The 95,768-nt window shown below is 68.2% G+C and carries 90 protein-coding genes and 1 pseudogene; 48 read left to right on the plus strand and 43 right to left on the minus strand.

The window, feature by feature from the left end:
• Nucleotides 1-127: 127 nt before the first annotated feature.
• The 3 genes from ACT53R_RS17350 to ACT53R_RS17360 form a co-directional block, all read right to left on the minus strand.
• Nucleotides 128-991: a hypothetical protein gene (locus ACT53R_RS17350; protein WP_476173168.1), complete on the minus strand. Its 864-nt coding sequence runs from the start codon at nt 989-991 to the stop codon at nt 128-130.
• Between the two features lie 95 nt (nt 992-1,086).
• On the minus strand, nt 1,087-2,289 hold the full coding sequence (locus tag ACT53R_RS17355) for a DGQHR domain-containing protein (RefSeq protein ID WP_476173169.1): 1,203 nt from the start codon (nt 2,287-2,289) through the stop codon (nt 1,087-1,089).
• Entirely contained in the window at nt 2,286-2,879 is a 594-nt protein-coding gene (locus ACT53R_RS17360; RefSeq protein WP_476173170.1) for a hypothetical protein, read from the minus strand. The genes ACT53R_RS17355 and ACT53R_RS17360 overlap by 4 nt, the downstream gene beginning before the upstream one ends.
• A 253-nt stretch (nt 2,880-3,132) precedes the next feature.
• Between ACT53R_RS17360 and ACT53R_RS17365 the strand changes: the two genes are divergently transcribed.
• Genes ACT53R_RS17365 through ACT53R_RS17375 form a run of 3 tightly spaced genes read left to right on the plus strand, consistent with a single transcriptional unit; the run spans nt 3,133 to nt 7,333 of the window.
• Entirely contained in the window at nt 3,133-4,209 is a 1,077-nt protein-coding gene (locus ACT53R_RS17365; RefSeq protein WP_476173171.1) for a DGQHR domain-containing protein, read from the plus strand.
• Nucleotides 4,181-5,761 (plus strand): radical SAM protein, encoded by a 1,581-nt coding sequence (locus tag ACT53R_RS17370; RefSeq protein ID WP_476173172.1) that lies wholly within the window; start codon nt 4,181-4,183, stop codon nt 5,759-5,761. Before ACT53R_RS17365 ends, ACT53R_RS17370 begins: the two co-directional genes overlap by 29 nt.
• Nucleotides 5,762-7,333 (plus strand): ATP-binding protein, encoded by a 1,572-nt coding sequence (locus ACT53R_RS17375; RefSeq protein ID WP_476173173.1) that lies wholly within the window; start codon nt 5,762-5,764, stop codon nt 7,331-7,333. It begins immediately after the preceding gene.
• Here ACT53R_RS17375 and ACT53R_RS17380 read toward each other — a convergent pair.
• The 4 genes from ACT53R_RS17380 to ACT53R_RS17395 are packed head-to-tail and all read right to left on the minus strand — an operon-like array spanning nt 7,311 to nt 11,280.
• Nucleotides 7,311-8,324, minus strand: a complete 1,014-nt coding sequence (locus ACT53R_RS17380) for a hypothetical protein (RefSeq protein ID WP_476173174.1) — start codon at nt 8,322-8,324, stop codon at nt 7,311-7,313. The genes ACT53R_RS17375 and ACT53R_RS17380 overlap by 23 nt on opposite strands.
• Nucleotides 8,321-9,811 (minus strand): DEAD/DEAH box helicase, encoded by a 1,491-nt coding sequence (locus tag ACT53R_RS17385; protein ID WP_476173175.1) that lies wholly within the window; start codon nt 9,809-9,811, stop codon nt 8,321-8,323. Before ACT53R_RS17385 ends, ACT53R_RS17380 begins: the two co-directional genes overlap by 4 nt.
• On the minus strand, nt 9,804-10,244 hold the full coding sequence (locus ACT53R_RS17390) for a hypothetical protein (RefSeq protein ID WP_476173176.1): 441 nt from the start codon (nt 10,242-10,244) through the stop codon (nt 9,804-9,806). Before ACT53R_RS17390 ends, ACT53R_RS17385 begins: the two co-directional genes overlap by 8 nt.
• Nucleotides 10,237-11,280 (minus strand): hypothetical protein, encoded by a 1,044-nt coding sequence (locus ACT53R_RS17395; RefSeq protein WP_476173177.1) that lies wholly within the window; start codon nt 11,278-11,280, stop codon nt 10,237-10,239. The genes ACT53R_RS17390 and ACT53R_RS17395 overlap by 8 nt, the downstream gene beginning before the upstream one ends.
• A gap of 704 nt (nt 11,281-11,984) precedes the next feature.
• Between ACT53R_RS17395 and ACT53R_RS17400 the strand changes: the two genes are divergently transcribed.
• The 6 genes from ACT53R_RS17400 (at nt 11,985) to ACT53R_RS17425 (ending at nt 17,094) form a co-directional block, all read left to right on the plus strand.
• A complete protein-coding gene (locus ACT53R_RS17400) occupies nt 11,985-13,112 on the plus strand; it encodes a cytochrome-c peroxidase (RefSeq protein WP_476173178.1) in 1,128 nt (375 codons plus the stop codon).
• A 192-nt stretch (nt 13,113-13,304) separates the two neighbouring features.
• Nucleotides 13,305-13,721 (plus strand): DUF1924 domain-containing protein, encoded by a 417-nt coding sequence (locus ACT53R_RS17405; RefSeq protein WP_476173179.1) that lies wholly within the window; start codon nt 13,305-13,307, stop codon nt 13,719-13,721.
• The gene (locus tag ACT53R_RS17410; RefSeq protein ID WP_476173180.1) at nt 13,718-14,257 is read left to right on the plus strand and encodes a diheme cytochrome c; all 540 of its coding nucleotides are present in this window, start codon (nt 13,718-13,720) and stop codon (nt 14,255-14,257) included. The genes ACT53R_RS17405 and ACT53R_RS17410 overlap by 4 nt, the downstream gene beginning before the upstream one ends.
• Nucleotides 14,254-15,030, plus strand: a complete 777-nt coding sequence (locus tag ACT53R_RS17415; RefSeq protein ID WP_476173181.1) for a cytochrome b/b6 domain-containing protein — start codon at nt 14,254-14,256, stop codon at nt 15,028-15,030. Before ACT53R_RS17410 ends, ACT53R_RS17415 begins: the two co-directional genes overlap by 4 nt.
• Nucleotides 15,031-15,079: 49 nt before the next feature.
• On the plus strand, nt 15,080-15,748 hold the full coding sequence (locus ACT53R_RS17420) for a response regulator (RefSeq protein WP_476173182.1): 669 nt from the start codon (nt 15,080-15,082) through the stop codon (nt 15,746-15,748).
• Nucleotides 15,745-17,094 carry an ATP-binding protein gene (locus tag ACT53R_RS17425; protein ID WP_476173183.1) on the plus strand — a complete coding sequence of 450 codons (1,350 nt, stop codon included), beginning with the start codon at nt 15,745-15,747 and terminating at the stop codon, nt 17,092-17,094. Before ACT53R_RS17420 ends, ACT53R_RS17425 begins: the two co-directional genes overlap by 4 nt.
• Before the next feature lie 39 nt (nt 17,095-17,133).
• Here ACT53R_RS17425 and ACT53R_RS17430 read toward each other — a convergent pair whose 3' ends face one another.
• The 6 genes from ACT53R_RS17430 to ACT53R_RS17455 all read right to left on the minus strand — a co-directional run bounded on the left by ACT53R_RS17430 (nt 17,134) and on the right by ACT53R_RS17455 (nt 26,540).
• On the minus strand, nt 17,134-18,186 hold the full coding sequence (locus tag ACT53R_RS17430; RefSeq protein WP_476173184.1) for a DNA methyltransferase: 1,053 nt from the start codon (nt 18,184-18,186) through the stop codon (nt 17,134-17,136).
• Nucleotides 18,183-19,232, minus strand: coding sequence for a radical SAM family protein (locus ACT53R_RS17435; protein ID WP_476173185.1), 1,050 nt, complete (start codon nt 19,230-19,232; stop codon nt 18,183-18,185). The genes ACT53R_RS17430 and ACT53R_RS17435 overlap by 4 nt, the downstream gene beginning before the upstream one ends.
• Before the next feature lie 17 nt (nt 19,233-19,249).
• Complete coding sequence (locus tag ACT53R_RS17440; protein ID WP_476173186.1) at nt 19,250-20,689, minus strand: nicotinate phosphoribosyltransferase; 1,440 nt, start codon at nt 20,687-20,689, stop codon at nt 19,250-19,252.
• A 77-nt stretch (nt 20,690-20,766) separates the two neighbouring features.
• Nucleotides 20,767-21,843 (minus strand): bifunctional nicotinamide-nucleotide adenylyltransferase/Nudix hydroxylase, encoded by a 1,077-nt coding sequence (locus tag ACT53R_RS17445; protein WP_476173187.1) that lies wholly within the window; start codon nt 21,841-21,843, stop codon nt 20,767-20,769.
• Nucleotides 21,844-22,324: 481 nt separating this feature from the next.
• Nucleotides 22,325-23,968: a phosphoethanolamine transferase gene (locus ACT53R_RS17450; RefSeq protein ID WP_476173188.1), complete on the minus strand. Its 1,644-nt coding sequence runs from the start codon at nt 23,966-23,968 to the stop codon at nt 22,325-22,327.
• A 154-nt stretch (nt 23,969-24,122) separates the two neighbouring features.
• Entirely contained in the window at nt 24,123-26,540 is a 2,418-nt protein-coding gene (locus ACT53R_RS17455; protein ID WP_476173189.1) for a prolyl oligopeptidase family serine peptidase, read from the minus strand.
• Nucleotides 26,541-26,894: 354 nt separating this feature from the next.
• Here ACT53R_RS17455 and ACT53R_RS17460 point away from each other — a divergent pair, with 354 nt between their 5' ends.
• Both ACT53R_RS17460 and ACT53R_RS17465 read left to right on the plus strand, forming a co-directional pair.
• The gene (locus tag ACT53R_RS17460) at nt 26,895-27,167 is read left to right on the plus strand and encodes a YcgL domain-containing protein (protein WP_476173190.1); all 273 of its coding nucleotides are present in this window, start codon (nt 26,895-26,897) and stop codon (nt 27,165-27,167) included.
• Nucleotides 27,160-30,522, plus strand: coding sequence for an ankyrin repeat domain-containing protein (locus tag ACT53R_RS17465; RefSeq protein WP_476173191.1), 3,363 nt, complete (start codon nt 27,160-27,162; stop codon nt 30,520-30,522). Before ACT53R_RS17460 ends, ACT53R_RS17465 begins: the two co-directional genes overlap by 8 nt.
• A gap of 1,070 nt (nt 30,523-31,592) precedes the next feature.
• On the opposite strand, the gene ACT53R_RS17470 is transcribed toward ACT53R_RS17465, so the two are convergent.
• Both ACT53R_RS17470 and ACT53R_RS17475 read right to left on the minus strand, forming a co-directional pair.
• Nucleotides 31,593-32,426, minus strand: a complete 834-nt coding sequence (locus ACT53R_RS17470; protein WP_476173192.1) for a DUF4062 domain-containing protein — start codon at nt 32,424-32,426, stop codon at nt 31,593-31,595.
• Between the two features lie 372 nt (nt 32,427-32,798).
• Entirely contained in the window at nt 32,799-33,272 is a 474-nt protein-coding gene (locus ACT53R_RS17475) for an Lrp/AsnC family transcriptional regulator (RefSeq protein WP_476173193.1), read from the minus strand.
• A gap of 133 nt (nt 33,273-33,405) precedes the next feature.
• Here ACT53R_RS17475 and phhA point away from each other — a divergent pair, with 133 nt between their 5' ends.
• The 15 genes from phhA to ACT53R_RS17550 all read left to right on the plus strand — a co-directional run bounded on the left by phhA (nt 33,406) and on the right by ACT53R_RS17550 (nt 46,041).
• Nucleotides 33,406-34,299, plus strand: a complete 894-nt coding sequence (gene phhA / locus ACT53R_RS17480; protein WP_476173194.1) for a phenylalanine 4-monooxygenase — start codon at nt 33,406-33,408, stop codon at nt 34,297-34,299.
• A 155-nt stretch (nt 34,300-34,454) separates the two neighbouring features.
• Complete coding sequence (gene ccoN, locus ACT53R_RS17485; protein WP_476173195.1) at nt 34,455-35,891, plus strand: cytochrome-c oxidase, cbb3-type subunit I; 1,437 nt, start codon at nt 34,455-34,457, stop codon at nt 35,889-35,891.
• A gap of 43 nt (nt 35,892-35,934) precedes the next feature.
• Nucleotides 35,935-36,549, plus strand: a complete 615-nt coding sequence (gene ccoO, locus ACT53R_RS17490; RefSeq protein WP_476173196.1) for a cytochrome-c oxidase, cbb3-type subunit II — start codon at nt 35,935-35,937, stop codon at nt 36,547-36,549.
• Nucleotides 36,550-36,552: 3 nt separating this feature from the next.
• Nucleotides 36,553-36,732 carry a cbb3-type cytochrome oxidase subunit 3 gene (locus ACT53R_RS17495; RefSeq protein WP_476173197.1) on the plus strand — a complete coding sequence of 60 codons (180 nt, stop codon included), beginning with the start codon at nt 36,553-36,555 and terminating at the stop codon, nt 36,730-36,732.
• The gene (gene ccoP / locus ACT53R_RS17500) at nt 36,729-37,670 is read left to right on the plus strand and encodes a cytochrome-c oxidase, cbb3-type subunit III (protein ID WP_476173198.1); all 942 of its coding nucleotides are present in this window, start codon (nt 36,729-36,731) and stop codon (nt 37,668-37,670) included. Before ACT53R_RS17495 ends, ccoP begins: the two co-directional genes overlap by 4 nt.
• 30 nt (nt 37,671-37,700) lie before the next feature.
• Entirely contained in the window at nt 37,701-38,051 is a 351-nt protein-coding gene (locus ACT53R_RS17505; protein WP_476173199.1) for a hypothetical protein, read from the plus strand.
• Between the two features lie 93 nt (nt 38,052-38,144).
• A complete protein-coding gene (locus ACT53R_RS17510) occupies nt 38,145-39,707 on the plus strand; it encodes a 4Fe-4S dicluster domain-containing protein (RefSeq protein WP_476173200.1) in 1,563 nt (520 codons plus the stop codon).
• Nucleotides 39,704-40,234 (plus strand): FixH family protein, encoded by a 531-nt coding sequence (locus ACT53R_RS17515; RefSeq protein ID WP_476173201.1) that lies wholly within the window; start codon nt 39,704-39,706, stop codon nt 40,232-40,234. Before ACT53R_RS17510 ends, ACT53R_RS17515 begins: the two co-directional genes overlap by 4 nt.
• Before the next feature lie 13 nt (nt 40,235-40,247).
• A complete protein-coding gene (locus ACT53R_RS17520) occupies nt 40,248-40,721 on the plus strand; it encodes a methyltransferase family protein (protein ID WP_476173202.1) in 474 nt (157 codons plus the stop codon).
• A 38-nt stretch (nt 40,722-40,759) separates the two neighbouring features.
• Nucleotides 40,760-43,204, plus strand: coding sequence for a heavy metal translocating P-type ATPase (locus ACT53R_RS17525; protein WP_476173203.1), 2,445 nt, complete (start codon nt 40,760-40,762; stop codon nt 43,202-43,204).
• A gap of 46 nt (nt 43,205-43,250) precedes the next feature.
• A complete protein-coding gene (ccoS, locus tag ACT53R_RS17530; protein WP_476173204.1) occupies nt 43,251-43,442 on the plus strand; it encodes a cbb3-type cytochrome oxidase assembly protein CcoS in 192 nt (63 codons plus the stop codon).
• Between the two features lie 111 nt (nt 43,443-43,553).
• Nucleotides 43,554-44,288 carry a sulfite exporter TauE/SafE family protein gene (locus ACT53R_RS17535; RefSeq protein ID WP_476173205.1) on the plus strand — a complete coding sequence of 245 codons (735 nt, stop codon included), beginning with the start codon at nt 43,554-43,556 and terminating at the stop codon, nt 44,286-44,288.
• A 102-nt stretch (nt 44,289-44,390) separates the two neighbouring features.
• Nucleotides 44,391-45,023, plus strand: coding sequence for a hypothetical protein (locus ACT53R_RS17540; protein ID WP_476173206.1), 633 nt, complete (start codon nt 44,391-44,393; stop codon nt 45,021-45,023).
• Nucleotides 45,024-45,146: 123 nt separating this feature from the next.
• Nucleotides 45,147-45,425, plus strand: a complete 279-nt coding sequence (locus tag ACT53R_RS17545; protein WP_476173207.1) for a hypothetical protein — start codon at nt 45,147-45,149, stop codon at nt 45,423-45,425.
• A gap of 376 nt (nt 45,426-45,801) precedes the next feature.
• Nucleotides 45,802-46,041, plus strand: coding sequence for a DUF2200 family protein (locus ACT53R_RS17550; RefSeq protein WP_476173208.1), 240 nt, complete (start codon nt 45,802-45,804; stop codon nt 46,039-46,041).
• Between the two features lie 82 nt (nt 46,042-46,123).
• Here the strand turns inward: ACT53R_RS17550 and recQ are convergent, their stop codons facing one another.
• Entirely contained in the window at nt 46,124-47,926 is a 1,803-nt protein-coding gene (gene recQ, locus ACT53R_RS17555; RefSeq protein WP_476173209.1) for a DNA helicase RecQ, read from the minus strand.
• 140 nt (nt 47,927-48,066) lie between these two features.
• On the opposite strand from recQ, the gene dut reads away from it, so the two are divergent.
• Together dut and ACT53R_RS17565 are read left to right on the plus strand one after the other, a co-directional pair.
• Nucleotides 48,067-48,525 carry a dUTP diphosphatase gene (gene dut / locus ACT53R_RS17560; protein ID WP_476173210.1) on the plus strand — a complete coding sequence of 153 codons (459 nt, stop codon included), beginning with the start codon at nt 48,067-48,069 and terminating at the stop codon, nt 48,523-48,525.
• A 118-nt stretch (nt 48,526-48,643) separates the two neighbouring features.
• Complete coding sequence (locus ACT53R_RS17565; RefSeq protein WP_476173211.1) at nt 48,644-50,893, plus strand: phosphomannomutase/phosphoglucomutase; 2,250 nt, start codon at nt 48,644-48,646, stop codon at nt 50,891-50,893.
• A gap of 118 nt (nt 50,894-51,011) precedes the next feature.
• Here ACT53R_RS17565 and ACT53R_RS17570 read toward each other — a convergent pair whose 3' ends face one another.
• Together ACT53R_RS17570 and pyrE are read right to left on the minus strand one after the other, a co-directional pair.
• Entirely contained in the window at nt 51,012-51,704 is a 693-nt protein-coding gene (locus ACT53R_RS17570) for a hypothetical protein (RefSeq protein WP_476173212.1), read from the minus strand.
• The gene (gene pyrE, locus ACT53R_RS17575; RefSeq protein ID WP_476173213.1) at nt 51,701-52,393 is read right to left on the minus strand and encodes an orotate phosphoribosyltransferase; all 693 of its coding nucleotides are present in this window, start codon (nt 52,391-52,393) and stop codon (nt 51,701-51,703) included. Before pyrE ends, ACT53R_RS17570 begins: the two co-directional genes overlap by 4 nt.
• A gap of 204 nt (nt 52,394-52,597) precedes the next feature.
• Here pyrE and ACT53R_RS17580 point away from each other — a divergent pair, with 204 nt between their 5' ends.
• From ACT53R_RS17580 to ACT53R_RS17590, 3 genes and pseudogenes are all read left to right on the plus strand, one after another.
• Nucleotides 52,598-53,458 (plus strand): exodeoxyribonuclease III, encoded by an 861-nt coding sequence (locus tag ACT53R_RS17580; RefSeq protein WP_476173214.1) that lies wholly within the window; start codon nt 52,598-52,600, stop codon nt 53,456-53,458.
• Nucleotides 53,455-54,801: an AmpG family muropeptide MFS transporter gene (locus ACT53R_RS17585; RefSeq protein WP_476173215.1), complete on the plus strand. Its 1,347-nt coding sequence runs from the start codon at nt 53,455-53,457 to the stop codon at nt 54,799-54,801. The genes ACT53R_RS17580 and ACT53R_RS17585 overlap by 4 nt, the downstream gene beginning before the upstream one ends.
• A gap of 4 nt (nt 54,802-54,805) precedes the next feature.
• A pseudogene (locus tag ACT53R_RS17590) lies at nt 54,806-55,021 on the plus strand (hypothetical protein); the annotation flags it as partial.
• 167 nt (nt 55,022-55,188) lie between these two features.
• Here ACT53R_RS17590 and ACT53R_RS17595 read toward each other — a convergent pair.
• The 3 genes from ACT53R_RS17595 to ACT53R_RS17605 are packed head-to-tail and all read right to left on the minus strand — an operon-like array spanning nt 55,189 to nt 58,319.
• A complete protein-coding gene (locus ACT53R_RS17595; protein WP_476173216.1) occupies nt 55,189-56,325 on the minus strand; it encodes an anhydro-N-acetylmuramic acid kinase in 1,137 nt (378 codons plus the stop codon).
• Nucleotides 56,326-56,371: 46 nt separating this feature from the next.
• A complete protein-coding gene (locus tag ACT53R_RS17600; protein ID WP_476173217.1) occupies nt 56,372-56,854 on the minus strand; it encodes a hypothetical protein in 483 nt (160 codons plus the stop codon).
• A gap of 4 nt (nt 56,855-56,858) precedes the next feature.
• Nucleotides 56,859-58,319, minus strand: a complete 1,461-nt coding sequence (locus tag ACT53R_RS17605) for a peptidoglycan DD-metalloendopeptidase family protein (protein WP_476173218.1) — start codon at nt 58,317-58,319, stop codon at nt 56,859-56,861.
• A 279-nt stretch (nt 58,320-58,598) separates the two neighbouring features.
• On the opposite strand from ACT53R_RS17605, the gene tyrS reads away from it, so the two are divergent.
• A complete protein-coding gene (tyrS, locus tag ACT53R_RS17610; protein WP_476173219.1) occupies nt 58,599-59,819 on the plus strand; it encodes a tyrosine--tRNA ligase in 1,221 nt (406 codons plus the stop codon).
• A 27-nt stretch (nt 59,820-59,846) separates the two neighbouring features.
• Here the strand turns inward: tyrS and ACT53R_RS17615 are convergent, their stop codons facing one another.
• The 3 genes from ACT53R_RS17615 to ACT53R_RS17625 are packed head-to-tail and all read right to left on the minus strand — an operon-like array spanning nt 59,847 to nt 63,393.
• Nucleotides 59,847-61,466, minus strand: coding sequence for an XVIPCD domain-containing protein (locus ACT53R_RS17615; RefSeq protein ID WP_476173220.1), 1,620 nt, complete (start codon nt 61,464-61,466; stop codon nt 59,847-59,849).
• Nucleotides 61,453-61,995 (minus strand): hypothetical protein, encoded by a 543-nt coding sequence (locus tag ACT53R_RS17620; RefSeq protein ID WP_476173221.1) that lies wholly within the window; start codon nt 61,993-61,995, stop codon nt 61,453-61,455. The genes ACT53R_RS17615 and ACT53R_RS17620 overlap by 14 nt, the downstream gene beginning before the upstream one ends.
• Nucleotides 61,996-62,043: 48 nt before the next feature.
• Nucleotides 62,044-63,393, minus strand: a complete 1,350-nt coding sequence (locus tag ACT53R_RS17625) for a hypothetical protein (RefSeq protein WP_476173222.1) — start codon at nt 63,391-63,393, stop codon at nt 62,044-62,046.
• Nucleotides 63,394-63,641: 248 nt separating this feature from the next.
• On the opposite strand from ACT53R_RS17625, the gene ACT53R_RS17630 reads away from it, so the two are divergent.
• The 6 genes from ACT53R_RS17630 to xerC all read left to right on the plus strand — a co-directional run bounded on the left by ACT53R_RS17630 (nt 63,642) and on the right by xerC (nt 69,104).
• Entirely contained in the window at nt 63,642-65,756 is a 2,115-nt protein-coding gene (locus ACT53R_RS17630) for a S9 family peptidase (RefSeq protein WP_476173256.1), read from the plus strand.
• A 183-nt stretch (nt 65,757-65,939) separates the two neighbouring features.
• Nucleotides 65,940-66,158 (plus strand): LPS translocon maturation chaperone LptM, encoded by a 219-nt coding sequence (gene lptM, locus ACT53R_RS17635; protein WP_476173223.1) that lies wholly within the window; start codon nt 65,940-65,942, stop codon nt 66,156-66,158.
• 3 nt (nt 66,159-66,161) lie between these two features.
• On the plus strand, nt 66,162-67,043 hold the full coding sequence (gene dapF, locus ACT53R_RS17640; RefSeq protein WP_476173224.1) for a diaminopimelate epimerase: 882 nt from the start codon (nt 66,162-66,164) through the stop codon (nt 67,041-67,043).
• Nucleotides 67,044-67,105: 62 nt separating this feature from the next.
• Complete coding sequence (locus ACT53R_RS17645) at nt 67,106-67,777, plus strand: DUF484 family protein (RefSeq protein ID WP_476173225.1); 672 nt, start codon at nt 67,106-67,108, stop codon at nt 67,775-67,777.
• A 14-nt stretch (nt 67,778-67,791) separates the two neighbouring features.
• Complete coding sequence (locus ACT53R_RS17650) at nt 67,792-68,226, plus strand: hypothetical protein (protein ID WP_476173226.1); 435 nt, start codon at nt 67,792-67,794, stop codon at nt 68,224-68,226.
• A complete protein-coding gene (gene xerC, locus ACT53R_RS17655; RefSeq protein WP_476173227.1) occupies nt 68,223-69,104 on the plus strand; it encodes a tyrosine recombinase XerC in 882 nt (293 codons plus the stop codon). Before ACT53R_RS17650 ends, xerC begins: the two co-directional genes overlap by 4 nt.
• A gap of 469 nt (nt 69,105-69,573) precedes the next feature.
• Here the strand turns inward: xerC and ACT53R_RS17660 are convergent, their stop codons facing one another.
• Nucleotides 69,574-71,262: a GspE/PulE family protein gene (locus ACT53R_RS17660; RefSeq protein WP_476173228.1), complete on the minus strand. Its 1,689-nt coding sequence runs from the start codon at nt 71,260-71,262 to the stop codon at nt 69,574-69,576.
• 216 nt (nt 71,263-71,478) lie between these two features.
• Here ACT53R_RS17660 and ACT53R_RS17665 point away from each other — a divergent pair, with 216 nt between their 5' ends.
• From ACT53R_RS17665 to ACT53R_RS17695, 7 genes are all read left to right on the plus strand, one after another.
• Entirely contained in the window at nt 71,479-72,114 is a 636-nt protein-coding gene (locus tag ACT53R_RS17665) for a hypothetical protein (RefSeq protein WP_476173229.1), read from the plus strand.
• Between the two features lie 82 nt (nt 72,115-72,196).
• Nucleotides 72,197-73,612 (plus strand): XVIPCD domain-containing protein, encoded by a 1,416-nt coding sequence (locus ACT53R_RS17670; RefSeq protein WP_476173230.1) that lies wholly within the window; start codon nt 72,197-72,199, stop codon nt 73,610-73,612.
• 70 nt (nt 73,613-73,682) lie between these two features.
• Nucleotides 73,683-74,990 carry an SDR family oxidoreductase gene (locus ACT53R_RS17675; protein WP_476173231.1) on the plus strand — a complete coding sequence of 436 codons (1,308 nt, stop codon included), beginning with the start codon at nt 73,683-73,685 and terminating at the stop codon, nt 74,988-74,990.
• A gap of 1 nt (nt 74,991) precedes the next feature.
• Nucleotides 74,992-75,456: a DUF2269 family protein gene (locus tag ACT53R_RS17680; RefSeq protein WP_476173232.1), complete on the plus strand. Its 465-nt coding sequence runs from the start codon at nt 74,992-74,994 to the stop codon at nt 75,454-75,456.
• 296 nt (nt 75,457-75,752) lie between these two features.
• The gene (gene ubiE, locus ACT53R_RS17685) at nt 75,753-76,532 is read left to right on the plus strand and encodes a bifunctional demethylmenaquinone methyltransferase/2-methoxy-6-polyprenyl-1,4-benzoquinol methylase UbiE (protein ID WP_476173233.1); all 780 of its coding nucleotides are present in this window, start codon (nt 75,753-75,755) and stop codon (nt 76,530-76,532) included.
• 176 nt (nt 76,533-76,708) lie between these two features.
• The gene (locus ACT53R_RS17690; RefSeq protein WP_476173234.1) at nt 76,709-78,592 is read left to right on the plus strand and encodes a S8 family peptidase; all 1,884 of its coding nucleotides are present in this window, start codon (nt 76,709-76,711) and stop codon (nt 78,590-78,592) included.
• Between the two features lie 109 nt (nt 78,593-78,701).
• The gene (locus tag ACT53R_RS17695; RefSeq protein ID WP_476173235.1) at nt 78,702-82,202 is read left to right on the plus strand and encodes a membrane dipeptidase; all 3,501 of its coding nucleotides are present in this window, start codon (nt 78,702-78,704) and stop codon (nt 82,200-82,202) included.
• 22 nt (nt 82,203-82,224) lie between these two features.
• Here ACT53R_RS17695 and ACT53R_RS17700 read toward each other — a convergent pair whose 3' ends face one another.
• The 9 genes from ACT53R_RS17700 to ACT53R_RS17740 form a co-directional block, all read right to left on the minus strand.
• Complete coding sequence (locus ACT53R_RS17700; protein WP_476173257.1) at nt 82,225-83,601, minus strand: ATP-binding protein; 1,377 nt, start codon at nt 83,599-83,601, stop codon at nt 82,225-82,227.
• 59 nt (nt 83,602-83,660) lie between these two features.
• Nucleotides 83,661-84,356 (minus strand): response regulator, encoded by a 696-nt coding sequence (locus ACT53R_RS17705; RefSeq protein WP_476173236.1) that lies wholly within the window; start codon nt 84,354-84,356, stop codon nt 83,661-83,663.
• A 118-nt stretch (nt 84,357-84,474) separates the two neighbouring features.
• A complete protein-coding gene (locus ACT53R_RS17710) occupies nt 84,475-85,755 on the minus strand; it encodes an RNA polymerase sigma factor (RefSeq protein WP_476173237.1) in 1,281 nt (426 codons plus the stop codon).
• 67 nt (nt 85,756-85,822) lie between these two features.
• Nucleotides 85,823-86,179, minus strand: a complete 357-nt coding sequence (locus tag ACT53R_RS17715) for a DUF1428 domain-containing protein (RefSeq protein ID WP_476173238.1) — start codon at nt 86,177-86,179, stop codon at nt 85,823-85,825.
• A 34-nt stretch (nt 86,180-86,213) separates the two neighbouring features.
• Nucleotides 86,214-86,657: an SRPBCC domain-containing protein gene (locus ACT53R_RS17720; RefSeq protein WP_476173239.1), complete on the minus strand. Its 444-nt coding sequence runs from the start codon at nt 86,655-86,657 to the stop codon at nt 86,214-86,216.
• A 27-nt stretch (nt 86,658-86,684) separates the two neighbouring features.
• On the minus strand, nt 86,685-87,143 hold the full coding sequence (locus ACT53R_RS17725; RefSeq protein ID WP_476173240.1) for an SRPBCC family protein: 459 nt from the start codon (nt 87,141-87,143) through the stop codon (nt 86,685-86,687).
• A 33-nt stretch (nt 87,144-87,176) separates the two neighbouring features.
• Nucleotides 87,177-87,590 (minus strand): VOC family protein, encoded by a 414-nt coding sequence (locus ACT53R_RS17730; RefSeq protein WP_476173241.1) that lies wholly within the window; start codon nt 87,588-87,590, stop codon nt 87,177-87,179.
• A 40-nt stretch (nt 87,591-87,630) separates the two neighbouring features.
• Nucleotides 87,631-88,041: a VOC family protein gene (locus ACT53R_RS17735; RefSeq protein WP_476173242.1), complete on the minus strand. Its 411-nt coding sequence runs from the start codon at nt 88,039-88,041 to the stop codon at nt 87,631-87,633.
• Nucleotides 88,042-88,104: 63 nt separating this feature from the next.
• On the minus strand, nt 88,105-88,530 hold the full coding sequence (locus ACT53R_RS17740) for a YciI family protein (RefSeq protein WP_476173243.1): 426 nt from the start codon (nt 88,528-88,530) through the stop codon (nt 88,105-88,107).
• A 175-nt stretch (nt 88,531-88,705) separates the two neighbouring features.
• Between ACT53R_RS17740 and ACT53R_RS17745 the strand changes: the two genes are divergently transcribed.
• Nucleotides 88,706-89,080, plus strand: a complete 375-nt coding sequence (locus tag ACT53R_RS17745) for a YciI family protein (RefSeq protein WP_476173244.1) — start codon at nt 88,706-88,708, stop codon at nt 89,078-89,080.
• Between the two features lie 27 nt (nt 89,081-89,107).
• On the opposite strand, the gene ACT53R_RS17750 is transcribed toward ACT53R_RS17745, so the two are convergent.
• The 5 genes from ACT53R_RS17750 to ACT53R_RS17770 form a co-directional block, all read right to left on the minus strand.
• Nucleotides 89,108-90,766, minus strand: a complete 1,659-nt coding sequence (locus ACT53R_RS17750; protein ID WP_476173245.1) for an IucA/IucC family protein — start codon at nt 90,764-90,766, stop codon at nt 89,108-89,110.
• Complete coding sequence (locus tag ACT53R_RS17755; protein WP_476173246.1) at nt 90,744-91,556, minus strand: hypothetical protein; 813 nt, start codon at nt 91,554-91,556, stop codon at nt 90,744-90,746. Before ACT53R_RS17755 ends, ACT53R_RS17750 begins: the two co-directional genes overlap by 23 nt.
• A gap of 33 nt (nt 91,557-91,589) precedes the next feature.
• A complete protein-coding gene (locus ACT53R_RS17760; RefSeq protein ID WP_476173247.1) occupies nt 91,590-91,826 on the minus strand; it encodes a hypothetical protein in 237 nt (78 codons plus the stop codon).
• Between the two features lie 165 nt (nt 91,827-91,991).
• Complete coding sequence (locus tag ACT53R_RS17765; RefSeq protein WP_476173248.1) at nt 91,992-92,429, minus strand: hypothetical protein; 438 nt, start codon at nt 92,427-92,429, stop codon at nt 91,992-91,994.
• Between the two features lie 57 nt (nt 92,430-92,486).
• Nucleotides 92,487-92,741, minus strand: a complete 255-nt coding sequence (locus tag ACT53R_RS17770; RefSeq protein WP_476173249.1) for a hypothetical protein — start codon at nt 92,739-92,741, stop codon at nt 92,487-92,489.
• A gap of 9 nt (nt 92,742-92,750) precedes the next feature.
• Here ACT53R_RS17770 and ACT53R_RS17775 point away from each other — a divergent pair, with 9 nt between their 5' ends.
• Entirely contained in the window at nt 92,751-92,960 is a 210-nt protein-coding gene (locus ACT53R_RS17775; RefSeq protein ID WP_476173250.1) for a hypothetical protein, read from the plus strand.
• Between the two features lie 42 nt (nt 92,961-93,002).
• On the opposite strand, the gene ACT53R_RS17780 is transcribed toward ACT53R_RS17775, so the two are convergent.
• Both ACT53R_RS17780 and ACT53R_RS17785 read right to left on the minus strand, forming a co-directional pair.
• Nucleotides 93,003-93,446: a hypothetical protein gene (locus tag ACT53R_RS17780; protein ID WP_476173251.1), complete on the minus strand. Its 444-nt coding sequence runs from the start codon at nt 93,444-93,446 to the stop codon at nt 93,003-93,005.
• A gap of 14 nt (nt 93,447-93,460) precedes the next feature.
• A complete protein-coding gene (locus ACT53R_RS17785; RefSeq protein ID WP_476173252.1) occupies nt 93,461-93,706 on the minus strand; it encodes a hypothetical protein in 246 nt (81 codons plus the stop codon).
• Nucleotides 93,707-93,866: 160 nt separating this feature from the next.
• On the opposite strand from ACT53R_RS17785, the gene ACT53R_RS17790 reads away from it, so the two are divergent.
• Nucleotides 93,867-94,496, plus strand: a complete 630-nt coding sequence (locus ACT53R_RS17790; protein ID WP_476173253.1) for a hypothetical protein — start codon at nt 93,867-93,869, stop codon at nt 94,494-94,496.
• A 66-nt stretch (nt 94,497-94,562) separates the two neighbouring features.
• On the opposite strand, the gene ACT53R_RS17795 is transcribed toward ACT53R_RS17790, so the two are convergent.
• Nucleotides 94,563-95,165 carry a hypothetical protein gene (locus ACT53R_RS17795; protein ID WP_476173254.1) on the minus strand — a complete coding sequence of 201 codons (603 nt, stop codon included), beginning with the start codon at nt 95,163-95,165 and terminating at the stop codon, nt 94,563-94,565.
• A 110-nt stretch (nt 95,166-95,275) separates the two neighbouring features.
• Entirely contained in the window at nt 95,276-95,590 is a 315-nt protein-coding gene (locus ACT53R_RS17800; RefSeq protein WP_476173255.1) for a hypothetical protein, read from the minus strand.
• Nucleotides 95,591-95,768 lie beyond the last annotated feature (178 nt).

Consider the following 95,768-nt stretch of genomic DNA (forward strand, 5'->3'; position numbering starts at 1 on the left):
CCGGAACTGGTCCGAACCCGATACCCTCCCCACGGGACTCACCGCCTGAGTGGCTACAAGATCCGTACGCAGGTCAGCGGCACATGGTGCCGCCCTCGCCGGTACAGGAGGATGTCAAGAGAAGGCATTACCGCAGAGCTGTGATCACGACGGGCATGCCGATGATTCCGGAAATCTCGTTCTGGCAATCGAATCCGAGCCAGTTCTGGTTTGCCTGCCCAGTGCTGTCGACCGCAGCGCCGTACAACTCCAGCTTGTTCCTGTCTAAGATGCCGAATTGCAGCGTTCCCCCAACCGTGTCGTGCTGCCCTGCCAGCATGCGTTTTTCAAGCGCGATTCGGGGCTCGACACCTCGCCAGGCCGGACAATCCAGCTTCACGACTTCTGTGATCTCCTCGCGCAAGGCTTCGGTGTCTGCTCCGACAATAGCCATCTCGCCCTTGCCCAGGTCGACGTGTTCGACAATCTGTTCGAATAGCGCATTGGGATTCGTCGATCGGGGTCGAATCCTGTAGGCAGTCATATCGTTCTTGTCCTGTAGGTGATCTTCCGTATCGATGCCGAAAAGCACGAATTCGCAGTACGGCGGCTGATTAGTCTGATAGGCGACAGCCGCGTCGCGGATGTACCTCTCCGACAGGTGCCGAATCAGGTTCGCGACATCAACCAACCGGGGCAAGGTGATCTGCTTTCCCGCCTCTTGTGGATGCAGGTTCTCCAGCATCACCGAAGCCGCGGCATGGGTCAGTAGCGCAGGTACCACGGCGCCCGCATATACCAACCCAAGCTCCATCTCTAAGGCCGGATATACGGCAGGTATGTAGCATGTCCGGTCGTGTGCCGTCACCTTGAGTCGCAGCACCTTCATCGCCTGGTCGGTAACGCGCCGAACATTCGTGGATTCTTCTGATTTCGGTATCGACACGCGAGAGTCGGCAGCGGCCCAGATCGTCCCGGCGTCGGCAAGCTTCCAGACAACTGCATTCGTCATGTGCGTATTTTCCGGATCCGGTCGCAGAAGGGATGGCAACGGTCTGGGCGAGCTACGACGCCCTTCTCCATCGGGCTGGTCTCGCCTCAGGTCGTTTAGTCGAGGTCAGCCTGTTGTCCGGCGCCAGGGTTTGGCGCCACCGCCGCCCCAAGCAGCAGCTTCTCCAGCCTGCCCGCGTCTGCACTGCTCGAGCCGAACTCCTGGGTCGTAATGTCGTAACCCACGGTGTTTCGCTTGAGAGACGCCGCCAGATCGAGAAAGAACACCTCCTCGAGCTTCGGGTTGTGCTGCTTGACCTCCGGCCAGATCTTCTTAAGCACGCGCATCAGCGCCTCGTAACCCACGGTGCGCCGGAAGACCGGCGAGGGTCGCTTGGCGCCGCCTTCGTCGGTGAAGTACCGCGTGATGTCCCATTGTTCCGGGAACGTCTTGGCGATGGCTCCAAAATACAACTGCATGGTCTTCAGGATCAGCTCGTCTCGTCCGTTGCGGAAGAACGCATTGAACGGTCGGTTGTTGTCCTTGGGCACTTCGCCGTACTTCAACGCGATGGAATCCTCATCGGGAGTATTGGTGATCATGTCAAGTAAGTATTTCACGAAGCTCCCCTGGGTGAGCATCTCGGTGGCTTCTCGGCGCTTTCCCAGCATCTTGATCCCGCGATAGAACGGACCGTCTTCCTGCGAGTTCATCGCCCGGGCGATCTCATGGCAGGTCAGGTAGGGGCTGCGCTCCGTTGACAGCCCGAACAAGTCGTAGATCAGGGATTTTGGAACAGGCGTCTGCTTGCTGTTAATAATGGAGAAGACATAGGCCTTCTCAGCCGGCATCAAGTCGAGCATGACGACGACTGGCAGCCCGAAATCCGAGATGTCGATGCCATTGAGCTTGGCCTGCTTCAAGCCCTTGATGCGATGTTGGCCGTCAAGCAGCTCGCCATAGAGGAAATCGTTACCAGCGCCTTCCTTGGCGTAAGCGGGCACGTCCTCATCTTTCAGATTCGGCGCCGAAAACGTGATCACGTTGCCTGTGACGGTGGCGTAGCGGGAATCGGCCGAAATGATGATTGCCGTCGGAAAAGTCGCATCGGGATCCTTGACGTAGGTCGCGATTTCGCCGATTCGCTTGCCGCTGGATTCGCGCTGCACGTCGGCGTTCGGCTTTTCCTTGTTATCGGGTTCGTCCTTTCGCGCACTTATGCGCAAGCGGTCGACCAGTTCATCTGCCGTGATCGACGTGACATAGAACAGTCCGATAGGCTGCTTGACCGGGATGCAGGGATAGGTCTTGCTGGTCATGAGTCGAAGTCGCTCGGGTTGGAATCCGCTTTGTTGGCTTCGTCGAGGAGCTTATTGGCGTTCTCGTTGATCTGTTCCGTGAATGCCTCTTCGACGTCGAGCTTGAGCAAGCAGAAGACGTAGATGCCGGTGAGGGCCGCGAGCAGGGACACGACAATCTGCACACACCCATTCAGGGCCAAAACCGACTGGTTGGCCAAAACCTGATAGGGCATCAGGAAAAGGCAGACCACGAACACCAGCAGGACGACCGCCTTAAGTACATCCAAGCGCCACGGCCGGTTGCCGTCGCTTTTGGCGATGTGGGCGGCCATGAAGACCGAACAGGCGATGGAGGCGACGAAGGGGATGACGGACAGGTAGAGCGACCCAGACGCCAGCATTTCCTCGGCCAACTGCGAAACGGGCTTGTGCCCCGTGAGCCATGCGCCGACAAGAGGCGCCCAAAGCCCAAGCGTACCGAGGAACAGGTTGGTCCACACGAATGTGAACGCACCGTACCGGTCTTCTTTCAAGTAGCGCTTCGGCGCAGCACGCCAATTCGCAGGTAGCAATTGCCGGTGGTCTTGGGAATTGAGGGGATTACTCATGCGGACGGGTGTCCCTGCCGGATGTCGGCCATAGCTGCCAATTGCACCGCATTCAGGGGTGCTTTAACAACTACATTTGGCACCATTCCTTCGTGTGATCAATGACTTATCTGCTATAAAAAATCTGCAGCCTGAAACTGCAGTATGGTCCCGGTGTCCTTCGCGCCGATTCGTCTCTGCCAAAAAAAGATCGCTTTTTCGCAAGAATTCGTGTGTAATCCACCCCTAGGGATTTGCCTTGCTTGGGGTGAATATGCAGTCAAAAACTGCAAAAGTGGTTGCCGACAACTGCGTCAGGCTGGATGGCCTGCTGGGCAGGTGTGGCGACCGGGAGGTATTCCTAGGCTTTGCGTCCGCCGCCCAGCTTAGTCGCCTCAGCTTCAGCGATGTCCTCGACGAGACTACCGGTGCCGGGTACCAGCGGCGCTTCTGCCGCGACCACAGCCTGGCGTTCAAGCGCTACATCCAGGGGGAGGGCGCCACGACCATCCCGCTGACCTTCAACCTGCGCCAAGGCACGCCGTTGCGCTGGTCGCTGGAGCACAGCCGCAATTCAAACGCCGCGGTGCTAAGGCTAGATGCCGGCGGTCCGCCTGTGATGGCGCAGGTCGATTGCCAGCACCGCTTGGGCTACCTCCGGGAAAGCCCGATCACCTTTGCCTTCATGGTCTTCATCGGCCTCACGGTCGAAGAAGAGATGCGCATTTTCCGCGATATCAACGGCAAGGCCAAGGGCCTCAACAGTAGCCTGCTCGACTACACCGAGGCCAAGCTCGCGCAGGACGATCTCGGCGTGGCGCACCCGGAAATCGCGCTTGCGCTGCGCTTGCAGGAGGATCCAGATTCGCCTTGGCGGCACCAATTGGACTTGGGCGGAAACCGCACGAATGGCACCCAGCGCGTGGCTTCGCTACGCACGATGCAGAAGGCCATCCGCCGCTTCCGCCGCGAGGCGCAGGACGACAGGACTAGCCTGGACGACGTAGGTCGCCAACTCATCGATTTCTGGAAAGCGGTGGCGCAGGTCTATGCTTACCCTTGGCTGCAGCCGCGCCGCCACCTGATCCGCAAGGGTATCGGCGTGTACTCGCTGATGAGCATGGCGGGCGTCTTCGTTCGCGAGGCGCATTGGCGCGGACGGCGCGTCGACAAGGACTACTTCCTGGAAAAATTGTCGGATTTCTGCGATCGCATCGACTGGAGCAATACCGGGCCAATGAAGGGTTTCGGTGGCGCCCACGGTGCCGACCAAGCATTCGAATTGATGAAGTCGATCCGGGAAAAGACGTTACGAGGGATGCATGGCAAACAAGAACATCCTGCTCATTGAGCCGGGATACAAGAACAAGTATCCCCCGCTCGGGCTGATGAAGCTCGCGGCCTACCATGGGCCGTATGGCAAGCGCGACAACGTCAAGTTCATCAAGGGTAGCGATGATCGTTCGGCCCTCAACAAGAACTGGGACCGCATCTACGTCACGACCCTGTTCTCGTTCGAGTGGAAGGAGATCGCCAAGTCGATCGACTTCGCCATTGATGCCGCCCAAGGCAACACGTCCAAGGTGTTCGTCGGCGGTATCGCCGCGTCCCTGATGCACGGCGAGTTCCTGGCCGAGAAGCGCTGGCTGGGCATCCGCTTCATCAAGGGCTTGCTGAGCGAGCCCCCAGCAACCGCCCTGCAGCTGGACGATTTCGCCGGCGAACTGTATTCGGGCGACACCAGCGGCACACCCATCGAAGACTTGGTCCCGGACTACGACATCCTCAAGCAGATCGACTACCAGTATCCGGTGCGCGATGCGTACTTCGCCTATGCTTCCCGCGGCTGCGTGCGCAAATGCCATTTTTGCGGCGTACCTAAGCTCGAGGGTGCTCAGCGCGATGCGCAGCCCATCTCCGAAGTCGTCCGTGGCGTCGAGGAGCGGTATGGTCCGATGAAGGACCTGCTATTGATGGACAACAACGTTGTCGCCAGTGCGAATTATCGAAGCATCATCGCCGAGATCCGCGACTTGGGCTTCCACCGCGGCGCCAAGCTGCAGCGCCCCGGACAACGCGTCGCGGTCTCTCGTCGCGTCGACTTCAACCAGGGCGTCGATGCCCGCATCTTGTGCAAGGACAAGATGTACCTGCAGGAGATGGCGACCATCGCCATCAAGCCGTTGCGCATCGCCTTCGACCACATCGGCGCCCGCAAGCCGTACGAAACCGCGATCCGGTTCGCCCACGAGGTCGGCCTGCACGATCTGTCTAACTACATGCTCTACAACTTCCATGATTCGCCGGAAGATTTGTATGAGCGGATGAGGTTGAACATCAACCTGAATGAGGAGCTTGGAATCCGCATCTTCTCGTTCCCGATGCGCTACCAGCCGACCGATATGAAGGATCGCAGCCACATCGGCGAGAAATGGAGCCGGTATGAGTTGCGCGCCATGCAGATTATCCTGCAGGCTACCCACGGTATCGTCAGCGGTTCCCCGGACTTCTTCAAGGAGGCTTTCGGCGAATCGACAGAGCGGTTCCGCGAGCTTCTGCTGTGGCCGCAGCACATACTGTTCAATCGTGCCTGGTACCAACGGCACGACGGCCGCGCCGAGTTTGAGGAATTCAAGAGTCATTTCGCGAAACTTTCTGCTTCCGACAGAGACGAGCTTCGTGAACTGTTGACTGGGGCGCCATCGGAGTTCGAGTCATTGGTCGGCCAGGCTAAGAGTGGCTCCGTCAACCGCGTGCTTCCGTTCTACGTGTCACCGGTAAAGAGCGAGCTAAAGAAAATATGGGACGCAATGCGCGAGAAGCAGTCGGCCGTTGCCGCCGCTGAAGCCTCGATTCCCGAAGACGAACTGGTTGAGGACGCCGGACTGGCGGAGGCAATCTGAATGGAAGGTTCCAGCAACGTGTCTACTATCGTCGCTAACATTGATCCCTCGAGCCTGAGCAGGCCGCGCCCCATCACCGAACAAGTCGTGGTCGGCAAGGACGTGCTGGATTTGCTTGCCGGCGCCATGTATGCCGACCCACTGACTGTCTTCCGCGAGTACGTGCAGAACGCGGCCGATGCGATCGACTTGGCCCGCGCCCAAGACCTAGAGCCAGGCGAGGGCTTCGGTGTTGAGATCACGCTTGACCGCGCCACCCGCACCATCCTCGTGCGCGACAATGGCGCTAGTATCCCAGCTGACGAGTTCGTGTCCCGTTTGACCGCCATTGGCGCAAGCCAGAAGCGAGGCAAAGTCCTGCGCGGCTTCCGCGGTGTGGGTCGCCTGTCTGGGCTGGGCTACTGCCAGGAACTGCTTTTCCGCGGCCGCGCTGAAGGCGACGCCAAGGTCACCGAACTTCGCTGGGATGGGCGCAGGCTGCGCGATTTGCTGCGCGATCCCAACTACACTGGCGACTTGGGCAGCCTGATCCGCACAGCAATAGAGGTACGCAAGCTTCCCGCCGAAGGCCAGCCAACCCGGTTCTTCGAGGTAGAGCTGCGCAAGGTGGCCCGCCTGCGCGGCGACCTGTTGCTCAACGACGACAACGTCCGCAGCTACCTGTCACAAGTCGCCCCCGTCCCCTTCCATCCCGAGTTCAGCCTGGGCGCAAAGATCGCCGCGCACCTGCGCGAACAGGGCATTCGCGAGCCTGTCCAGATACGCCTCGCCGGGGATGCTGAACCGATCTACCACCGTGCCCGCGACCACATCGAGTTTGGGGAAAAGCACAAGGACGCGATCCAGTCGGTCGAGTTCCTAGAATTCCTGGGTCAGGACGGCGAGGTGGAGGCCTTCGGCTGGATCCTAGACCACGCCTACCTCGGTGCGGTGCCGCGCCGGCTGGGGCTGGGCGGCATTCGCCTGCGCACCGGCAACATACAAGTGGGCGATGAGCAGATCCTAGCTCACCTATATCCCGAGCCGCGCTTCGCGTCCTGGGCCATTGGCGACATCCACATCGAATCGAAGGCGGTTCTGCCCAATGCCCGCCGCGACGAGTTCGAAGCCAGTGTGGCCTATGCCTACCTGCAGGATGAGTTCACGATCTTCCTCAAGCGTATCGCCCAGACCATCCGCGACCGCTCACTGGTGCGTAACAGGATCCGCAAGGCTCACGCAGCGCTGGCCTTGGCCGACCAGTGGCTGGACCAGGTGAAAGGAAAGGACGTGCCGCATGCGGTGCTGCAACGCATCCGCGTCATTGTCGAGCAACGCATCGGCGAGGCCCAGCAGCATCTGGACAAGGTCGCCAGCGAAAGCGCCGAGGCGGCGCAGTTGCGCCACCGCATTGGTACGACCGCCGGCCGCCGTACCAAGCTGCTCAAGGACGAGGATCCGACCCGCGGCCGCCGGTCGGCGCAGGATAAGGCCATCGACGTCGCCATCACCGTGATTCTCGAGCATGCAGCCACGCCAACTGCCGGCCTGACCATGTCCCGACGCGTGCTCAGTGCTTTTGAGGGCTCTTGATCTTGTTCGACAACTGGCCAGTCCGAGTATGGATGCGGTCCAGTTCGAACTTGACGTTCTTGCGGTCCTCCTCGGACATCGCTTTGATCTCTTCTTCGATGGACGCTTCCGCCAGCCACTGGCGGAAGTCCTTGAGCTTCCGGGCATGGTAGTTGCCGGCGCCGCGCAAACGGGCATCGTCTGAAGCATCCGAAAAACTCATCGTTCCCTTGACGAACTTTTTGAGCGTGTTCCCGCCGATATTCGCGATCTTGGAGAGGTCGTCGCGCAGGTCGACGGCACGCCGGATCTCGCCAGACTTGATCTTCTCGGCGACGACCTCGTAGAACTCGGGATAAAGCGACTTGGCCTCCTTGAAGGCACGTCCCTTGAGCAGTTCGTCATAGTAGCTCCACTTGTCGGCTTCACGTTCATGGTGGTCCGCCATGAACTGGTAGACCGAGACTAGGTGGGTCACCTTCTGCTTGCTCAAGCCGACCTCCTCGGCTAACAGTTCGACAGTGATCCCGTGATGCTTGAATCTCCTATAGAGGTAACCGGCTTGCTCAAACGGTTGCCAGTCCTTCTTGCCCACCATGTGGTACTCGCCCAGCAGCGAGAACACCTGGCTGTCCGTGACGTCGGGCGGCAACACTTTCGCCCGGATGAAATTCCATTTCCCTGGCTCCTGATGTGACAGCAACCGATAAGCCGCCAGGCGGCTGTTGCCTTCCAGCACCACGTTGCCCCTGACTAGAATGGGCTCGATCAGGCCGCCGTTGTTGCGGATGCTGTCGACCAGCAAGTCTCGCACATGATCGGCTTTCGACAGCACCTTATAGATGTCGTCCTGCGTGGGCTCGGTATCTTCGTCGGTCCGCACGATCGAATATATACGTGGATTCTCTGGATAGAAAAGCAACTGCGCGTGTGGGAGTTCGCAGGAGTGGACCTCGATCTTCTTCCCACGAAGCAGGATGGTGTCTGGCGTGGAGTTCTCTGGAATGTTCATGACTGACTTGCGGAGCCCAAAATACCTTTCAGGATGTCGAAAAATGATAGCGAAGCCTTCGAGGCGTACTCCGCTTGGTCAATGTCGCCCTGCGTGAGCATCGCGGCCAGACGTTTTTCCTCTATCAGCGACTCGATCCACTCGTCAACCGAGTCCTGCATGATCATGTTGTATACGTAGCAGGTTCGAGTTTGAGAGACGCGATGGATCCGGTCCTGGGCCTGAAGGTAGTCGTCGAGGCTGTAGGTGCGGTCGTAGAAGACGACGTGATTGGCCACGGTCAGCGTCAGTCCTTCCTTGGCGGCTCCTGGGGTGGCGATCAGAATGCGATCTTCTGGATTCTTCAGGAACCACTCGACAACTGAATTTCGGCGATCCATTGAGAGCTTGCCATGCAGGGCATTGGCCCCAAAATGCGCCAAACGCTTGGCCAGCCAATCCGCGTTTTGGTTGAACCCGGTCCAGACGATCAGCTTTTCACCTTTCTTGGTGATGTCTTGGGCGAGGTCGAGCAAAACCCGCAACTTGCCGGGCTCCGCAGTATAAGACTCATCCACTAGTTTAGGGTTGGAAGCGATTTGCACGAGACGGAGCAAGCGCTTGAGTATGGACTCTTGGTCTTCCTCAATCAGCTCACCCTTGCGGGTCACTACAATCCGCAATTCCTCGCAGGCTTGACGATAGAGTTCGTGCTGTGCCGGCTCCCAGTCGGTCACGAGGCGTACGAATTCCTTATCTGGAAGAGATATCCGCCCGCTATTCTTTGTCTCGCGCACCGAAATGGCTATGAGCTTCTCGCTAACCGTTCCCAGGCGTTGCTGGTATTCGACAAACGCCTTCGGATTGTCCCGGTAGGCTTCCTTGAAATCGTGCTCGCTCTTGAACGCGTCGAAGTCCGTTCCCAGCGCGTTGCCCTGATCGAGGAAGAACACTTCCGACCACACATCGTACGGACGATTCGCCACCGGAGTGCCGGTCATGATCACGCGCCGGGTGAAATTTGGCGCCATCCGGTGGTAGACCTTGGTCAGCGCGGACTCCGGGTTCTTGATCTTGGCCGCCTCGTCCATGATGATTGCGACACGCCGTGTCCGGAGCCAAAGCTGCATCCGCTCCTCTTCCTTGCGCGCCACCTCGTAGTGGGCGAGGACTAGGCGGGTGCCGGTCGCGAACGTCAGATAATTGTTTTTTCCGCTTTCGGTGAGGATCATCGGCCGGATATGGCTATGGAGCTTAAACTCACGCTGCCAATTGGCGATCAGGCCCTTCTTGGTCACAACGAGTACGGTGTCGACCACCTTATCCTGCAGCCAGCGCAAGATGACGTCGACGGCGATCTTGGTCTTGCCCAGACCCTGCTCATGGAAAATCGCCGAGTATTCCCGCTTGACGACGAAATCGACGGCTTCCGCCTGGTAGGGGAAGGCGGCAAGCTTGGCCTCCAGACGAGGCTCGCTTTTTAGTGCAATGCGGGAAGTTTCAGGCATTCCAACGGGTCTCAAATTCACGGTCGTCGTCGAGCAGCCATTCGCTTACGATTAGTTCGACGCGTTCGCACTTCACTTCGCGACGGAGAGTTTTGGCCACGCGCAACGCCGTGCCCGCAATGCCGAACGGAACCGAGATCCAAAGCAGGCCGCCGGTTTGGGTCAATAGGAATTCGTAGTATTCCACTAGTTGGCGGTGCGTGTGCGCATTGTCAACGTCACGCTGGGTCTTGGCTTCGCCGATGACGGTGAATCGAGTATCCCGTCGGATGGCAATGAGATCGGCTTGGGATTGGCCGATGACAAAGGGTGCCGGATGCTCTCGCGTCGCTGGATGATCCGCCCAGATATCGAGGGTGGCGCCGTCTGCCCACTCGTGGACTGCGCGTAGCGTCGCAGCCACCAGTCGGGAGTGGGTTTCACTTTCACTCATCTCGACTGGGATTGATCAGCTCGTCCAGCGACTGAAGTTCGATCAGACAATCGGAGACGGCTTGGCTGGTGCGGCCTTCGGGGTCCTCGCGCAGGGCGCGGATGTCCGGGTGCTCAAGCTTGCGGAGCTTGACCGCCAAGGCGGACGCCAGTTGTTCGATCGTAGCGTCCCGGATGATCTCGGTAGACGCCGGCTGCTCCAACAGACGCAAGGCTTCACTCGCGCCCCGGGCGAGAAACTTTTGTTTAGCTGCTGGATTGGCTAGGATGCGCGGCAATGCACGAACAGTCTGCAGAGGCTTGAACCTAGCGTCCAGATCTGCGGTACCCACCCATTTTGCGAAGTCGGTCTTGGTATGACCGTGTCGAATAAGCGCATCAACGACCGGAGGCTTTTGCAATTCCACGAACGCACTGAAGCGAGATTGGTCCAAAGGAGCGCCTTCCAGCAAAGGGATGTAGTAGTCCTGCATGTCGGTGTATGCGGCGATCAGTTCCTCGATCTCGCGCTTGCGCCCACTGCCTCCGCAGATGGCGTGGATATCCTCGATCGCCATGTGCTGGCCATACTTGAGGTCGTGCAGGTACTTTGCCTTCGCGTATGGTCGCCATGGCCGCGGGCCGACGAGATGCGCCTGTAGGCGGACGGCATGCTCGCCACGCTCATCGCCTTTGGCATGGAGGATTGATGGAATGGTCGACCAGTCGCCGTCCGCCCCTTCCTTCGCGAGCATCAAGTAGATCGCAACGCGCGTATTGCCTTCGATGACGACGTATTTGCCTTCTTCCGCCTCGGATGGAACGACGATGATCGGGTTCATGACGCCCCGATTCGCCCGGATCGATGCCTTGAGGCTCGAGAACGACGTGGACGCGCCGCGCTCCTCATCGGTCGCGGAATGCTGCCCCAGCATCAGGATGATCAGTTCCGAACCAGGCGGCGTGGCGTAGGTTTCAGTGAGCGCGGCGATCCGCGGGTTGCGCGGGTCGAGAACGAGGTCGCCAATCGCGACCTGCCGAATGTTGAGCGGTTCCATCCCTTTCCCCCGAAAGGCGTCCTAGCAAGATGACGATTGGTCACCCGACGGCCAAAAACCTATGGCTTACCAAGGGAATGAAAGCACATCATTCTATGGAGTTTCAAGCAAACACGGTGGAGTTGACGCTCAGACCTGCTCCGGCTCAGCGTTGGATTCTATCGTTGCCGAATCCGCCTATAGGCTTGATCAATCATCGAGTCCCTATCAACAACCTCTATCCTGAAGGAATAGACGGAAGCCCTGAGCGGCGAGACGGGTGCGGCTTGAGTTACTACGACGCCGACCGCTATCCGGCGTACCTCATTGCAACTGCCTAAGCATGTCAGCTTGGCTACTCATACTCACCTAGCCTTGTCAGTTTGCACTACTTCATCACTTGGCCGTGTCAGTTGCGGTTCTCATCGCTAGTTGCCAGCGGCACCTCCCCGCGTAACAAACTCCTTTTTGAACAGCAATTTGCGGTTGCCGCAGGACGTGCTGACATACCTAATAAGCCTCGACATGATGGCTTCGGCTTTCCGTCAGCGGCGCCATCGGAGACGCGGAATCCGGAGATCGGGGGCCATGCGACTGCATTCAAGGCTTCAGGCTGCGGCATGGGACCGCGGGCGGCATGTGCGGTTCGGCAGGGGGCCGGCCTGCTTTAAGGCCGCCTTAAGGCTGACGGCACAGGGTGGATGCCCCATCCGAGGAGTTCCGCCATGCGCCTGCCCGTTCCCCCCTGGAGTCTCCTGGCGCTGGGCGTGCTGGCCGCCGGCTGCGCCCGCGAGGCCGCGCCGCCCGCCGACGGCGCTTCGCCCGCCCCGGCGCCTGCGACGGCGACCGCCACGCCGCCGGCCGGCCCGGCTGCCGACCCGGCACTGCTGAAGCAGGCCCAGGCGCTGTTCCAGCCGATCCCCGACAAGGCCCCCGATCCCGCCGGCAACCCGGTGACGCCGGAGAAGATCGCGCTCGGCAAGATGCTGTACTTCGACGGCCGCCTGTCCTCCAGCGGCGTCATCAGCTGCAACTCCTGCCACAACGTCGGCATGGGCGGCATCGACGGCGTGCCGACTTCGATCGGCCACGGCTTCCAGAAGGGCCCGCGCAACGCGCCCACGGTCTACAACGCGGTGTTCAACGTCGCCCAGTTCTGGGACGGCCGCGCCGAGGACCTGAAGGCGCAGGCCAAGGGGCCGGTGCAGGCGGGCGTGGAGATGAACAACAAGCCGGAGGTCGTCGAGGCCACGCTGAAGTCGATGCCCGGCTACGTGACCGCGTTCCAGGCCGCGTTCCCGGGCGAGGGCGCGCCGGTCAGCTTCGACAACATGGCGAAGGCGATCGAAGCGTTCGAGACCACGCTGATCACCCCGGGCGCACCGTTCGACGCCTTCCTCAAGGGCGATGTGCGTGCGCTCACCGCCGACCAGCAGGCCGGCCTGAAGCTGTTCATGGACAAGGGCTGTTCCAGCTGCCACAACGGCGTGAACCTCGGCGGCGGTGCGTACTTCCCGTTCGGCGTGGTGCATGCGCCGGCCGATGCGGTGCGTCCGGCGGGCGACCACGGCCGCTTCGCCGTCACCAAGTCGCAGGGCGACGATTACGTGTTCCGCGCCGCGCCGCTGCGCAACATTGCCGTGACCGCGCCGTACTTCCACTCCGGCAACGTGTGGAAGCTGCAGGAGGCGGTGACGATCATGGGCGACGCGCAGCTCGGTGCGACGCTGGCGCCTGACGAAGCCGAGAAGATCCATCTCTTCCTGCATTCGTTGACCGCACCGATCCCGAAGATCGATTACCCCGAATTGCCGGAACGCGATGACGCCACGCCGAAACCGTCCGGCGTTTGACCCGGTACGCACGCCGCTGCACGCGAACGTCCGCGGGGCTTGCTCCCGCGGACGTTCGCGTGTGTGCGTGCAGCGGCCTTCGCATGCAGGGATTCGCGCATGACGCGTAATGCCTGCTTAAGTCCCGGCGCGCATCGTGCCCGCATCCATCGATGCGAGGGCTTCGACATGCGACACACGATCACCCGCGGAATGGCGCGCAGTTTCGGCGCCGCCGCACTGCTGCTGGCGACGTTCGCGTCGCCGGCGTCGACACCGGCGGAACTGCAGCGCGCGTATGCCGCCGAGGCGGCGAGCGCGTCGCCGGGATTCCGCGGCTTCTCCGCCGAACGCGGACGCCGCTTCTTCACCACCACCCACGGCAACGACTGGCGCTGCGCCAGTTGCCACACCGACACGCCGACCGCGGAAGGCCGCCACGCGGTGACCAGTCGCACGCTGCGCCCGCTGGCACCCGCTGCGAACCCGGCGCGCTTCACCGACGCGGCGAAGGTGGAGAAATGGTTCCGCCGCAACTGCCGCGACGTGGTCGGGCGCGAATGCACCGCAGTCGAGAAGGGCGACGTGCTCGCTTGGTTGTCCTCGCTGCGCGCGGGCGGTGCGCGATGAGCCGCCGCCATCGCATCGCGGTCGCGAGCGGCCTGCTGGCGCTGCCGTTCGCGCTGATGCTCGTGCTGGCCGCCGCGCCGGTGCGCGCGGATGACGACGAGGACGACGAAGGCCGGCGTCCCGTGCGTGCGCCGATGCCCGCGGTCTACGTCGAGGAATGCGGCAGCTGCCACGTGCCATATCCCGCACGCGGACTGCCGGCGTCGTCGTGGCGCGCGCTGATGGCCGGCCTCGACCGGCATTTCGGCAACGACGCTTCGCTCGCCCCGGCGCAGGCCGACGCGATCCGCGGCTGGCTGCTCGCCGGTGCCGGCACGCGACCGGCCGACCCCGCGGTGCCGCTGCGTCTCACCCGCGCACCGTGGTTCGTGCGCGAGCACCGCGAAGTGCCGGCGCCGCTGTGGCGTTCGACCGCGGTGAAATCCGCCGCCAACTGCGCCGCCTGCCATCGCGGCGCCGAGCGCGGCGTCTTTTCCGAACACGACGTGCGCCTGCCGCGCGCGTCGTCCCCCGCTTCCGCTGGAGCCAGACCATGATGATGACCGCCGTCCACGATGTGCCGCCCGCGGGCGATGCCGTCGAACGCGCCCGCCCGGTGCTGGTGTGGGATCTGCCCACCCGCGTCTTCCACTGGAGCCTCGCCGTCTGTTTCGCCGGCGCCTGGCTCACCTCCGACAGCGAACGCCAGCAACTGCTGCACCTGCTGTTCGGCTACAGCCTGTTCGGCCTCGTGGCGTTCCGGCTGGTCTGGGGCCTCGTCGGCAGCCGCTACGCGCGCTTCTCCGAATTCCTCCGCGGTCCCGGCGCGACCTGGCGCTACGTCGTGTCGATGGCGCAGGGCCGCCCGGCGCACCACGTCGGCCACAACCCGGCCGGCGCGGTCGCGATCTGGCTGCTGCTGGGCCTCGGGTTGGCGACGGCCGGCGTCGGCATCGCGATGGTGACCGGCGGCGGCGAGGCGCTGGAAGAGGTCCACGAAGCGCTGGCGACGGCGATGCTGGTCGTCGTCGGCCTGCACCTGCTGGGCGTGGTGGCCGGCAGCGTGCTGCATCGCGAGAACCTGCCGCGGGCGATGGTGACCGGGCGCAAGGCCGGGCTGCGCCCGGAGGACGGCATCGCGCGCCCGTCGCTGTTGGTCGGCGGCGTGCTGGTGCTGGCGCTTGCCGCGTTCTGGGCGCTGGGGCTGTCGCAGCAGCGACTGCCGTTCGGCCTGCCGGGGGCCAATGCGGACGCGGGCGAGGGCGGCGAGATGCAGGCCGGCGGACGGACCGGCGGTGATTCCGATGACGACGATGGAGACGACGATTGATGACTGTGCCCGCGCTGCCGACAATGGGTTCCCGGGAAGGAGAGCGATGATGCGCCTGCTCGTGGTGGAAGACGATCCGTTGCTCGGCGAAGCGCTGAGCGTGGGCATGCGCCAGCGGGGGTTCGCCGCGGACTGGGTGCGCGACGGCATCGCCGCCCAGACCGCGCTCAGGACCTCGAACTTCAACGCCGTGGTGCTCGACCTCGGCCTGCCGCGGCTCTCTGGCCTGCAACTGTTGCAGCAGCGGCGCGAAGCCCGCGACCGCACGCCGGTGTTGATCCTCACCGCGCGCGATGCCATCGACGAACGGGTACGCGGTCTCGATGCCGGCGCCGACGATTACGTGGTGAAGCCGGTGGATCTCGACGAACTCGCCGCGCGGTTGCGCGCGCTGATCCGCCGCAGCGACGGTGATCCGCGTCCGCGGCTGGAGGTCGGCGCGCTGAGCATCGATCCGGCGGCACGGCGCGCGGTGTGGCGCGGCACGCAGGTCGACCTCTCGCCGCGCGAGTTCGACCTGCTGACGGAATTCGCGCGCTCCGCCGGGCGCTGGCTGAGCAAGGAGCAACTGGCCGAACGCCTCTACGGCTGGGACGACGGCATCGAATCGAACGCGCTGGAGGTGCACGTGCACCACCTGCGCCGCAAGCTCGATCCGGCGCTGATCCTCACCCAGCGCGGCGTCGGCTACATGCTGCAGGCGCTGGATCCGGCATGAACGCCGCCGGCCCGCGTCGCGCCTTCTCGCTGCGTGCGCGGCTGCTGGCGGCGATGCTGGCCACGCTGACGGTGGTGTGGCTGGCGGCGTCGATCGCCAGCTACGCGCAGGGGCGGCACGAACTGGACGAACTGCTCGACGCGCACCTGGCCACGTCCGCGGCGCTGCTGGTCGCGCAGGCGTCCGACGATCTGGAGGAAATCCGGCTCGAGCACCTGCCCGACCTCGGCGACGCGCACCAGCGGCTCGCACTGCAGGTGTGGAACGACGGGCGGCTGGGCGTGCACAGCGCCAACGCGCCGGACGCGGCGCTGGCGCCGTTCCGTCGCGGCTTCGCCGACGTGCGCGTCGCCGGCAAGGCCTGGCGCGTCTACGTCGCCCGCGGCCAGGACGACATCTGGGTGCAGGTGGGCGAACCGCAGTCGGCGCGCGAGGACATCCTCAGCGAATCGCTCGATCGCCAGGCGCTGCCGATGCTGCTGGCGCTGCCATTGCTGGGATTCGGGCTGTGGATCGTGGTCGGCCGCGGCCTGTCGCCGCTGCAACGGCTGGCGCAGGCGGTCGAAGCGCGGGCGCCGCTGGATACCGCGCCGATCGCCGACGCCGGTGCGCCGGAGGAAGTGCGGCCACTGCTGGACCGGCTCAACGCGCTGTTCGCGCGCACTGGCGAGAGCATCGCCCGCGAGCGTCGCTTCATCGGCGATGCCTCGCACGAACTGCGCACGCCGGTGGCCGCGATCCGCGCACAGGCGCAGGTCGCGCAGGGCGCGCGCGATGACGCCGAGCGCCAGCGCGCGCTGGCCGGGGTGATCGCCGGCTGCGACCGCATGACCGCGCTCACCGAACAATTGCTCACGCTGTCGCGGCTGGAAGCGGGCGTGCTCGACGCCGGCCATGCCGACGCGCTGCTGCGTGCGTGCGCGGAGGACGTGATCGCCGAACTCGCGCCGGTGATCCGACGCACCGGTGCCTCGGTCGAGCTTGCCATGCCCGCGGACCTGAAAATCGGCTGCGGCCCGCAGCTCGTGCACAGCGTGCTGCGCAACCTGATCGGCAACGCATTGCGCCACGGTGGCGACGGCGTGCGCGTACGCGTCTGCGCACAGCGCGACGCCGGCGAGACCATGCTCGACGTCGCCGACGACGGCCCGGGCATTCCGCCGGAACGCCGCGCGGACGCGCTGCAACGCTTCCACCGCCTCGATGCCGCGACCGGCGACGGCGCGGGCCTCGGCCTGGCCATCGTCGGACGCATCGCCGAAGTTTGCGGAGGCACGATGACCCTGGGCGAGGGCATCGACGGACGCGGCCTGGGCGTGCGGTTGCGGCTGCCGGATCGCGCATGATCGGCCACGCGTGATCGACGGCCGCTGATCGGCGACGCGTCAGTCCGCGTCGCGCGGCGAGAGATCGAGGCCGATCCAGCGACCGTCGCCATGCAGGCGCTCGGCGCGCAGGTAGTGATGCCGGCGCACCGTGTCGGGATGCACGTCGGCGTTGACCGGATCGCCCCACAGCGACAACCGGAAGCCGAGCCGCACCAGCGTCTGCAACAACGCGCGGAAACGTTCGGGGTCCGCGGTGACGTGCGCGTCGATGTCCGACGGTCGCGGTGTGCCCGGCGCCGGATCGCCCTCGTGCCACGGCAGGAAGCTGCCGTGCACGCGCAGATCGTGGCGCTCGTCGCGCAGGTGGTCCAGCAGCGCGCGCGCACCGGCGATGTCGAGCGTCGGCCGGCGCTTGCGGAACACCAGCGCGTATTCATGGCTGCGATCGGTGCGCGCCGGATCGTCGTCCGTCGATGACGCCACCTCGCGGGCGGGATACAGCAGCACGCGTTCCTCGCAGGGCTCGAACAGGCTGCCGAGGATCCGCGCCAGTTCCCACGCCTGCGGCACCATGCGGTCGCCGAGTCGCACGTTCTGCACCATCGCGACGCAGTGGCCGCCGTCGGGCAACGCGTCGCGCACGGCGTGGAAGATCGCGCGCATCGCCATCAGGTACATCGCGAAGTCCGGCGTCGCGTACAACTGGCCGACGCGCGCGTCGCCAGTCCAGTCGCAACCGAAGTAGGGCACGTTGGTCAGGCACAGGTCGATGCGCGCATCGAAGCGCCGGTGCGGCAATGTGCCGCACAGGATCTCCGCGTCGACGCCATGCCGCCTCAGGCGCTCACTTGCGAGCGCCGCGCGGTCCGGATCGATCTCCATGCCGAGGCCGCGCCGTCCTTCCAGCGACGCCGCCAGCAGCGTCGTGCCGAAGCCGCAGAACGGATCGAACACGACGTCGCCCGGGCGCGAGAACGCGCGCACGAACGGCCGCATCTGCGAGACCCAGCCGCAGTCGCGCCCGTGCAGCGGATCGCGGTCGCGCAGATCGTCCGGCAGCGCCAGTTCGGGCGGATCGGGTTCGAGCATGAGCCAGCTGCGCGCGGTCATGTCGCTGCCGCCTCCCACAGCACGTCGCGATCCGGCGACCAGCCGCCGCACAGACGGCCGTTCGCATGGAACACGAGCTTGTACAGCGCACCGGACGCATGCCGTGCGTGCATCCGCGCGTAGTCGGACGCCTCGAACACCACGTCGAAACCGTCGCGATGACGCAGTCGCAGATTGTCGAAGTAGTAGCCCGCGGTGCGTTCGACCGGCGTCAGCGCCGCGCGCAGCGGTGAGGCGAGCACGGCATCGATCAGCGCCGGCATCGGCACGCGCGCGGCGTCGACTTGCCGCCGTGTCGCATTGTCCCGATAGCCGTCGTCCAGTCGCGAGAACTCGCGGAAGATGACGGTACCGGCGCCCAGCGTCGCCGCCCAGCGCAAGTAAGCCGCGACGCCGTCGGCATCGTCGATGCCGCCGCGCTGCACGAGGCATACCAGCCGCAGCGGAAAGCGGTCGCGCAGGCGACGCGCGACCATCGCGAACGCATCGCCGTCCGCGATCGGCTCGCCGGGCCGGAAGCGCATGATCGCCTGGTTGCGCGCGGTGTCGGGATGGTGGCGCGACAACTCGATCCACGACAGTCCGAAACGCGAAAACGCATCGACCAGCGCGTCGCCGTGCGCCTGCGCAAAACCGGCGCCGTTGCTGTACAGCACGCGCTCGGCCACCGGCACGCCGTCGCGTGCGGCGGCGTCCAGCGCGTCGAGCATGCGCAGGCACCAGTCGGCGTCATCGGTCGTTTCCAGGCCCGACAGCGAATACGACAGCGGCAGGCCGTGCAGCTGGACCAGCGCGCCGCGCAGCGCATCGAAGTAGTCGACGCCCGGACGCAGCGTCGCCGCCGCGCGACCCGCACCGGTCTCGCGCAGGTTTTCCGAGCAGAACGTGCAGCGCGCCGAACACGGCCGCGCCGTTGCGTAGGGTGTGAAGGTGATGGGCTGCGCGACCCGATGCTGCCGGCCGCCGATGACGTGCGACACCCAGCGCGTCGCATCGTCGTCGGGCGGCAGGCGCCGTCGCAGCGGCAGGCCTGCGACGGCGTCCACGGTGCTCGCATCCACGCTCAGAGCCGTTCGGCGTCGGCGCGGGCGCGGATCTCGTCGAAGGTCCAGTCGCGCACCAGTCGACCGTTCTCCCACACCGTTTCCATCGCGTCGTCGAAGCCCGCGGGCTTCTCGACCTCGGCCAGCGACGCCGCGTCCGGCGCCACCGGCACGGTCCGGAAACTGCCGTATTCGCGATGGCGCAGCAGCGTCATGCGCCCGCGCTTGCTCTGCTTGCCCTTGTCGGTGACCGGGTCTTTCCAGACGTCGATCCACCGGCCGTCGACGCGCGCGGCCGAGCACTTCAGCGCGAATTTCTGGGTGTCGCGGTTGAGCTGCTGCAGCAGCGCGCCGCCCATGCCGAAGGCGACGTTGTCGGTGGCGTAGCCGGCGCTGGTCACGCGTTCGAGGATGGCGCGGATGCTGGTCGGGTTGATGCCGTCGCCCTGGATCACGCGGACGTGGTTCAACACCTTGTAGCCCTTGCCGTTGACGGTGTGGCCAAAGGCCTCGTCCAGCAGCTCCAGGCACTCGTGCACCACGGCGACCGGATCACCCGAGTCGGGACGGATGACGACCGTCGCGCCTGAGGCGATCACCTCGTCCTTCAACGTCTTGCCCCAGTGCTCGCGGATGGCGTGGAAGATGTCGTAGCTGTCCGACACCACGGCGACGATCGCGCCGGGCTTCGCGAACTGCGTCAGCATGTTGCGATAGGCGTCGACCTCGCGCTCGCGGCCCCAGCTGGTGATCGTGCTGTGCTCGGCGGCGGGGATCGAGAAGCCGGCCATCGGCGCGTGGTAGAACGCGCGCGCCGCCAGCAGGCCCGACACGGTGTCGGTGCCGAGGAAATTGACGAGGTGCGCGCAGCCGCCGATCGCCGCCGACTCCGCGCTGGACACGCCGCGCGCGCCGAAGTCGTGCAGCTTGAACGGCAACTGCCCGGCCGGGTCGTCGCTGGTGCGTTCGAGGAACTGGCGGATCGTCTGCTTCGCGTGCCAGCTGATCGTCGCGACCGTGACCGGATACCACACCCGCAGCAGCAGGGTTTCGAGGTACGACGGCACCCAGTACGCCTGCGCGTCGGTGGATTCGATCGTCACCAGCGCCTGGTGCGTCGGCACCACGGTGCCCTCGGGCACGGCGCGGATGCGCACCGGCAGGTGGCCGCCGAGGCGATCGACGATGTCGCGCCAGCCGGCTTCGTTGAACGGCTCGCCGTGCGCGGCATACAGCTCGCGCGCTTCGTCGATGTCGGCGTGGGTGATCGGTCGGCCGAGGTGCTGCTTGAGGATGGCCTGCAGGCCGAAGAACACGGTGCGGTCGTACACCCCGCCGCGCGATTCGACGTAGAAGAACGCGGCATCGGTGCCGGGCGGATACTGCAGCCAGTGGCTGGCCTTGTAGCTGTCCGTGTTGAGCAGGACGTTGTCGAGGCCGGGGATGTGGGAAGCATGCATGACGGGAAGCTCCTTCGCGTCGAGGGGGAACCGGCGGTCTGTCCGCCGGCGGGGCGGTCGCGTGACGTGTCGTGGCGTCAGCCGCGGCCGAGGAAGAATTCGAGGATGTGGAGATGGTCCTCGAACAACTGCGGACCCATCTCCAGCGCCTGGCTCACCGGCACCCAGCGCGCCTTGTCGGCGTCGTCGCCGCCGCGCACGTCGGGCAGGTCGCCGGACGGAAAATCGAAGTGGAAGGCATGGGTGATCGTGCGCCCGCGCAGGCTGCGTTCGGGATGGTCGAAGACGTGCGCGTGCCGCAGCGAGCCCTTCAGCACGCGCTCCGGCAGCTTCAGCCGGGTTTCCTCGCGCAGTTCGCGCAGGCAGGCGTGCAGCAGCGTTTCGTCCTGGCCGACGAAGCCGCCCGGCAGCGCCCACAGGCCCTTGCCGGGCGCGGCGCGGCGGCGCACCAGCAGCACGTGGCCGGAATGCACGACGACGGCGTCGACGGTGACGAAGGTCGGCGCGTACGGCGCGTCGGCCCACGCGGCGCGGTACTGCTCGATGAAGCGGTATTCGTCGACCAGCTGCGCGAACGCGGGCGAGCTCCTGCGGAAGGCGTCGAGCATGTCGAACACCGGGCCGGGCACGTTCGCGCGCACCAGCATCAGGCCGCCGTGGCTGTCGAGCCGGTTGGCCTCGAACAGGTAGCGGCGCAGTTCGGTGGCGGACAGCGTTTCGGTCTGGGCGACGTCGATCAGCGGCCACTGCGGGAATTCGCGCAGGTAGTAGCTGCTCGCGTCCTTGTCCTGGCCGATCAGGCCGATGCGGGCGTCGGCATCGCCGCCATCGGCCTTCACCGCGGCGGCGACGGTGCGCTGCACGGCGGCGATCCACTGGCTCTCGTTGTAGAGATGATCACGCAGCGGGCGCACGATCAGCCGGTCGCCGGCATCGGCGAGCGCGCCCTGGATCATCACCGTGCGTTCGGCGACGGTCCACGGGTTGCGGATGGTGCGGGGCGTGTCGGCGGAACCGACGAGGAAGATGAGCTTGCGCGCGCGCGCCAGTGCGTGGCGGGCGACGGCGGCGTGGCCGTTGTGGAACGGCTCGAAGCGGCCGATGAAGACGAGATAGTCGAGCGCGTCGCGCTCGCGGGTGTCGCTGCGTTCCATGAGGCTCCCTCACGGTGATGGTGGTCGGCGCGGGGTCTGTCCCGTTGCCTGCGTGAAATGCTACGCCGATGGATCCGGCCGTCAAGCGGTGCTTGGAGGTTGTTTCGTGTTCGACAGGCGGACGATGCAACGGCGGTCGACTTCGGCTGTCATCCCGAGCCGCATCCGAATGTCATCCCGAACCGAAGGTGAGGGATCTGCTGGTCTTTCGTGAAAGCCCGGAATCCTTTTCCGCGCTGGCGCGCGGGCCCCTTTCTTTTCAAAAAGAAAGGGGCGAAAGAAAATTCCTCAGTGCCGATGCAAATCTGCCGTCGGGACCGTGGCCGGGATTTTTCGACGAGGCGTCCTGCCTCGTCGAAAAACGGCGGACATCGTGTCCGCCGCCCTTCGGGTCTCCGATTCCTGGATGCCGCGATGGGTGCGTGCCGCGTATCGGGACGATTGGGTTGTTGTTCGTGGTTGCCGGGCTGCTTGCTACCTGTCAGGGCGCCGCCGCCTTGCCCGTGCAGCCTGCGGTGAAATCAAGCGGCGCCTTGCGCAGGGTGGTGTCGACGTCGGCGAGGCCCAGCACGCTGTGGAAGAAGTTGTCGTGCGACATCGGCTGGCCGGCGCGGGCGCGGATGCAGGCGACGTCCAGGCCGCGGCGGGCGGCGAAGCGGTCCGACACCCACAGCTGCATCGGCACGCGGGTCTGCTGGTCGGGTGCGATCGCGTACGGGGCGCCGTGCAGGTACAGGCCGTGTTCGCCCAGCGATTCGCCGTGGTCGGAGACGTACAGCAGCGCGGGGTCGATCGCCGGGTCGTCGCGCAGCAGTGCGGCCGCGCTCGCGACGATGTGGTCGGCGTAGAGGATGGTGTTGTCGTAGGTGTTGTGCAGCTGCTGGTCGTTGCACTGCTGCAACTGGTTGCTGCGGCACTCGGGCTTGAACTTCGCGAACTCGGCCGGGTAGCGCGCGTAGTAGGCCGGGCCATGGCTGCCCAGCAGGTGGATCACGAACACGGTGTCGCGCTTCACCGCCGGCAGCTCCTGCTTCAGCTGGCGCAGCAGCACTTCGTCGAAGCAGCCTTCGGCGCTGCACAGTGCCGGGTCCTTGCCGTCGCCGAGGAACTTCTCGGTGGCGCGCGCGGCGAGTTTCTTGCTGCCGGTGTTGTTGTCGATCCACACCACGTCGTAGCCGGCGCGCATCAGCAGGTCGAGCAGGTTCTCGCGGTACTTGGCGACGCCGTCCTTGTAGTCGGCGCGGCCCAGGCCGCTGAACATGCACGGCAGCGAGGTCGCGGTGTTGGTGCCGCAGCTGTGCACGTCGGAGAAGTTCACCGGGCCCAGCGCCTGCATCGCCGGGTCGGTCTGGCGGGCGTAGCCGAGGCTGCCGTAGCTGAGCGCGCGTGCGGATTCGCCGATCGCCAGCAGCAGCACCGTCGGCCGCTCGCCCGGGCGCAGCGCGGCGCCGCGTTTCGCGTCGAGGCCGATCTTCTCCAGCGGGCGGTTGTCGTTGCGGGCGTGGTCCATGTACGAAAGCTGCGCCGCCAGCAGCGCGAACGGGTTGGCGAGGTGGCGCAGCTCCAGGTGGTTGCGCACCAGCGAGGCCACGTCCTTGCCGAAGCTCAGCGCCGACACGCCCAGCAGCGCGCAGACGAGCAGCGCCAGCTTGATCCGCGACCACAGTTCGCGCAGCGGCGAGTGCCAGTCGATCCGCACCCACCACAGCACGAGGACGGGCAGCACGCCGAGCAGGCCGAGCGTGAGCAGCATGCTGGCGCTGATCCATTCGGTGGCCTCGCGCGAGTCGGTCTCGTACACGCTGGCCAGCGCGTGGCGGTCGATCACCGCGCCGAAGTCGCTCATGAAGAACGCGGCGCCGGCGGACAGCAGCAGCACCAGCGTCAGCCCGGGCTTGAACGTCCAGCGAAAGCTGAGCGGCAGCAGCATGATCGTGGTCAGCGCGAACAGCGCCGCCGCCACCGCGGCGGCCACGCCGGCGCCACGCAGGCCGGTGAAGTCCTGCGCTGAGAACACGACGTGCCAGAAGCGCGCGTTGGCCGCCACCACCAGGAAGGCGACGACGAGCAGGAGGACGGTGTTGGCGCGCAGCAGCGGGCGCCGGGAGGGGCGGGATGAAGACATCGGGGCAGGATGCGGTCGGAGACTTATGCCAGCATGAAGGAAACCGGGCCCGGCGACGCGAGGGTTTCGTTAAGGGCCAGGTGCGTGACGGCCTGCCGGGCCATCGTCCCGGGCCGGGACCCGGGCTCGGGGCCCGGGTTCCGGAGGCGCCGGCTCAGCGCGCCGGCTGCAGGGTGCGGTCGAACAGTTCCATGATCCGGCGGTACTCGTCGTACCAGGCCGCCGGGTGGGTGAAACCGTGGCGCTCCATCGGGTAGGGCGCGATCTGCCACTTCGCCTTGTGCAGCTCGATCAGCTTCTGGGTCATCACCACCGAATCACGGAAGAACACGTTGTCGTCGATCATGCCGTGGCAGATCAGCAACTCGTCCTGCAGGCCGGCGGCGTATTCGATCGGCGAGGACTGGCGGTAGGCCTCCGGGTCCAGCGTCGGCGTGTTGAGGATGTTGCTGGTGTACTCGTGGTTGTACTGCGACCAGTCGGCCACCGGGCGCAGCGCGGCGCCGGCCTTGAACGTGCCCGGTGACTTGAACAACGCCATGAAGGTCATGAAGCCGCCGTAGCTGCCGCCGTAGATGCCGGCGCGGTCGCGGTCGCCCTGTTTGTTGGCGACCAGCCAGTCGAGGCCGTCGAGGTAGTCCTGCAGTTCCGGTTCACCCATGTGCCGGTAGATCGCGGTGCGCCAGTCGCGGCCGTTGCCGGCCGAGGCGCGATAGTCGAGATCCAGCACGATGTAACCCTTGCGCACCAGCAGGTCGTGGAACATCTGCTCGCGGAAGTAGTTCGGGTAGCGCGCGGTGACGTTCTGCAGGTAGCCGGCGCCGTGCACGAACATCACGATCGGGTACTTGCGGCCGGGTTCCGGCGTCTTCGGGCCGTAGTACTTGCCCCAGATCGTGCCGGCGCCGTGCTTCGACGGCACCTGCACGAATTCCGGTGCGGTCCACGCGATCGCCTTGAAGGCGTCGGTGCGGGTGTCGGTGAGTTCGGTCGCCTTCCCGCCGCCGGCCTCGACCACCACCAGCTGCGGCGGCAGGTGGTGGTCGGAATGGCGAACCAGCAGGCGCTTGCCGTCGGGCGATTCGGCGAAGTCCTCCACGCCGTCCAGCGACGTCAGCTCGCGCACTGCCCCGCCGGCGGCCGCCACGTCGCAGACTTCGTAGTCGCCCGGCCATGCGCGGTTGCACAGGAACAGCAGGCGCTTGCCGTCGGCCGACAGCGTCGGCGACGACGCTTCCCACTTGCCCGACGTCAGCGCGCGCGGCTTGCCGCCGTCGCTGGCGTAGAGGTGCGAATACCCGCTTTCCTCCGACAGGTACCACAGCGTGCGACCGTCCGGCAGCCAGCCGAAATCGTTGAAATCCCAGTTGATCCAGGCGTCGTCGTGCAGGCGATGGCGCGCCTGCAGCGTCGCCGCGGCCGGATCGATCACCGCGATCCAGCGATCCTTGTTGTCGACCGCGCGCACCAGCACCGCCGCGCGGGCGCCGTCGTCGCTCCAGTGCAGCGCCGGGCCGCTGCCGTCGCCGTCGGTCTCGATCCGCACCGGGCGGTTGCCCTTCAGCGGGTCCTGCTTCGCCGCCTTGCGCATCGCGGCCAGCGGATCGGCCGCGATGCCCGGCAGCGCGTCGTATTTGAGTTCGGTGGCCTTCGCCGCCGCCACGTCGACCAGCCACAGCGTGTGCGGCACCGGCGCGTTGCGGTCGACCCGGGTGCGGACCTCCTCGAATTCCTCGTAACCCGATTCGGTCACGTACTTTGGCATCTTGCCGTCCTGCCCGCCGTCGGCGCCCTTGGCCGCGGTGACGACCAGCAGCCAGCGGCCGTCGGGCGAGAGCGCGCTGTCGAGGATCTCCACGCCCTTGCCGAGGTAGGCCGGCGCCGGCGCACGGGTCGGGTCGGCGCGGCGCCACGCGGCGTCCTGGTCGCGCGCGGCCTCGCGGCGGGCGCGATCGTCGCGCAGGGTATCGAGCAGGCGCAGCTGGCGGTCGCGCAGGTCGTCGGCGGGCGGCGCCTTCGCCGGATCGTCGCCGGCGACGACGTTCGACGCCTGCACCACGCCGTTCGCGGCGGTCCAGCGGTACCAGTCGTTGCCGGCGCGCCAGACCAGCCCGCCGTCGCGGCCCCACTGCGGGCGCGATTCCTCGGCGTCGGTGCGGGTGAGCTGCGTCAGCGCGCCGCTGCGCAGGTCGCGCACGAAGATGTCGCCGTTGCGCGCGAACGCCATGCGAGCGCGTGCGGCGTCGAATGCGGGATCGCCCGCGTCCAGGTCCGCGCGCGCCGCGTCGGCCACGCGCGCCGGGGCGCCGCCGGCGACCGGCACGGCCCAGGTGTCGCGGATCGTCGCGCCGTCGCGCTTGCGCTGGTACAGCGCGCGGCTGCCGTCCCACGACCACCACGCGCGCTCCACGCCGCTGCCGATCCAGTCCGGGTCGGACATGATCGTGTCGAGCGTCGGGCCCGGGGGCGGTGCGGTCTGCGCGGCGGCGGCGGAAGCGAGCAGCACCGCGGCGGCGGTGAGCGAGAGGCGGAACGGCAACGGGACCCTGCGGGTCGCGGAACGAACGGTCATGGCGGGCGCCGGCGGACGGGAAACGACAGAGCTTAAGCGTCCGACTGCCGCGGGTCGCCGGGCCGATGGTCATGCGCGGCCACCCCTCCGCCAAGGTGACGCCGGAGGCACGCGAAAAAAGTCCCGCCGCATCTGGCCCGAAACCGTGCCTTGCCGCACAATTCGCCGGGAATCTCCACGTTCTCCGGCAGTTGGGCGATACTTGGACGCATCCGCCGCAGGTTTGGCGCGCAAGCGACTGATCTGACAGGGGCAGGCCCATCCGGGCCTGTGGCGCCGAGGTCCCCGTCCCCGCCTTCCGGCGGGGTGTCGGGGTGTCTCCGTTCCCCGCCAAGGCAGCGTCCCGTCCCGGCCATGCAAGCGTACGTCTACAAGAGCCAGCGGAAGGCCGATACCTATGTCTACCTCGCGGTGCGCGACGATTTCGAGCGCCTGCCGCCGCCGCTGCGCGAGCAACTGGGCACGCTGCGCTTCGTGCTGGAAGTCGCGCTGACGCCCGGGCGCAGCCTCGCCCGCGAGAATCCGGAGAAGGTCCGCGAGAACCTCGCCGGCCGCGGCTTCCACATCCAGTTCCCGCCGACGCTGGCGGTCGATCCGATGACCGACGACTGGGGGACGGATGCCTGATCCCGGCATCCCCGACGCCGACCTGCGCGCCTCCGACGCCGACCTCCCCGAGGCCGCGGTCGTCGCCACGCCGCCGCGGTCGCCGCGCGTGCATGCGGGTGCGCTCGCGGCCGGCGTCGCGCTGACCCTGGCCGCCGGCGCGGGCAGCGTGGTCGTCGGCGGCATCGCCGGCGCGGTGCTGGCCGGGGCCTGCGCGCTGCTGGCGCAGCCGGCGTTCGCGCTGGGGCTGCGTGGCGGCCGCCTCGATCCGCGCGAGGCCGGACTGATCGCGCTGCTCTGGGGCGTGGCGCTGCTCGCCGTCGGCGTGCTGCTGGCCTGGCCGCTGTCGTCGCTGCTGCAGGGCGGGTCGCTGGGCGCCGCGCTGGCGGTGAGCACCGTGGCCGGTGGCGGCGTGCTCGGTTTGTGGCGCACCTGGCCGCTGTGGCGCTGGCAGGAAGGCGAGGGTGGCGATCTCCGCGATCACTGGCGCGCGCTGGTCGACACCGACACCCGCGACTGGCGCGGTCTCGGCGCCGCGCTGCTGCTGGCGCTGCCGCTGCTCGGCACGGTGCTGCTGGCGTGGCCTGCGTTGCTGTCGGCGCCGGTGCGCTGGGCGGTCGCCGGCCTGTGCGCAGTGGCGTGGCCGCTGGCGCATCGTGCGCTGCTGCGGCTGCCGTCGCCGTCGCCGGTGCGCGCCGAAGACCTGCTGCAGGCCGCGCTGGACGAAGAAGACGCCGACGCCACCGCCATCGCCGGCCAGGGCGAGGATCTCGAAGCCGCGCTGTACGACGCCGCGCGTCACGGCCGGGTCGAGCGCGCGCTGGCGCTGCTCGATGCCGGCGCGCATCCGCATGCGCCGCCGCCCGCCGACGCCCGCGACCAGCGCAGCCTGCCGATGCTGGCCGCGGTGCTGCCCGACCTGCGCCTGCTGCGCACGCTGATCGCCCACGGCGTCGACCTCAACGCCGCGCACGCCGGCGTCACTCCACTGATTTCCGCCACCCGCGACAGCTGGCATGGCCGCCCCGAAGCGGTGATGACCCTGCTCGCCAATGGCGCCGACCCGCGCATCGCCGATGCCGACGGCAACACGCCGCTGCACCACGCCGCGCGCAGCTCCGACCCGGGCGTCGCCGCGCTGCTGCGCGACGCCGGCGCCGAGATCGATCCGCCCAACCGCGACGGCCTGACCCCGCTCGCGCTGGCTTGCACCGCCGGCAACTGGCGGCTCGCGCGCTTCCTGCTGGAACGCGGTGCGAAGCCCGACCTGCCCGGCGCCGTGCCCGCGCTGCTGGCCGCGGCCGGCGGCGACGAGGACGACCCGGCCGGCGTGCAGCTGCTGCTCAAGCACCGCGCGAAGGCCGATGCCCGCGACGCCCGCGGCCGCAGCGCGCTGCACGAGGCCGCGCTCGCCGGCCACGACGAGATCGTCGGCGTGCTGCTCGGCGCCGGTGCCGACGTGCACGCCCGCGACCACGCCCAGCGCACTGCGTTCCTCGAAGCCGCCCGCGGCGGGCATCTGCAAGCGCTGCAGGCGCTGCTGGTCGGCCGCCCCGATCCGCACGCCGTCGACGCGGACGGTCGCACCGCGCTGGTGCTGGCCTGCCGCGCCGACGCGCCGTCGCCGGCGCTGATCCAGACGCTGCTGGACCTCGGCATCGACCGCGAACGCACCGATGCCGAAGGCCGTCGCGCGATCGACCACGCCGCCGCCGCCGGTCGCTGGGCGCTGGTGGCCGCGATCGACGCCGACTACCTGCTGCCGGCGCGCGTCGGCGACGCCGTCGAACCCGACGCCCCGCCGCCGGATCGCCCGCCGCTCGAACTGCTGCGCGAGGCGCTGGACGCCCGCGACGACGCGGCCGCCGCGCGCTGGGTCGCGCTGGTCGACGGCGCCGCGCTGGCGACGCTGCTGCACGACGGCCGCGCGCCCGCCGCGGTGTCGCGGATCGAGTGGCTGCTGCGCCACGGCGCCGCTGCCGAAACCCGCGACGCCGCAGGCGACACGCCGCTGTTCGCGTGGCTGGCGCAGGGTCCGGCCGCGGTGCCTGCGATGCAGGCGCTGTTGCGCCGCGGCGTCTCGCCCGCCGGCGCCGGCGGGCTGGCGCGCTTCCTCGCCGCCTGCGTCGCCGCCGATCGCGCCGAGCGCGGGCTGGAACGCTTCGCCCTCGACCTGCTGGACCGCGGCGCCGACCCGTTCGCTGCTTCGGCCGCCGGCGATCCGCCGCTGGCGCTGGCCGTGCGCCTCGGCTGGGGCGCGCTGATCGGCCGCCTGATCGACCTCGGCGTGGCGCTCGACAGCCGCGACGCCCGCGGCATGACCGCGCTGCACCTCGCCGCCGCGCTGCGCCGCGAATCCGTGCTCAAGCAGCTGATCGTCCACGGCGCCTCGCCGGCCGTGCGCGCCGCCGACGGCCAGACGCCGCTGGGCGTCGCGCTGTCCAGCGGCCGCCGCGACCTTGCCGACTGGCTGGACTGGCGCCACTGGCCGCTGCCGGGCCGCCCGCTGCGCGCCACCGACCTGCCCGCCGCCGCGGTGCTGGGCGACGCCGACGCCGTGCGCCGCCTGCTGGACCTCGGCCTGTCGATCGACGCCGTCGACGCGCAGGGCTGCACCGCGCTGCTCCGCGCCGCCGGTGGTGGCCATCGCGCCGTGGTCGAACTGCTGCTCGCCCGCGGCGCCGATCCCGCGCTGGCCGCGCGCACCGGCGCCACCCCGCTGTCGGCCGCGGTCAGCATGCGCCAGACCGACATCGTCGACCGCCTGCTGGCCGCCGGCGCGACGCTGGAACAGCGCCTGCCCGGCGAAGTCACCGTGCTGATGCTGGCCGCCGCGCTGGGCCTGCCCGACGTCTGCACCCGCTTGCTCGCCGCTGGCGCGAACATCAATGCCGCCGACGCGCAGGGCCTCACCCCGCTGCACTGCGCCGCGCTCTACGGCTTCACCACCCGCGACCGCCGCCGGCTGGTGGCGCTGCTCGACGCTCTGCTGCTGGCCGGCGCCGACCCCGACGCCCAGGCGGCCGGTGGCGTCACTCCGCTGCTGATGCTGCTCGGCGCCCGCGCCGAACCCGGCACCGCCTGCGACGAGGACGTGGTCATCGCCGGCCTGGTGCGCCTGCTCGACGAAGGCGCCACCCTGAAGGTCCGCGACCCCCGCGGCTTCGGCCCGCTGCACCTCGCCGCCCTGCACGGCCTGCTGCGCACCACTCGCCAGCTGATGCAGGACGGCGCCGACCCCGCCGCCCGCGATGCCCTCAACCGCACCCCGCGCGAGATCGCCGTGATGCGCGGCTTCGTCGACGTCGCCGCGGAGTTCGTGCCGCAGACGGGCGATGTCTCGATGGCGCGGTTTCTGAAGGATCGGGGGAGCTGAGGCGGGGCGGGTGCGGCGTTTCGGCGTCCCGCGCATCTTCGGGCTTCGGTCGTCGGATTTCCCGCTGTCCTCCCGCGTCCCGCTGTCATCCCTCGTTTCGCTGTCATCCCACGCCCCGCTGTCATCCCGAGCGCAGCGAGGGACCTGCTTCAGCCGTTGCCCTTGCCGCCTTGGCGGGTGCCGCTGCTTTGGCCGTTGCCGCTGCTCTTGCCGTCGCCCCGGCGAAGGCCGGGGTCCAGCCCGTCGCCCTTTCCATTGTCATCCCGAGCGCAGCGAGGGATATGCTGTTGCTTGCGTGATTCGCGGGAGCCGGCGAAGCATCGCACGGTGATGTGTCCGCGATGCCGGACTGAATCGCGGCGTTCACGACGTTGGATTTCACGCAGCCTCCCGCGAAAGCCCGGAATCCTTTTCGCGCTGGCGCGCGAGTCACTTTCTTTTGCGAAAAGAAAGTAACCCAAGAAAACTTTTCAGGTCCAGATCAAATCTGCCACCGGAGATGTGGCCGGGATTTTTCGACGAGGCGTCCTGCCTCGTCGAAAAACGGCGCGCGTCCTGCGCGCCGCCCGTTGGGTCTTCTAAGACTGTATTGGCGCGAAGGCTGTGCCGTCGATTGCACGATGAGGGTTTTGGTAAGGCGGAGCCGCCGCAGGCGATTCCGCCACTGAAACCACCTTCGTCGCTGATGGCGGAATGACCAGCTTCGCCATTTGAGTCGCATCGCTGCGTGGGTTCTGCTCTGCGAATGCGCTTTTGCGGCTTTAATTCACCGTTTCACGGGCGGCGAAGCCTCTTGCGGCTCAGCCATACACCATGGCGGGTCAAGACCCGCCCTACTACCCCCAGCTTTCGTAGGGCGGGTCTTGACCCGCCTTACGGGTTGTCGATTGCACAATGAACCTCGTCGCAAGGCAGGACTAGCCGCAGGCGATTTCGCTAGTACGGGCGCAAAGCGTCGTAGGCGCATAAGCCGAAGGCGTCATGCGCCGTCACACGCCACCAATGGCGAGTGACTTTAGAAAGTGCATGACGCTTCGCTTGTGCGCCCTGCGTATACACCTTGCGACCATTTATGATAGAAAATCGGCCATGTCGTATCCGGCTTTGGTTATTTGGAACATCTCGCGTTTGTAGTTCAAGGCTTTTATAAGCCCTGAATTCTCGAGCTCTTCAAGCGCAGATGTCCAAGTTGCGCGGGATCGATCGCTTCCATCTTCAATGACATTCTTGCCGTTAACTTGAATTGTGCGGCCTCCGATGTAAGACAAATTCATGATGTGGCCTGATGAGTCGAGTGCGCACTCTTTTAGTAAATATGATGCTTCCTTTGAAAGTCCGACAATCTTTGTCGTGGGCTCTATAATTTCGCCGGATGTGGCTGATGATTTATGAAAGTAGCTGTCATTGTTTAGCTTGATTTGAATTTGTCGGTAGAGTTTTGCTCGAAATTCATTGAGGTCTGCGTATGATTCATACAATCCGCGGCTTTGGCAGGTTCTCTTGAAATCCTGGAGTTTTGCGTATTGCTCTGGGTCAATGCTGTCTGGAACAACTGGAGTGGACGAGAAATAAAGCATGGTTGGCTTTCCGGATTTAATGTGCTCCTCAATCTCTTCCACACTCCCGCTGGCGTACTCACCTGTTGGAGTGCCAATTCGCGTCCAAAAGACACCGATAAGCAAGTCGCAGTTATTAAGAACTTGTTTGTTGATTATTGCTTGAGGTCTATCGCCCATTTCAGGTACGGCATGAGTTTCCCAGCCGGCAGGAAGAAGTACTCGATGCGATTTTCTTGAGTTGACAATATTCCACTCCGCGAGCAGTTCTCTGACAATAGACCGCTCGGCCGATACATCGCCAGGAGAGGCAATCATAACTTCATAGACTGTCGCAGGATGGCTCACAAAAGCTCCTAAAGGGATGGCCAAAAATACCTCAGGCCAGTAGTTGGGTATAAAGCCAATTCTCGTCTCGCTCCAAGTGACCGTCAACGCCTCTAGCGCACGCGAATCAATGGATTGCCGATGCCACATGCGCTGACGTACCGGAGGTGGAAGGTGTTATCCGGTGTCTATGGCGCATAAAACTTGATATTCGTGTTGCGCGGCGTTGATTCGGCTGCTTCTGGAAGGACGCATACACAGAAAAGCAGGTCCCTCGCTCCGCTCGGGATGACAGTGAAAGAGCTTGAAGGCTGGCCCCCGGCCTTCGCCGGGGCGACGTTCCTATGGCAATGCCGGCAACGATAGACAAGGGCGATCAAACCGCGCGCAAGCTCACCTCCCCACCGCCAACCCCCGAAACGCCTTCACCGTTCTCAGCACGAAACTCGAATTCACGTCCGCCACGCCGGCCTGGTTCAACAGGCGGTCGAGGAGGAAGCGGGAGAAGTGGTCGAGGTCGCGGACGACGACGTGCACGAGGTAGTCCATGTCGCCGGTGAGGGCGTGGCAGGCGACGACTTCTTCCCATTCGTTGACGAAGGCGGCGAAGGCGGCGACGGCCTCGGCGTCGTGGCGGGCCAGCTGGACGCGGACGAAGGCCTGCAGGCCGAGGCCCAGGCGTTCGGGGTCGACTTCGGCGCGGTAGCCGGCGATCACGCCCTCGCGTTCGAGGCGCTGGACGCGGCGCAGGCAGGCGGACGGGGAGAGGTGGACGCGTTCGGCCAGTTCGGCGTTGGTCTGGCGGCCGGCGCGCTGGAGTTCGGCCAGCAGTAGCAGGTCGGTGCGGTCGAGGTCGACGGATGGCACGGGATTGCTCCGGATTCGCGTTTCGGCGCAACGATCTTGCGCCGGAGCCGCGCTCCGGCGCAATCGTGCAAGCCCATTGCGCGGACGAGCGCCTAAAGTGGCCCATCCTTGCCTAATCCGGAGTCCGGCCGTGATGACCCCCGCCCCCCAGCGTGTCGAACACCAGATGACCGACAAGGGCTACGTGCCGGTCTACACCACGGCGGTCGTCGAGCAGCCGTGGGACGACTACACCGAGACCGACCACCGGGTGTGGGCGACGCTGTTCGAGCGCCAGCAGGCGCTGCTGCAGGGCCGGGCCAGCGAGGAGTTCCTGCGGGCGCAGCAGGCGATGGGCATGACCGCCGACCGCATCCCGAAGTTCGCCGATCTCGACCGCATGCTCCGGGCCGCCACCGGCTGGGAGATCATCGGCGTGGAGGGGCTGCTGCCCGAGCTGGACTTCTTCGAGCATCTGGCGAACCGCCGCTTCCCGGTGACCTGGTGGATCCGCACGCCGGAGCAGCTGGACTATCTGGCCGAGCCGGACCTGTTCCACGACCTGTTCGGCCACGTGCCGCTGCTGATGAACCCGATGTTCGCCGACTACATGGCCGCCTACGGCCGCGGCGGGGTGAAGGCGCACGGTGTCGGCCCGGAGGCGCTGGTCAACCTGACCCGACTCTATTGGTATACGGTCGAGTTCGGCCTGATCCGCGAGGCCGGCGGCCTGCGCATCTACGGCGCCGGCATCCTCAGCTCCAAGGGCGAGAGCATCCACTGCCTCGAAAGCGCCGCGCCCAACCGCATCGGCTTCGACCTGGAGCGGATCATGTGCACGCGCTATCGGATCGACAGCTACCAGAAGACGTACTTCGTCATCGACAGCTACGCGCAGCTGATGGACGCCACGCGCCCCGACTTCGTGCCGATCTATGCGCGACTGGCCGGGCGCGACTCGCATCCGGCCGGCACGGTGCTCGACACCGACACGGTGTTCAATCGCGGCACCGGCGAGGGCTGGGCGGCGGCGGAAGGCGATGTCTAGTCGACCAAGGTCGCATAGGCGTCATCGATCGGGGGCCCGCTTCGGCGGGCCTCTTCCGTTCCGGGCCGCCGCCGGCCCGGGGCCTGCGCTTGATCCGGATCAAAACGTTCCCTTAACGCGGTCCATACTATGCGCGGCAACCGGAGGAAGTACCCATGCGCACCGCGGATACCTACAACGACAAAGTCGTTCTGCAGTTCTCGGTGATGACAGTGGTCTGGGGCATCGTTGGGATGCTCGTGGGCCTCTTCATCGCTGCCCAGATGTATTGGCCCGCCCTCAACTTCGACCTGCCCTGGTTGTCGTTCGGGCGCCTCAGACCGTTGCATACCAACGCGGTGATCTTCGCGTTCGGCGGCAGCGCCCTGTTCGCGACCAGTCTCTACGTGGTCCAGCGAACGTCACACGTCCGATTGCTCTCGGACAAGCTCGCCGCCTTCGTGTTCTGGGGCTGGCAACTGGTCATCGTGCTCGCCGCCGTCACGCTCCCGCTGGGCATGACCGAAGGCAAGGAGTACGCCGAACTGATCTGGCCGATCGACGTCCTGATCGCCGTGGTCTGGGTCGCGTACGCGGTGCTGTTCTTCGGCACCATCGGCAAGCGCAAGGTCAAGCACATCTACGTCGCCAACTGGTTCTACGGCGCGTTCATCATCGCGGTGGCCCTGCTGCACATCGTCAACAGCCTGGCGATCCCGGTCGACCTGACCCACTCCTTCCCGATCTACAGCGGTGCCGTCGATGCGATGGTGCAGTGGTGGTACGGCCACAACGCGGTGGGCTTCTTCCTGACCGCGGGCTTCCTGGGGATGATGTACTACTTCATCCCGAAGCAGACCGGCCGCCCGGTGTACTCGTACCGGCTGTCGATCGTGCACTTCTGGGCGCTGATCGCCATCTACATGTGGGCCGGCCCGCACCACCTGCAGTACACGGCGCTGCCGGACTGGGCGCAGAGCCTGGGCATGGTGTTCTCGCTGATCCTGCTGGCGCCGTCGTGGGGCGGCATGATCAACGGCATGATGACCCTCTCGGGCGCGTGGCATAAGCTCCGCACCGATCCCATCCTGAAGTTCCTGATCGTCTCGCTCAGCTTCTACGGCATGTCGACCTTCGAAGGCCCGATGATGTCGATCAAGACGGTCAACTCGCTGTCGCACTACACGGACTGGACCATCGGCCACGTGCACTCCGGTGCCCTCGGCTGGGTGGCGATGATTTCGATCGGTTCGATCTACGCGTTGCTGCCGCGCCTGCTGGGCACGAAGGAGATGTGGTCGACCAAGCTGATCGACACGCACTTCTGGACGCACACCATCGGCGTCGTGTTCTACATCGCCTCGATGTGGATCGCCGGCGTGATGCAGGGCCTGATGTGGCGCGCGACCAACAGCGACGGCACGCTGACCTACAGTTTCGTCGAAGCGCTCAACGCCACGTACCCGTACTACCTCGGCCGCATCGCCGGTGGCGCGCTGGTCGTGGTCGGCATGCTGATCATGGCCTTCAACGTGATCCGCACCTGGCAGATGGCGAAGGGCCCGGTCGAGTATCCGGTCATCGCCCCCGACGCCACGGAGGCGCGCGCCTGATCGCGCGCGCCACCTACCGCCACACGCACGAGAGACGAAGACCATGAGCCACGCTCACGAGAAAGTCGAAAAGAACATCACCCTGATGGCGATCCTGATCGCGGTCGCGGTGTCGTTCGGCGGCATCGCGGAAATCGTTCCGCTGATGTTCCAGGCCGAAGCGATCAAGCCGCTGCCGGGCGTCAAGCCCTATCCCGCCCTGGAACTGGCCGGCCGCCAGATCTACATTCGCGAAGGCTGCTACAACTGCCACTCGCAGATGGTCCGCACGCTGCGCTTCGAGACCGAGCGCTACGGCCATTATTCGCTGGCCGGCGAGTCGGTGTACGACCGCCCGTTCCAGTGGGGCAGCAAGCGCACCGGTCCCGACCTGGCCCGCGTCGGCGGCCGCTACTCCGACGACTGGCACCGCGCGCACCTGGACAACCCGCGCGACGTGGTGCCCGAGTCGAACATGCCCGGCTTCCCGTGGCTGGCCGACAACGGCATCGACCCGACGCTGCTGAAGAAGGAAATGCAGGCGCTGAAGACCCTCGGCGACCCGTACACGCAGGCCGACATCGACGGCGCCGCGGAAGCGGTGCGCGACAAGACCGAACAGGACGCGGTGATCGCGTACCTGCAGGGCCTCGGCAAGCACGCGCCCCGCGGAGACTGAGCCATGATCTCCGGCATCATCACCGCGTTCCTGCTGCTGCTCTTCCTGGTCGGCTCGGTGTGGGTCTTCAGTCCGCGCCGCAAGCGCGAATTCGATGCCGCCGCGCAATTGCCGCTGGGCGACGACGTGCCGCTGGCCGTTGAAACGAACGAATCGAAAGAGAAAGAGGAGACGACCCGATGAACACGGGCTCCATGAGTGCGGGCTGGTCGACCTTCATCATCGCCCTGGTGGTGCTGAACGTCGTGGGCTGCGTGTGGCTGATCTGGTGGACGGCGAAGGTTCGCCCGGGCGATCCGCGCCCCACCGACACCAGCCATGTGTGGGACGAGAACATCACCGAGTACAACAAGCCGTTGCCGAAGTGGTGGAACAACCTCTTCTATCTCACCATCGTCTTCACGATCGGCTATCTGGCCTGGTTCCCGGGTCTGGGCGCCTTCGCCGGCTACAGCGGCTGGAGTTCGGCCAAGCAGCACGATGCCGACAAGGCCACCGAGGACAAGAAGCTGGAAGCCACCTTCGCGCCGTTCGCGGGCAAGCCGATCGACGTGATCGCGCAGGACCCGAAGGCGCTGAAGCTGGGCAAGGCGATCTTCTCCAACACCTGCGCGGCCTGCCACGGTTCCTCGGCCAAGGGTGCCGTCGGCTATCCCAACCTCACCGACAACATCTGGCATTGGGGCGGTTCGCCCGACCAGATCCTGGAGACCGTGCTCAACGGCCGCCAGGCGGCGATGCCGGCCTGGGAACAGGCGCTGGGTGGCAAGGAAGGCGTCACCGCGGTCGCCGTGTACGTGCAGTCGCTGCACGGGCTGAAGGCCGACCCGTCGCTGGTGAGCATCGGCAAGAACAAGTACGAGACCATCTGCGTCAGCTGCCATGGCCCGGACGGCAAGGGCATGCAGGCGGTCGGCGCGCCCGACCTGACCGACGACTACTGGCTCTACGGTGACAGCCTCGCGACCCTGCAGCAGTCCATCGGCCAGGGCCGCAACGGCCAGATGCCGGCGCATGCCCCGATCCTGGGTGAAACCCGCGCCCGCCTCGCCGCTGCCTATGTGTGGTCGCTGTCGCACAAGTCGCCGGCCGATGCGGCGACGGCGGGTGGGGCACAATAGGTTCTCACCCGACACAGAGGAGGCGCCGCGATGACCCGCGATCAAGATCAAGGCCAGAACCACGATCCCGATCAGGTTCCCGCGGCGCCCCCGGTGTCCGCACCGCTGCCGTTCGATCACCCGCCCCGGTCGCTCTCGCAGCGGCTCGGGGCGATTCTCTGGCCGAGCTTCTTCGCCGCCGCAGTCTCCACCATGGTCTGCTTCGCGCTGCTGGATCCGCTGACCCTGCGCGACATGACCTTCCCGCATCTGGAGATCAGCCGCGAGACCGGCTACGCCATCGGCTTCTTCGCCTTCTGGGTCGCGACGGCCGCGTCCAGCCTGTTCACGTGGATCCTGCTGCGCCCGGCCAGCCGCTTCAATCACGCGCTGAAGTCGTAGCCGTCGCGGGATTATTTCAGTTTTTTCTAATATAATGCGTCTGCCGTCGCGCGCGCCGCGGCCGGCGACGCCCCCCATCGTGTCCACGCCGCCATGAACAAGCAGATCCCGATCAAGGTCGCCGACGAACCGGCATCGATGTACGTCAGCGAGAAGAAGATCCATCCGCGCGACGTCGACGGCCGGTTCCAGCGACTGCGCAAGGTCGCCGTGTGGGTGCTGCTGGGCATGTTCTACGTCTTCCCGTGGCTGACCTGGCACACGGGCAACACCAGCCGCCAGCTGGTGCTGTTCGATCTGCCGGCCCGCAAGTTCTACGTGTTCGGGCTGAATTTCTGGCCGCAGGATTTCGTGTTCCTGGCGATGCTGCTGATCATCGCCGGCCTCTCGCTGTTCTTCTTCACCGCGCTGGCCGGCCGCCTGTGGTGCGGCTATGCCTGCCCGCAGACGGTGTGGACCGAAGTCTTCATCTGGATCGAGCGCTGGGCCGAAGGCGACCGCAACAAGCGCATCAAGTTCGACGCCTCGCCGTGGACCGGCGAGAAGATCCGCCGCCGCGGTGGCAAGCACGTGTTGTGGCTGGTGTTCGCGCTGTGGACCGGCTTCACCTTCGTCGGCTTCTTCACCCCGATCCGCGATCTCGCGCACCGCATGGTGCCGTTCGCCTGGGGCGGATGGGAAACGTTCTGGGTGTTCTTCTACGCGCTGGCCACGTGGGGCAACGCCGGCTTCCTGCGCGAGCAGGTGTGCAAGTACATGTGCCCCTACGCGCGCTTCCAGAGCGCGATGTTCGACCGCAACACGCTGATCATCGCCTATGACCCCATGCGCGGCGAGCCGCGCGGCGCGCGCAAGAAGGGCAAGATCACCAGCGTGCTGGAGCGCGCCCGCGGCCTGATCGACAAGGCCACCGCCTACGACTACGTCTTCCGTGCCGCGCACCACCACACCGCCGCGGACAACCTGGTGTCTGCACGCGGCAACACCGCGATTGCCGATCCGGGCCTGCATGCCGAACCGCTGCCGAAGTTCGAGCCCGAGCAGCTCGGTGACTGCGTCGACTGCACCATCTGCGTGCAGGTCTGCCCGACCGGCATCGACATCCGCAACGGCCTGCAGTACGAGTGCATCGCCTGCGGCGCCTGCATCGACGCCTGCAACGAGGTGATGGACAAGGTCGGCTACCCGCGCGGCCTGATCCGCTACGCCACCCAGAACGAGATCGACGGCAAGCCGTCGCAGGTGGTGCGCCCGCGCATCATCGTCTACGGCCTGCTGCTGCTGGCGCTGCTGTGCGGCTGGGCGTGGAGCGTGACCCACCGCAGCGAACTGATCGCCGAAGTGCTGCGCGACCGCAACGCGCTGTACCGCGAGACCGCGCAGGGCGTGCAGAACGACTACACGCTGAAGCTGATCAACAAGACCCAGCAGCCGCACACCTACCGCATCTCGCTGGAGGCGCCCGACGGGCTGGCGTTGGCCAAGGGCACGCAGACCACCGTGCCGGCCGCCGCCGAGCAGGTGCTGAGCCTGCCGTTGACCGTCACCGCCACCGGCGAGATCAGCGGCAAGCGCAAGATCGAATTCATCGTCGAGAGCGAGGACGGCAAGACCCGTCGCGAAGTCGACACCAGCTTCTTCGGACCCGCGCCATGACCGAGCAGACAACGGGCGCGAAGTCCGGCCGCAATCCGATGGTATGGCTGATGATCGGCCTGCCGCTGGCGGCGGTCGTCGCCGGCATCGCCACGCTGGTGATCGCGATCCGCTCCGGCGGCAGCGACGCCATCCCCGAGGACGTGCGCCGCACCGCGCAGATCCAGACCGTCGAACTCGGCGCCGACGAAGCCGCCGCGCAGCGCAAGCTGGCGGCGGTGTTCAGCGTCGACGAGGGCCGCGTGTCGGTGCTCGTGGCCACCGGCGAGTTCGACCGTACCAGGCCGGTGACGCTGCTGCTGCAGCATCCGATCGAAGCGGCGAAGGACATCACCCTCACGCTGCAGCCCGATGCGCGCGGCTGGAGCGCCGAACAGACGCTCGACGCCAGCCATGACTGGCGCCTGCGCCTGAACGACGCCGGCGAGACTTGGCGCCTGCGCGGGCGCCTGCCTGCAGGCCAGCGCGGCACGCTGTTGCGCCCGTCGCTGGAGCAGGACGACGCGGCGGAGCCGCTGGCGAAGTAGCCTGGCGCCTGCCGTGTCGCCGTCGCCCACGCGCTTCGACGCGAAGCTGCCGCCGCCGCTGGTGATGCTGGCGTGCGGCGCCATCGTCTGGGCCGCCGCGCGCCTGCTGCCGGCGCTCGCGATCGAGGTCCCTGCCCGCATCCCGCTGGCGATCGCCGTGGCCGCGATCGCGCTGTCGATCGAACTTGCCGCCGCGGCGCTGTTCTTCCGTCGTCGCACCACGGTCAATCCGCTGAAGCCGGATACCGCAACGCAGTTGGTCGTCGTCGGCCCCAACCGGTTCAGCCGCAATCCGATGTATGTCGGCCAGGCGCTGCTGCTCGCCGCGTGGGCGCTGTGGCTGGCGCATGCGCTGGCGCCACTGGGCGCGGTCGCGTTCGTGCTGTACATCACCCGATTCCAGATCCTGCCCGAGGAGCGCGCGCTGGCCGCGCGTTTTGGCGACGACTGGCGCGCCTACCGCGCACGCGTGCGGCGTTGGCTGTGAATGCGGGCGCCGCCGCCGGCTCTGGCATCATCGGCGCCATGAGCACGACGGCCACCGGCACCACCTGCTTCCACTGCGGCGAACCGCTGCCCGCGCAGCCGGTGACCGAACGCGTGTCCGGCAACGAACGGCCATTCTGCTGCACCGGCTGCGCCGCCGCCGCGCGCTGGATCGCCGATGCCGACCTCGGCGACTACTACCGCCTGCGCCAGACCGACGCCGCGCGCGTCGGCACCGAGACCACCGACTACGCCTGCTGGGATCGCGCCGACCTGCTGGCCGAGCACAGCGTCGCCGTCGACGGCGGTCGCGAGATCACCTTGCTCACCGACGGCATGCGCTGCGCCGCCTGCGCGTGGCTGATCGACCGCGCACTCACCCGCGAGGAAGGCGTGCAGGAAGTCGCGGCGAACGCGATCACCGGCCGCATCCGCATCGTCTGGGACGCCGCGCGCACGCCGCTGTCGACGCTGCTGTCGCGGCTGGAAGCGCTGGGCTATCGCCCGTCGCTGGCCACCGGCGAGACGCGCGAACGCGAGCGTCGGCGCGAGCGCAATCGCTGGCTGCTGCGCTTCGGCGTGGCCGGCCTCGGCGCGATGCAGGCGATGATGTACGCCGAAGCGCTGTACCTCGACACCGCCGGCGAGATGTCGCCGGCCACGCGCGATTTCTTCCGCTGGATCACGTTCCTGGTGTCGACGCCGGTGGTGTTCTACGCCGGCTGGCCGTTCCTCGAAGGCATGGCGCGCGAACTGCGCGGCCGCCGCCTCGGCATGGACACGCTGGTCGCCGGCTCCACGCTGCTGGCGTATTTCGCCAGCCTCTACCAGACCGTGCGCGGCGGCGTGCACGTGTGGTTCGACGCCGCGGTGATGTTCGTGTTCCTGCTGCTGGTCGCGCGCATGCTGGAGCAGCGCGCGCGCGGCATTGCGTCCGCGCAGGTGGATGCGCTCGCACGCGCACGGCCCGCGCTCGCCACCCGCGAACGCGACGACGGCAGCGCCGAACAGGTGCCGCTGAACGCGCTCGCCGCCGGGGACATCGTCCGCGTCGCGGTGGGCGAGGGCGTGCCCGCCGACGGCGAAGTGATCGGCGACGACACCGCCTTCGACGAAGCGCTGCTCACCGGCGAGGCCGAACCGGTCGCGAAAGTCGCCGGCGATCCGGCCTGGGCCGGCAGTGTCTGCCGCGAACGCCCCGCACGGTTGAAGGTCGTGCGCACCGGCGCCGACACGCGCCTGTCGCAGCTCACGCGGCTGGTCGAACGCGCGCAGGAGCAGCGTCCGCAGATCGCGCGCGCCGCCGATCGCATCGCCGGCTGGTTCGTGACCTTGCTGATCCTCGCCGCCGCCGGCGTGTACGTCTGGTGGCGGATGCACGACCCGTCGCGCGCGTTCGAGGTCGCGCTCGCGGTGCTGGTGGTCAGCTGCCCGTGCGCGCTGTCGCTGGCGGTGCCGGCGGCGCTGGCTGCGGCGCACGGCGGGCTGGCGAAGCTCGGCGTGCTCGCGCTGCGCGGCGAGGCGCTGGACACGCTGGCGCGCGCCGAGCGCATCGTGTTCGACAAGACCGGCACGCTCAGCGATCGCCATCCCGCGTTGGCCGAGGTCGAGACCTTCGACGGCGTCGATCGTGGAGCCGCGCTCGCCATTGCCGCCGCGCTGGAGCGCGACAGCGGCCATCCGCTGGCGGCCGCGTTCGCCGCGGCGACGACAGGCGTTGCCGTGGCGTCGGCGCAGGACGTGCGTGCCGAACCCGGGCACGGCATCACCGGGCGCATCGACGGTCGCGACTGGCGGCTCGGCCGCGCGCCGTGGGCCGCCGGCCGCGACGACGACGCGGCGTTGTGGCTGGGCGACGGCACGCGCGCGATCGCCCGCTTCGTGCTGCGCGAGACGCCGCGCGCGGACGCTGCCGAGGCGCTGCGTGCGCTGCGTGCGCAGGGCCTGCGCGTGTCGCTGTGCAGCGGCGACGCCGAAGCGCCGGTGGCGCGCATGGCCGGGGCCGTCGGCATCGCCGCGGACGACGTGCGTGCCCGGCAGACGCCCGAGGACAAGCTCGCCTACGTGCGCGAGCGCCAGGCCGCGGGCGAGATCGTCGCGATGGTCGGCGACGGCCTGAACGACGCGCCGGTGCTGGCCGGCGCCGATGTCTCGCTGGCGCTGGCCGACGGCGCCGCGCTGGCCCAGCGCGCGGCCGATTTCGTGGTCGCCGGCGGCGCGCTGGTGCGCATCCCGCAGGCGCTGGCGCTGGCCCGCCGCAGCCGTCGCATCGTCCGCCAGAACCTCGCCTGGGCGATCGGCTACAACCTGCTGGCGCTGCCGCTGGCGGCCTCGGGCCACGTCACCCCGTGGATCGCGGCGCTGGGCATGGCGCTGTCCTCGCTGCTGGTCACCCTGAACGCGCTGCGGCTGAACATGTCGTCCGAGGGCCGTACCACCGGTGGCGCCGTACCTGCGGCCCGCATCGAACCGGCCCGGAATTGACCCGGCTCAGAACCGGGGCGCGCCGTCGCCGCGTAGACTGCGCCGCATGAACATCCTCCTCGTGCTCGTCCCGATCAGCCTGATCCTGCTGGGCCTCGCCATCGCCGCGTTCGCCTGGGCCGTGCGCAAGGGCCAGTACGACGACCTCGACACGCCTGCGCTGGACATCCTCGTCGACGACGACCGTCCGCGTGCGGCCCGCGGCGCACAGCCGACGCATGGCGATCGCGACGCCTGAACGCGTGTCCCGGCTGTGGGAGCGGCGTGAGCCGCGACGACAGGCGAGGGTGGCGATGACGCGAGTCGCGGCTCACGCCGCTCCCACAATGATGTCGGGTCGCGCCTCGCCATGACCCTCGACTGGCTCGTCCTCTCCGCCGCGCTGCTCAGCGGCCTGCTCGGCGGCGTGCACTGCGCCGCGATGTGCGGTGCCATCGCCACCAGCCTGTCGTTCGGGCAGAAGGCTGCGTCGCCCGCGGCGCAGTGGCTGCACGCGCTGCAGCCGAACCTCGGCCGCATCCTCGGCTACACCGTCGCCGGCGCCATCGTCGGCGGCTTCGGCCACGGCCTCGTCGCCGTCGCGCAGACGCCGACCCTCGCGCTCGCGATGCGCGTCGCGGTGGGCGCGATGATGATCATCGTCGCGCTCCGCCTGCTCGATCCGACCGGCCGCTTCAATCCGCTCGCGCGGCCCGCCGCCGCGCTGTGGCAGCACCTGCAACCGCTGCAGCGCGCGCTGCTGCCCGCCGACACCGCGGCCAAACGCATCGCGGTCGGGTTGCTCTGGGGCTGGCTGCCCTGCGGGCTCAGCGCGACGCTGCTCGCCACCGCGTGGCTGCAGGCCAGCGCCGCGGGCGGTGCGCTGACGATGGCCGCCTTCGGCCTCGGCACGCTGCCGGTGATGCTGCCGCTGACCTGGAGCGGCGCCCGCCTCGGCCAGCGTCTCCAACGCGGCGGCCTGCGCACCGCCGCCGGCGCCTTCGTCCTGCTTGCCGGCGCCCTCACCATCGCTGCGCCGTGGCTGATGCAGGTACCGGCGCTGCATGGGGTGTTGTCGGCGTTGGGGTGCAGGCCGGCGATGTGACGGAGCGCTGGGTGAGGGGGGCGCGGGAGAATCCCGTCTCGTGTCTTGCCGCTCCATGTGCTCGTCGATAGCATCAACCGCATCGTCGCCGAAGGAACGCGCATGGCCAGAGTGTCGTCGATCGCATGTCTGTTCATGGCGCTGCCATTGGCGACCGTATCCTGCGCTGCCCGCGACCCGCAGCTACCTTCTCCTCCATCCGCGGCTGCCTCGCAGGGCGCCACATCTTCCGGTGCGGCAGAGTGGGCGCGCTTCGCTTCCGATTCTTCCCGCATCCGCATGGAGCGCCGTGGCGACCTCGATGGCGACGGCGACGAGGATGTCCTGCTCGTCCTCGCACCACGACCTGGCGCGGACGCACGCTTCGACCCGCGCACGTTGCTCGTGCTGCTGCGCGGCGCCGACGGCAAGTTCGCCAAGGCAATAGACAATCCCGATGCGATCCCCTGCGAACGCTGCGGCGGCATGATGGGCGATCCGTTGCAGGGCATTTCGATCGACAAGAGCGGCTTCGTGCTGAAGCTCGAAGGGGGCTCGCGCGAGCTGTGGTCACAGACGTTCCGATTCGACTATTCGCGCAAGGATGCGATGTGGATGCTGGTGTCGATCGAAGAGGGAGGTGCTGATCGGGCGACGGGAAATGCGGCAAGAAAGCGACGATCCGTCGAAGATTTCGGCGCAATTCCGCTCGATCGGTTTTCAATCAAGGAATTTCCGGCGGGCGCGATGCCCTGATTGCGTAAAGAAAGGGGAACAGGATGCCCAATGCAAACGAAATCGAGCTGCTGCAGGCGGCGCGGAATTTCTAGATGCAGATGAGGAAGGCGCTGTCTTTTCTAAGGGGGAGTTATGAGGAGAGTGCATACTATTGCTTTGGTATTTTTGGTTCTTGCTTTGTATCTGGCGCTATCTTTTGCCGAGGGCCGTCAGATTGACGCTTCTGTTTTACTCAAAACAACTTTGGTCGCATCTACTCTCGGTGCGTGTGTCTGGGTGTTTGATAAGTGGCTTTGGAAACTGCCATTTTTGCATGGTTGGTTTGTTCTCGCTCCGAACATGGATGGGGAGTGGAATGTTTCCGGATTGATTTTCAATCCAATGACAAAAAAAGAGGAAAAAAGTTATCTGGTAAAATAAAAATCAACCAGACATTTTTTTCGATCAAGTTCGAGATAACTTGGGACGATCACGGCGTCTCAAAGACAATCAAGTCGAATAAATTGGCCATCGAAGATGAGGGAATGTGTGCGTTCACCACTGTTTTTTCATTTGATCCGGTGGAAAGAATGAATGTCTCTAAATGCCATAATGCCGGCGTGTTCTTTCATTCGAACGAGTGCAGACCTAAGGATATTGTGCTTCGTTATGCGACATCAGAGCATCATGTCGGAGTCTTGCGCCTGACTGCAATATAATGATTTTTTCGGGGCGATTGATTTTGATGGAACGCATTCAAGTGTGTCATGGTTTTTTTAAATTTGATGGTCTTCGCGTCTGCCGTGAGTAGCGCCCCATGACTGCAAGCCGCCCCTATGTGACCCCATTTGCAGTTTCGAAGCCAAGGTTGACCTCGCGACTGTCTTCGCGCAGGCAACCTGCGCTACATCCGAACCGCGAGGCGATCACCGGCGCGGTCTGCAGCGTGCGCGTGGAAGCGGTGAAGGATTCGCTGATGCGCACGATCCGCCAGCTCGACAAACTCGTCGACGAACTGGCGAAGGGCAGGGCAATGGAGAAGATCCTTCGGGCGTGAGCGGGAGCGTCTGAAAAGCAGGTCCCTCGCTACGTTCGGGATGACAAGATCGGGGCTGCGGTGTCGACGAAACCGCAGCCCCTCACCCCTCCGCCAGCACCACATCCAGCACCGCATCGCCGTAGCGGGCGAGTTTTGCGCCGCCGATGCCGGGGATGCGCGACAGGGCGTGCAGCGAGTCGGGGCGGCGTTCGGCGATCTCGCGCAGGGTGCTGTCGTGGAAGATGACGTAGGCGGGGACGTTCTGGTCCTTCGCGAGGCGGGCGCGGAGGTCGCGCAGGCTGCGGAACAGCGGCAGTGCCTCGGCGGCGACGGGCACGCCGGTGCGCGGGCCGTCGTAGCGGTCGCGGCGCGGTTTCGCGGCCAGGTCGCGGCGCATCGACACGCGCTGCTGGCCGGTGAGCACGGCGCGGCTGGCGTCGGTGAGGCGCAGGCCGCCGTAGGCTTCGGCGTCCACCGCCAGCAGGCCCATCGCGACGAGCTGGCGGAACACGCCGCGCCACACCTTCGCGTCGAGATCGGCGCCGATGCCGTAGGTGCTGACGCGATCATGGCCGAACTGGCGGATCTTCTCGCCTTCGCCGCCGCGCAGCACGTCGATGAGATGCGCGACGCCGAAACGCTGGCCCGTGCGGTAGACGCAGCTCAGCGCCTTGCGCGCGGCGTCGGTGGCGTCCCAGCGATCGGGCGGCGTGAGGCAGTTGTCGCAGTTGCCGCACTCGTGTGGATACGTTTCGCCGAACGCGGCCAGCAGCACTTGCCGACGGCATTGCAGCGTCTCGCAGTAGCCGAGCAACTGGTCGAGCTTGCGCCGCTCCAGCTGCTTGCGTTCCTCGCCGGCTTCGCCCTGTTCGATCATCTGCTTGAGCAGCACCACGTCGCCGAGGCCGTAGCACAGCCAGGCGTCGGCGGCGTCGCCGTCGCGGCCGGCGCGGCCGGTTTCCTGGTAGTAGCCTTCCAGCGATTTCGGCAGGTCGACATGCGCGACGAAACGCACGTCCGGCTTGTCGATCCCCATGCCGAACGCGATCGTCGCGACGACGATCACGCCGTCCTCGCGGATGAAGCGGCGCTGGTGCTCGGCGCGCACCGCGGCGTCAAGACCGGCGTGGTAGGGCAGTGCCTTGAAGCCGTGGCCGGCGAGGAATTCGGCGGTTTCCTCGACCTTGCGCCGCGACAGGCAGTAGACGATGCCGGCCTCGTCGCGATGGTCCTTGAGGAAGTCGAGCAGCTGCCGGCGACCGTTGTCCTTCTGCACGATCGTGTAGCGGATGTTCGGGCGATCGAACGAACTGACGAACCACTGCGCCTGTTCCAGCTGCAGACGTTCGGCGATCTCGCGCTGGGTCGGCGGGTCGGCGGTGGCGGTGAGCGCGATCCGCGGCACGTCCGGCCAGCGTTCGTGCAGCACGGTCAGTTCGCGGTATTCGGGGCGGAAGTCGTGGCCCCACTGCGAGACGCAGTGCGCTTCGTCGATCGCGAACAGCGCGACCTGCGCACGGTCGAGCAGCGACAGGAACCGCGGCGTGAGCAGGCGTTCCGGCGCGACGTACAGCAGGTCCAGCTCGCCTGCGAGCAGCGCGCGCTCCACGCGCGCGGCCTCAGCGGCGTCGAGCGTGGAGTTGAGGAATTCGGCGCGCACGCCGAGCTGGCGCAGGGCGTCGACCTGGTCCTGCATCAGCGCGATCAGCGGCGACACCACCACGCCGACGCCGTCGCGCAGCAGCGCGGGCACCTGGTAGCACAGCGACTTGCCGCCGCCGGTGGGCATGAGCACGAGGGCGTCGCCGCCGGCCGCGATGTGTTCGACGATGGCCCGCTGCGGCCCGCGGAAGTCTTCGTGGCCGAAGACGCGGCGCAGCAGGTCGGTGGGGGACGCCTGCATCGCACAAGGGTAGCAGGCGCCGGAAATCCGGCGGCCGGTGCCGCTGCGAACGTTTGCAGCATCCGCGCCGCGCCGCGGGTTTGGCGCGAACCCCCGGCTGCCGCGATACTGCACGGGTTTCGCCGTCCGATGCCGTGCCGATGACCCGAACGCTGCAACTCAAAGTCCTCGACCCCCGCTTCGGCGGCGAATGGCCGTTGCCGGCCTACGCCACCGCGGCCAGCGCCGGCATGGACCTGCGCGCCGCGCTGGATGCGCCGCTGGTGCTGGCGCCCGGCGATGCGGCGCTGGTGCCCTCGGGGCTGGCGCTGCACATCGGCGATCCCGGCCTGTGCGCCGTGATCCTGCCGCGCTCGGGACTCGGCCACAAACACGGGATCGTGCTGGGCAACGGCACCGGGCTGATCGATGCCGACTACCAGGGGCCGCTGCTGATCAGCGTCTGGAACCGCGGCCGGGAGGCGTTCGCGATCGCCCCGGGCGACCGGATCGCGCAGCTGGTCATACTTCCCGTGGTGCGCGCGACCTTCGAGGTCGTGGATACTTTCGAGGACAGCGCCCGGGGCGCCGGCGGCTTCGGCCACACCGGCGTGCGCTGATCCATCGCCGACCCTTCCGCCGCTGCCGGCCGCGCGCCGGCGGGCGATCGCCACAGGCCAGAGACCGCATTCGATGAAAGACAGCCTCCGTCAGCAGCTCCTTCCGCTCCGCCCCGGGATGAAACCCCTGGCGGGCCTGTGCGTGGTGCTCGCGCTGTGGTTCGGCTGGACCGGCGTCGCCCAGTTCCTCTACGAATCGCGCGTCACCGATCTCGGCGCGGTGCGCGACAGCGCCGTGCAGCTGACCCACCAGGCGCTGAAGCAGCAGCAGGAGCGGCTGACCAAGGGGCTGGCGGAGGACGATGCACAAACCGCGCTGGCCGCGGGCGACCTGGCCACGGCGGGGAAGGTCATCGGCGCCGGTTGGCCCAACCTCGTCAGGCTGCAGGTGCTGCCGCCGGATCTCGAGGCCGCCTACGGCGAGCTGCCCAAGGGCGGCTACGGCCGGCTGGCCGTGATCGAGACCGCGCTCAACGAGAACCACGTCCGCACCTGGATCACCACCGGCCCCGGCAAGCCGCAGTTGACGGTGGCCGCGCCGGCCAAGACCGGCGGCAAGCTGGTGGGTGCGGTCTACGCGCAGTTGCCGATCACCGAACTCACCGCCGGCCTGGACACCCTCGCCACGGTCGACGACGGCTATCTGGCGCTGCGCCAGGGCACCGTGTCGCTGTGGGAGCGCGGCGAGCAGGTCTACGCCGACGGCGCCGAGCGCATGGCGGTGCAGGTCGGCGACACCGGGCTGCGCGTGGTGGCGGGCACGGCCTCGCCACCGGGCCAGGCGCTGGACCTCGGCCCGGTGCTGTCGCTGATCTTCGCCGTCGGCTGCCTGGGCCTGGCCGTGCTGGCGTGGCGGCTGTCGTCGCTGCGGGAAACGGCCGACGAACCCGGCGAGGTGCAGACGCTGGAAGACGCCGTCGCCAACGCGCCGGAACCGCCGGCCGATGCACCGGTGCTGGAGATCCGCGAAGTGCCGAAGCCCGCGCCGGTGATCGTCGACCGCAGCATCTTCCGCGCCTACGACATCCGCGGCGTGGTCGGGCGCACGCTGGACCGCAACGTCGCCGAGCTGATCGGCCAGTCGATCGGCACCGTGATGCAGGGCCAGAACCTGCGCGAGATCGTGGTCGGCCGCGATGGCCGGCTGTCCGGCCCGGAACTGGTCGAAGGCCTGACCGCCGGCCTGCGCAAGGCCGGCATCGACGTGATCGACATCGGCATGGTGCCGACGCCGGTGACCTACTTCGGTGCCTACCACCTGCGCACCGGCTGCTGCGTGTCGCTGACCGGCAGCCACAACCCGCCGGACTACAACGGCTTCAAGATCGTGATCGGCGGCGAGACGCTCGCCGGTGACGCCATCATCGACCTGCACACGCGCATCGCCGAGCGCAGGCTGCACACCGCCGACGTGCCCGGCCGCCACAGCGAGCGCGACATCAGCGCCGACTACGTCATGCGCATCGCTTCGGACGTGCAGCTGGGTCGCCCGCTGCGCGTGGTGGTGGACGCCGGCAACGGCGTGGCCGGCGAGATCGGCCCGCGCGTGCTGGAAGCCATCGGTGCCGAGGTCGAGGAACTGTACTGCGAGATCGACGGCAACTTCCCGAACCACCATCCGGACCCGAGCGAGCCGCACAACCTCGTCGACCTGATCAACATGGTCCAGCGCCGTGGCGCGGACCTCGGCATCGCCTTCGACGGCGACGGCGACCGCCTGGGCGTGGTCACCCGCGACGGTGAGAACATCTACGCCGACCGCCTGCTGATGCTGTTCGCGGCGGATGTGCTGGAGCGCAACCCGGGCGCGATGATCGTCTACGACGTGAAGTGCACCGGCCGCCTCGCCTCGCACATCCTGCGCCACGGCGGCAGCCCGCTGATGTGGAAGACCGGGCATTCGCTGATCAAGGCCAAGATGCGCGAGACCGGCGCCGAACTGGCCGGCGAGATGAGCGGCCACTTCTTCTTCGCCGAGCGCTGGTACGGCTTCGACGACGGCATCTACTCCGCGGCGCGGCTGCTGGAGATCCTCGCCACCGCGGCGGAGGAGCCCGACGTGGTCCTGCGCGCGCTGCCCAAGGGCGTGTCCACGCCCGAGATCAAGGTCGACGCGCCCGACGGCGATCCGCACACGTTCGTCGAGCGCTTCCGCGAGGGTGCGTTCTTCGAGGGCGGGCGGATGTCGACCATCGACGGCCTGCGCGTGGACTGGCCGGACGGCTGGGGCCTGGTGCGCGCCTCCAACACCACGCCGGTGCTGGTGCTGCGCTTCGACGCCGACAGCGAACAGGCGCTGGCGCGCATCCAGGGCGTGTTCCGCGCGCGCCTGCTGGAACTGGCGCCGACGCTGCCGTTGCCGTTCTGAGCGGACAGCGGCACGCCGGGTCGCGCATCGGCGCGGCCCGGAGACGGTTCGTCGGACGGCGGATCGACGGGGCGGATCGACCGGAAGCAGGGCGGGCGCCGGATGCGCCCCGGCGGCGTCAGCCGCCCGGCGCGGCCGGCGATGCCAGCGCGGTGCCGCCGGTCTGGCCCTTGAGCGTGCGGTAACGCGACAGCGCTTCCTGCAGCTCGGTGCCCAGCGCCTGGCGTTCGGCTTGCTGGCGGATCTTCAGCGCGCGCAGGGCGAGCAGTTCGGCATGCTGGGTGTGGATCTTCTCGCGCAGGACCTTGCCGACCGGCTTGGACTGCAGTTCCAGCTCGTTCGCCTGGCGGAGCAGGCTGATCAGGCTGCGGTGCAGGTTGACCAGCGCCAGCTCGGAGCCCTTCAGCGATTCCTCGATCAAGTCGACCCGGTTCTGGAAGGCGCGCTGCAGGTCGGCCTCGGTCTGGTAGGACATCACCATCGCCATCTCGCGGCGCGCCTGGTCCTCGCGGGCCTTCTGTGCCATTTCCTCGGCCGCCGCCTGCACGCGTTCCTCGGCGGTCAGCGCGCGGCTGACGCGGTTCACGGTATTGCCGGTGTGGGTATCGAACTCGGTGCGGGCGCGACCCGCGGCGGAGGCCGGGAAAGCGTCGCCGCAGACATGCTTGCCGCCTTCCTCCCAGCAGTACAGCTTGGGCTTGGGCGCGTTGGCGTCCTGTGCGGGCAGCACGGCCGGTGCGGCGAGCGCGAGCGCGAGCAGGCCCAGCGGCAGGCGGGCCGGAACGCGACGGCGATGGCGTGGTGTGGTCATGTCGTCCCCGTTCCCCCGACGGACGCATCGGTCTGCGACGTGGCGCGGCCGTACCGGGCCCGATAGGCCTCCAGGCGCGCGCGCTGGTCCTGAAGTTCGGCGGTTTCGCCGGCGAATGCAAGCAGATCGTCCAGTCCTGCGACCGCGATCACGGGAATGCCGCTCTCCGCCGTCACCGCCTCGGCTGCCGACAGACCGCCGCCATCGGGGGCGATCTCCTGGCGATCGAGCGCGATCACGATGCCTGCCGGTATCCCGCCGGCCTCGCGGATCAGGCCCAGCGCCTCGCGGATGGCGGTGCCGGCGGTGATCACGTCGTCGACGATCAGCACCCGGCGGCCGGCCAGCGGCGCGCCGATCAGCATCCCGCCCTCGCCGTGGGCCTTGGCTTCCTTGCGGTTGAATGCCAGCGGCAGGTCGCGGCCGCGGCCGGCGAAGGCGCAGGCCAGCGCGGTCGCCAGCGGGATGCCCTTGTAGGCCGGGCCGAACAGCAGGTCGAAGTCCACGCCCGCGGCGTCGACGGCGTCGGCGTAGCAGGCGGCCAGCCCGGCGAGTGCGGCGCCGGAGTCGAACCGGCCGGCGTTGAAGAAGTAGGGGCTCTCGCGGCCGGACTTCAGGGTGAAGGTGCCGAAGCGCAGCGCCTCGGCGCGCAGGGCCAGTTGCAGGAAGCGGGAGCGGTGGTCGGTCACGGCGGAGGCGCGCGTCGGAACCGCGCGTCGGTGGCATCGGGGCGTTCATCGTAATCCCGGCGCCGTCGAAATGCCCGCCCGGCCTGCGCGGATGCCAACCGGGGCGCGATCGGATAGGCTGCGTGACTGGCATCACTGTCGGCGGCCCCGCACCGCGCGCTGCACGACGCCCTCGTCCGCCCCCTTCCGGACCTCTCCCGCTCCATGCGCATCATCAGCTTCAACGCGAACGGCCTGCGCTCCGCGGCCACCAAGGGCTTCTTCGACTGGTTCCGCGGGCAGGACGCCGACGTCCTCTGCGTGCAGGAAACCAAGGCCCAGGAACACCAGCTCGCCGCCCCCGAACTCCGGCCCGACGGCTACCGCGCCTTCTTCAAGGACGCGATCACCAAGAAGGGCTACAGCGGCGTCGGCATCTACGCCCGCCGCCCGCCGGACGAAGTGCGCACCTCGCTGGGCTGGGCGCCGTTCGACGACGAGGGCCGCTACATCGAGGCCCGCTTCGGCAACCTCAGCGTGGTCTCGTTCTACATCCCGTCAGGCACGTCCGGCGACGAGCGCCAGGCGTTCAAGTACGAGGTGATGCGCTGGCTGAAGCCGATCATGGACGAGTGGCTGCGCAGCGGCCGCGACTACGTCCTGTGTGGCGACTGGAACATCGTCCGCGCCCGCAACGACATCAGGAACTGGACCTCGAACCAGAAGAATTCCGGCTGCCTGCCAGATGAGCGCGCCTGGCTCAACGGCCAGATCGCCGACGCCTGCGGCGACGGCACCACGCCGCCCGCGCACGGCTGGCTGGACAGCTACCGCGTGCTCAAGCCCGAAGGCACCGACTACACGTGGTGGTCGCAGCGCGGCGCCGCGCGCGCCAACGACGTGGGCTGGCGCATCGACTACCAGTTCATCACGCCGGGCCTGCGCGACCGGGTAACGGCCTGCGCGATCCACAAGGACCCGCGCTTCTCCGATCACGCGCCCTACGTGGTGGATTACGCCGTCGGTGATGACGCCGCCGCGAAAACCGGTGCGAACCCCGGCGCGAAGAAGGCGGGCGCCCGATGAGCGCGACCGTGGCCGCGAAGCGCACCTACGGCTGGCGTGACGTGCTGCGTGCGCTGCGCCAGCGGAAGGTCCTGGCGATGCTGATGCTCGGATTCTCCTCGGGCCTGCCGCTGTACCTCGTCGGCAACACCATGGGCTACTGGATGCGCGACGGCGGCAGCGAACTGTCGGCGATCGGCTTCCTGTCGTGGGTGGGACTGGCCTACACGCTGAAGTTCCTGTGGGCGCCGGTCATCGACAAGACCGACGTCCCGGTGCTGGGCAGGCTGGGACATCGCCGCGGGTGGATCCTGGCGTCGCAGATGGTGATTGCGGCCGGACTGGTTGGCATGGCCGTGCTGCAGCCCGAGGGCGGGCTGGTGGTGTTCGGGGCGATGGCGCTGGTCGCGGCGTTCGCCTCGGCCACGCAGGACATCGTGATCGACGCGTGGCGGATCGAGATCTCGGACAGCGGCGAGGAAATGGGCCTGCTCAGTGCCGGCTCGCAGTTGGGTTACCGCACCGCGCTGCTGGTCACCGACGCGCTGATCCTGATCCTGGCCGCCCACATCGGCTGGTCGCTGTCGTACTGGGTGATGGCGCTGTTGATGGGGATCGGCGTGCTGGCCGTGTTCCTGGCGAGCGAGCCGGTCGGCAAGCGCGCGGCGGCAACGGCGACGGCGACGCTGTGGACCGCGCGCGGGCTGTTCGATGCGGTGATCGGCCCCTTCGTCTCGTTCTTCCGCACCCACGGCAAATGGGCGCTGCTGATGCTGCTGGCGATCAGCCTGTACCGGTTGCCGGACTTCGTGCTCGGCCCGATGGCCAATCCCTTCTACAAGGACCTCGGGCTGACCAAGGAGATGGTCGGCGAGGTGCGCGCGACCGCAGGGCTGGTCGCGTCGCTGGTCGGCATCGCGGCGGGCGGCCTGTCTGCGGTGCGGTTCGGCCTGATCCCGACGCTGCTGGCGGGGGCGATCCTCGGCCCGGGCTCCAATGTCGCGTTCGCGTGGCTGGCGCACCAGGACCCGACGATGGCCAACTTCACCATCGCGATGGTCATCGACAACGTCTCCACCGGGTTCGCGGGCACCGCGCTCGTGGCCTACATGTCCAGCCTGACCAGCGCCGGCTACACCGCGACGCAGTACGCGCTGCTCAGTTCGTTCTATGCGCTGCTGGGCAAGGTGCTCAAGGGCTTCTCCGGTGTCGCAGTCGAGCAGCTCGAAGCCGGGCGGACGCTGCTCGACGCCTATGCGCTGTTCTTCACCGGGACCGCGCTCGCCGGGATCCCGGCCTTGCTGCTGTGCCTGGTGCTGGTCGCCCGCAAGCCGGCGCCCGCGTCGCAGCCGGTGACCGGATGAGGCGATGACCGACCTCGTCCTCCGCGACATCGAGCCGCAGCTGGCGGCGCGCATCCGCAAGGTCGCCGAGACCAACGGCTGGACGCTGCACCAGACGATCCTGCACCTGATCGAGCGCGGGCTGTTCGCCAGCGAGGGCGGCGCGCTGCGGTTCGACAGTTCGGAGACCGACGTGATGCAGTCGGTGATCGCGGCGCTGGAGACGGTGCCGAACGATCCGGGCTTCTCGCTGATCGGCCGCACCGCGGCGCCCGTCGAGGAGCCGCGGCCGGTTGCCGGTCGCATCGACCGCGACGAGATCGAACGCTTCCTCGACAGCGTGCCGAAGGGCAACGCGCTGGGGCGCGTCGACTGACGTCATTCGGCGTCGCGTGTCAGGCGTCGAGTTCAGGGCAGGTGGATCGCGCCCAGCACCCGCGGGCCACGCGCGCCGGTGACGCCGGGCAGGTTGCCGGGTCGCCCCAGCACCGTCTGCCGCGCCAGCCAGGCGAAGCCCAGGGCCTCGACGTGATCCGGATCGAGCCCGTGCGCGGCCGTGGATTCGACCGTCGCGCCGGGCAGGGCGTCCGCCAGCGCCTGCATCAGCACCGGGTTGTGCACGCCGCCGCCGCAGGCGATCACGCGCGCGGCTGCGGGCAGGGTGGCGCGCAGCGCGTCGGCGACCGTGCGCACGGTGAGTGCGAGCAGCGTCGCCTGCACGTCCGCGGGCGATTCGGTGCCGGCGCGGCGGGCATCGACCCAGCCGAGGTGGAACTGGTCGCGGCCGGTCGATTTCGGCGGCGGCAGCGCGAACCACGGATCGTCCAGCAGCCGGTCGAGCAGCGCGGCATCGACATGGCCGCTGGCGGCGAACGCGCCGCCGCGATCGAAGTCTTCGCCGACGTGGCGCAGGCACCACGCGTCCATCAGCCCGTTCGCCGGGCCGGTGTCGAAGCCGCGGACGCCCGCGGCGTCGCCGGCCGGCAGCAGGGTGAGGTTGGCGATGCCGCCGAGGTTCAGCACCGCGCGATCCTCGTCCGCCGAGGACAGCAGCGCGGCGTGCAGCGCCGGCAGCAGCGGCGCGCCATGGCCGCCCGCGGCAACGTCGCGACGACGGAAGTCGGCGACGGTGCGTACGCCGGTGCGTTCGACGATCCGGCTGGCGTCGCCCAGTTGCAGGGTGAAGGCGTGCGGGCCATGCGGCCGGTGGCGCAGGGTCTGCCCGTGCGAGCCGATCGCGCCGATTTCGCGCCGGTCGACGCCGCTGTCGCGGATCGCGGCCTCGGCGGCCTCGGCGAACGCCGCGCCGATGCGTGCATCGAGTTCGCCGATCTCGTCCAGGGTCAGCGAAGGCGCGTGCTGGCCGAGGTCGACGATGCGTTCGCGCAGCGCCGGGTCCCAGGCACAGGTGCGGCCGAAGAGCGGCTCCGCGCGTGGTGGCGCGCCGTCGGCGGCGTCGTGGAAGCGGGCGAGGGCGACATCGATCCCGTCGGCGCTGGTGCCGGAGATCATGCCGAGGTACAGCGCGGAAGCGGGGTCGGTCATCGCGCCATGATCGGCGATGGCGCCACGCGCGCCAATGGCATGCGGCTTACGCTGGCAACGGCGCCGGCGGGCAGGCATGCATGTGCGGGCCGGGGCGGCCGTCGCGCCAGTAGCGCCACAGTTCCGGCAGCAGGGCGACGGTGGCGTCGACCACGCGGTCCGGTACGGGCGCGCGCCGTCCGAGCAAGCGCAGCGGCCAGGCCACATCGCCGCGGAACCATGCCGCGCTGGTCGGCCCTGGACGTGGCTGCAGCCGGCCGCTGTCGGGCAGCCAGCCGGCGAACACCGCGTCCGGCGCGAACTGTCGTTCGCCGACCCGCAAGCCGTCGGCCGGGCAGGTGGCGTAGTTCACGACGTAGCGCGGTCGGTCGTGGTGGTCCCACTGGACTTCCAGCAGGTGCACGACCGCGGCGGCGGGGCGGTTGAAGCGCAGGGTGCCGTCGGCCTCCGCCAGCGGCAGGAAATCCTCGGCGATCAGCGCCGGGACCAGACGCGACCGCACCGCCTTGCGCAGTGCGGTCGCGGACATGGCATCAGCCCTTCTTCGGCTTCGCCGCGGGCTTGCCGGTCGCCAGCGCCGAGGCCAGCGCCTGCTGCGGCGGCTCCATCGAGCGCGGGAACACGATGTTCTCGACCGTGCGGATCTTGGTCATCGCTCGCAGGGTCTCGTTGCGGAAGCTGGCCAGTTCGGCGCCGCGCAGCGGCTCCGGCGGCGGCATCGTGATCGACAGCGGGTTGCGGTGCACGCCGTTGATGCGGAATTCGTAGTGCAGGTGCGGGCCGGTGGCGAGGCCGGTCATGCCGACGTAGCCGATGGTCGTGCCCTGGCCCACGGCCTGGCCCTGGCGGATGTTGCCGAAGCGCGACATGTGCCCGTACAGCGTGGTGTAGCCGTGGCCGTGGTCGAGGATGACCACGCGGCCGTAGCCGTTCTGCCAGCCCATGAACTTCACGCGCGCGTCGCCGGCGGCCTGGATCGGCGTGCCGGTGCCCGCGGCGTAGTCCACGCCCTTGTGCATGCGCATGCGACCCAGCACCGGGTGGTAGCGGTTGCCGAAGCTCGAGCTCAGCCGCGCGTACGGGATCGGCATGCGGATGAAGGCGCGCTTCAGCGGGCGGCCGTCGGAGGTGAAGTATTCCGGCTTGCCGTTGCGGTTGTGCAGGAAGGCGGTGTGCAGCTTGCCGTCGACGGTGAAGGCGGCGGCGAGGATCGCGCCGGTGCGTTCCAGCTCGCCGTCGACCCACATCTGGTCGACCACGACGCTGAAGCGGTCGTCGGCATCGAGGTCGGAGTCGAAGTCGATGTCGTACTTGAACATCTCGTCGGTCAGCTGGTCCAGGTGCGCCCCGGACAGCCCGAGCTGGCGCGCGGAGCGGAACAGCGAGCGCCCGACCTTGCCGCTGAGCACGACCGTGCGCACGTCGACGTCGCGCTTGACCAGGGTTTCCTTGATGGCCTTGCCGGTGAGGTCCAGCTGCACGCGCTGGCCGTCGGCGCGCACGAAGCGGATCGCGCGCAGCTTGCCGTTGACCGGCAGGTCGACCGACAACTGGGTCTGCGGCGTGATCTGGCCGATCGCGTCCTTCACGCCGGGATGCGCTAGCACGCGGTCGAGGTCGGCCTTGGGGATGCCCAGGGTCGCGAACATGTGCTTGAGCGAGGCGCCGCGACGCACGGTCACGGTATGCCAGCTGTCGCCGAAGGTGCCGGTGGCGCGGCTGAGCGACAGCGGCGGCAGCTTCAGCGACAGGGTCTGGATCGGGGTGCTGCCCGGCGGCTGCAGCATGCTGGAGAAGCCGGGGACGAGCGTGCCCAGCAGCGCCACCATGCTGGCGACGAGGCTGACCTGCGCCCACTGGCGGCGGGTCCAGCGGCCGCGGAACGGCGGCGCGGCATCGGACGGGGTTTGCCGGGCATCCTGCTCGGTGGCGAGGTGCAGGTTGCGCGAGCGGATGAGGCGGTTGCGCAACGCGCGATTCGACGGAGTCGACATCGAACGGATTCCCCCAGACGGGACGGCCAAGGCAGTACCATAAGTTAGTCGAAAAGAGTGCGTCAAATCCTTGACTGGATTGGTTTTTTGGGATGATGCGCTTAACCTCGATTTAACTCCGGGTTCAGCTTCCGGCGCCGGGCCGCTACAGTGCGTGCCCCGGATGTCCGCCGCGGAAGCGTGCGGGTTGCCCGACGTTCCCGCGCCATCCGTGTCGTTTCCCTGCGCTTCGTTCCACCTCGTTCCGTCTCCCCGCCCCCCTGACCGTCCGGCCCGCCCATGTCCAGCCCTGCCTTCGATCCTGCCGCCCTCGACCTCATCGCCCGCGGCGCCGACGAAATCCTCAAGCGCGAGGAGCTGGAGGCCCGCCTCAAGCTCGGCCGCCCGCTGCGGGTGAAGGCCGGCTTCGACCCGACCGCGCCGGACCTGCACCTCGGCCACACCGTGCTGCTGAACAAGATGCGGCAGTTCCAGGACCTCGGCCACCAGGTGATCTTCCTGATCGGCGACTTCACCGGGATGATCGGCGACCCCACCGGCAAGAACGTCACCCGCAAGCCGCTGACCCGCGAGGACGTGCTGGCGAACGCGGAAACCTACGCCGAGCAGGTGTTCAAGGTGCTCGACAAGGACCGCACCGAAGTGCGGTTCAACAGCGAGTGGTTCGGGAAGATGACCGCCGCCGACATGATCCGCCTCGCCGCGCAGCACACGGTGGCGCGCATGCTCGAGCGCGACGACTTCGCCAAGCGCTACGCGGCGCAGCAGTCGATCGCGATCCACGAATTCCTCTACCCGCTGGTGCAGGGCTACGATTCGGTGGCGCTGGAAGCCGACGTCGAACTGGGCGGCACCGACCAGAAGTTCAACCTGCTGATGGGCCGCGGCTTGCAGGAAGCGCACGGCCAGAAGCCGCAGATCGTGCTGACCATGCCGCTGCTGGAAGGCCTGGACGGCGTGAACAAGATGTCGAAGTCGCTGGGCAACTACATCGGCATCGCCGAGCCGGCGATCGACATCGTCAACAAGACCATGAAGATCGGCGACGAGCTGATGTGGCGCTGGATCGACCTGCTGAGCTTCGAGATCGGCATCGCCGAGGCGACGCGGCTGAAGGCGGACGTCGCCGGTGGCGTGCTGAACCCGCGCGACGTGAAGCTGCGCCTCGCCCGCGAGCTGGCCGCGCGCTTCCACGATACGGCTGCCGCCGAGACCGCCATCGCCGGCTGGCATGCCGCGGTGACCGGGCAGGGCGATACCTCGCTGCTGCCGCTGCACGAGGTGCGGATTCCTGCGGAAGGGCTGCGCATCGCCGCGCTGCTGACCGCGGCCGGCATCACCCCGAGCAATGCCGAAGCCGGCCGCAAGCTCAAGGAGCGCGCGGTGAAGGTCGACGGCGCCGTGGTCGAGGACCCCGCTACTGTCTTCGCGCCCGGCTTCGAGGGCGTACTGCAGGTCGGCAAGCGCAACTTCGCGCGGGTGCGGCTGGTCGCGGGCTGAGCCCGGACGCCGCACCCGGCCGCGGCGCTACATCAGCATCTTCACCTGCTGCTGCGGGACCGGCGCATCCGCCTGCGCCAGCATCGCCTGTTGCAGCAGTTGCGTGTTCTGCTGCGCGGGCTGTTGCGCCGCCTGCGCGATCTCGATCACCGCGTGGCGCGATTCCGGCGCGCCCGGGTCCTGCCCCTGCACCGCGATCAGCTTGTCGCCGTGGGTGCTCATCAGCACCTGGTCGATGCGGTCGAAGCCGTCGTGTTTGGCCTGGAGTGCCAGCGCCGCGGCGACGTTCTCGAAGCGCACGCGGTCGCCCAGGTCGCCGGCGCCGCTGACCAGGCCCAGTGCGTCGCGGGCTTGGGTCAGCAGCGCGGGTTCCACCACCACCGGCTGCGGCACCTGCATCGGCGCCTGCGCCCGGTTCGGGATCGGATCGTCGGGATTGCGCTCGCTGAACGCGGAGCGGAAAAGGTGGGACACGCTCTGCCCGAACGTGCTGGGCAGCACGCCCTGCTCGCGCAGCAGCCGCGTCGCCTGATCGCTGTCGCGCACCGCGTTCCGGGTGAGGTCGACGCTGTCGTCGATTTGCGCGCGGCGCGGGTCGTTGGCGGGCGCGCCGATGTCGTCCAGTGCCTTGTGTCCGGCGAAGCTGTCGACCGTGCGCAGCAGGCCGTCGGGCGGGAATCGCATCACCGCCGGGTTGGTGCCGAGCGCGGCGAAATCGATCCTGTAGGCGTTGTCCACCGGCACGTAGCCGGGCGTGCGGCCGACGTAGAAGTCGCGCTGGTGCTCGAAGCTGGCCGTGCGCGTGATGTCCGCCTCCGAGTGCTGGATGACCTTCCACGCGGTCTGGATCGCCTGGTGGCGGTAGTCGAGCAGGCCGTTCTCGCCGAACGACCCGGGGAACTTGTCGGCGTAATGGTGCTTCATCGCCTCCACGTTCTGCGGCGTGAACGCGAGCGTGCCGTCCTCGGCGCGGGTCAGGCCGGCCTTCATCTGGTACGTCTCGTTCGGTGACACCCCACGGCGTTCGATGAAGTCGCCCATACGCCCGGGCAACGCTTCGTACAGGTCCTGCGGCGTCGGCACCGCGCCGTGGTTCTTGCGCGCGACGTACGACACCAGCGCGTTGAAGCCGCCGATGTGCGCCTGCGCCTCCTCGGCGCGTACGCCTTCGACGTAATGCGCGACGGCCTGGGTGTAGTCGCGCGGCGCACCGTGCGGCGAGGGCTGCACCCGCGGATCCGGATCGTCCGCATTCAGCCGGGGCGGGACGTGCGGCGCCTGCACCGCGTCGATGTCCTGCTTCAGCCGGGTCATGTACGGCTGTTCGGGCTGCGCGCGCAGGCTCAGCGCGTGCTGCGTCTCGTGGCCCAGCACGAACACCATCTCCGCGCTGTTGCGGTAGGCGCCGCGCGGGATGTCGACCAGGCCGGTCTGGCTGTTGTAGGAGCCGCCCGCGCCGGCCAGTTCGGCCTTGTCGAAGGAGAAACCGCGCATGTCGCCGCGGGCGAGGGCCAGTTCGATGTTGGCCTTCAGCGCGGGCGAGGAGTCGATCACCGCGGACAACGTTTCGCGGCCGTAGAACCGGCGGTCGTCGACGTCGGTGACGGTGAGCTGGTAGCCGGCGAGTGCCTGCTTAAGCGAGGGCATGGTCGGCCTCCGTGCGATCGTTGCCGGCGACGTCCGTCGCCTCCGCCTGGATCAGCATGCGGGCGACGCAGAGGTGGTCCGGGTGCTGCGCGTTCTCGCTGCGCACGTCCACGTCGACCGCGATCGGGCCGCGGCGGAAGCGGACGCCGGAGAAGGCGTCGCGCGGGCCGACCAGCGGCGTGCCGACGTAGCCGGCGGCGGTCAGCGCCGCGGACACCTCGGCGAAATCCAGCCCGCAGACTGCGGACCAGTCGTCGTGCGCGCCGGTCTGATCGTCGAACGAGAACAGCAGCCGTGGCGGCGCATCGTCGCGTTCGCGGTCGGGCAGGGCACCGAGATTGCAGATCCAGCGTGCATCGAGCACGCGTCCGCAGCCGAAACGACGGGCGTCCTGCGGGTGGTAGCCCACCGGCAGGCCGAAGTGGCGCTCGATGGCCGCTGGCGACAGGTCGTCGGGTGCGTGCAGGTGCGTGATCAGGCGCACGGCGCGTTGGCCGAGGTCGCGACTGAGGGTGAAGGTGTCGTCCATGCGGTCTCCTGGGATCGGGCGCGGTGCCATGAGGGCGTGCGCGCCACGCTACATGATCGGGAAATGCGACTTGTCCGGGCCCGGCTGTGCTTGCGCGGGTGTCGCGACCCCGACGTGCTGTTGCAGCGCTTCGACCGGCATCGGCTGCGACTGTTTCGCCGCCGGCCCGTCCTGGTGCGCGACCAGTGCCGGTGTGCCCTGGCCCTGTCCAACCAATTCCAGCCGCGTGATCGCGGTGAGGCCGTCGCGCACCGCCTGCGACGCGATCTCGCGGGCCGCCTCGCTGGCATGGCCCGGGTCCTGCAGCTTCAGCGCCTCGCGATGCGGCTCCAGCGCAGCGAGCGCCTGCGCATACGGCGTGGGCGGCGGGACGGACGACGACGCGACCGAAGGCAATGCCGACGACAGCGGCAATGCCGACGACGAGGCCGGCAGGGCGGAGGGCGGCACCGCCTGTAGGGGCAGCGAAGTTTGCAGGGCCACGGTGCGGCCGCTGACGGCGAATTCCAGTTCGTGGCCGCTGCCGATCACGCTCACCAGCTTGCCGCCGTCGCCGACCTTGACGTTCTCCACCCGTTCGACTCCGGCGTCATAGGCCTGGCGCGCGATTTCCACGGACACCGCCATGCGGTTCAGTCCGAACAGCCTGCTCGTGCCCAGCGGGCCGGCGATGTCCTGCACCAGAGTCTCGTGCCCCGCCAAGGCGCGGGGCCCCGATGGTTCGTGCGACGAAGCGGCGACGGAGGCCTGGGGCACGTACTTCGCCCGTTCGTCGTGCGCCGCGTCCATGCCCGAGCGCACGGGGGCGTCCACGTCCGAAGGCCCGCGATAGTCCTTGGAATGGGCGAAACCGCCATGGTCCAGCGCATCGTGCAGGTGCTTCGTGCGGGGCTCGGGCATGCCGTCCAGCGCGGTGTTGGTGTAGCCGCCCAGATAGATCGCCGCGTTGTCGCGGGCCTTGGCATAGAAGCCGCTTTCGGCGAGGGTGCAACCGTTGTCGCGATGCCGGTGCACGGCATCCGCATTCACCAGTCCGCCGTCGACCAGGTGGCGCTGGATCATGTCCGACAGGTTCATGCCGTACTTCGGCGTCACCGCGTTGCCGTTGTCCATGATGTGGACGTCGGTGATCTCGGCCTTCGAGCCGACCTTCGCCACGAATTCGGCGAGCGGGACCTTGTAGTCGGCGAAGGTGTCGAGCGCGCCGCTGTAGACGTGCGTCAGCGCCAGCTTGTCGCCGGTGCGGATCGCCACGGCGACGCAGCCGGACAGACCGTCGGTCATCAGCTCGGCATTGGCCGCGGCGCGGCGATCGACGATCGCCCATTCGTCCAGGCTCACCTTGATGGTGGTCGTCTCCGCGGACGGCGACTTCGACTGCGGAAAGTGCTCGGCCATCTTCGTTGTCCCTGTCGTGGGCCCTGCACGGGCCTGTCCATGACCGGACGGCTGCGATGCGCGTCCGGAATCGTTATCCTCGGCAGCACAAACGCGAAACGCTCTCTTGCACGGACATCCGGGAACGCTTCATGCCCGGTGCCGTGCGTCGTCGTTCCGTCGCGGTCTGCCGCGGTTCCGCCCGGGCTCCGGGCATCGCCCAGGATCCCCCGATGTCCTTCCGTTCCCTTTCCGTCCTCACGCTGCTCATGACCCTCTCCCTGTCCACGTCCGCCGCCGATCTGCCCGCTCCGCCCGATGCCGCGAAGCATCCCCATCAGGTCAAGGCGCCACACGGCGCGGTCCGCGAGGACGACTACTACTGGCTGCGCGACGACAAGCGCAAGGACAAGGCGGTGCTGGCCTACCTCAAGGCCGAGAACGCCTACGCCGACAAGGTGATGGCGCCGCTGAAGCCGCTGGAGGACGCGTTGTACGGCGAGATCGTCGGGCGGATCCAGCAGGACGACGACTCGGTGCCGTACCGCGAGCGCGGCTGGTGGTACTACAGCCGCTTCACCAGCGGCCAGGACTATCCGGTCTACCTGCGCGCGAAGGCCGCCGCCGACGGCAGCCGTAGTACAGACGAGCACGTGTTGCTCGATGTCAACGCGATGGCGAAGGGCAAGGACTACTTCAGCGTCGGCGACTGGGAAGTCAGCCAGGACAACCGCCTGCTGGCCTGGGCCGAGGACACCAATGGCCGCCGCCAGTACACGATCCGCTTCAAGGACCTCGACACCGGCGAGATCTTCGCCGACGCCATCCACGGCGTGTCGCCCGACCTCGTGTGGGCCGACGACAACCGCACGCTGTTCTACGTCGAGAACGATCCCGAAACCCTGCTCACCGTGCGCGTGAAGAAGCACGTGCTGGGCACGCCGGCGAAGGACGATCCGGTCGTCTACGAAGAGCACGACGACAGCTTCTATATGGGCATCGGTCGCACCCGCGACGACGCCTACCTGTGCATCGGCGTGGAGAGCACCGTCTCCAGCGAAGTGCGCTGTGCGCCAGCGTCGAACCCCGAAAATTTCGTCGTGCTGGCCCCGCGCGAACGCGACGTGGAATACGACGCCGATCATTTCGGCGGCCGCTGGGTGATCCACACCAACGCGCCCGACGCGCAGGGGCGGCCGGCGCCGAACTACAAGCTGATGACCGCGCCCGACGGCGCGACCTCGCGCGACGCGTGGCAGGAATGGGTGCCGCACCGCGACGACGTGTTCATCGACGGCTACGAGCTGTTCGACGGTTTCACCGCCATCGAGGAGCGTTCCGAAGGTTTGCAGCGCATCCGCCTGCTGCGCGCCGGCGGCGAGGAGTTCGTGAAGGCCGACGAGCCGGCCTACGCGATGGAACTCGAGACCAACGCCGAGCCCGACACCGAGTGGCTGCGTTACGACTACACCTCGATGACCACGCCGGACACCACCTACGAACTCAACGTGCGCACCGGCGAGCGCCGCCTGCTCAAGCGCCAGCCGGTGATCGGCTACGACCCGGCGCAGTACGTCACCGAGCGCGTGTGGGCGCCGGCCCGCGACGGCACGAAGATCCCGGTGTCGCTGGTGTATCGCAAGGGCTTCAAGCGCGACGGCACTGCCGCGATGCTGCAGTACGCCTACGGCAGCTACGGCCTGACCAGCGACCCCGAGTTCAGCCTCACTGCGGTCAGCCTGCTCGATCGCGGCATGGTCTACGCCATCGCCCACATCCGCGGCGGCCAGGAGATGGGCCGCAAGTGGTACGACGACGGCAAGCTGATGCACAAGATGAACACCTTCACCGACTTCATCGACGTCACCGACTACCTGGTGCGCGAAGGCTACGCGGCGAAGGACCGCGTCGCCGGCTACGGTGGCAGCGCCGGCGGCCTGCTGATGGGGGCGGTGTCGAACCTCGCGCCGGAGAAATACCGCGTGATGCTGTCGCAGGTGCCGTTCGTCGACGTGGTCACCACGATGCTCGACCCGACCATCCCGCTGACCACCAACGAATACGACGAGTGGGGCAATCCGGAAGAACAGGCGGCCTACGACTACATGCTGACCTACTCGCCGTACGACAACCTGCGCGCGCAGGCCTACCCGGCGATGTTCGTCGGCACCGGCCTGTGGGACTCGCAGGTGCAGTACTGGGAGCCGGCGAAGTACGTCGCCCGCCTGCGCGACCTGAATACGTCCGATCGCCCGGTGGTGTTCCGCACGAACATGGACGCCGGCCACGGCGGCAAGTCGGGCCGCTTCCGCCGCTACCGCGAGCAGGCGCAGATGTATGCGTTCCTGCTGGACCAGCTGGGGGCGACTGCGCGCGTCGAGTGATCGCGATCGGGAGGTCCGAATGCGCCGTCATCCCGGCGGTTTTCAACAGCCGAATGGCTGGTCACGCCGGGATCCAGCGCTGAAGGCTTTGCCGTTGTTCTGATGTTCCGATCGCTGCCTCGAGCAGGCCGTCCCGGAGCCCGGCGCATTCCGTCCGGCCCGCGCCGCGGCTACACTGCGCCCATGAACCGACGCCTCGTTTCCGCTTCCGTCCTCCTCGCGCTCGCGCTGTCGCTGTCGGGCTGCGGCAACAAGGGGCCGCTGGTGCTGCCCGACGCGCCCGGTCAGGAGACCGCGGCACCGCCCGCCGCCGAGCCGGCATCGGCAGCCGCGACGCCTGCGGACGCTGCGCCCGCGACGCCCGCCGCCACGGACGGCAACGCCACCCCGCCGTCGCGCTGAGCCATGTCCGGGCCGGGCGCGCCCCTGCGATTCACCAAGATGCACGGTGCCGGCAACGACTTCGTCGTGCTGGACTTGCGGCCGCACGCCGGCCGTTCCGCGCCGGTGATGCCCGACGCCGCGCTCTGCCGCGCGCTGGCCGATCGCCATGTCGGCGTCGGCTGCGACCAGATCCTGACCATCGAACCCCCGCGCACGCCCGGCGCCGCCGCGGCCTACGGCATCCGCAACGCCGACGGCTCGGCCGCGGGCCAATGCGGCAACGGCGCGCGCTGCGTCGCCGCCTGGGTGCTGCGCGACAGCGTGCAGGTCGATCCCGAACGATGCCTCGTCGATCATTTCGTGCTCGACAGCCCTGCCGGCGCGCATCCGGTCGACGTCCTCGACCAGCACCACTACCGCATCGGCATGGGCCGGCCCGAGTTCGCGCCGGCGCGCATCCCGCTGCTGGGCTTCGATGACGTGCGCGACGCGTATCCGCTGGTGTTCGGCGGCGAGATCGTCGAACTCGGCGCGGTGTCGATGGGCAATCCGCACGCGGTGATCGAGGTCGATGATGTCGATGCCGCACCGGTCGCGAGCTTCGGCCCCGCGGTGCAGGCGCATGCGGCCTTCCCCGATTCGGTCAACGTCGGCTTCGCGCAGGTGGTCGCGCGCGACCGCATCCGCCTGCGCGTGTACGAGCGCGGCGTGGGCGAGACGCTGGCCTGCGGCAGCGGCGCCTGCGCGGCCGCCGCGGTGCTGATGCGGCGCGGTCGCGTCGATCGCGAGATCGCGGTCGAACTGCCCGGCGGCACGCTGCGCATCGCCTGGCCCGACGACGCTGCGCCGATGACGATGTCCGGCCCGGCGACGTTCGTGTTCGAGGGCGAGTGGCGGGCATGAGCGGCACGCACGATGGCGTGCATCCGAACGAAGCACACGAACAGCAGGCACGGGAGCCGGCCATGCACGACAAAGAGAAGATCGGCGCGCACGAGATCGCGGCCTGGCTGCGGCGCCATCCGAATTTCCTCCAGCAGTTCCCCGATCTCGCACTCACGCTCGTGGTGCCGCGCGAGCAGGGACCGGCGGCCTCGCTGGCCAGCTACCAGCTGGAAATCCTGCGCGACAAGAACCGCGAGCTGACCCGGCGCCTGCACGACCTGTTCGGCAACGCGCAGGAGAACGAGCGCCTCGCCGTGCGCACGCACCAGCTGACGCTGGCGCTGATGAAGCAGCACACCGCCGCCGACACGGCGCGGGCGATGGCCGCGAGCCTGGCCGAGGATTTCAACGGCGACCTCGTGCGACTGGTGCTGCACGCGCCGGTGGCCGGGCTGGACGACGCCGAGTGGCTGCGCACGCTCGCGGCCGACGACCTGCGGCTGGCGCCGTTCCGCGATTGCCTGAAGGACGGCGAGCCGATCTGCGGTCGCCTGCAACCGGAAAAGAACGTCGTGCTGTACGCAGATCGCGCCGAGGACGTGCAGTCCAGCGCGCTGCTGCCGCTTCCGGGCACGGGCCTGATCGCCGTGGGCAGCCGCGATCCCAACCGCTTCTTCCCCGGCATGGGCACGCTGTTCCTGCGGATGATGGGCGACGCCTTCGTCGCCGCGATGGGTCGTTTCGCGGGCTGAGGCCAAGGGCGACGATGGCTCCGGAGTCCGTCAACCTCGCGCTCGTCGTCGCTGCTGCGCTCAGCGCGACGGCGGCGCTGCTGCATGTCGGCTGCATCGTGTTCGGCGCGCCGTGGTATCGCTTCTTCGGCGCCGGTGAACAGATGGCGCAGATGGCCGAACGCGGCGAGTGGCGGCCGACGCTGATCACGAGCGTGATCGTGCTGGTGCTGTCGGCGTGGGCAGCGTACGCGCTGTCCGGCGCCGGCGTGCTGCCGCGCTTCCCGCTGCTGCGCACCGCGCTGTGCCTGATCGCCGGCGTGTACACGCTGCGCGGCGTGGCCGGGCTGGTGGTCGCCGCCTCGGGGCGCGCCGCCAATCGCCGCTTCTGGGTGTGGAGTTCGCTGATCTGCCTCGCGTTCGGCCTGACCCACGCGGTCGGCCTGGTCCAGCGCTGGGCGCAGCTGTGAGCACCGCAGCCACTGAATTCCTGTCGCACCTGCAGGTCGAGCGGCGCATGTCCGCGCACACGCTCGATGCCTACCGCCGCGATCTCGATGCGTTGTCGGCGTGGGCGACGGCGCAGGGCGTCGACGATCTCGCCGTCCTCGATACCGAACACCTGCGCGCGTTCGTCGCCGCCGAACATCGCCGCGGGCTGTCGCCGAAAAGCCTGCAGCGCCGGTTGTCGGCCTGCCGCAGCTTCTATGCGTGGCTGCTGAAGCACGGCCGCATCGCCGCGAGCCCGGCCGCTGCGCTGCGCGCGCCCAAGGCGCCGCGCAAGCTGCCGCAGGTGCTCGATGTCGACGAGGCCGTGCAACTGGTCGAACTGCCGACCGACGCGCCGCTGGGCCTGCGCGATCGCGCGATGCTGGAACTGTTCTACAGCTCCGGCCTCCGTCTGAGTGAACTGTGCGCGCTGCGCTGGCGCGACCTCGCGCTGGCCGACGGCTTCGTCACCGTGCTCGGCAAGGGCAGCAAGCAGCGCACGGTCCCGGTCGGCTCGCACGCCGCGCGCGCGCTGGAAGACTGGCGCCGCGACTCCGCCGGCCAGCCCGACGGCGCGGTGTTCCCGGGCCGCGGTGGCAAACCGATCACCCCGCGGGCGGTGCAGATCCGCCTGCGCGCGCTCGCGCAGCGGCAGGGCCTGTTCAAGCGCGTGCATCCGCACCTGCTGCGGCACTCCTTCGCCAGCCACGTGCTGGAATCCTCCGGCGACCTGCGCGGCGTGCAGGAACTGCTCGGCCACGCTGACATCGCCACGACGCAGATCTACACGCACCTCGACTACCAGCACCTCGCGAAGGTCTACGACGGCGCGCATCCGCGGGCGAAGCGGAAGGGGTAGGGCGCTCGCCGCGCGGCCGGTTTCCCGTTCGTGCTCGCCGCAGTTCGGCCGGCTTTCGATGTTGTCATCCGGGTCGATGGGTCACGGCGCAGCCGGATGCCAAAAATCCCGTCATCCCGGCGAAAGCCGGGACGCAGCTTTGAGCGCCTTTTCACTTTCCGGATGTCTTGCTCGCAACTGCGGCGGAAGCAAGGAAACAAGCGCCACCAATGGAAAAGCTGGGTCCCGGCTTTCGCCGGGATGACGGGAGAAAGGGTGCATCGAGATCAAGCAGGTCCCTCGCCTGCGGCTCGGAATGACACGGGAAGCGTGCCGGGTGCCGGATTTTGCCGACCTTTCCCGGTAGAGCGGCCTGACCAGCCATTCGGCTGTTGAAGACCAGGCCGCTGCTTTCGGGAAGGGATCGGGAAAAGCAGCGGCCTGAAGGCCGCTCTACCGGCGTCGTTCGCGGAGACGACGCGGTGGCGCGCTACTCCACCCGTACCCGCCAGGCCTCCGCGAGTGCGATCGCGCCGGTGCGGGCGAGGGCGACGGCGGCTTGGGTGATCGGCACCATGCCGTCCTCGACGGCCGCGTCGTGCAGCAGGTCGGCTTCGGCGCCGGGCACGATCAGCCGGCGCAGGCGCGGCGTGATCGTCATCAGCTCGTACACGGCGCGGCGGCCGTGCACGCCCAGGCCTTCGCAGTGTTCGCAGCCGCGGCCGATGTGGAACACCTCGTCCATGCCCACGCCGAGGCGTTCGCGCACGTGCGGGACCACCGGTTCGACGATGCGGCAGTGCGGGCAGGTCACGCGCACCAGCCGCTGCGACATCACCGCCAGCAGCGAGGCGCGCAGCAGGTAGGCCTCGACGCCCAGGTCGAGCAGTCGCGTGATCGTGGTCGCCGCGGTGTTGGTGTGCAGCGTGCTCAGCACGAGGTGGCCGGTGAGCGCGCTCTCGACCGCGATGCCTGCGGTCTCGTGGTCGCGGATCTCGCCGACCATGATCACGTCCGGGTCGTGGCGCAGGAAGTTGCGCATCGCGCCGGCGAAGGTGAAGCCGGCGGCGCGGTTCACCTGCATCTGCTGGATGTCCTCGATGTGGAACTCCACCGGGTCCTCGATGGTGAGGATGTTCACCCGGCGCTTGCGCATCTCCAGCAGCATCGCGTACAGCGTCGTCGACTTGCCGCAGCCGGTGGGCCCGGTGGTGAGGAACATGCCGTGGCTGGTGTCCATCACGTCGTCCAGCCGCTCGCGGTCGCGAGCGTTCAGGCCCAGCTGTTCGAGGTTCCACAGGCTTTCGTCCGGGTCCAGCAGGCGGATCACCACGCTCTCGCCGAACACCGCCGGCAGCACCGAGATGCGCAGGTCGACGTGACGGCCGTCCTCCAGCGGGAAGCTGGTGCGGCCGTCCTGCGGGCGCCGGTGCTCGGCGAGGTTCATCTGCCCCAGCACCTTGATCCGGCCGACCACTGCCGGGTGCAGCGCGCGCAGCAGTTGCCGCACCGGCACCAGTTCGTCGTCGATGCGGTACAGCACGTCGGTGCCGTGCTCGCCGGGGCGCAGGTGAATGTCCGACGCGCGTCGCGCCACCGCGTCGGCGATCAGCGTGTGGACGATGCGCACCACCGGCTGTTCCTTCGCCAGCCGCTGCGCTTCGGCGGGGTTGGTGTCGTCGGCGAGGGATTCTGGATCGATGCCCAGCTGGCGCGCGACGTTGCGGTCCTCCACCCGGTCGTAGCAGCGGGCGATGCCGTCGCGGATCTCGCGCGGGGAGCCGATCAGCGGGATCACGTGCAGGCGGCTGATGAAGTCGAGCACGCTCTGCGTCTGCCGCGTGCCGGGGTCCTCCATCGCCACCGCGATCATGCTGCCGTGGGCGCGCAGCGGGACCGCGCGCAGTTGCCGGGCCAGCTCCGGGCCGATCAATGCCACGGCCGCGGGGTCGGGCTGCAGCCGCGACAGCCGCACCAGCGGCACCCCCAGGGTCCGCGCCGTGCGCCAACTCTGTTCCACGGCGTCGTCGCCCTGCGCCTGCCACCCGGGCAGGTCGATGCCGGCGCCGGCTTCGCTGTCGACGAAGGGCACCTGCGGGTAGGTTTCGAGATAACGGTCGAGCGCGGTGTCGCTGTCGATCAGCAGCGGTCGTGCGAGCACGGATGAATCGGATGGCATGGCGGCTTCCCCCCCGAGAGCCTGACGCCAGTATCGCAGTTCCATTCATGTTGTCACTTGATGGCGATCAGTTCAGGCCATCGAACCGGTTCCTCGCGACGGGCCCGGGCTATCGAAGCCGGGCAAGCACCTGTCGCCCGCGCGTTCAGGGACGCGCGGCCGGGCGCACGGGGCTTCGACGTATAGTGCCGTGTCCCCCACGCAAGGATGGCCGCCATGCCGGGATCGTCCCCGCCGCGCCGCTTCGCCGCCACCGCCCCGGCCTGCGCGCTGGCGTTCGCCCTGTCCGCCTGCGCGCATCCGTCCGCGCCCCCCGCCCCCAGTTCCGCCAAGGAGGAAACCGTCATGTCGCCCCAAGCCCAGGCTGCGAAGCAGGTATCGCCACAGCTGGATGCCGAGCAGGCGCTGCAGAAGCTGCTGGACCTGCTGCGCGGCGCGCACCGGATCGAGGACATCGACGGCGCCGCGCTGAAGCGCGCCTTCGGCGTCGACTTCGCCAGCCACGACGGCCGCCTCGGCTTCGGCGAGCAGGTCACCGCCGACTGGTGGACCTCGATGGAGCTCGATCCGAAGGCGCCGTACGGCCCGCGCTTCGAATTCGGCTTCCGCCCCGCCGATCCCAACGCGTATCCGTCCGCCAGCGACATCTGCGCGCTCGACTTCGACCGCTTCGCCGCCGACCTGGTGGCCGCCGGTTTCCAGCGCGAGACCTACCGCGGCGAGCACAACCGGGTGATCCACGACACGTTCACGCGCGATGCGCTGAAGGTCACCGTCGAAACCCGCGGGGAGAACGACGACAGCCCCGGGAAGATCGCGCACGCCTGCGTCAAGACCGTCTTCGCCGAGTAAGCGCGGCCCTGCCGATCCGCTCTCCCGACCCCGTTCCGCCGGCGCGCCATGATCCGCGCCGGCCTCCAGGAGGAACCCTGTCATGCCGCTCAGTGCCGCCGCGCAGACACAGGTCGATGCGTTCAACACCTCGTTGACCCCGGACCAGCGCACCAATTTCGCCAACGCCCTCAGCCATTCCCCGGCGCTGGTCGACCAGATCAACACCGCCGTCGCCTCGGGCGACCTGCGCGGGTTCTCACTGCTGCCGGCCGGCACCCACGCCGGCGGGCAATACAACCCGACCGCGCGGACCATGGAGTTGCCGGCGTCGATCATCAGCACGCCCGCCGGCGGCCGCTACAACGCCGGCGAGTTGACCTTCGTGATGGGCCACGAGATCCAGCACGCGATCAACCGCCCGGTGCAGGCGGCGGCGGATGCCACCCTCGCCACCGAGGGCAACCGCATCGGCCAGAGCGCCTCCGCGCACCACGACTACACCGCCGTGCTGGCGACGCGACTGGCCGCCAACCGCGCCGACGAGGCCAGCGCCCACATCGCCGGCTACAACGCCACCGTCAGCATGGTCCGCGCCAACGGCAACGCCAATCCGTCGCTGGAAGACATCTACCGCGCCAATCCGTCGCGCATGCAGGATTTCATCGCGGTCACGCCGGGCACGCCGACGTCGACCTACGCGCTGCGCCCCGGCCTCACCGCCAGTGCCGACATGAGCCTGCCGATCAACGCCGCCAACACCGAGGCGATGGGCCGGCACTACTTCGACCAGCCGGCCGCGACGGCGCGCCTGGGCGCGAACGGCGATTCCAACTACCAGAACTACTACGCCACGAACCTGGTCAGCTTCGCGGTGCAGGTCGAGCGTGCGAACGCGCCCAACCATGCCGCGGCGGGCCACAGCCCGCAGCTGGAACTCAACATGGCCACGCTGGGCATCAGCGAGGCGCAGCTGGAGCGCAACGGCCTGAACCTCGGCGCGGCCGGCGGGCGCCAGCCGTACGTCAACACCGGCACGGCCCCGCCGACGCCGGGCAATTTCGACCACACCGCGACCACGCACCGCCACGTGCCGATCACGATGCCGGAAGTGCAGGCCCCGCCTGCGCCGGCGCGGGCACCGGAAGGCGACCACCCGGCCGTGCGCCACGCCATGGACGCGCTCGACCGTTCGCCGAACATCCCCGCCGACGCCTTCGGTGCCGATCGCCAGCGTGTCGCCGCCGGCATCGCCGCGCATGCCTCGGCGCAGGGCATCACGCCCGACCACGTCGTGTTCAACGATCGCCGCACCGACCTGATCGCGGTGCAGGGCAGCCTGTCCGACCCCTCGGCGAAGATCGCCACGCCGCTGCCGGTCAACGACGCGCTGCGCACCGACATGCAGCAGGCGGTGGCGAGGATCGACACGCCGCAGCCCAACGGCCAGGCGCAGACCTTCGCGCAGCCGGCGCAGGATGCCGCGCAGCAGGACGCCGCGAAGCCGCGCATGCAGTGATCGCGCGCCCGGACGCGCTTCGCGCGCATCCGGGCTGGCGCATGCGCGCCGCGACCGGTAGCGTGCGCGCATGTCGTCGCCCCCCGCGTCTGTCTCCGCCGGCACCGTCCTGGTGCTCGGCGGCAACGGCTTCATCGCCGGTCACGTGATCGCCGCCCTGCGCGGTGACGGCTGGCGCGTGCTGCGCGGCGTCCGCGACCCGGGCCGGCCGCTGCACGACGACGAGCGGATCTGCGATTTCACCGCGATGACCGCCCCCGGCGACTGGCGCAACGCGCTCGTCGGCGTCGACGCGGTGGTCAACGCCGCCGGCATCCTGCGCGAGACCGGCCGGCAGACGTTCGACGCCATCCACGTCGACGCGCCGCTGGCGCTGGCCCGCGCCTGCGTCGACGCCGGCGTGCGCCGCTTCGTGCAGATCTCGTCGGTCGGCGATCCGGCCGACGGCGCCTTCGTCGCCAGCAAGCACCGCTTCGATGCGGCGCTGCTCGCGTTGCCGCTGGCATCGGTGGTGCTGCGACCGGCGCTGGTCTATTCGCCGGCCGGTTCGTACGGCGGCACCTCGCTGCTGCGCGCGCTGGCGGCGCTGCCGTTCGGCGTGCTGGTGCCCGGTGACGGTCTCTGGCCGCAGCAGCCGGTGGCCGCGGAAGACCTCGGCGCGCTGGTGGCGCGCGCGGTCGCGGGCGAGGCCTGCGGCACGTTCGACGTCGGCGGGCCGCAGCGCTTGTCCTTGCGCGACTATCTGCTGGCGTGGCGGCGCTGGCTGCGCCTGCCCGGGACCCGCGTCTGGGGCGTGCCGGCGGGGTTGGTCGGCCTGGGCGTGGCGCTGGGCGAGGCCGTCGGCAGCGGGCCGATCGGCGGCACGACCTGGCGCATGCTCCGTCGCGGCGTGGTCGCCGGCGACGATGCCCTGCCGAAACTGCGCGAGGCCTTCGGCTTCGAGCCGCGCTCGCTCGACACCGTGCTTGCCGCGCATCCCGCGCAGGTGCAGGACCGCTGGCATGCGCGGCTGTATCCGGTCGTGCCGCTGCTGAAGGCGGGCGTCGTCGGGGTGTGGCTGCTGTCGGCGTGGGCCGGGTTCGCCACGCCGGCCGCGGACATCGCGCGCCTTGCCGCCGGTTCGCCGCTGGCCGACGCCATGCCGGTCGCGCTGGCCCGCGGCGGCGCTGGGCTCGACCTCGTCCTTGGCCTGTGGCTGGCCAGCGGCTGGCGGCCCCGTGCCTGTCTCGTACTGATGCTGGCCAGCGTGCTGGCCTACACGCTGGCCTTCGGCCTGCTGCTGCCGGCGCAGTGGCTGGACCCGCTGGGCGGCCTCGCCAAGAACCTCGTCGTGCTGCCCGCGCTGGCAGCGCTGTGGGTGCTGTCCGACCGGAGATGAGATGGACTACTTCACCCTGAAATGGATCCACATCCTGTCCTCGACCCTGCTGTTCGGCACGGGCCTGGGCATCGCGTTCTTCCTGTGGATGGCGCACCGCCGCGGCGATGCGCGCGAGATCGCCGCCACCGCGTCGACGGTGGTCGTCGCCGACGCCTGCTTCACTGCGCCGGCGGTGGTGGTGCAGTTCGCCAGCGGCCTGTGGCTGGCGCACATGGCCGGGCTGCCGCTGTCGATGTTCTGGCTGAAGACCGCACTGGTGCTGTTCTTCGTGGTCGGCGCCTGCTGGCTGCCGGTGCTGTGGCTGCAACTGCGCGCCCGCGACCTGGCCCGCGCCGCGGCCGCGGCCGGCACGCCACTGCCGCCGGCCTACTTCCGGGCGATGCGGTGGTGGTTCTGGCTGGGCTGGCCGGCGTTCCTCAGCGTGATGGCGATCTTCTGGCTGATGGTGCACAAGCCGGCGTGAGCTTCCGGCATCGTCGCTTCGCCAGCGATGCGTGAGGCGGACTGGTGCGGCGATGCGCGCGAACCCATCCCCACCCAAACCCTCCCCTTGAAGGGGAGGGCTTCAAGGCGAATGCCGTTTCTGCCGTTCGTGGCGTGCGTATCCGGAGGTCACGCGCGGTTCTCCCTCCCCTTCAAGGGGAGGGCCGGGGTGGGGATGGGTTGAATGCGACATGTTCCGATGGCCGCAAGGCTTCGTAACGGCGCCTCCGCGAGCGACCGGCAGGCATGCCGCAGACGGCGCGGTAAACTGCCGCCATGAACAGCCCCGAACGCGATCCCGCGGCCGACGCCGCCCCCGAGACCACCCACTTCGGTTTCCGCGACGTGCCCGTCGCCGAGAAGCAGAAGCTGGTCGGCGAGGTCTTTTCCTCGGTCGCCGGCAACTACGACCTGATGAACGACCTGATGAGCCTCGGCATCCATCGGGTCTGGAAGCGCTACTTCGTCGCCACCGCGCAGGTGCGCCCGGGCGACCGCGTCCTGGACCTCGCCGGCGGCACCGGCGACATCGCCGCGCTGCTGAAGGAGCGTGTGGGCGACGAGGGCGAACTGGTGCTCGGCGACATCAACGGCGCGATGCTGCGCGTCGGCCGCGACCGCATGACCGATCGCGGCAACGTCCGCGGCTTCGAGTACGTGCAGTGCAACGCCGAGAAGCTGCCGTTCCCGGACGGCAGCTTCGATCTCGTCACCATCGCCTTCGGCCTGCGCAACGTCACCGACAAGGACGCCGCGCTGCGCGAGATGCACCGCGTGCTGCGCGTCGGCGGCCAGGCCCGCGTGCTGGAGTTCTCCGAAGTTACCGCCGACTGGTTCAAGCCGATCTACGACTTCCATTCGTTCAAGGTGCTGCCGCGGCTGGGCAAACTGTTCGCCAACGACAGCGACAGCTACCAGTACCTCGCCGAGTCCATCCGCAAGCATCCGCCGCAGGACCAGCTCAAGGGCATGATGGACGCCGCCGGCTTCGAGCGTTGCTCGTACAAGAACCTGTCCGCCGGGATCGTGGCGATCCATACGGGTTACAGGCTCTGACGCAAGCCCGTTCGCGCACGGACGCCGATGGCGAACGTGCGGCGGCATGACGGAATGAGCGAACGGCACGAGGCCTTCGCCTTGCGGGAATGACGGGCATTCGCGGCAGGATTGGCCGGTCGGGGCGAAACGCGCCGTTGTCCGCAGAACGCTCTCCTGCGAAAGGATTCCGTGTCATGCCGCCCGTCATCAGCTTGCCGCCGGTCGGTCCCGGGCCGATTCCGCCGATCAATCCGCGGCCGACCACGCCCAGGCTGGTCGAGAACCTCCGCTTCCGGCTCGTCATCCGGCTCGATCGCAATCTCTCGCCGCTGTCGTTCCGCGCCGGGCGCAGGGGGCTGGACATGGCGACGCTCCAGCGGGCCATCGTGGCCTCCGCGAAGGCCGCATATCCCCGGATCGTGCCGCCGCAACTCGACAAGCAGGCGGTCGGCTGGGATTTCACGATCGAACAGGCGTTCCCGGGCGCGACGATCAAGACGCCCTACCGCCTGTGGTCCTATTTCGTGCTGGGCTTCCCGGCGGTGCGCGGCCGCGATCTCGGATACATGTGGGACATCGCCTACCAGATCGCGCGCGACGTGAAGGAAGTCGAGCTCGCCTACCCGGAGAGTTTCGGCGATCGCTTCAAGCCGCTGTCCGCCGGCGCGTCGGCGGTGGCGCCGGGCGACATGGCGTGGTCGCTGCGACAGATGAAGGTGCCGGAGGCACGGACCTTCGCGGCGTCGCAGGGGCGTCCCGCCGGCGGCGAAGGCATCGTGGTCGGCCAGCTCGACACCGGCTGGCTGCCGCATCCCCAGCTCGAACCCGGGCTGATCGACCAGGCGCGGCAGAAGAACATGCTGTCGGTCGCGGTGTTCCCGCCGCGGCTGGAGCTCGCGAACGATGCGATCGATCCGCAGACCGGGCCGGCCGACATCTTCCACGGCCATGGACTGGCCACGGCATCGGTGCTGGCCTCGCGCGGCGTGGTCTACCCGCCCGATCCGCAGTCGCTGTCGCCGGGGGCGGTCCTGAAGAGCGGCACCGGCACCGCCGCGGGCCCGCAGACGTGGTCCACGGCGGGCGGCGACAACCGGCTGCCGGGCGATGCGGAAGTGGTGGGCGTGGCGCCGGGGGTCAGCGTCGTGCCGGTCCGCTGCACCGATTCGGTGATGCTCACCGGCGATGTCGAGATCGCGCAGGCGGTGTGGTACGCCTGCCAGCAGAACGTCGACGTGATCACGATGAGCCTCGGCGGGGTGCCCAGTCCGATCCTGCACGTGGCGCTGGCGTACGCGGTGAACAGCAGGAACATCGTCTTCTGCGCGGCCGCGGGCAATCTCACGCCGTTCGTGGTGTTCCCGGCGGCGTATCCGGAAGCGATCGCCTGCGCCGGTTCGCAGCCCGACGGCAAGCCGTGGCGTGCGCTCTACGGTTCGTCGTTCGGCCCCCAGGTGGATGTCTCGGCACCGGCGCAGGGCGTGTGGATCGCCGACGTCGCGCAGATCAACAACGTCTGGACGACGGTGGTGAAGCCGGGCGAAGGCACGTCATTCGCGACGCCCGCCGTGGCCGGTGCCGCTGCCGTGTGGCTGGCGTTCCATGGTCGTGCGGCGCTGCTCGCGCGCTACCCGGGCATTCCGCTGCAGGACGTGTTCCGCACCCTGCTCAAGCGCACCTCGGCGAACCTCGCCGGCGGGCGCGGCTGGCCGCGCGATTTCGGTGCAGGCGTGGTCGATCTCGATCGTCTCCTGCGGGAGCCGCTGCCGGCCCCCGCGGATGTCGAACGCGCCGATCCCTGGAGCCCGGATGCCTTCATGGGGTACCTGGCCGACGGCGTGGCCTCCGTCGCGGCGGCGGCGGGCGCATCGCGGCTGCCGCCGGCCGCGCTGGGCGGCATGTTGTTGCTGGAAATGGCGCAACTGCTGTTTTCGAACACCGATTTCGCCAAGACCATCACCGACTTCGCAAACGGCGTGCGGCGCACGGTCGACAAGGTGGTCGACGACATCGGCACGTTCGTCGGCAATGCGGTGAATGCGGTTTCCGAGTTCTTCAGGAATCTGTTCGGGCCCTGATGCCCGTCGTGCGGGTCCCGTGATCGGGGAAAGGGAGAGGAACATGAGGGGCGTGGAAGCGAACGATCGCGCAATGGCACCGCAGGCTCGCCGGCGAAGCGGGTGGTGGATGCAAGGCCTGCTCTGGATCGTGCTGCTGCTGTGCAGTGGCCAGGCGCTGGCGCAGAACTGCGGCGCGGAAGGGCAGAATGCCTGCCCGATCTGGGTGCGTGTGCCGAGCTGCAATGCGTTGCTCGTGGAATCGGGCGGGCGTTGCGTACACCCGGCCTGCGGGCGCGACGGTGAGGCGGCGTGCACCGTGTTCCAGCGCGTGCCGAGCTGCGATGACGGGCTGGTCGAGCAAAACGGCCACTGCGGCGTGCCCACGCCCTGCGGCGCCGAAGGCCAGCGCGCCTGCCGGGTCTGGGAGCGCCTCCCCAGTTGCGATCCCTACCTGGTCGAATCCGGCGGCCGTTGCGTGCATCCGGCCTGTGGTCGCGAGGGCGAAAGTGCCTGCACGGTCAACGTGCGGCTTCCCAGTTGCGACATCAACCTCGCCGAGGTCGCCGGCCGTTGCGTGTTGCCCACGCCGTGCGGCAACGAGGGCGAACGCGCCTGCCGGGTGTGGGAGAACATCCCCAGCTGCCGCAACCGCAACCTGGTCGAATCCGGCGGCCGCTGCGTGCATCCGGCCTGCGGTCGCGAGGGCGAGGCCGCCTGCACGCTCAACGTCCGCGTGCCGAGTTGCGACAACGGACTGATCGAGCGCAACGGCCGCTGCGTGCTGCCGACGCCGTGCGGCAACGAAGGCGAGCGTGCGTGCCGGGTGTGGGAGAACATCCCGAGCTGCCGCAGCCGCAACCTGGTCGAATCCGGCGGTCGTTGCGTGCATCCGGCCTGCGGTCGCGAAGGCGAGGGCGCGTGCACGCTCAACATTCGCGTGCCGAGCTGCGACGAGGGGCTGGTCGAGAATGCCGGCCGTTGCGGTCTGCCGACGCCTTGCGGCAACGAAGGCGAGCGTGCGTGCCGGGTGTGGGAGAACATCCCGAGCTGTCGCAGCCGCAATCTGGTCGAATCCGGCGGTCGCTGCGTGCACCCGGCCTGCGGTCGCGAGGGCGAGGGCGCCTGCACGCTCAACATTCGCGTGCCGAGCTGCGACGAGGGGCTGGTCGAGAATGCCGGCCGCTGTGGTCTGCCGACGCCCTGCGGCAACGAAGGCGAGCGTGCGTGCCGGGTGTGGGAGAACATCCCGAGCTGCCGCAGCCGCAATCTGGTCGAATCCGGCGGTCGTTGCGTGCATCCGGCCTGCGGTCGCGAAGGCGAAGCCGCGTGCACGCTCAACCTCCGCGTGCCGAGTTGCGACGACGACCTGGTCGAGATCAACGGCCGTTGCAGCCCGCCCACGCCGTGCGGCGGCGATGGCCAGCGCGCGTGCCCGGTGTGGGAACGCCTGCCGCCCAGCTGCAATGCGGGGCTGGTGGAGACCGCGGGACGCTGCACGCATCCGCCGTGCGGTCGTGAAGGTGAGCGGCCCTGTCTGGTGGTCGAGCGCGTACCGAGCTGCGACGACGCACTGGTGGAGCGCGCCGGTCGCTGCGTGCGCCCCTCGCCGGGCTGCGGCGCTGTCGATCAACCCGTCTGCACGCTGGCCCAGCGGTTGACGGCCTGCGACGCGGGGCTCGCGTCCGTCCGCGGCCTGTGCATCGCGAAGACGCCCTGCGGCGGTCGCGGCCAGCGCGCCTGCGCGCTCGACGAGCGTCGCGAACAGGCCGGCACGCTGCATGGGCGCGCCTGCGCCGTGCGCCTGGTGGAGATCCCGGGCTGCACCGGCGAGTGCTTCGGTTCCAGCGGCACGTGCGGTGATCCGCTCGCGCGCATGGCGGAGCCGTCGATCGATGCGACCGTGCTGCCGCGCACGTCGCCGATGCGCGGCTACGCCGACCTTCACGTGCACATGTTCTCGCACCTTGCCTTCGGCGGCGGTGTGCTCGCCGGTCGACCCTACGACCCGCAGGCCGGCGCGGCCGGCGCGCTGAAGGCCGACTACGCGACCGACCTGGACCTGGTGTCCTTCGCCGGTACGGAGTTGCCGCCGGTGACGTGCCCGTCGACGATCCCGGGCTGCGGGCGCGTGGTGCTGCACGGCGATCACGTCGGATTCGTCGACGACACCGCCGGCCTCGGCACCGGCGACGACACCCGCTCCAACTTCGGCGCGCCGCTGTTCAACGGCTGGCCGACCTGGCACACCACCAGCCACCAGCAGGTCTACTACCGCTGGCTGGAGCGCGCCTGGCGCGGCGGCCTGCGCCTCATGGTCATGCTGGCGGTGAACAACGAAGTGCTGTGCAAGACATCCAAGCACGTGCGCGGCACGGACTGCGGACAGTCGATGCCCGCGATCGACGCGCAGTTGCAGGCGGCGAAGGACTTCGAGCGCTGGATCAATGCCCGGCGCGGTGGTGGCTGGTTCGTGATCGTGCGCACGCCGGACGAAGCCGAGCGTGCGATCCGTGCCGGCAAGCTGGCGGTGGTGCTGGGCATCGAGACCGACAGCCTGTTCGATTGCCGGGCCTATGCGCCCTGCACGCCGCAGTACACCGCGCAGCAGGTGGCGAAATACCGCGACCTGGGGGTGCGCCACGTCTATCCCGTGCACAACTTCGACAACGGACTGGTCGGCACCGCGGTGTGGATGAACATCCTCAATGCCGGCAACCGCATCATCGAACGCCAGTGGTACGAAGTCGCTGCCTGCGACACCTCGGATTTCCATCCGAGCCCCGATTTCGCCTCGTTCGCGATCGGCCCGGTCTTCAATCTGATCGAGCGCAGCAACAACGTGCCGTACCCGGCCTATCCGCCGCGCCCCGGCTGCAACGTGCGCGGCCTGGCGCCGGGCGGCGTCGACCTGATCAGCCAGCTGATGGACGCGGGCATGATGATCGACATCGACCACATGTCCCATCGCGCCATCGACGACACCATCGCGCTGTCGCGCGCCCGGGGCGGGTATCCGCTGTCGGTCGGGCACGGCCTGTTCGCCGAGTTGTACGAGCGCGCGGGCAATCGCCATGAGCGCATGCGCACGCGCGCGGAACTGGATGCGCTGCGCGAGCTCGGCGGCCCGGTGTCGGTGATGACCGTCGATGAACTGGATCGCGGCGCGGAGATCGAGCGCCCGGGTGGTGGCACCTACGTCAACGATTGCCTGCACTCGTCGAAGAGCTTCGCCCAGAACTATCTCCATGCGATCAAGACCATGCGCGGCCCGGTCGCGCTGGGCAGCGACTTCAACGGCTTCGCCCCGCATGTCGGGCCGCGATTCGGCGACGACGGCTGCGGTGGCGACAAGGCGCAATGGGCGGCGCAGCGGCGTGCGGGCGGGCGCCTGGCCTATCCCTTCACGCTGCCGGGATTCGGCGTGTTCGATCGCCAGCGCAGCGGCCAGCGCACGTTCGATTTCAACACCGACGGGCTGGCGCACATCGGGCTGCTGCCGGATCTCATCGCCGACATGCGCGCCACCGGCATCACCGACGAGGAGCTCGATCCCCTGTTCCGCTCGGCGCAGGCCTACGTCGAGGCATGGCGCAAGGCCGAGCGATTGCGCACCCCGCCGTCGCCCTGACTCCGTGCGCGACGCGCGGCGTTCACGCCGTCGGCAACGTCACCGTTGCGCGCAATCCGCCGAGGGTCGGCGAGGTGTCCAACGCGATGCGGCCGTCGTGCTGCTGCAATGCCTCGGCGACGATCGCCAGGCCCAGACCGCTGCCTTCGACACCGGTGCCGAGTTCGCGGTGGAAGCGTTCGAACACGCGTTCGCGCGCGGCTTCGGCGATGCCGGGGCCGGAGTCCTCGACCGTCAGCACCACGCCGCCGGGTTCGCGCGCCGTGCGCACGAGCACGGCGCCGCCGGCGGGTGTGTAGCGCAGCGCGTTGTCGATCAGGTTGCGGACCAGCGCGTCCAGTGCCGAGGCGTCGCCGGAGACGGTCGCCGGCGACAGGTCCAGCCGCAGCTGCTTGCCGGCGGCGATGTCGAGCGCGGCGAAGTCCCGTTCGTGCTGCCGCACCAGCGCGACCAGATCCACCGGGACGTGCGTGCGCGTGGCGCCGGCGCTTTCGATCCGGCTGAGTGCCAGCAGCTGCGCCACCAGCTGTTCCATGCGGCGGATGCCGGCATCGAGGTGTGTCTGCGACTGCGCGCGTTCGTCGTCGTTTCCGGCGTGGCGCAGGTTGTAGGCGTGCACGCGCAGCGCGGCGATCGGCGTGCGCAGTTCGTGCGCGGCATCGGCGGTGAAGCGGCGCTGGCGCGCGAGTTCGCGGCGCAGGCGATCGAGCAGGCCGTTGACCGCCTGCACCAGGCCATCGACCTCGCGCGGCACGCGCGTGGTCTCGATCGGTTCCAGATGCTCCGGTTCGCGCCGGGCCACCGCGTCGGACACGGTCTCGACGCTGCGGCTGGCCCAGCCGACCACGCCCCAGGTCAGCAGCGCGATCAGCGGCAGTGCCACCAGCAGCGGCAGCAGCGTGCCGAGCGCGATGTCCTCGGCGATCTCCTCGCGGATGGCGGCCAGTTCGCCGGACTGGTACCAGTGTCCGGACGGTGCGCGCAGGGTGAAGGTGCGCCAGTGCTGGCCATTGATGATGCGGTCGGCGAAGCCCGGCGCCAGCGGCGCCAGCCACTGGTCGGGACCGCTGTCGGAGCGCAGCAGCAGCTTGCCGCCCGCATCGCGCACCTGGAACGCCAGCTTGGTCTCGTAGGCGTGGCCTTCGGTCTTCGCCAGCACCGTGCCGACGCCGTCCACTTGCCCGCGCCAGACCTGCACCCGCAGCGCGTGTTCGTGGCGGTCGCCGGGCGTATCGTCCAGGTGCGCCAGCGGTTCGTCGACGAGGCTCATCAGCACCCGAGAGGAATGCGCGAGCTTGGCGTCGAACAGTTCCCCCGCTTCCTGCAGACCGGTGTGGTAGCTCACGGCCACCGCGGCGAGCAGCAGCAGCGTGGTCGGCCCGAGCAGGCCGATCAGCAGCGCGCGCCGGATCGAGATCCGGCGGGCGGGCGTGGTGCGGGCGTCCTTCGCCGGTTCGCTCATGCCGGGGTGTCGCCGTCGGCGGCGTCGCGAGCGACGCGCTCGTCCAGCGCGTAGCCGACGCCGCGCAGGGTGCGGATCAGCGCCGGATCGAGCTTCTTGCGCAGCGCGTGGATGTGCACGTCGAGCGTGTTGCTGGTGACGTCCTCGTCCCAGCCGTACAGCCGCTGCTGCGCGGACTCGCGCGAGATCGGCCGGCCGCGCTGCTCCATCAGCAGCCGCAGCAGCGCGAACTCGCGCCGCGGCAGGTCGAAGCTGCGGCCGCGCCAGATCACCTCCATCCGCTCCGGGTCCAGTTCCAGCGCGCCCATGCGCAGCGTCGGTGACGCGCGCCCGCCGGTGCGACGCAGCAGCGCGCGCACGCGGGCCAGCAGTTCGCCGGTATCGAACGGCTTGCCGAGGTAGTCGTCGGCGCCGGCATCCAGCCCGAGGGTGCGGTCGGCGGCGCGTTCGCGCGCGCTCAGCACCAGGATCGGCGCGACCACGCCCGCGCGCCGCGCCTGGCGGATCACTTCCATGCCGTCCAGTTGCGGCAGGCCGAGGTCGAGCACCGCCAGGTCGACGCCGCCGTCGCGCAGTGCCGCCAGCGCGCTGGCGCCGTCGCGCAGCCAGTCGACGGTGAAGGCGGCCCGCCGCAGCGCCGTGCGGACGCCTTCGCCAAGCGATTCGTCGTCTTCGATGAGCAGGATGCGCATGCGCCGAGTGTCGCCGGGCGCACGTGGCCGGGCAAGCTGCACGGCGCCAGCGACGGCATCCGGCGGCGGATTCGTTGCGAAAGCGTGAGCCGGGCGTTCGGAAATCGTTGGTTCGTGGTCAATCGGCGATGCAGGCGCGGGCGCGCTCGTGCATCAGCGCGCGATCGCGCGCGTTGCCCGCGAGGGCTGCGGCGCGTTCGAAGGCATCGCGGGCCTCGTCGTGGCGTCCGAGCTTCAGCAGCACGTCGCCGTGCGCGGCGTGCAGCAGGGCGTAGTCGCGCAGCGCCAGCGCGTCCAGCAAGGCATCGAGCAGCGGCAGCGCCGCGGCCGGGCCCTGCGCCTGCGCGACGGCCACGGCGCGATTGAGTTCGATCACCGGCGAAGGCGCGAGCCGGCCCAGCGCGCCGTAGAGTGCGGCGATCCGCGCCCAGTCGGTGTCGACGGCATGGCGTGCGCGCGCATGGCAGGCGGCGATCGCGGCCTGCAGCACGTACGGGCCGGGCGCTTCGCCGGCGGCCACGGCGCGCCGCTGCGCGCGATCCAGCGCCGCCAGTCCGCGCGCGATCTGCAGCCGGTCCCAGCGGCTGCGGTCCTGGTCGGGCAGCAGGATCGGCGTGCCGTTGGCGGTCACCCGCGCCTTCGCGCGCGAGGCCTGCAATTCCATCAGCGCGAGCAGGCCGAGTGTCTCGGCATCGTCCGGCAAAAGACCGGCCAGCACGCGACCGAGGCGCAGCGCTTCCTCGCACAGTGCCGGCCGCATCCAGTCCTCGCCGGCGCTGGCGGCATAGCCTTCGTTGAAGATCAGGTAGACGACTTCGCGCACGGCATCGAGACGTTCGCGCAGTTCCGCGCGCGGCGGCACCTCGAACGGCACCTGTTTCTCCGACAGCATGCGCTTGGCGCGCACGATGCGCTGCGCGACGGTCGGTTCCGGTTGCAGGAAGGCGCGCGCGATCTCGGTCGTGGTCAGGCCGCCGAGCAGGCGCAGGGTCAGCGCGACCCGCGATTCGCGTGGCAGCACGGGATGGCAGGCGGCGAACATCAGCCGCAGCAGGTCGTCGCCGATGGCGTCGTCCGCTGCGTCCGCGGCGCGATCCTCCTGCATGTGCGCTCCGAATGCCTCCAGGTCCGCGCCGTAGTCGCCCAGTCGCTGCGCGTGCAGCGTGCGCTGGCGCACGTGGTCGATGGCGCGGCGTTTGGCGGCGGTGGTCAGCCATGCGGCGGGGTTGTCGGGGACGCCGTCCGCGGGCCAGCGTTCGAGCGCCGCCACCTGCACGTCCTGCGCGAGTTCCTCGGCGATGCCCACGTCGCCGACGATGCGCGCGATCCGCGCGACCAGCCGCGGCGCTTCCATGCGCCACAGCGCGTCGAGCATGCGATGGAGGCGGTCGTCGCTCATCGCGGCGATGACAGCATCGCCACCGGCCGCGCGCAAGCGCTGCGGCGGCGGCCCGCATCCTGCACGCTCACAGGCGAACCATCTCCCTGAATCCGCCCCAGAACATGCGCTTGCCGTCGAACGGCATGTCCGCTGGCGGCATGCCGGTGAAGAACGGATCGGCCATCACCAGCCGATTCACCTTGTCGCGGTGCGCGCGAGATCGGTAGACGATCCATGCGAACACCACGACCTCGTCGTCCTTCAGCTTCACCGCCTGCGGGAACGACGTGTACTTGCCGGGCCTCACGTCGTCGGCCACGCACTCGACGTATTCGAGCGCGCCGTGCGACGTCCACACCTTGCCGGCCTTGCGCGCCAGCTTGCGGTAGGCGTCGAGTTTCGCCTTTTTCACGGGAACCACGTAACCATCGACGTAGGCCATCTGCGTTGTCCTCGCTTTCCCGGGGAGGCCGGCGTCAACCGGCGCTGGGGTGCCGCGCGTGCAGCGCGGCGGCGAGGCGATCGAGATTCTGTTCGTTCGCCGGTTCGCACACCGCGCGCAGCGCCTCGGCGACGGCGGGATCGCGGAAGTCCTGGTGCCAGTGCAGGTCGGTGCCGCCGTCGGCGTCGCGCAGCGTCACGGTCAGCGTGAACAGCTGCGCGTTGACGTGTTCGATCACGACGCGGCGCCCGGGTTCCAGCGCAGCGAACACGCTGCGGTTCGGGTAGTCGGTGCCGTCGGGGCCGTGCATCGCGTGGTCCCAGCGCCCGCCGGGCGCGAAGTCGAACACGTCGAACGTGGTGGTGAAGCCGTCCGGCCCCCACCAGGTCGCGAGGCAGGCGGGATCGGCGAAGGCGGCGTAGATCGCGTCGGGCGGGAACGGCAGCGTCCGTCGCGTTTCGAGTGCGGTGTCGGTCATGGCGGAGGTCCTCGTCGGTCGACGCGCTCAGGCGCCGTCGGGGATTGCGGGTTCGACCAGCTGCGCGAGCAGCACCAGCGATTCCTGCCAGCCGAGGCTGCACATCTCGACCGGGATCGTGGCGGGAATGCCGGATTGCACGATGTTCAGCTCGGTGCCGCAGGACACCGCGCGCAGGTCGATCTCGACGGTCATCTCGCCGGGCAGGTTCGGATCGTCGAAGCGGTCGGTGTAGGCGATGCGTTCGTTCGGCAGGAGCTCGGTGTAGGTGCAGCCGAAGCTGTGGCTGGCGCCGGTGGAGAAGTTCGTGAAGCTCATGCGGTAGCCGCCGCCGACGCGCGCGTCGAGGTGGTGCACCTTGCCGGTGAATCCGTGCGGCGGCAGCCATTTCGCCTTGGCGTCGGCGTCGAGGAAGGCGCGGTACACACGCTCGGGCGGCGCACGCAGCACGCGATGGAAGCGGACGGTGCCAGTGTCGTATGTCATGGCGGGAATCTCCGTGTCGGGAAGGGCGGCGCGTCAGGCACCGGTGGGCGAGGCGGTGGCATCGTTCATCCAGAACACGCCCCACATGTGGCCGTCGAGGTCCTCGAAGCCGTGGTCGTACATGAAGCCGTGGTCCTCGGCCGCGTTCGGGGTGGAACCGCCGGCGGCCACCGCCTGCGCGACCAGCGCGTCGACCGCGTCGCGACTGTCGCACGACAGTGCGAGCAGTGCTTCGGTCACCGCGTGTGCATCGGCGATCGGCTTGGTGGTGAGCCCGGCGAACACCGGCCGCGCGACCAGCATCACCCGCGCGTGTTCCGAGATGGCCAGGCAGGCGCCCTGTTCGCTCGCGAACGCCGGATCGAACGGGAAATCGAGCGCGGTGAAGAACGCGATCGACCGCGGCAGGTCGGCGACGGGCAGGCTGATGAACAGGGTGCGGGGCATGGACGGGTTCCTTGCGGGAAGCGATGGAGGCGGCGCGCGGTCACGCGGGGTCTTTCATGCAGTTGACCATCCACGGCTTGCCGAAGCGATCGGTGAACGAACCCCAGCGATGTGCCCAGAAGGTTTCCTGCAGCGGCATGAACACCGTGCCGCCGGCCGACAGCGCGGCATAGATGCGTTCGGCCTGTTCGATGCTGCCGACCATCAGGTTGATGCAGGTGTTGCCGTGGCCGTCGTGCGGCGGCGGACCGTCGGCGCCCATGATCTCCGCGCCGTCGGCGACGAGGTGGCAATGCATGATGCGGTCGTGCGTGTCCGCCGGCATCTGGTCGCACATCGGCGAATCGCCGTAGCGCGAGGAGAACACGATCTCGCCGCCGAGCGCCTCGCGGTAGAAGGCGAAGGCTTCGGCGCACTGGCCGTCGAAGTTCAGGTAGGGAATGGCTTGCATGGCGGAGGTCTCCGGTGGTGTGGGCAGGGCGGGGGCGGGGGCGGGGAAGGTGCGGGCAGCAGATCAGGGCTGCGCATCGAGGCGGGCGCGCAGCTGTTCCTCGCGCTCGCGCAGCTCGGGCGTGAAGGCCTCGCCGAAGTCGTCGGCCTCGTACAGCGGCCGCAGTTCGACCACGCAGGGGCCGTGGCGCGGGTTGGGGCAGCGGCGCGCCCAGACGATGGCTTCCTCCATCGACCGCACCTGCCACAGCCAGAAGCCGGCGATGAGCTCCTTCGTCTCGGCGAACGGCCCGTCGACGACGTGCCGCTGCGGGCCGTCGTAGTGCACGCGCACGCCTGCCGCCGACGGCTTCAGGCCTTCGCCGGCCAGCAGCACGCCGGCGTCGGCCAGTGCGTGGTTGAAGCGGTCCATGGCCTCGAACAGCGCCGGGTCGGGCAGGCGGCCGGCCTCGGAGTCGGGCGTGGCCTTCACGATCGCCATCACTTTCATGTCGGTTCCTCGGTCGGAAGCGGGGGCTTCATCGGGTACGACGATCCGACGCGGCGGGAATCGACACGCGGCGGAAAATTTTTTTCGCGCATCGGGCGATTCGCCGGATGGCACACGCCGCGGCCGCCGATCCGGGGCATCATCCACGCTGCCAAGGCCGCCCCCGGGACCCGCGATGCGCTTCCTCCTGCTGATCCATACCGATCCCGAGCTCATGGCCGCGCTGCCGGCGGAGGAGTTCGACCGTCTGATGCACGGCTGCATCACCCACGCCGACGCGCTGGAGGCCGAAGGTCGCCTGATCGGCTCGCAGCAGTTGGAGGACGCCTCGACCGCGCGCACCCTGCGCGTGCGCGACGGCGCGCTGCGGGTGACCGACGGGCCGTTCGCCGAGACGAAGGAGTTTCTCGCCGGCTACAGCCTGATCGAGGCCGACAGTCTGGAAGAGGCCGTGCGCATGGCCGAAGCCTGGCCGTGGAGCCGCTACGGTGCGGTCGAAGTCCGCCCGGTCCGCGATTTCGACGCCGTGCGCCGGCGCGTGGGGGCCTGAACGCCCGGGCGCGTCTCGCGGCCGTGTTCAGGCCGTGAAACGCAGCCCCGGATCGCGCCGGATGCGGTTGGCCAGGCAGACCCGGACGGCATCCCGGTCGCGGCGCAATGCGTCGAACGGAAGCGGCGCCTGCGCGGCGGTCGTCAGGTCCTGCCAGACGGCGTCCATCGCCGCCATCAATCGCGACAGGGGCAGACCGAACAGGCTGCGGAGGGTGTCGATCACCGTGCCCAGATGCCCGAAGTGGGCGGCGTAGATCGTGCGCCGGCACCCGTCGGCGAAGGCCGGCATGTGCGCCCAGGTGCCCTCCGCCAGTGGCAGCGGCACCGGCGTGGTGCGCGGATCGCGCCAACGCGCAGGGTCCAGCACGGTGGCGTCGAGGTCGCGCAGCACGAGGCGTGCAGGCAGGCCTTCCGCATCGAAGTCGATCAGTGCGTTCTGCAGATGCGGCTCGGTGGCCATGCCGGCGCCGATCAGGTGCAGCGGGCCTTCCAGCAGCACGTGGCAGTAGCGATGGAAGAACCGTTCTGCGTGCGAGCGGTCGTGCAGGCGGGCGAGCGCGAGCCGCGGCCCGGTCCACAGGTTGATCGCGGGAATGCAGGTGCGCCCGTATCCGGCGATCGGTGCGCGCACGATCGCCGACAGCGTGGGTGAGAGCGCCTCCAGCGGGTGGAACAGCGCGGTCCGGTCGAACTGCCCGCCCAGCGTGTCCGCCCAGCCTTCCTTCGCGATCAGCGCCTCGATTGCCGACGACACCGCCACCGCGTTCTCGCAGTTCAGCCGGTACAGCAGTCTGTATTCGCCGGTCAGCGCGGCATCGACCGGGAGTTTGAGATCGCAGCGTGTGTCCAGCAGGTGGCACGTGCGCTGGGAGGCGAGCGGCACCGCCGGCAGCGAAACCGGCAGCAAGCGCACGAGTCCCGCATCGAACAAGGCGCGCAGGCCGGACGACGACGTCAGTTGCCACGGATGGACCGGCAGCACCGCACCCTCGATCCCCAGCGCCGCCAGCGCTTCCGTCGCGTGTGCCCCCAGCCAGTCCCGCGCCTGCACGCCGTCCTCGGCTTCGATGCGCAGCAGCGTCCCCACTTCCACCAGCGGGATCCCGACCGGGCGCGCGTTGAGCGGACTGCAGGCGACGATGGCCGACAGCGACGGGCCGACGCGCAGGCCGGGGAACGGGAACGTCTGGTGGCCATCCGATGCCGGTTCCAGCGCGACCGTGTTGTCGGGACGCAGGCGCACGAGTGCACGGTTGAGCACGAGGTTCGCGAGGCTGTTGTGGAAATCGCGGCGAAGGCGGCAGAAATCGTCCTGCGTCCAGTCGGGCACCAGCGGTGCCAGCACGCGCAGGAACGGCCCCGCGCTGCGCAGCGACCGCTCTTCGTCGCTACCGTCGCGACACGCAGGCCAGCCGATCAGGCGAAGCCGGCGGAACGGCAGGTCGGTCTGCGCGGGTGCCCACAATGCACCGGCTTCGCCCAGGGCCAGTCCTTCCGGTGTTTCCAGGCAAGGACAGAGGCGTTCGCGCCACAAGGCCTGGACCAGGTTGGACATCGCCTTGCGCAGCGCGCCGCGATACAGCGACGCGAAGGCTGACGGCGACAGGCCGGCAGCCCTGGTCCAGGCCCGGACCTGGCGCAGGCTGGGTTCTGCAAACGGATCAGTCGAAGACGAGCCGTTCAAGTTCGTCCCGCGTGATCGCGTTGAAATCGTTCAGGCGCTTCGCGTACAGCGCGCGCATGCGATCGGTCCCGGTCGTGTCCGCGCCACCGAGCGACTCGATCAGTTCCGCGGTGTAGCCCACGTGGTCGAGTTCGTCCTGCAGCAGGGAATCGAGCACGCGCTGCACCCGCGGCCAGTGGACTTCCGGGCAATGTGCCTGCAGCGCGTGGCGCTGCATGAGGTGGTGCAGCGTGGTCCGGATCTCCGCGATGTTCATCTGCACGTAGTCGTCGAGTTCCGGCACGCGCGCATACGGCGAACCCGGGACGGCCTCGACGTCCTGCTTCATGGAGAACTTCGGCGAAAGCGTGTCCAGTTCGGCGCGGAACTCCGGCGTGACCGCGCCGGGGAAGACCAGGTCCAGCAAGGTCAGGTAGGCCAGCGCGTGGCGGGATTCGTCCACGGCGTGTTTCTTCAGCAGCGCGCGTTGTGCGGAATCGGTGGCGCAGGCAGCGAGCGACCACAGCCGCTTCGCGCCGTCGCCTTCGCGCTCGGCATTGGTCATCAGCGAAATCGCGAGCCAATGCCCGTCCGCGGAGGCCTGTTCGTAGATCGCCGAATAGCGGGGCGCGTCGAACGGCGGCGGATGCGCGTCGACGGCGGTGTCGACGGCGGCGAGATAGCGCGAGAAGGCGGAATCGGAAGTGCGGCCGGCAAGCGATGCGCGCGCGACGAGGCCGACACGCCCCCGCTCCGCGGGGGCGTGCAGCAACGTCTCGATCGAACCTTGCCGGACGTCGTGGTCGTCCATGGCGGCGTCCTGCCCGGAAAAGGAGGAAAGTGATCAGGCGGCGTCGCGCACCGGATCGAAGGGGGCGTTCACCGCCACGAACGACAGGTTCGCATCCGGGAACTTCTTCAGTACTTCGGCCAGGCTGGCGTGGTCGATTTCCAGCTTGCCACCCTTCACCCGTCCGATGACCTGCACCTTGCGTCCGTCCGCCTGCAACTGCTCGAGCGACTTCGCCACCGTGCGCGAGGTCTTCACGCTCGTCGAAGCCGTGGTCTTCTTGGTAGCCATGCGCCATCTCCCTATTGACGATTTCAATCGGAAAATCTCGTTTTTTTCGGGCAATCTCCACGCCCGACATCCTCGATAGCACGACGCGGACAGCGGGTCAAACGCGGGCTATCGGGCAATGCAACGGGGGAATGCGCGGCGCGCGGCCACTGTCTCCACAGGCGCCTAGCCGCGCCCCGCCAGCTTGATCGCGATGACGCGATCGGGTCGGCGCACGGTGATCCGCCGCCAGCGCAGGAATTCCCACCACGTGATGTTCCCGCAGCGGCAACCGGTGCCGTACAGCCACGACTTCGGCCGCATCGATGGCAGCGCCGAGCCGCAGTCCTCGCACTGCACGTAGCCGTCCGGCGTCGGCACCCAGCCGCCACCGGCGTACGGCCACACCACGAAGAGTTCGTCCAGTTGCGGCCGGTGCAGCGTCGGCAACCGCTTGCGCAGCCAGCGCTCGCGTTCGATGCCGAGCTTGTGGCCCTTCATCCGCGCATCGACTGTCGCATCCGCGGGGTTCGCCTCGTCCAGCATCCGCCGGACCTCGTCCGACTGTCGCTGCACTTCGGCCTTGCCGAGCTTCTTCAGCGCACGCTTGCGTTCGGGGTCCATGCGGGGCGCTCGATGGCGGGAGGCCAGATCGTAGCGCCCCAAGCGGGGCGCGCGCATTCAGTTGTCCTCGTACAGCGCCGTCGTTCCGTCGCCGAGGATCAGATACCAGTCGTTCCGTCGCGCATCGTGCTCGAAGCCGACGCGCACGTCGTCCGGCGTCCAGCGGTGTCCGCGGTCATCCTGCGCCGGCAGCAGCCATCTCGCGTCCTCGGTCGAGACGGCGAAGCCGGTGCCGTCGACCAATCCGACGAGATCGCGCGGTGGCCCCGACAACCACCAGCGATCGCCGACATGCAGCAGCTTGTCGTGCATCGTCCGGTCATGACCGACGACGTGGACGCCAGGCGGCAATCGCAGGCCGGTGCCGCGCTCGAAGGCGTCGTCGGTGGTATCCGGATGCATCGCGAACGCAAGCGCAGCACCGATGGCGATGGCGAGCAGTGCCGCAGGCCATCGTGTCGCAGAGTGCTTTCGGGCGTGAAGGGAAACGGATGCAGTCTGCATGCCGGACATGACAGCGCAGGCGTTTGATGTCGGCATGAAGCCGATGCCTGGTGGCGGCGAGGCAGACGATCAGTCGCGCTTCCGGATGACGTGAATCTTCTCGCCATCCCACATCTGCAGGCCAAGCTCATGCGTGGGCGGGATCAGCCCACGCAGTTCTTCCGGTTCGGCGATACCCCACTCCACGCCATCGAAGGCATGGGGATACTCGGTTCCGTTCGGATTGGGCGAATGCAGGTAGATCGCCGTATAGCCGGTGTTCTCGCACAATTGAGCCCATGCCTGGATGGGATCGCGACGACCGGCCACGAGGCTTTCGGCCTTTTCAAGAAGTCGCAAGGTCAGCGCCGCGACCATGGGACGCACCCGGTTGCCACGCATCTTGAAGTCCGGGTGCAGGTGCCAGAAGTCGAACCATTCCTCGATCTCGAGATCTTCCAGTTCCTCGAGAGACCGCTTCTCGCGTTCGGCGAGATAGCGCGCCATGCGTTTCCGGAATCTGCGGTCGATCATGTCGAGTGTGTCCCTCAGCGATGGTCTCGGCGAAGCCGATCGATGGCGCGCTCGATCGCGACATGCCGCGCGATCGACGGCGCCGCCTTTTTCTCCAGCGCGATCAGGCGCCGCATCTTCGCTGCATCGCCGTGGCACAGCCGCAGCAAGTCCGATTCCGGAGACATCGGGCCGGCCGGCGCGAGGTTCGCTTTCGATCGCCGTGGCTGCCAGCACATCGCAACCACGGCGATGACGACGAGTAAAGCGATGAGGGTCATCGTGACGGTGTCCTTGCTGATGTCGATGACAGGGTAGCGCGTGCACGTGCGAAGCGTGCGTTCGGCAACGTCATCGCGCCATCGGCACGGTCGCACGCTTCTCGCGGCGGTGCGGCGCCGCCCGTGCTTACAATCGATCCACCCGGCCCGGAGGTGCGTCATGGACAAGAAGCCGTTACCCAAGGTGTCCCCGAACAATCCCTGTCCGTTCCTCCGGGCGCTGGTCGCGCAGGGGATGTTATCCGACAGGACCGCCACGATCGGCGACGCCACCGCCGCGATCGAACGCGTCGCGGCCGCGGGCGAGGGAAGCCCGTCGCTTCCGTCCCTGGCGATCCGGTTGATCGCCCTGCTGGCCAACGGACTGGGCCCCGGGGACATTCTCGACAACGGCCTCAACGGCCTCAGGCTCAACAAATTGCGGAACGGGCCGTTCGACAAGAAAGGCGCTGGATCGCGCATCCTGGACGCGAAGGCGCGGGGCGACCTCGATGAGCTGAATCGCCTCAAGCAATTCGCCAGCCAGAAGACCAAGCCGGATGGCGGCAAGGAACTGGGGCTGGACGCCGAAGAGTTGAAGGCGATGATGGACGCCAATTACGAACGGGCCGCGGGCAATCGGCGCCTGATCGACCGGCAGCTGATGAACGGAGAGTGGCCCGTGTTGCTCGACGTCATGGGCAAGGAAGGCAAGACCGGCCGCTATCTCAGCGTGCGGGAAGTGAACGCGCTGTTCCTGAAGCGTACGCTGCCGGGGAGGATGCTGAGGAAGCTTGGGCGTGGACGATGAGTGGCATTAAAGGCTTAAGCCAAGCTGCGTAGCGATGCGGGCTCGGCTTAACGAAATGCTTGGGCTTTACTGTGGTTTCTCCTTGTTTTCAATGCGCCTGGACTGCGTCCACAGCGCGCGACCAACTCTAGCCAGCGATACGCGGCCGATCTCCTGCATCTGTTGGAAACTCTCCATCCCATGGAGTTTGAGTGATTCCTTGCTCAATTTATCGGCGCCAAGGAGATCTCGGCTGAGCATTGCTACGTGCATGCTCGCACCCATTAGGTCGTAGTACGCCTTTCCGACGTTGGTGCTTTTGACAACAGCGATTTCAAATTCCTCTGCACAAGCACGGAATGCAGTCATTGCAGAGTATAGCTCTGTGGGGAGAACAACAGCGCCCCTTTGAACAATGTCTAGGATCTCGTAGTTGATGGAATCCCATAGTTCGTCCAGTCCCTGTGTTTCCTCTGGGCTCCTCCCGTTTGTGTCCTGAAGAGCCGCCGCAACTTTCTGTAAGCGACACGAGTGCACAGAGAAGTCCGACAGAACTTCTATTTGCTTCGAGAAGAGCTGTTCGCGAAGGGGCGATCGTTGCGACTTGTGGGTGAAGTAGAGCCCGAGCACCGATGCGATCGTTGTTGCGGAAAGACCGGCGACTGCGATCCAGAGCGAAGCTGTGTCCATGTGAGCCTATCGCCTGAGTTAAGCCGCCCCGTGGCCGGGCGGCGGACGCGTGCTAGCGTAGCGCAGGCACGTAGCCGACGCCACGACGTGGCTTCGGTTTGAATGAATTATTAGGCCGCTTTGCGTCGCTCAATCACGTCCTCAATAAAGCGTAAAAGTAGCGACACAACTAGCATGCCGATGATTACCCCTCTGCAACGCCAGAACAAGTAGCCCCAAGCCGCAGAGTTTTCCATCAGAAAACCGCCAACGCCGAATAGCCGATCAAGCGCTCCAGACACCAATATTGCGACGAACCAAACCGCCATAAGCACAATGAAGGCGACAACTATCACCCGGAACGGGCGGAGAAGTATCGCAAACGCGACCATCACGACGGCGATAGAAAGAGCTGCGCTAAATAGCCAAATAATCAGTTGAGCCATGATGAAAGTCGGAATGGGCCCCAGTGGTCTAACACCTGAGTTAAGCCACGCCGCGAAGCGGTGTCGGCTTGAATGAATTGTTATACGTCAGCTCCGCTTACTTTGGTAATTCCTAAGCAAACCGGACCAAATCTGAGAGGATTTGGTCATGAAACGATGCCCTTCCTGTGAGGGAAGC

Source organism: Lysobacter sp. DMC104 (assembly GCF_056313665.1).

Bases quoted from the DNA above. Each gene is read 5' to 3' on its own strand.
- ACT53R_RS17355 (WP_476173169.1), bottom strand. From the start codon at position 2,289: ATGACCAGCAAGACCTATCCCTGCATCCCGGTCAAGCAGCCTATCGGA.
- ACT53R_RS17785 (WP_476173252.1), bottom strand. From the start codon at position 93,706: ATGACCCTCATCGCTTTACTCGTCGTCATCGCCGTGGTTGCGATGTGC.
- ACT53R_RS17695 (WP_476173235.1), top strand. From the start codon at position 78,702: ATGCAAGGCCTGCTCTGGATCGTGCTGCTGCTGTGCAGTGGCCAGGCG.
- ACT53R_RS17615 (WP_476173220.1), bottom strand. From the start codon at position 61,466: ATGCCCTCGCTTAAGCAGGCACTCGCCGGCTACCAGCTCACCGTCACC.
- ACT53R_RS17460 (WP_476173190.1), top strand. From the start codon at position 26,895: ATGCAAGCGTACGTCTACAAGAGCCAGCGGAAGGCCGATACCTATGTC.
- ACT53R_RS17690 (WP_476173234.1), top strand. From the start codon at position 76,709: ATGCCGCCCGTCATCAGCTTGCCGCCGGTCGGTCCCGGGCCGATTCCG.
- ACT53R_RS17450 (WP_476173188.1), bottom strand. From the start codon at position 23,968: ATGTCTTCATCCCGCCCCTCCCGGCGCCCGCTGCTGCGCGCCAACACC.
- phhA (WP_476173194.1), top strand. From the start codon at position 33,406: ATGACCCCCGCCCCCCAGCGTGTCGAACACCAGATGACCGACAAGGGC.
- ACT53R_RS17745 (WP_476173244.1), top strand. From the start codon at position 88,706: ATGCGCTTCCTCCTGCTGATCCATACCGATCCCGAGCTCATGGCCGCG.
- ACT53R_RS17360 (WP_476173170.1), bottom strand. From the start codon at position 2,879: ATGAGTAATCCCCTCAATTCCCAAGACCACCGGCAATTGCTACCTGCG.
- ACT53R_RS17405 (WP_476173179.1), top strand. From the start codon at position 13,305: ATGGCGCGCAGTTTCGGCGCCGCCGCACTGCTGCTGGCGACGTTCGCG.
- tyrS (WP_476173219.1), top strand. From the start codon at position 58,599: ATGTCCAGCCCTGCCTTCGATCCTGCCGCCCTCGACCTCATCGCCCGC.
- ACT53R_RS17800 (WP_476173255.1), bottom strand. From the start codon at position 95,590: ATGGCTCAACTGATTATTTGGCTATTTAGCGCAGCTCTTTCTATCGCC.
- ACT53R_RS17605 (WP_476173218.1), bottom strand. From the start codon at position 58,319: ATGTCGACTCCGTCGAATCGCGCGTTGCGCAACCGCCTCATCCGCTCG.
- ACT53R_RS17755 (WP_476173246.1), bottom strand. From the start codon at position 91,556: ATGGACGACCACGACGTCCGGCAAGGTTCGATCGAGACGTTGCTGCAC.
- ACT53R_RS17350 (WP_476173168.1), bottom strand. From the start codon at position 991: ATGACGAATGCAGTTGTCTGGAAGCTTGCCGACGCCGGGACGATCTGG.
- ACT53R_RS17625 (WP_476173222.1), bottom strand. From the start codon at position 63,393: ATGGCCGAGCACTTTCCGCAGTCGAAGTCGCCGTCCGCGGAGACGACC.
- ACT53R_RS17430 (WP_476173184.1), bottom strand. From the start codon at position 18,186: ATGACCGCGCGCAGCTGGCTCATGCTCGAACCCGATCCGCCCGAACTG.
- ACT53R_RS17715 (WP_476173238.1), bottom strand. From the start codon at position 86,179: ATGGCCTACGTCGATGGTTACGTGGTTCCCGTGAAAAAGGCGAAACTC.
- ACT53R_RS17620 (WP_476173221.1), bottom strand. From the start codon at position 61,995: ATGGACGACACCTTCACCCTCAGTCGCGACCTCGGCCAACGCGCCGTG.
- ubiE (WP_476173233.1), top strand. From the start codon at position 75,753: ATGAACAGCCCCGAACGCGATCCCGCGGCCGACGCCGCCCCCGAGACC.
- ACT53R_RS17595 (WP_476173216.1), bottom strand. From the start codon at position 56,325: ATGACCGACCCCGCTTCCGCGCTGTACCTCGGCATGATCTCCGGCACC.
- ACT53R_RS17415 (WP_476173181.1), top strand. From the start codon at position 14,254: ATGATGATGACCGCCGTCCACGATGTGCCGCCCGCGGGCGATGCCGTC.
- ACT53R_RS17720 (WP_476173239.1), bottom strand. From the start codon at position 86,657: ATGACCGACACCGCACTCGAAACGCGACGGACGCTGCCGTTCCCGCCC.
- ccoO (WP_476173196.1), top strand. From the start codon at position 35,935: ATGAGCCACGCTCACGAGAAAGTCGAAAAGAACATCACCCTGATGGCG.
- dapF (WP_476173224.1), top strand. From the start codon at position 66,162: ATGTCCGGGCCGGGCGCGCCCCTGCGATTCACCAAGATGCACGGTGCC.
- ACT53R_RS17680 (WP_476173232.1), top strand. From the start codon at position 74,992: ATGGACTACTTCACCCTGAAATGGATCCACATCCTGTCCTCGACCCTG.
- ACT53R_RS17600 (WP_476173217.1), bottom strand. From the start codon at position 56,854: ATGTCCGCGACCGCACTGCGCAAGGCGGTGCGGTCGCGTCTGGTCCCG.
- ACT53R_RS17670 (WP_476173230.1), top strand. From the start codon at position 72,197: ATGCCGCTCAGTGCCGCCGCGCAGACACAGGTCGATGCGTTCAACACC.
- ACT53R_RS17710 (WP_476173237.1), bottom strand. From the start codon at position 85,755: ATGAGCGACGACCGCCTCCATCGCATGCTCGACGCGCTGTGGCGCATG.
- ACT53R_RS17375 (WP_476173173.1), top strand. From the start codon at position 5,762: ATGGAAGGTTCCAGCAACGTGTCTACTATCGTCGCTAACATTGATCCC.
- dut (WP_476173210.1), top strand. From the start codon at position 48,067: ATGACCCGAACGCTGCAACTCAAAGTCCTCGACCCCCGCTTCGGCGGC.
- ACT53R_RS17540 (WP_476173206.1), top strand. From the start codon at position 44,391: ATGGCCAGAGTGTCGTCGATCGCATGTCTGTTCATGGCGCTGCCATTG.
- ACT53R_RS17795 (WP_476173254.1), bottom strand. From the start codon at position 95,165: ATGGACACAGCTTCGCTCTGGATCGCAGTCGCCGGTCTTTCCGCAACA.
- ACT53R_RS17730 (WP_476173241.1), bottom strand. From the start codon at position 87,590: ATGCCCCGCACCCTGTTCATCAGCCTGCCCGTCGCCGACCTGCCGCGG.
- ACT53R_RS17370 (WP_476173172.1), top strand. From the start codon at position 4,181: ATGGCAAACAAGAACATCCTGCTCATTGAGCCGGGATACAAGAACAAG.
- ACT53R_RS17410 (WP_476173180.1), top strand. From the start codon at position 13,718: ATGAGCCGCCGCCATCGCATCGCGGTCGCGAGCGGCCTGCTGGCGCTG.
- ACT53R_RS17420 (WP_476173182.1), top strand. From the start codon at position 15,080: ATGCGCCTGCTCGTGGTGGAAGACGATCCGTTGCTCGGCGAAGCGCTG.
- lptM (WP_476173223.1), top strand. From the start codon at position 65,940: ATGAACCGACGCCTCGTTTCCGCTTCCGTCCTCCTCGCGCTCGCGCTG.
- ACT53R_RS17550 (WP_476173208.1), top strand. From the start codon at position 45,802: ATGACTGCAAGCCGCCCCTATGTGACCCCATTTGCAGTTTCGAAGCCA.
- ACT53R_RS17380 (WP_476173174.1), bottom strand. From the start codon at position 8,324: ATGAACATTCCAGAGAACTCCACGCCAGACACCATCCTGCTTCGTGGG.
- ACT53R_RS17780 (WP_476173251.1), bottom strand. From the start codon at position 93,446: ATGATCGACCGCAGATTCCGGAAACGCATGGCGCGCTATCTCGCCGAA.
- ACT53R_RS17585 (WP_476173215.1), top strand. From the start codon at position 53,455: ATGAGCGCGACCGTGGCCGCGAAGCGCACCTACGGCTGGCGTGACGTG.
- ACT53R_RS17665 (WP_476173229.1), top strand. From the start codon at position 71,479: ATGCCGGGATCGTCCCCGCCGCGCCGCTTCGCCGCCACCGCCCCGGCC.
- ACT53R_RS17725 (WP_476173240.1), bottom strand. From the start codon at position 87,143: ATGACATACGACACTGGCACCGTCCGCTTCCATCGCGTGCTGCGTGCG.
- ACT53R_RS17455 (WP_476173189.1), bottom strand. From the start codon at position 26,540: ATGACCGTTCGTTCCGCGACCCGCAGGGTCCCGTTGCCGTTCCGCCTC.
- ACT53R_RS17515 (WP_476173201.1), top strand. From the start codon at position 39,704: ATGACCGAGCAGACAACGGGCGCGAAGTCCGGCCGCAATCCGATGGTA.
- ACT53R_RS17565 (WP_476173211.1), top strand. From the start codon at position 48,644: ATGAAACCCCTGGCGGGCCTGTGCGTGGTGCTCGCGCTGTGGTTCGGC.
- ACT53R_RS17400 (WP_476173178.1), top strand. From the start codon at position 11,985: ATGCGCCTGCCCGTTCCCCCCTGGAGTCTCCTGGCGCTGGGCGTGCTG.
- ACT53R_RS17770 (WP_476173249.1), bottom strand. From the start codon at position 92,741: ATGCACGACAAGCTGCTGCATGTCGGCGATCGCTGGTGGTTGTCGGGG.
- ACT53R_RS17365 (WP_476173171.1), top strand. From the start codon at position 3,133: ATGCAGTCAAAAACTGCAAAAGTGGTTGCCGACAACTGCGTCAGGCTG.
- ACT53R_RS17390 (WP_476173176.1), bottom strand. From the start codon at position 10,244: ATGAGTGAAAGTGAAACCCACTCCCGACTGGTGGCTGCGACGCTACGC.
- ACT53R_RS17445 (WP_476173187.1), bottom strand. From the start codon at position 21,843: ATGGAACGCAGCGACACCCGCGAGCGCGACGCGCTCGACTATCTCGTC.
- ACT53R_RS17675 (WP_476173231.1), top strand. From the start codon at position 73,683: ATGTCGTCGCCCCCCGCGTCTGTCTCCGCCGGCACCGTCCTGGTGCTC.
- ccoS (WP_476173204.1), top strand. From the start codon at position 43,251: ATGAACATCCTCCTCGTGCTCGTCCCGATCAGCCTGATCCTGCTGGGC.
- ACT53R_RS17425 (WP_476173183.1), top strand. From the start codon at position 15,745: ATGAACGCCGCCGGCCCGCGTCGCGCCTTCTCGCTGCGTGCGCGGCTG.
- ACT53R_RS17660 (WP_476173228.1), bottom strand. From the start codon at position 71,262: ATGCCATCCGATTCATCCGTGCTCGCACGACCGCTGCTGATCGACAGC.
- ACT53R_RS17735 (WP_476173242.1), bottom strand. From the start codon at position 88,041: ATGCAAGCCATTCCCTACCTGAACTTCGACGGCCAGTGCGCCGAAGCC.
- ACT53R_RS17740 (WP_476173243.1), bottom strand. From the start codon at position 88,530: ATGAAAGTGATGGCGATCGTGAAGGCCACGCCCGACTCCGAGGCCGGC.
- ACT53R_RS17760 (WP_476173247.1), bottom strand. From the start codon at position 91,826: ATGGCTACCAAGAAGACCACGGCTTCGACGAGCGTGAAGACCTCGCGC.
- recQ (WP_476173209.1), bottom strand. From the start codon at position 47,926: ATGCAGGCGTCCCCCACCGACCTGCTGCGCCGCGTCTTCGGCCACGAA.
- ACT53R_RS17650 (WP_476173226.1), top strand. From the start codon at position 67,792: ATGGCTCCGGAGTCCGTCAACCTCGCGCTCGTCGTCGCTGCTGCGCTC.
- ACT53R_RS17570 (WP_476173212.1), bottom strand. From the start codon at position 51,704: ATGACCACACCACGCCATCGCCGTCGCGTTCCGGCCCGCCTGCCGCTG.
- ACT53R_RS17535 (WP_476173205.1), top strand. From the start codon at position 43,554: ATGACCCTCGACTGGCTCGTCCTCTCCGCCGCGCTGCTCAGCGGCCTG.
- ACT53R_RS17580 (WP_476173214.1), top strand. From the start codon at position 52,598: ATGCGCATCATCAGCTTCAACGCGAACGGCCTGCGCTCCGCGGCCACC.
- ccoP (WP_476173198.1), top strand. From the start codon at position 36,729: ATGAACACGGGCTCCATGAGTGCGGGCTGGTCGACCTTCATCATCGCC.
- ACT53R_RS17765 (WP_476173248.1), bottom strand. From the start codon at position 92,429: ATGGACCCCGAACGCAAGCGTGCGCTGAAGAAGCTCGGCAAGGCCGAA.
- ACT53R_RS17705 (WP_476173236.1), bottom strand. From the start codon at position 84,356: ATGCGCATCCTGCTCATCGAAGACGACGAATCGCTTGGCGAAGGCGTC.
- ACT53R_RS17395 (WP_476173177.1), bottom strand. From the start codon at position 11,280: ATGGAACCGCTCAACATTCGGCAGGTCGCGATTGGCGACCTCGTTCTC.
- ACT53R_RS17505 (WP_476173199.1), top strand. From the start codon at position 37,701: ATGACCCGCGATCAAGATCAAGGCCAGAACCACGATCCCGATCAGGTT.
- ACT53R_RS17775 (WP_476173250.1), top strand. From the start codon at position 92,751: ATGACCGACGACGTGGACGCCAGGCGGCAATCGCAGGCCGGTGCCGCG.
- ACT53R_RS17645 (WP_476173225.1), top strand. From the start codon at position 67,106: ATGCACGACAAAGAGAAGATCGGCGCGCACGAGATCGCGGCCTGGCTG.
- ACT53R_RS17440 (WP_476173186.1), bottom strand. From the start codon at position 20,689: ATGCATGCTTCCCACATCCCCGGCCTCGACAACGTCCTGCTCAACACG.
- ACT53R_RS17790 (WP_476173253.1), top strand. From the start codon at position 93,867: ATGGACAAGAAGCCGTTACCCAAGGTGTCCCCGAACAATCCCTGTCCG.
- ACT53R_RS17630 (WP_476173256.1), top strand. From the start codon at position 63,642: ATGACCCTCTCCCTGTCCACGTCCGCCGCCGATCTGCCCGCTCCGCCC.
- ACT53R_RS17495 (WP_476173197.1), top strand. From the start codon at position 36,553: ATGATCTCCGGCATCATCACCGCGTTCCTGCTGCTGCTCTTCCTGGTC.
- ACT53R_RS17385 (WP_476173175.1), bottom strand. From the start codon at position 9,811: ATGCCTGAAACTTCCCGCATTGCACTAAAAAGCGAGCCTCGTCTGGAG.
- ACT53R_RS17510 (WP_476173200.1), top strand. From the start codon at position 38,145: ATGAACAAGCAGATCCCGATCAAGGTCGCCGACGAACCGGCATCGATG.
- ccoN (WP_476173195.1), top strand. From the start codon at position 34,455: ATGCGCACCGCGGATACCTACAACGACAAAGTCGTTCTGCAGTTCTCG.
- ACT53R_RS17525 (WP_476173203.1), top strand. From the start codon at position 40,760: ATGAGCACGACGGCCACCGGCACCACCTGCTTCCACTGCGGCGAACCG.
- ACT53R_RS17465 (WP_476173191.1), top strand. From the start codon at position 27,160: ATGCCTGATCCCGGCATCCCCGACGCCGACCTGCGCGCCTCCGACGCC.